The sequence below is a fragment of the Pseudomonas sp. SBT1-2 genome (assembly GCF_028640875.1).
Lineage (GTDB): Bacteria > Pseudomonadota > Gammaproteobacteria > Pseudomonadales > Pseudomonadaceae > Aquipseudomonas > Aquipseudomonas chlororaphis_I.
On sequence record NZ_JAQZAA010000090.1, the window covers coordinates 1 to 84732 of the forward strand.

The following is an 84732-nucleotide window of genomic DNA, read 5'->3' on the forward strand; positions in this document are numbered from 1 at the left end:
CTACGGACTGTATAAATCCGTAGGAGCGAGGCTTGCCCGCGATGGTCGCGACACGAATCAGAGAACGATGTGGCAAGGCCGCCTGCCCTGCTAATAGCAATTACCGTCGGTTTCAGCGCAGAACTCATAGGGCGTGTTGCTGATGAACCAATCGAGCCAGTGATGCTGCCAATCCGGCCACTGAATGATGTAGGTCTTGGTGGCCTTGATGAACTCCAGGCCAAAGATGCTGATGCTGTTGTCGTCCTCGTACATCCGCAGGTCCAGCGACCAGTCCCGGATCAAGGGCGTGCGGTAGACCCGATCCGGGTCCTCAAGGTCGATGACCTGCAGATAGCCCTTGCCGCCGAAAGGCACCAGCAGCCCGCCGGCCGAGGCATGCTGCAACAGGTAACGACCGGAGGGGCTGGTCGCCGAATAGGGCTCGCGTTCGAGCACTGTGTAGAGCGCGCTGGCGAACACCAGTACACAGGCTCCCAGCAGGCCCCCCACGACCGCCAGGGTCTTCTTGTACTTCATCGCGCGCACGCCGAAAAACCGCAATTCATTTGCCCGATCTCCTTGAAAGGCGGCTATTGAACGAGGCCTGGCCAAGCCGATCAAGTTGCGGCACCATCCGCCGCCACAAAACGCCTGGTTTCCCCGCCCGCGGCGCGGAAACTTCTCCGGCAGCAAGGATGCGCCCATGCCTCGTCATTCCCGAATCGTCAGCCTGATGCTGCAAGTGGCCGTCTGGCTGGTGCTGCCGTTCGCCGCCCTGCAACTGGGCCTGGTACTGACCCACGCCGTCGCCGCGCCCTTTGTCTCGGCGGTGGCGGCTCCCACCGGGGTCCTGTCCCTGGTGCTGATCCAGATCACCCTGGTGTATGCCGCCGCCAAAGGCTGGCACGCCTGCGGCATGCCGGCCCACTATCGCTGGCTGGGCCTGTGGCTGGGTTGCGTACTGGTGCTGTATGCCGTGCCGAGGCTCATGCCGTTGATCAGTAGCAGCCCATGAATCACAGAGGCTGTTCAGCCTGTTGGTGATCTTCACCTGGTGCAAAACCCGCTGAAGATCAGGCCAGCCTGAGGTAAAGATGGATGTCCTCGGGCTCCAGGCGATGCAGCTCTGGATCGGGGGCCGACAACAGCTCGCAGCCCAGGCGGCAGTAGAAATCCACGGTGTTGCGCGATGGCGTGGCCGAGACATAGAGCCCCTCGCCGCCCATGCGCCGTGCCTGCTCGGCGGCCAGGCCGAACAGCCGCTGGCCCAGGCCGCGCCCGCGATAAGCCTGGCTGACATGCAGGAACTTCAGTTGCCGCAGTTGCAAGCCGGCGCTGTGGATAACCAGGCAATCGACCACCGCCGCGGCCACCAGCCGGTGCTCGTCGAACACCCCGTACAGCCAGCCGCCGCGCTGTCCACACGCCTGCAAGACCTGCGCGTCATGCTCGGCTTCGCCAGGCGGCCAGCCGGTCACCACTTCGCGCTGGGGATAACACAGCAGTTGCCCGTCCTGCAGGCGGTAGAACGCTTCGATCAGTTCCGCGCGGTCAATCAGTTTGAACAGCGGGATGTCTTGCGGGGTCAAAGGGCGTTCATTGAGCATCTTGGGTTTCCTGAAGCCGTCCGTGGTTTTACGTATCGATACACGCGGGGCATTTTTTGCCCCGGGCGAACCGATTATTCTATCCGCCAGCTGTTAAAAGTCCGTTGTGTTTGGCCGAAGGCATGACCGAACCTCCATTTCCGATCCAGCGCAGCCAGGAAGGGCTCGGGATCTCCTGACAAGGTTCACTTATGCATCGCAGGCATCTTCTGAAAGCATCCATGGCGCTGGCAGCCTACACCGGCCTGTCGGCCACGGGTCTGTTGGCCACCCGGGCCTGGGCGGGCGCCGCCGACGGCGAAGCGCAGGCCTTCGATTTCGAGCTTCTCAAGGCCCAGGCCAAGCAATTGGCCGGCAAGCCCTACGTGGATACCAAGCAAGTGCTGCCGCCGACCCTGGCGACCATGACCCCGCAGAACTTCAACGCGATCCAGTACGACGGCAACCACTCGCTGTGGAAGGAGCTGAACGGCCAGCTGGACGTGCAGTTCTTCCATGTCGGCATGGGCTTCAAGCAGCCGGTGCGCATGTACAGCGTCGACGCCAAGAGCCGTCAGGCGCGGGAAGTGCATTTCCGCCCGTCGCTGTTCAACTACCAGAACACCAGCGTCGACACCGCGCAGCTCAAGGGCGACCTGGGCTTTGCCGGCTTCAAGCTGTTCAAGGCCCCGGAACTGGACAGGCACGACGTGGTGTCCTTCCTCGGCGCCAGCTATTTCCGCGCGGTGGACAAGACCGGCCAGTACGGCCTGTCGGCCCGCGGCCTGGCGATCGACACCTACGCCAAGAAACGTGAAGAGTTTCCCGACTTCACCAAGTTCTGGTTCGAGACCCCGGACAAGGACAGCACCCGTTTCGTGGTCTATGCCCTGCTCGACTCGCCCAGCGCCACCGGCGCCTACCGCTTCGACATCGACTGCCAGGCCGAGCGCGTGGTGATGGACGTCGACGCGCACGTCAACGCCCGCACCGCCATCGAACAGCTGGGCATCGCGCCGATGACCAGCATGTTCAGCTGCGGCACCCATGAACGGCGCATGTGCGACACCATCCATCCGCAGATCCACGACTCGGACCGCCTGGCCATGTGGCGCGGCAACGGCGAGTGGATCTGCCGCCCGCTGAACAACCCGGCGACCCTGCAGTTCAACGCCTTCGCCGACAAGGACCCGAAGGGCTTCGGCCTGGTGCAGACCGACCACGAGTTCGCCAACTACCAGGACACCGTGGACTGGTACAGCCGGCGCCCGAGCCTGTGGGTCGAGCCGACCACCGCCTGGGGCGAAGGCTCGATCGACCTGCTGGAGATCCCCACCACCGGCGAGACCCTGGACAACATCGTGGCCTTCTGGACCCCGAAAAAACCGCTGGCCGCCGGGGACTCGCTGAACTACGGCTACAAGTTGTACTGGAGCGCCCTGCCACCGGTGGGCACGCCGCTGGCGCGGGTCAACGCCACCCGTTCGGGCATGGGCGGCTTCGTCGAAGGCTGGGCCCCGGGCGAGCATTACCCGCCGGTCTGGGCCCGGCGCTTCGCCGTGGACTTCAATGGCGGCGGCCTGGAGCGACTGCCGGAGGGCACCGGCATCGAACCGGTGGTCACCGCGTCGAACGGTCAGGTCAAGGATTTCCATGTGCTGAAGCTGGACGAGATCCAGGGGTATCGCGTGCTCTTCGACTGGTACCCGACCAACGACAGCGTCGATCCGGTGGAGCTGCGGCTGTTCATCCGCACCAACGATCGCACCCTGAGCGAGACCTGGCTGTACCAGTACTTCCCGCCGGCACCGGACAAGCGCAAGTACAGCTGAGGAAGCACTATCGCCTGTAGCCGCTGCCGAAGGCTGCGATCGACCGGGAACCGGTCGTCAACGGGCGCCGCGGATGGAGCGATCGACCGTTGTGTCCAGAGGCGGTCCGCTACGCGGCCCATCGCAGCCTGCGGCAGCGACTACAGGTCGCGGTGTATGACACGGCATAAAAAACCGGCCCTCACAGGCCGGTTTTTTTATGCCCCGCTCAGCTCACTCACGCAGGTCCGACTCGTGAATCGGCTGGTCGCGATGGGTCGCGCGCTGGTACTGCGCCGGCCAGATCGCCTTGTGCCCGCTCAGGTCGTCGTCGGCATGCAGCGGCCAGTACGGGTCGCGCAGCAACTCGCGGGCAAGGAAGATGATGTCGGCCTGACAGGTACGCAAAATGTGCTCGGCCTGGGCCGGCTCGGTGATCATGCCCACGGTGCCGGTGGCGATCCCCGACTCCTTGCGCACCCGTTCGGCGAAGCGGGTCTGGTAGCCCGGGCCGGTGGGGATCTCGGCATTGACCGCGGTGCCGCCCGAGGAAACATCGATCAGGTCCACACCCAGGGCCTTCAGGCGGCAGGCCAGCTCGACGGTTTCGTCCGGGTTCCAGCCGTCCTCCACCCAGTCGGTCGCCGACACCCGGACGAACAGCGGCAACTCTTGCGGCCAGACCGCCCGCACCGCCTCACACACCTGCAGGACCAGGCGAATGCGGTTATCGAAGGAGCCACCGTACTGGTCACGGCGCTGATTGCTCAGGGGCGAGAGGAATTGATGCAGCAGGTAGCCGTGGGCGGCATGCACTTCGACCACCTTGAAGCCGGCGACCAGGGCGCGTTTGGCCGAGTCGACGAAGGCCTGGACGATCGCGGCGATCTGCCCCTCGTCAAGTTGGGTCGGCGGTGTATGTTGCGGGTCGAAGGCAATCGGCGAAGGGCCTACCGGGACCCAGCCGCCCTCCTCGGGCTTGACGCTGCCATGCTTGCCCAGCCACGGCCGATGGGTGCTGGCCTTGCGTCCGGCGTGGGCCAGCTGGATGCCGGCGACTGCGCCCTGGGCGGCGATGAACCGGGTGATGCGTTGCAAGGGTGCGATCTGTTCATCGTTCCACAGGCCAAGGTCCTGGGCGGTGATGCGCCCGTCGGCGGTGACCGCCGTGGCCTCGGTGAAAATCAGTCCGGCGCCGCCCACGGCACGACTGCCGAGGTGCACCAGGTGCCAGTCATTGGCCAGTCCATCTACGCTGGAGTACTGGCACATGGGCGATACCGCGATGCGGTTGAGTAAGGTCAATTGACGAAGGGTATAGGGTTCAAGCAGCAGACTCATGGGGCACCTCTCGATCAGTGGTCAGGCTCCAGGGTTCTGTTTGAAAAGTCGACGAGTGACTGGAAAGGAACAGCGCCCGCCCCCGCGGGAGAAAAAGGACAAGACGTCACAAGGCCAATCAAGCAGTGTTTAGAGACTAGTCGACAACGGCGCGACCAGCAGGGTTCCGAGACATTTTGCCGAGGAAGGTAACGGTGGCCTGGCGTTTTTTCGCGAGCAAGCTCGCTCCTACAGAAGCAACACACTCCCTGTAGGAGCGAGCTTGCTCGCGATAGCGTCAGCAGCCTTAACGCGGTTCGATATGGGCGATCATCAGTTGCACGGTTTCCTGGCCGCGGAACTCGTTGAGGTCCAGCTTGTAGGCCAGTTCCACCCAGCGGATGGTCGGGTTCGGCCAGATATCGCGGTCGATGCCGAAGGCGATGCCGTCGAGTTTCACCGAGCCGCATTCACTGCGCAGTACCACCTTGAGGTGACGCTCGCCGACCACGCGCTGTTCCACCAATTGGAATACGCCATGGAACAGCGGCTCGGGAAAGTGCTGGCCCCAGGGCCCGGCATGGCGCAGGGCGCGGGCCAGTTCGAGGTGGAACTCTTCCACCGCCAGGGTGCCGTCCGACAGCAGGCGTCCGGTCAGGTCTTCCTCGCGCAGCTGGCGGCGCACCTCGGCATCGAAGGCTTCGGCGAAAGCCGGGAAATTCTGCTCCGGCAGCGACAGGCCGGCGGCCATGGCGTGACCGCCGAACTTGCTGATCAGGTCCGGATGCTTGGCCGCCACCGCGTCCAGGGCGTCGCGGATATGAAAGCCCGGCACCGAACGCGCCGAACCCTTGAGCATGCCTTCGCCGGCGTCGGCAAAGGCGATGGTCGGCCGGTGGTAACGCTCTTTCAGCCGCGAAGCGAGAATCCCGATCACCCCCTGGTGCCAGTCGGGCTCGAACAGGCACAGGCCGAACGGCATCGATTCCGCCGGCAGGTCCTTGAGCTGGGCCAGGGCTTCGCGCTGCATGCCCTGCTCGATGGATTTGCGATCCTGGTTCAACTCGTCCAGCTGGCTGGCCATTTCCCGCGCCAGGGCCATGTCATGGCTGAGCAGGCATTCGATGCCCAGGCTCATATCGTCCAGGCGACCGGCGGCATTCAGCCGTGGGCCAAGGATGAACCCCAGGTCGGTGGAGGTGATGCGCGACGCCTCGCGCTTGGCCACTTCGAGGATCGCCTTGATCCCCGGCCGCGCCCGCCCGGCACGAATCCGCTCCAGCCCCTGGTGCACCAGGATGCGGTTGTTGGCGTCCAGCGGCACCACGTCGGCGACGCTGCCCAGCGCCACCAGATCCAGCAGCTCGCCGATGTTCGGCTGCGGCTTGGTTTCGTACCAGCCGAGACTGCGCAGGCGGGCCCGCAGCGCCATCAGCACATAAAAGATCACCCCGACCCCGGCCAGGGCCTTGCTCGGAAACTCGCAGCCGGGCTGGTTCGGGTTGACGATGGCATCGGCCGCCGGTAACTCGTGGCCCGGCAAGTGGTGGTCGGTGACCAGCACTTTCAGCCCGGCCGCCCTGGCCGCCGCCACGCCCTCGACACTGGAGATGCCGTTGTCCACGGTGATCAGCAGCTGGGGCTGGCGCTCCAGGGCCACCGCGACGATTTCCGGGGTCAGGCCGTAGCCGTATTCGAAACGGTTCGGCACCAGGTAATCGACATGGGCCGCGCCCAGCAGGCGCAGGCCAAGCATGCCCACGGTACTGGCGGTGGCGCCGTCGGCGTCGAAGTCGCCGACGATCAGGATGCGTTCGCGCTGCTCCAGCGCGGTCACCAGCAGGTCCACCGCGGCCTCGATGCCCTTGAGCTGCTGGAACGGGATCAACCGCGCCAGGCTCTTGTCCAGCTCGGCCTCGGACTGCACGCCACGGGCGGCGTACAGGCGGGTCAGCAACGGCGGCAGATCACCGAGAAACGGCAGGGTGGCGGGCAACTCACGAGGTTCGATACGCATGGGGTGACAGAAGCTTCTCTTCGATACGGGGGATACAGCGAAACAGCGCGCGGCGTGGCGAACTCAGCGCTCGCCCAACAGCCATTCCAGCTGGACTTCGTGCTGGCCACGATCGTCGGTGACGAAGATCGTGCCTTCGCTGATCATCACGTCCCACTTGATAACGCGCGGCATGTCCTTGGCCAGGACTTCCAGGACGTCCTGGGGCACGCCGGCGATATTGAGGTTCTTCAGGTTCTTCACCGCGTCCACCACCCGGGTCTGCCACACGCGCAGGCTGCCGTAGGCCAGCAGGCTGGTGCGCTCGGTACGGCGCGAGCACCAGGTCAGGCGCTCGGCGTCCGGCTGGCCGACTTCGATCCAGTGCAACACACGGTCGTCCAGGCTTTTTTCCCACAGGGCCGGCTCATCCACTTCCGACAGGCCACGACCGAACGACAGGTGTTCGTTGTACCAAAGGGCGTAGGCCAGCAGGCGCACGGTCATGCGTTCTTCGGTTTCCGACGGATGGCGGGCGATGGTTTGCTTGACGCTTTCGTACACCCCGCGATCGAGGTCAGTCAGGTTCAATTCAAACTTGTAGGTGGTAGACGGCTGGGCCATGGACGGGGCTTCTTGATACGAGGAAAGGCGGCAAGTCTAACCGATGCACGGGCCAATCCACGAATCGCGCACCATCATCCTTTGGCGAGGGAGCGCCGGGCTATGTTAAAACGCTCTACCGTCCAATCTTTGTCCTACAAGGATCTTCCATGCCGCTTACCGCCAAACCCCTTGCCGGCCTGAAAGTCGTCGAACTCGGCACCCTGATCGCCGGCCCGTTCGCCTCGCGTATCTGCGCCGAATTCGGCGCCGAGGTGGTCAAGGTCGAATCGCCCGATGGCGGCGACCCGCTGCGCAAGTGGCGCAAGCTGTATGAAGGCACGTCGCTGTGGTGGTTCGTCCAGGCGCGCAACAAACAGTCCCTGACCCTGAACCTCAAGCACCCGGACGGCCTGGAGGTGCTGAAGAAGCTGTTGGCGGAGGCCGACATCCTGATCGAGAACTTCCGCCCCGGGGTCCTGGAAAAACTCGGCCTGGGCTGGGACACCCTGCACGCGCTCAACCCCAAGCTGGTGATGGTGCGCCTGTCCGGTTTCGGCCAGACCGGGCCGATGAAGGACCAGCCCGGTTTCGGCGCGGTTGGCGAGTCCATGGGCGGGCTGCGCTACATCACCGGTTTCGAGGACCGCCCGCCGGTGCGCACCGGCATTTCCATCGGCGACTCGATTGCTGCCCTCTGGGGTGTGATCGGCGCGCTGATGGCCCTGCGGCACCGCGAGGTCAACGGCGGCCAGGGCCAGGTGGTGGACGTGGCGTTGTACGAAGCGATCTTCGCCATGATGGAAAGCATGGTCCCGGAGTTCGACGTCTTCGGTTTCATCCGCGAACGCACCGGCAACATCATGCCCGGCATCACGCCCTCCTCCATCCACACCAGCGCCGATGGCAAGCACGTGCAGATCGGCGCCAACGGCGATGCGATCTTCAAGCGCTTCATGCAGGTGATCGGCCGCGAAGACCTGGCCAACGACCCGGCCCTGGCCAGCAATGACGGCCGCGATAGCCGGCGCGACGAGCTGTATGGGGTCATCGATCGCTGGGTCAACTCGCTGCCGCTGGAGCGCGTGCTCGAATTGCTGAACCAGGCGGAAGTCCCCGCCAGCCGTATCTTCAGCGCCGAGGACATGTTCAGCGATCCGCAGTTTCTCGCCCGGGAGATGTTCCTCCAGGCCAAGCTGCCGGACGGCAAGGCATTCAAGATGCCCGGCATCGTGCCGAAACTCTCGGACACCCCAGGCTCGTCCGAATGGGTCGGCCCCGCGCTCGGCGAACACAATGCCCAGGTACTGGGCGCCCTGGGTTACGACGAGCAGCAGATCAAAAGCCTGCGTGACAGCGGCGCGATCTAGCGTTGAACACGATTTCGCGACAATGAGAGTTTTACCGACAAGGATCAGCAGCCTGATGAACCCATGCAGTGGCGGGCGAATGATTCGCGGGATAGGTGTGTTTTTTATGTTGCTGGCACTCGGCACCTGGCCCCAGGTCAGCCAGGCCAGGAACACCTTGGTCTGGGTCCTGCGCGACCTGCCGCCAACGACGATTTTCGAAGGCCCGCAAAAAGGCCGCGGGGTGATCGACCAGGCCTTGCCTGTGCTGATGGCCAGCCTGCCGGAGTACGACCACCAGATCGTGCACGTCAACCGCGCCCGGGGCATGCAGATGCTCCGGGAGCAACCCTTCGTCTGCGATCCGGCGCTGATGTTCAACCTGCAGCGGGCACAGTGGATCGCGTTTTCCATCACCAGTTTTCGCGTGTTCAGCAACGGCCTGGCGGTGCGTCGCAAAGACCGTGATGGCGTGCAGCCGTTTATCCACGACGGCCAGATCGATTTGCGTGCGCTCCTGGCCAGCGCCCCGCACAACGTTGGCGTGGTGGCCGAGCGCAGTTACGGCGAGCAGATCGACAGCCTGCTCGCACAGGCGCCGCCCGGAGCCCTGATGGCCCACTACGGCAACAGCGCCATCGGCAACCTGCTGCAGATGCAAAGGCACGGACGCCTCAAAGCCCTGATCGGCTACCAGCCGGAGATTCGTTTCCAGGCGCAACAGCAAGGGATCGATCCGAACGAGCTGGAGTTCTACCCGATCCAGGGCATGCCCAAGTATCAATCGGTGAACGTCGGCTGTTCGAACACAGCGCAGGGCCGCCAGGCGGTGGAGCGCATCAACCGGGCGCTGCTCGAACTGCGCCCGCACACCTTGCTGGAGCTTTATGCCCAGTGGCTGGAACCGTCGCTGCGCGAGCAATACCGCAGCGATGCCCTGGCGTTTTTCCACGACGCGCCGCAGCGCTAAAAAATCCGGGCAAAAAGAAACCCCGAGCAGTGGGGAGACGACTCGGGGTTAAACGTGGTCTGAAACCAGACCCGTGCAACAAGCGACAAGCACCGGAGCACAATGCTCGATCCTGTTGCCAAGGGTCTGACTGATGGGCTGAAGCGAAGGTTCCCGAAAATTTCCAATCAGCGTGCGCTGTCGAACGCCTTCTCCTGGGCCACATTGCGCAAGGCCGCGATGACACAGGGTTCCAGGCGACCTTCAGCGATCAATACGTCGCGATGCAGGCCGTCGACGACATCGGTCAACTGGCGCTTGTCGGTCAACTGGACCTGGTTGAACTCACGCTCGACCACGATGGCCCCCAAGGCATTCTTCAGGGTCACCAGGCATTCCCCTTGCGCGCGCGGGGTCAGCGTTACCTGATACGGGCTCAAAGCTTCACCCAACAATAGGCTGATACTTTCCATCTCGATCACCACTCAATAGCTGGAATTAAGGCTCGAATACACCAATGCCGGTAGCTTTCTGGCATTCAAGTGACCATCGCCCAGAGAAGAAAGTTCGCAACCGCTGGCGGTTGCCGACCTGAGTTGATCCAGCATGCCCGCAAAACATGACAGATAAAAAACAGCCCGTATCAGACTAGAATCGGCACTTCAAACCAGAAACGAACGCGACGGTGCCGGCTGATCGATCAGCGCCTCGACCTTCTTGTAGCGCGACACCGCCTGTTGGCAGGAATAGCGCCGAGGGTCGATCCGGACCGGCATCGCAACCTGCTCCCTGGGCGGATTTTCAGGCCTTGTGCAGGTCTTTCTGGCAGGTAGGGTTGTGGCCATGGGGGCCCTCTCCTCGAGCGGTTGGTAAAGCCCGGCGGTGCAGCGATGACAGTTGCCCAGCTGCTGGGCCTGGCCGAAATGCTGCCTTCTCACCGGAGCGAGTCTTGAATCAAACATCCAATAAAAAACTGCAGATCGTCCTGGCCGACGATCACCCGATTTTCCTTATCGGCCTGCGGGCGGTCCTGGAGCGCGACGACAACCTGGAGATCGTCGGCGAAGCCAGCTCCCCGACCGCCCTCGGCGAACTGCTGCAAAGCTGTCCCTGCGAAGTCCTGGTCACCGACTTCATGATGCCGGGAGAGCAGCAGAACGACGGCCTGCGCCTGATCGAGCAACTGCGCCGGCATCACCCCGAGCTGCCGATCGTGGTGGTGACCATGCTCAACAACGCTGGGCTGTTCCGCTCGATTCTCGACCTGGGCGTCATGGGCCTGCTGAGCAAGGCCAGCCTGGCCGATGAACTGCCGGCGGCGATCAGCCATGTGCGCCGCAACAAGGTGTTCGTCGCCCAGGCCATCCAGCAACTCCTCAGCCTGGCGGGCGAGGTCGGGCCGGATCGCCTGCTGTCCGGGGAACAGCTGTCGCCCCGCGAGCTCGAAGTGATCCGCCTGCTGGCGGCCGGGCTGACGGTCGGGGAAATCGCCGCCAAGCTCAGCCGCAGCAAAAAGACCGTCAGCACCCAGAAGGTCAGCGCCATGCGCAAGCTCGGCCTGTCCAGCGCCGCGGCGCTGTACATCTACGTGCAGGAACACGGGCTGGCCTGAACGCGGGCTCAGCCTCTCTCTTCGCCGAGGTCGGCCCTCACGCGCCGGGCGATCCACTGACGCACGGCGACCGCGCTCATGGGTTCGGCGATGAAGCAGCCTTGCAGGCGCGCCTGCCCCAGCCGCTTGGCCGCCTCATAGTCGGCGGCGCTCTCGATACCGGCCAGCACCAACCCCAGCGACATGCGCCGGGCCATGCTCATGGCGCCGGCCACCACCGCCGACTTGCGCTCATCGGCCGCCAGCCCGCAGACAAAGGCCGGCGGGATCTTCAGCTCGGTGAACGGCAACTCCAGCAGGCGCTGCAGGCTGGTGCCACCGGTGCCGAAGTCGCCAATCGACAACTTGCAACCGATCATGCGCAGGCGCAGCAGGGCCTCGACATGGGCGGTGTCGGTTTGCAGCTCGGTGGTCTCGACGATTTCCAGGGTCAGCAGGCGTGCCGGTACTTCAAAACGGCGCAGCAGGGCTTCCAGCTGGCGGGCGAAGTTCGGCAATTCCAGCATGCCCACCGGGATGTTCACCGAGATCGCCAGCGAGCGGCCCATGACCAGGCGCACCCCGGCCGACAGCTGCATGGCTTGCTCCAGCATGAGCCAGGTGAAGGCTTCTTCCAGCCCGGCGAACTCGATCACCGGGAGGAACTCGGCGGGCAGCATCAGGCCATGCTCCGGATGCTGCCAGCGCGCCAGCGCCTCGACGCCCTGGACCTCGCCGTCCTGGCTGACCACCGGCTGAAAGTGCGCGACCCCATGGCGCAGTACTGCCGCCTGCCCTTCCTCGGCGGTCGGGGCCTCAGGCTGGAATACATCCAGCGCCAGGGTTTCGCGCACCTGGGCCAGCGACAAGGCTTGCGGGCCCGGCTCGAAACATTGCTGGTACAGGCTCAGCAGCTCATTGACCAGGGTCACCGAGGCCGGCTTGGGCAGGCAGCCCAGCACATTCAGGCCCTGCTGCCGGGCCATGGCCGCGGCGCCTTCGCGAACATCCGCTTGCGCGTCGCTGAGGATGATCAGCGCCTTCGCCCGCTGTTGCTCCGCCAGGTAACGAATCAGCTCCAGGCCGTCGGCCTGCTCCAGGTACAGATCGCAGATGGCGATGTCCACCGGTCCCTTGCTGTCCAGGGATTGCCGGGCGGCGGCAACGCTTTCGGCGTTCAACACGTTGAACACGCCATTGGCGTTGAGCATCTGGTGCAGGGCCATCAACTGGAACGAATTGTCTTCAAGAACGAGCACTTTCAACGAGTGCATGGAACGACCTCCGATACGGCGAGAGCGGCGAGAATCCGCAGCGGGCCGGTACGTTAATCGCAGAGGGCAGGCCGCCCCATAAGACAAGTCTTAATCGCTACCCAGGTGCGGCTCGATATCGCTGCGCAAGCAGCCAAGGGCCTCCTTCAGGCGCAGCCAGTGCTCCGCCAGCACCGCCGTCGAGCGGGCCCGGACAACGCCCTCCAGGTCGATGCAGACCTGGGCCAGCGGCAATGCATCGATCAGGCAGCAGACCCCTTTGAGGCGGTGGGTGGACGCGCCGATACGCGCCCAGTCCTGCTCCAGCACCGCCGACTCCAGGGCCGCCTGCTCTTGCCCCAGGTTGCTCCACAGCTCGCGCAGCATGCGTTGCAGGATCGGCTCGTCGGCCTGGGTCATGCTGCGCAGGGTCTGGATATCAAAGGATGGCGGCGGCAAGAAACGCGCAAGCATCTGCGCCAACCGATCCAGGGTCACCGGCTTGACCAGCAGTTCATCCATGCCGGCCTGCTCGCAGCGCTGTTGCTCATCCTCGAAGGCATTGGCGGTGCAGCCGATCAGCGGGCAGGCGTCGCGCCCGTCCCGGGCCTCGATCTCACGTATCGCTTCGCTCAGCTGATAACCGCTCATGCCCGGCATGTGGCAGTCGGTCATCACCAGGTCGAACGCCTCGCCCTGCCAGCGCGCCAGCGCCGCCTCGGCGCTGTCGAGCGCCACTACCTTGTGCCCGAGGAACATCAATTGCTGGCTGAGCACCATGCGATTGGCCCGCACGTCGTCGACCACCAGCACCGACATGCGACGGCTCTGCGGGCGTTCGCTGGTCACCTGGGGCGACTGGCTGAAAGCCTCGACCACTTGCTCCGGATAGAGCTCGAGGGTCACGCGGGTCCCCGCGCCGGGTTGGCTTTGCAGCAGAATGCGGCCGCCCATCAGCTCCACCAGCTGCTTGCAGATGCTCAGGCCCAGGCCGGTTCCGCCCTGCTCCGGCGTCGTCTGCACATGGGCCTGAATGAACGGATCGAACAGGCTCGCCTGCTTCTCCGGGCTGATGCCTGGCCCGGTGTCGGCCACGCTGATGCACAGGCGGTCGGCGCCGTGTTCATCGGCCTGGCGCTCGACGGATACCCGCACCTCGCCGACCTGGGTGAACTTCAGGGCATTGCTCAGCAGGTTGTGCAGCACCTGGCGCAGGCGCAATGGATCGAGCCAGTAGAAACCGTCCGCCGCCTTGTCGAAGGCCAGCGTCAGGTGCAGCCCCTTGTTGCGCGCGGTGACCTCGAACAGTTGCTGTATGTCTTCGAAGAAGCCTCGCAGGGCCACGGTCTGCGGCGCCAGCTGCATGTGCCCGGCCTCGATCTTGGCCAGGTCGAGGTTGTCGCCCATCAGGCCGACCAGCTCCTGCGCCGACTGATAAGCCACGCGCAAGGCATCGGAAAACGGCATGCCGCGCAGGCGCGCCTGTTCCTTTTCCAGCTCCAGCAAACCGATGATCGCGTTCATCGGCGTGCGAATCTCATGGCTCAGGGTCGAGAGAAAGGCGCTCTTGGCGTAGTTCGCCTGATCCGCGGCGCGACGCGCCTCCAGCAGCTCTTCCTCGAGGCGCTTGCGCTCGGTGATGTCGATCCAGCCCCCCAGCAGCCCCTGCAACTCGCCCTGGGCGCTGTAGAACGGCACCGTCCATTGATAGACCTGCACCGGGCCGTTCCTGGATTCGATCTGCCGGTCGACGAACACCGACTCCTGCGACTCCAACTGCTCCAGGAACTCGCGGTGCAGTTGCCGGGCCGTGGCCTCGGGCAACACATCCAGCTCGGTCAGGCACAGCCCCTTGATCTGTTCCAGGCGCATGCCGGTCTGGGTTTCGTAGCTTTTGTTGCAGGTGATCAGGCGTCCGGCCAGGTCGCGGACGAAGATCGGGTTGGGGATGCCGTCGAGCAAGGCGCGCTTGAACGCCAGCTGATCGTTGAGCCGTTGCTCGGCTTGCAGGCGCTGGCGGATCTGCCCCTTGAGCCGGGTGTTCCAGGCCAAAGACAGCAAGCCGAACAGGATCGCGGTAAAGGTGACCCAATAGATCCATACCGGCACTCGCTGCCACATCGGCACCGGCACCGGCGTCACCCCCAGCCATTTCAGGCGGATGGCGCTGAGCTCGGCCACCGGGAAGGCTTCCAGGGCCTTGTTCAGGATACTCAGCAGCTCGGGCTGGTCCCGGCGCACCGACAATTCGTCGGCCGACCACTTGCCCTCGACGCTGCGGCCGATGCGCAGGCCGTTCGCCGGGTAGCCCTGCACCTCGACTTCGTTCTGGATGGTCGCGTCGGCCTCGCCGCTGGCCACCAGGGCCCGCGCCTCCAGGTAGGTGTCGACCAGACGCAGGTGGACCTTCGGGTAGTTCTGCCGGACGTAGCTCTCCAGCGCATGCTTGGCCGGAAGCGCCAGGACCTTGCCGGCCAATTGGTTGAAGGTATTGAGCTGGATGTCGTCGGCGCGCACCACGAACACCCAGGCCGAACCGCCAAAGGCATGGGTGAAGTCGAGGAAGCCGCAGCGCTCATCGTTGGCCGACAGCGTGGTGTTCATCTGCGCCCGGCCCTTGAGCAGCAGATCCAGGGTGTGGGCCGTGGAGAAGGTTTCCTCCTGGACGAATTGCAGCCCGGTCATCCTCGAGATGCGGTTGAGCAGGTCGATATTCAGCCCGGCCCACTGGCCGTCCTTATCCTTGAACACGTAGGGCGGAAACTGCTGGGACGCCACTACCACATGCTGATGCTCGAGCAGCCAGGCGCGCTCCTGCTTGCTCAGCTTGATCCGCTCGTCGCCAGTGCTGGCACCCAGCCCGGTGGTCCAGCGGGCCAGGATCTCCCGCCGCGTGGAGTCGTCGATGCTTTGCAGCGCCTGTTCGATCAGGCGGCCGAGCAGCGGGTCGGTCTGGCGCGTGGCGAAGGCAAAGCCGATCGGCGGCAACCGGCTTTCGGTGCGGACCTGCAACCCCAGGTAAGGGCGCAGCGCCTTGTAGGCACGGACGATCACCTCGTTGCCGATAAAGGCATCGACATCCCCCTGTTTCAGGGCTTCCAGGCCGCTGTACAGATTGGGCGAAAGAATGATCTGGCTGTGGGGATAGGCCGCATGGGCAATCTTGGCGTCCGCATAGCCCTCGAGCAGCACCACTTTCTTGCCAGCCAGGTCTTCGGGAATTTCCGCCTCGTCCCGGCGCACCACCACGACCGCGCGGTCGGGCATGTAGTCACTGGAGAAATGCAGCCCCGCGGCGCCACGCTCATAACCGTTGGCGCTGGTCAGGATATCGATCGCCCCCGTGCGCAGCGCCTCGACCGCCTGTTCGCGCTCGGAGAACCCCAGGACTTCCAGGGACACGCCCAGGCGTTCGCCGACCAGGCTCAGGTAATCGGCGCTGATGCCCTGGTAACGGTTGCGGTCGCGGGTGATGTCGATCGGCTGGTAGTCGTCGATCGAAATGCCCACCTTCAAGGTGCCACGGCCCGCCAGCCATTGCCGTTCGGCCGAAGCCAGGGTGAGCGGTTGCAGCTGGACGAAGGCCGGCACCAGCTTGAAGGGCAGGTTCTGCGCCGCCATCAGGCACGGGGCCAGGGACAGCATCGCCAAAACCATCAATGTGCGGAAAACCGGGCGCAGCAACATAAGCATCCTGTGAGTGATCCTCGACGCGGCGTCGCCCTGTCCTTGTGCCCTGTCCTTGAGCTCGATCCTTAAAAGACGCATCGCGATAAACAGCCTGTGTATAAAAAGACAAGGCCCGTCAGAGACGGGCCTTGTTGACGATCGATGTCACTCGATCAGAGCGGTTTGCCGCGATTGCCGTGCTGGCTGACGAAGGCCTGGACGGCCTTCAGGTCGTTGGCCAGGACGGTGCAACGCTCTTCGCGCTGGAACAGGTCGGACAGGTGCGCCGGCAGTTCCAGGGCCTTGCCGATCCCGGCCTTTTCCACCGCTTCCGGGAATTTCACCGGATGCGCGGTGCCCAGCACCACCATCGGGATATCCAGGCTGCGACGGCACTCACGGGCGGCCTTCACGCCGATCGCGGTGTGCGGGTCGAGCACTTCGCCGGTCTGGGCGAAGACTTCGGCGATGGTCTCGCAGGTCTGGGCGTCGTCCACGGCCAGGGAATCGAACAGCTTGCGCGCTTCGGTCCAGCGCTCCTGCTCGACGCTGAAACCGCCACCTTGCTTGAAGGAGTCCATCAGCGCGGCCAGCGCGGCACCGTTGCGACCGTGCAGGTCGAACAGCAGGCGCTCGAAGTTCGACGAGACCATGATGTCCATCGACGGCGACAGGGTGGCGTGCAGGGTTTCCTTGACGTACTGGTTGCCGCTCATGAAGCGGTGCAGGATGTCGTTGCGGTTGGTGGCGACGATCAGCTGGTTGATCGGCAGGCCCATGTTGCGGGCCAGGTAACCGGCGAAGATATCGCCGAAGTTGCCGGTCGGTACCGAGAACGCCACCGAACGCGCCGGGCCGCCCAGCTGCAGGGCCGCGTGGAAGTAGTAGACGATCTGGGCCATGATCCGCGCCCAGTTGATCGAGTTCACCGCCACCAGGCGAGTGCCCTTGAGGAAGCCCTGGTCGGCGAAGCTGGCCTTGACCATTTCCTGGCAGTCGTCGAAGTTGCCTTCGATAGCGATGTTGTGGATGTTCTCGCCGAAGATGGTGGTCATCTGCCGGCGCTGCACTTCGGACACACGGTTGTGCGGGTGCAGGATGAAGATATCGACGTTGTCGCAACGCTTGCAGCCTTCGATGGCGGCCGAACCGGTATCGCCGGAAGTGGCGCCGATGATCACCACGCGCTCGCCGCGCTTCTCCAGCACGTAGTCCAGCAGGCGACCCAGCAGTTGCAGGGCGAAGTCCTTGAACGCCAGGGTCGGGCCGTGGAACAGCTCCAGGACCCACTCGTTGCCGTTCAGCTGGCGCAGCGGGGCAATGGCGTTGTGGGAAAAGGCACCGTAGGTTTCCTCGAGGATTTTCTTGAAGTCGGCATCCGGAATGCTGCCGGTGACGAACGGGCGCATCACCCGGAAAGCCAGCTCGTGGTATGGCAGGCCGGCCCAGGAAGCGATTTCCTCCTGGGTGAAACGTGGCAGGTTTTCCGGTACGTACAGGCCGCCGTCGCTCGCCAGGCCGGCCAGCAGGACGTCTTCGAAATTCAGGGCCGGTGCCTGGCCGCGGGTGCTGATGTAACGCATGACTGGCTCCTCTAAAAAGAGTTCTCAAGCGGGAGCCGCCGGGGCTCCCGCAACGAAGCGGATTAGTTCAGGTGCTCGACGCGGATCCGTACGACCGGACCGACTACGCCCTGCAGGGCTTCCAGCGCGGTGATCGCATCGTTGATGCGCTGTTCCACCACCCGGTGGGTCAGCAGGATCATCGGCACCAGGCCGTCGTGTTCTTCGACCTCTTTCTGCATGATCGACTCGATGTTGATGCCGCGCTCGGACAGGATGCTCGCCACCTGGGCCAGTACGCCCGGGTGATCCTTGGCCTGGATCCGCAGGTAGTAGGCGCTTTCGCAGGCCTCGATCGGCAGGATCGGGTGGGCCGACAGCGAGTCCGGCTGGAAGGCCAGGTGCGGCACGCGGTTCTCCGGGTCGCTGGTCATGGCGCGAACCACGTCCACCAGGTCGGCGATCACCGACGAAGCGGTCGGCTCCATGCCGGCGCCGGCGCCGTAGTACAGGGTGGAGCCGACGGCGTCGCCGTTGACCATCACCGCGTTGAACACGCCATTGACGTTGGCGATCAGGCGATCGGCCGGGATCAGCGTCGGGTGCACGCGCAGCTCGATGCCGGCATCGGTGCGGCGGGCCACGCCCAGGTGCTTGATGCGATAGCCCAGGGCCTCGGCGTAGTTCACGTCGGCGGTGGTCAGCTTGGTGATGCCTTCGGTATAGGCCTTGTCGAACTGCAGCGGGATACCAAAGGCGATGGACGCCAGGATGGTCAGCTTGTGCGCCGCGTCGATGCCTTCGACGTCGAAGGTCGGGTCGGCTTCGGCGTAACCCAGGGCCTGGGCCTCGACCAGCACGTCTTCGAAGGTGCGACCCTTCTCGCGCATTTCGGTGAGGATGAAGTTGCCAGTGCCGTTGATGATCCCGGCCACCCAGTTGATGCGGTTGGCCGCCAGGCCTTCGCGGATCGCCTTGATGACTGGAATACCACCCGCCACGGCGGCTTCGAACGCCACGATCACCCCCTTCTCACGGGCCTTGGCGAAAATTTCGTTACCGTGTACGGCGATAAGCGCCTTGTTGGCGGTGACCACATGTTTACCATGCTCGATGGCCTTGAGTACCAGCTCGCGGGCAACGGTATAGCCGCCCATCAGCTCTATGACGATGTCGATCTCAGGGTTCGTGGCCACTTCGAACACATCGTTGGTAATCGCAATACCGGTCGTCTGGAACTGAGGCTTTGGCGTGCGCATGGCAATTTGTGCCACTTCGATTCCACGCCCGGCACGACGAGCAATTTCCTCGGCGTTGCGCTGAAGTACATTGAAGGTACCGCCACCGACGGTACCCAGCCCACAGATGCCCACTTTGACCGGATTCACTCTGAACTCCCCATGAAACGGCCGACACTAGGTCGGCCGTGGAAAACAGCCGCAAACCACACGGCTCTCTATTAATGACACGTCGGCCACAACCGCCGCGCCATGATCGTCAAAGGCTCGACGACGCAGGATTATTTCGCGCCCAGCGCCAGTTTGGCGACTTGTGGCGCAGGCTGGTAGCCCGGAATCACTTGGCCGTCGGCCAAAACGATGGCCGGCGTGCCGTTCACACCGATCGACTGGCCCAGGGCGAACTGCTTGGAAACCGGGTTGGCGCACTTGGCGGCCTTGATTTCCTTGCCATCGACCATCTTGTCCATGGCCGCTTTCTTGTCGGCCGAGCACCAGACCGCCTGCAACTGCTCGTCGCCCGGCGAACCCAGGCCCTGGCGCGGGAAGGCGACGTAACGCACTTCCACGCCCATCTTGTTCAGTTCAGGCACTTCGGCGTGCAGCTTGTGGCAGTACGGGCAGGTGGTGTCGGTGAAGACGGTGATGTGGGTCTTGGTTTCGCCGATGGCCGGGTAGACCACGGTTTCAGCGACCGGAATGGCGTTGATCAGCTTGGCCACGCCCAGGCGCTCGGTCTTTTCGGTCAGGTTGACCGGCTTGCCGTCCTTGAGCTGGAACAGGTAGCCCTGCATTACGAACTGGCCGTCGGCGCTGGCGTACAGCACGCGGCTGCCCTTGAGCTTGACTTCATAGACACCGGGCAGCGGACTGGCGCTGATGCTTTCTACCGGGACTTCGAGCTGCAGGCCCTGGAGGCTTTTACGAATCGCTTTTTCGGCGGCGTCATCGGCCATAACAAAGGTACTGGCCAACGCAATGGCTGCGGCGGCGATCATCTGGGTCACGCGCATTGGGAACTCCTGAAGGCGGACAAATGGGACGGTCAGAACGCCCGTACTGGAACACCGGGTCATAACGGCCCACTTTGCAAACCGGCAAAGCCTACCACATAAGGCCCGCCTGGCGGGCTCCCGCTGAGCCAAGCCGGTCACTTGCCGATCAGCGCGGAGCCGCTTCCGGGGCGTGACCGATGCCTCACTCAACCGCGGGGATGGTGCTTGGCGTGCAGATCCTGCAGACGAGCCCGGGCGACATGGGTGTAGATCTGGGTGGTCGACAGGTCGCTGTGGCCGAGCAGCATCTGCACCACCCGCAGGTCGGCGCCGTGGTTGAGCAGATGGGTGGCGAAGGCGTGCCGCAAGGTATGGGGCGACAGCGACTTGCCGATCCCGGCGACCTTGGCCTGATGCTTGATCCGGTGCCAGAAGGTCTGCCGGGTCATCTGCTCGCCGCGCTGGCTGGGGAACAGCACATCGCTGGGCCGCCCGCCGAGCAGCTCGCCCCGGGCATCGCGCATGTAGCGCTCGACCCAGACAATCGCTTCCTCGCCCATCGGCACCAGGCGCTCCTTGCTGCCCTTGCCCATCACCCGCAGCACGCCTTGGCGCAGGTTGACCTGCTCCAGGGTCAGGCTGATCAGCTCGGTGACCCGCAGGCCGCAGGCATACAGGACTTCAAGCATGGCGCGGTCGCGCTGGCCAATGGCCTCGCTGAGGTCGGGAGCGGCCAGCAGGGCTTCGACATCGGCCTCCGACAGGGACTTGGGCAACGGCCGCCCCAACTGCGGCATGTCGACTTGCAGCGTGGGGTCCACGGCAATCAGCTTTTCCCGCAGCAGGTAACGATAGAAGCCGCGCACCCCGGAGAGAAAACGCGCGGTAGAACGCGGCTTGTAGGCTTGCTCCACCCGCCAGGCGAGGTGGTCGAGAATCAGCTCGCGGCCGGCATTCACCAGTTCCAGCCCCTTTTCCTGCAGCCAGCCGTTGAACAGCGCCAGGTCGCTGCGATACGCCTCGCGGGTGTTGTCCGAGAGGCCCTTTTCCAGCCATAGCGCATCGAGGAAGCGGTCTATCAGGGGATGGTCGATGGCGGGCATAAATACTCGAAAGGCGCGGGCTTGAGGCCAGGCGCAAATAAATAGTGAACTGTGCAGAGGGTCGCTAGTCTTTCATAGCCCGCTATTTCAAGGAACAGGGAGCTTCAATGAACGAACAACAGATTCTGTTGGCCTTTGGCGGCATAGGCGTGGCGGCAGTGGGCTGCCAATGGCTGGCCTGGCGCCTGAAACTACCGGCCATTCTGTTCCTGCTGTTGAGCGGCATTCTCGCCGGCCCGGTCCTGGGCTGGCTCGATCCACAAGCGTTGTTCGGACCGCTGCTGATGCCGCTGGTGTCGCTGGCGGTGGCCTTGATCCTGTTTGAAGGCAGCCTGACCCTGCACCTGTCGGAATGGCGCGAGATCGGCAAGGTGGTGCACCGGCTGGTGACCATCGGCGCGCTTTCGACCTGGGCAGTGATCACCCTGGCCACCCATTGGCTGCTGGGCTTCGACTGGCTGCTGGCGCTGCTGTTCGGCACCCTGACCCTGGTCACCGGGCCCACCGTGATCGTACCCATGCTGCGGGTGGTTCGGCCCAAGGCGTCGATCGCCAACATCCTGCGCTGGGAAGGCATCGTCATCGACCCGATCGGCGCCCTGCTGGCGGTGGTGGTCTACAGCTTCATCATCGCCAGCGCCGAGGGCCAGGGCCTGCAGCACAGCCTGATGACCTTCGGCGGGGTGATTCTCTGCGGCAGCCTGTTCGGCATCGTCGGCGGCTGGGTGCTGGGGACCATCATGCGCCGCCAGTGGCTGCCGGAATACCTGCACAACCTGGCCACGCTGGCGGCGGTGCTGGGCATCTTCATCGGCGCCAACCAGGTGATGCATGAGTCCGGCCTGCTGGCCGTGACCCTGATGGGCATGTGGATGGCCAATATGAAGGACGTCGACGTCCGGCACATCCTGCACTTCAAGGAAAACCTCAGCGTGCTGCTGATTTCCGGGCTGTTCATCCTGCTGGCGGCACGCCTGGACCTCAATGCGCTGATCGCCCTGGGGCCGCTGGTGTTGATTCTGCTGCTGGTGATCCAGTTCATCGCCCGGCCCTTGAACGTGCTGCTATCCACCGCCGGCTCCAATCTGAACTGGCGCGAACGGGCCTTGCTGGCCTGGATCGCACCGCGGGGCATCGTTGCCGCGGCTGTCTCGGCGATCTTCGCCATTCGCCTGGACCAGGCCGGCCATGAAGGCGCGCTGCTGCTGGTGCCGCTGACCTTTGCCGTGATCATCGGCACCGTGGTGCTGCAAAGCGCCACCGCGCGGCCGCTGGCCCGCCTGCTGAAAGTCGCGGAACCGGCGCCGAGTGGCTTCCTGATCGTCGGGGCGAACGCTCCGGCGCGGACCATCGGCAAGGCCCTGCAACAACTGGGCAGTCGCGTGCTGCTGACCGATTCGAGCTGGGAAAACATCCGCGCCGCGCGCATGGACGGCCTGCCGACCTACTTCGGCAATCCGGCGTCGCAACACGCCGATGCCCATCTGGACCTGGTGGGGCTTGGCCATCTGCTGGCGCTGTCGCCCTCCGGCGAACTGAACACCCTGGCCTCCATGCGCTTCCGTCACGACTTCGGCCATCAGCGCCTGTTCGGCCTGGCCAACAGCCAGGAAAGCCGGCGCACCGACAAGCACCGGGCCAGCCATGAACACCGCGGGCATCTGCTGGGCAGCGAGGCGCTGTCCTACAGCAAACTGGCCAGCCTGCTGGGACAGGGTGCGGAGCTGTACAGCACCAACCTCACCGAAGGTTTCGGCTGGGAGGATTACCAGGCGCTGCACGGCGAACGGGCAACCCTGCTGTTCGCTCGCGACAGCAGCGGCTGGGTGCATGTGGTGACGCCGGACAGCACCCTCAAGCCCACAGCGGGCTGGACCCTGGTGGCGTTGATTCAGAAGGATATGGCGGCCTGATAGCCCATCGCGGGCAAGCCTCGCTCCTACAGAACGGTGAAATCCCGCAGGAGCGAGGCTTGCTCGCGATCAGTCGACAAACCCCGGCAGCACCGGCACCGGGCGCTTGTCGTCATCGATGGCGACAAAGCTGAACAGGCCGTGGATGGCTTTCTCCCGCCCATCGCAACTCATACTCTCGACGAAGACTTCAACCTCGACCTTGAGGCTGGTGTTGCCGACCTTCACTACCCGTCCCACCAGCTCGACGATGGAGCCCGCGGCAATCGGGTGATTGAAGTCGATACGGTCGGTGGACACGGTGACCAGCGGCAACCGGCAGAAACGGGTCGCGGCGATGAACGACACTTCGTCCATCCAGGCCAGCGCCGTGCCGCCAAACAGGGTGTTGTGGTGATTGGTGGTCGACGGGAATACCGCCTTGGTCACGCGGGTGACCGACAGCTCGGTCCGGCGTTGGATTTCTTGCTCGCGGGGGCTCATGGTTCTACTGCCTGAAACACACTTCGGGGATAAATGACGGGCAACAAAAAAGCAGCCCGTAGGCTGCTTTTTTCTGCATCGGAAGCTGGACTTAAGCCAGTTTTTCCTTGATGCGAGCTGCTTTACCCGACAGGTCACGCAGGTAGTACAGCTTGGCTTTACGTACGTCACCGCGACGCTTGACAGCCATGCTGTCGATTTGCGGGCTGTAGGTCTGGAAAGTACGTTCTACGCCAACACCGTTGGAGATTTTACGAACGGTGAATGCACTGTTCACGCCGCGGTTACGCTTGGCGATTACAACGCCTTCGAACGCTTGCAGACGGGAACGATCGCCTTCCTTCACTTTCACCTGAACGACAATGGTGTCGCCCGGGGCAAAGGCTGGGATCTCTTTGGTCATCTGCTCTGCTTCGAGTGCAAGAATGATTTTGTTGGTCATGCTGTGCTCCTAAGGTAAATCGTCGGATCTACCATCGATACGTTGTTAACTATCGTCCCGCTCGCGGATGTATTCCTCGAGCAGCTTCTTCTCTTCTCCAGAAAGCGAGCGGCTTTCCAGAAGATCGGCGCGTCGTTCATAGGTCCGACCAAGGGACTGCTGTAAACGCCAACGCCGGATGTGTGCGTGGTTGCCACTCAGCAACACGTCGGGAACACGCTGATCCGCATACACCTCCGGTCGGGTGTAGTGCGGGCAATCCAGCAGACCATCCGTGAAGGAATCTTCCTCCGCGGAATCCGCATGCCCTAAAGCTCCGGGCAGCAGTCGCGTAACCGCATCAATCAGGACCATCGCCGGCAGCTCGCCACCGGAGAGTACATAGTCGCCAATCGACCACTCTTCATCGACATGAGCTTCAATAAAACGCTCGTCAATGCCTTCATAACGACCGGCAATCAGGATCAATGCATCCTCATTCGCCAACTCGCGTACCGCCGACTGAGTCAGTTTGCGGCCTTGGGGCGACAGGTAGATCACCTTCGCGCCCTCCCCGGCTGCCTGCCTGGCCTGAACCAAAGCATCTTCCAGGGGCTTGATCTTCATCACCATGCCCGGGCCACCGCCAAATGGGCGATCGTCCACAGTGTGATGTCGATCCGTGGTGTAGTCTCGCGGATTCCAACAGGTCAGCTGCAAGAGCCCCTGTTTCACCGCGCGGCTGGTTATGCCGTAGTCGCTGATGGCGGAAAACATCTCGGGAAACAAACTGATCACTTCTACGCGCAGGCTAGCCACGTTCAGAAGTCCGCGTCCCAATCCACCTTCATCTCGCCCGCTGCCAGGTCGACGGCCAACACGCATTGCTCGGTATAGGGCAACAGGCGTTCGCGATCATCCAGGCTGCCAGCGCAAGGCTTGACCACCATTACATCGTTCGAGCCGGTCTCCAGCAGGTGATCGATCTTCCCGAACAGTTGTCCGTGAGTGTCGATGACCTTGAGACCTTGCAGCTGGTACCAGTAGTACTCGCCGTCGGTCAGTTCAGGGAACAGGTTGCGCGGCACGCAGATCTCATAACCGGCCAGAAGACGCGCCTCTTCACGATCATCGAGACCCTTGAGCTTTGCGACCAGGAATTTTTCATTCCCGCGTCCGCTGACCAGCTCAACCTGTTTCACGCTACCTTCGCGCTTGAGCGTCCAGGTTTTGTAATCCAACAGGTTTTTAATCGGATCAGTAAAGGAATAAACCTTCACTTCGCCGCGAACGCCGTGAACAGAGTAGATTTTGCCGATAACGATCAAATCATCAGCAGGAGCAGGCGTCGCGTTCATAGGGTTCAGGCTGCAGCCTTAGCCGATTCCTTCAACAGCTGAGCAACGCGCTCAGACGGTTGTGCACCAACGCTCAGCCAGTAGGCTACGCGCTCTTGGTTCACGGACAGGCGGACTTCTTGACCACGAGCGATCGGGTTGAAGAAGCCAACTTGTTCTTTGTGCGAACCGTCGCGTGGGTTGCGGCTGTCGGTCACGGTCAAGTGGTAAAACGGGCGCTTTTTGGAGCCGCCAAGGGCAAGACGGATTGTTAGCATGTGAACATCGTTCCTGTAGTCGGTGCTGCAAATCTAAATGCACAGCGGGCATGGGTGCCCGAAAGGCCGCATATTCTAAGGAATATCCGGACTTTTGCAAATGACTTTTTCCGGCGCCTACCGGCTGCCATCCAGATTTGCTATAGGGCCGTTGGCAACAACGGCGAGTCAGCTCCCGCCAAGCGCGGGTTTGCTGGAGGTCCCGCGTCCCCGCGGGAAACGCCGGCATGGCTGCCGGCGTGGATTCTTCAGATCTTCGGCATGCCGCCGCCGGGCAACATTCCGCCCATGCCGCGCATCATTTTCGCCATTCCGCCCTTGGCGGAGAATTTCTTCATCATCTTCTGCATCTGCTTGTGCTGCTTGATCAAGCGACCGATGTCCTGCACCTGGGTGCCGGAGCCCATGGCGATCCGACGCTTGCGCGAACCGCTGATCAGCTCAGGGTCGCGGCGCTCGGCCGGGGTCATGGAGTTGATGATGGCTTCCATCTGCTTGAACTGCTTCTCGGCCGCGCCCTGGGCATTGCCCATTTGCGCCAGGTTCACGCCACCGATATTCGGCAGCTTGTCCATCAGGCCACCGAGGCCGCCCATGTTCTTCATCTGTTGCAGCTGATCGCGGAAGTCTTCGAGGTCGAAGCCTTTGCCTTTTTTCAGCTTCTTGGCCAGCTTGTCGGCTTTTTCCTTGTCGAGGGTCTGTTCGGCCTGCTCGATCAGGCTGAGCACGTCGCCCATGCCGAGGATGCGCGAAGCGATACGCTCAGGGTGGAACGGCTCGAGCGCTTCGCTCTTCTCGCCCATACCGATGAACTTGATCGGCTTGCCGGTGATCGCACGCACCGACAGCGCGGCACCGCCACGGGCATCGCCGTCGACCTTGGTCAGGATCACACCGGTCAGCGGCAGCGCGTCACCAAAGGCCTTGGCCGTGTTGGCGGCGTCCTGGCCGGTCATGGCGTCGACCACAAACAGGGTTTCCACCGGCTTGACCGCCGCGTGCAACGCCTGGATCTCGTCCATCATGTCGGCGTCGATGTGCAGACGACCGGCGGTGTCGACGATGACCACGTCGATGAACTTGAGCTTGGCTTCTTTAATAGCCGCTTCGGCGATCGCGACCGGCTTCTGGCTCAGGTCGGACGGGAAGAAGGTCACGCCAATGTCATTGGCCAGGGTTTCGAGCTGCTTGATCGCCGCCGGACGGTACACGTCGGCGGATACCACCATCACGCTCTTCTTCTTGCGCTCTTTAAGGAAGCGCGCAAGCTTGCCAGCGGTGGTGGTCTTACCGGCGCCCTGCAAACCGGCCATCAGCACGACGGCAGGCGGCACGGCGCTCAGGTTCAAATCTTCGTTGGCCGCGCCCATCAGGCTTTCGAGCTCGGCCTGGACGATCTTCACGAACGCCTGGCCCGGAGTCAGGCTGCGCGACACTTCAGTGCCGACGGCACGTTCCTTCACCGAGTTGACGAAGTCCTTGACCACCGGCAGGGCGACGTCGGCTTCGAGCAACGCCATGCGCACTTCGCGCAGGGTGTCTTTGATGTTGTCCTCGGTCAGCTTGGCCTTGCCGGTGACATGGCGCAGCGTCTGCGAGAGACGGTCGGTTAGGTTTTCAAACATGCGCGATCCTTTCAGGCCCTAAGTAGACCGAGGTAATGGCGGCTCGGGCCCCTTATATAAAGGGTGCTCCGTGGGCAGGTCGCGGATTATAGCGAAGACTGCGCGCGACGCACAGCCGCCGTCTGGTTGCGCGGTCTTTCGTGTGGTGGCGGTTCTATGCCAAACTCAACGACTTTCGGGCTTGCCTAACAGGATTTATGCTCCCCTTGTCACCCAGCTTGCTAACCACCCTCGCCGCCGCTTGTCTCTATGCCGCTGCGACCCTCTATCAAGGCACTCGTCTGGCTCAAGCCGCCAAGACGAACAAGCGCCTGCTGGTCTCGCTCGGCATCCTTGCCCTGCTCGCCCACAGCGCCAGCCTCCTGACCCACCTGATGACCCCCGTGGGCCTGGGCCTGGACTTCTTCAGCGCCGCCAGCCTGATCGCCGCCGCGGTGATTGCCCTGACCCTGCTGGCCTGCTCGCGCATTCCGGTGGAGAACCTGCTGGTCCTGCTGTTTCCGCTGGGGGCGCTGACCGTGCTACTGGCGCAGTTCGTGCCCACCGGCACGGTGCCGGTGATCGACGAAGAACCGGGCATCCTCGCCCATATCCTGCTGTCGATCCTTGCCTACGGCATGTTCACCATCGCCGTGTTCCAGGCCCTGTTGCTGCTGGTGCAGGACCACCAGCTCAAGCACAAGCACCCGTCCGGGCTGATCAAGAACTTTCCGCCGCTGCAGACCATGGAAAGCCTGCTGTTCGGCTTCCTCTGGGCCGGCTGGACCCTGCTGTCGCTGTCGCTGATCTCCGGCTGGCTGTTCGTCGAGAACCTGTTCGCCCAGCACCTGGTGCACAAGACCCTGCTGGCGTGCCTGGCCTGGGTGGTGTTCAGCGTGCTGCTGTGGGGCCGCAACCGCCTCGGCTGGCGCGGACACAAGGCGATTCGCTGGACCCTGGCCGGCTTCTGCCTGCTGATGCTGGCGTACTTCGGCAGCAAGCTGGTCCGTGAATACATCCTGCATATCTGACGAGCGGCGATAATGGACAACCTGCCCATAGAGCCGATGCTCGTGGTCCTGGCCTTGCTGGTGCTGTGGTCGGGGCTGTTCACCGCCATCGAAGCCGCCCAGCAACACCTGCTGACCCTGCGCACTGCTTCGCGCTCCGGCGACAAACCGCTGGCGCGCCTAAGCTTCCCGCGCGACAGCCTGATTCTCTGCAACACCCTGTGCCGGGTGCTGGCGGTCATCATCAGCACCTTGCTGGCGCTCCTGCAGTGGGCGGAAAACGGCCCGTGGCTGGCCTGCCTGATCGCCACCAGCGTGTTGCTGGTACTCGCTGACTACCTCCCGCGCACCCTGGCTACCCGTTATCCGGACGCCATCCTCAGCCTGGGCAACACCCTGCTGGGCGTGCCGCTGAAGATCATCTACCCCGCGGCCTGGCTGCTCGACAGCATCAGCCAGCTGTTGCTGCGCCCCTTCAGCCGCAAGGCCGGCGCCGTCAAGCAGAGCGAAGACGAGCAGGCCGCCGACCCGGACGACGCCGAGGAACATGCCAACGGCCGCCCGCACCCGGTGTCGGGCATCCATGCCCTGGACAACATCACCGTCAATGACATCCTGGTGCCGCGCAGCGAAGTCGACGGGATCAACCTGGACGAGCCCATCGGCGAGATCATCGAGCAGCTGCGCCTGTCCAAACGCACCCGCCTGCCGGTGTTCCATAGCGACATCAACCAGGTCGAGGCGGTCCTCAACACCCGCCAGATCCGCCACCTGCTGCCGGATGCCAGCCTGACCAAAGAGGCCCTGCTGGCGGCCTGCCATGAACCTTACTTCGTGCCGGAAAGCACCCCGCTGCAGCTGCAACTGCTGAACTTCCACAAGCAGCAGCGCCGCCTGGGCATGGTGGTGGACGAGTACGGCGAAGTGCTGGGCATCGTCACCCTGGAAGACATCCTCGAGGAAATCGTCGGCGAATTCGAAAGCGAACATAGCCTCGACAACCCGCATATCCATCCCCAGGCCGACGGACGCTTTGTCATCGAAGGCGCCGCCTCGATTCGCGAGCTGAACAAGAGCCTGGGCTGGCACCTGCCCAGCGACGGCCCGAAAACCCTCAACGGCCTGGTCACCGAAGCGCTGGAGACCATTCCCGACAGCGCCGTCTGCCTGAAAATCGGCCGCTACCGCCTGGAAATCCTCGAGACCGAGGACAACCGGGTCAGCCGCGTGCTGATCTGGCACACCAAGCCAGGTGCTCCCTCGTCCCTGTAGCCGCTGCCGAGCCTGCGAGGCTGCGATCGATCTGGGCGGCATTCCGACGAAGCGGGCGCTAACCGGGATACAACAATCCGCCTGAAATACCGCGCCGCCTGGTTTTACGACGGCTGTGCCGCCGATCGCAGCCTCGCAGGCTCGGCAGCGGCTACAGGGCTACAGGGCTACAGGGACAAGTCCTGCTTGTTGAATCGTTAGGGGCCTTCCTATAATCGATCCGCTTACCCAAGCCCCGCAGCACCCGCGTGCTACCCGCACCCAACGGCTTCTGCCCTGCTCTGCCCGCTTCTGGCAGGCTGCGCTCCCACCCCGAGCCACGCCCGCGCCAAACCCACATCCCTGGGTGTTCGACCATAATAATTCGCTCCGATGGAGCATATGACTGTCAGGGATAACCGCATGACGACCAGCACCACTTACAGCGCCTCCGTGCCTGCCCAGCCGACCAACTCCGCCAGCCGCGTGGCCACCGCCAGCTTTATCGGCACCGCCATCGAGTTCTACGACTTCTACGTGTACGCCACCGCCGCCGCGCTGGTGATCGGCCCGGTATTCTTTCCGCAGACGTCCGGCACCGCGCAGATGCTCTCGGCCTTCCTGACCTTCGGCATCGCCTTCCTCGCCCGCCCCCTGGGCTCGGCGCTGTTCGGCCACTTCGGCGACCGGATCGGCCGCAAGTCGACCCTGGTGGCATCGCTGCTGCTGATGGGCGTGTGCACCACGCTGATCGGCGTGCTGCCCGGCTATGACAGCATTGGCGCCTGGGCCCCGATCCTGCTGTGCCTGCTGCGTTTCGGCCAGGGCCTGGGGCTGGGCGGCGAATGGGGCGGAGCCGCGCTGCTCGCCACGGAAAACGCGCCCAAAGGCAAACGCGCCTGGTTCGGCATGTTCCCGCAACTGGGGCCATCGATCGGCTTTCTCGCGGCCAACGGCCTGTTCCTGACCCTGGCCATGAGCCTGAGCGATGAGCAGTTCCGCTCCTGGGGCTGGCGGATCCCGTTCCTGCTCAGCGCCGCGCTGGTACTGGTCGGCCTGTATGTGCGCCTGAAACTCCACGAAACCCCGGTATTCGCCAACGCCATCGCCCGCCAGGAGCGGGTCAAGATGCCGCTGGTCGAGCTGTTCAGCCAGTACTGGCTGCCAGTGCTGCTGGGCGCCTCGGCGATGGTGGTGTGTTACGCACTGTTTTACATCTCGACGGTGTTCTCGCTGAGCTACGGCGTCGCGACCCTTGGCTACAGCCGCGAAACCTTCCTCGGCCTGCTGTGCTTCGCGGTGCTGTTCATGGCCGCGGCCACACCGCTGTCGGCCTGGGCCAGCGACCGTTACGGACGCAAGCCGGTGCTGATCATCGGCGGCCTGCTGGCGATTCTCTCCGGCTTCACCATGGAACCGCTGCTGACCCAGGGCTCGACCTGGGGCGTGGCGCTGTTCCTGTGCATCGAGCTGTTCCTGATGGGCGTGACCTTCGCCCCGATGGGCGCCCTGCTGCCCGAGCTGTTCCCGACCCACGTGCGTTATACCGGCGCGTCGGCGGCCTATAACCTGGGCGGCATTGTCGGCGCCTCGGCGGCACCCTTCTTCGCCCAGAAGCTGGTGGCGATGGGGGGCTTGAGCTGGGTCGGCGGCTATGTGTCGGCGGCAGCGGTGCTCAGCCTGATCGCTGTGCTGTGCCTGAAGGAAACGCGCAATAACGACCTGAACCAGGTCGATTGAAAGATCGCTTCGCGAGCAAGCTCGCTCCTACAAGGGCTGCGCCGAACCTGTAGGAGCGAGCTTGCTCGCGATGCTTTTACAGCTCGACTACGACCGCCTGGGAAGCGCGGGTCGCCTTGGCCCGGGCGGCCTCGATCGACTCGTCGCGCGCCAGGGCCACGCCCATGCGGCGCTGGCCGTTGACTTCAGGCTTGCCGAACAGGCGCAGGGCCGTGTCCGGCTCGCTCAGGGCCGCGCCCAGGTTGGCGAAAGCGGTCTGGGTCGACTGGCCTTCCACCAGGATCACCGCCGACGCCGACGGGCCGAACTGACGGATCAACGGGATCGGCAGGCCGAGGATCGCCCGCGCATGCAGGGCGAACTGCGACAGGTCCTGGGAAATCAGGGTCACCAGGCCGGTGTCATGGGGACGCGGCGACACTTCGCTGAACCAGACCTGATCACCCTTGACGAACAGTTCGACGCCGAACAGGCCACGGCCACCCAGGGCCTCGGTCACCGCCTTGGCCACGCGCTCGGACTCGGCCAGGGCTTTCGGGCTCATGGCCTGGGGCTGCCAGGATTCCTGGTAGTCGCCCTTCTCCTGGCGGTGGCCGACCGGCGCGCAGAAGGTGGTGCCGCCGACATGGCGCACGGTCAGCAGGGTGATTTCGTAATCGAAATCGATGAAACCCTCGATGATCACCCGGCCCTTGCCGGCGCGCCCGCCTTCCTGGGCGTAGTCCCAGGCCTTCTGCACGTCGTCGACACTGCGCAGCAGGCTCTGGCCCTTGCCCGAGGAACTCATCACCGGCTTGACCACGCAGGGGAAGCCCAGGTCGTCCACCGCCTTGCGGTAGTCTTCGAAGGTATCGGCGAAGTGGTAAGGCGAGGTCGGCAGGTCCAGCTCTTCGGCGGCCAGGCGACGGATGCCTTCGCGGTTCATGGTCAACTGGGCGGCACGGGCGGTCGGGATCACGGTGAACCCTTCGGACTCCAGCTCCACCAGGGTGGCGGTAGCGATGGCTTCGATTTCCGGCACGATGAAGTGCGGCTTCTCCGCCTCGATCACCGCACGCAGCGCGGCACCGTCGAGCATGTTGATCACATGGCTGCGATGGGCGACCTGCATCGCCGGCGCATTGGCGTAGCGATCCACGGCAATCACCTCAACGCCCAGGCGTTGCAGCTCGATCACCACTTCCTTGCCCAACTCACCACAGCCACACAGCAAAACGCGGGTCGCGGTTGGCGACAATGGAGTTCCGATACGGGTCATCTGAAGGTCCTCAAAAAGGAGCGGATCATCGAGGGTCGCGCACCAGGCGGGCGGCCCATGGGGAAGAAAGCGCGGCATTTTACATGAACCGCGCGCTTTGGCCTCAGCTGGCGCACGCCGCCTTGCGCACACGCCAGGCCATGGCCAGCCAGACCACGGTCACGCCAGCGAACTTCGACCCCAGCGCCGTGAGGATCACGCCCGGGGTCAAGGCGTCGATCAGTCCGAAAAAGATAAAGGTGTCCAGGGGAATGCTCAACGCCGAACTTATCCACAGGCGGTCGTGCAGCGGGCGCTTGGTGATGCTGAACACCAGCCAGTCGATGCACTCGGAGACCGCGAACGCCGTGGCGCTGGCCAGGGCGATGGCCGGGTCGGAGGTCACGTAGGACAGCACCAGCGCCACCAGCATGGCGACGAGCGCGCCATGGCCGAAGCGGGTCTGCACCATGTCCCGCAGGACGAACACCAGCCCGCCCCAGGCCGACCAGATGATGTCCAGGTGCGGAGCGCTGGAAAAGGCGTAGTTGATCAGCACGACACTGCCGATATAGGCGATCAGGAAGAGCATGGGGCGAAAAGTACCTGTCAGTAAGGCACACAGGGTACTTCAGGTGGGTGGGATGGACCAGACGGGAGCTGGCGCCGATACCACGGGCAGGCTCGCTCCGGCTGGGGCGAGGCTGCTCGCGACAGCTGTTTAGCCGGACTGGGTACCGATCATCCACAGCAGCCCGCTGGACTTGGCGCGCTCATGACACAACGCCAGCACCTCGCGGCGCTCGGCGTTGTCCATGCGGCTCCAGCGGGTGATCTCGCTCACCGTGCGCTGGCAGCCGGTGCAGATATCATCATCGTCCAGCGCGCAGATGCTCACGCAGGGCGAGGGAACGGGTTTTTCGGGGGTGGTCATTATTCTTGCTCGGCCAGGTCGCGGGCGTAACGCTGGGAATTATGCACATAGTGCGCGGCGCTGGCTTCGAGCATTTTCTTCTGTTGCTCGGTCAGCTCGCGGACCACCTTGCCCGGCGAGCCCATCACCAGCGAACCATCGGGGATTTCCTTGCCTTCGCCGATCAGCGAATTGGCGCCGATGATGCAGTTCTTGCCGATCTTCGCGCCGTTGAGAATCACCGCGTTGATGCCGATCAGGCTGTAGTCGCCGACGGTGCAGCCATGCAGCATGGCGTTATGGCCAATGGTCACGCCGGTACCGATGGTCAGCGGAAAGCCCATGTCGGTGTGCATCACCGTGCCATCCTGCACATTGCTGTCCTTGCCGATCAGGATCAGCTCGTTGTCGCCACGCAGCACCGCGTTGAACCAGACGTTGGCCCCCTCCTCCAGCTTGACCTTGCCCACCAGCGTGGCATTGGGTGCGACCCAGCTTTGCGGGTGGGTTTCGACGCGGGCGTCGCCCAGGCGGTATTTCATATTGTTGTCCTCAAGGCCAGGCAGGTTCATATACACAGTGGGGTTCAGGCCATACGAGCGATGGCTTCAAATATTGATAAAGCTTTTGGGCGGTTGGTGCAGGCTGATCTTGGCGTCATACAGCAGGTTGATCAGCTCGACGATCATGATCGCTGTCAGGCCCCAGATCTTGTACTCGCCGAAGCGGTAGCTCGGCACATACCAGCTGCGGCCCTGATAATCGATGCGGTGGGTATGTTCGCGCGGGTCCTGGCGGAAAAACTCCAGCGGCACGCTGAATACCGCGGCGATCTCGGCGTCATTGGCCAGGTACTCGACATAATCGGGAATCACCCCGACATAAGGCGTGACCTTGATCCCGTGCAGGGAAATCAGCGGGCTCAAAGGGCCGATCACTTCCACCAGCCCCGGGGGCAGGCCGATTTCCTCTTCGGCTTCGCGCAGGGCGGTAAAAACCAGGTCGGGATCTTCCGGGTCGCGGCGGCCGCCGGGGAAGGCTACTTCGCCGCCGTGGGTGGACAATCCTTTGGCGCGCAGGGTCAGCACCAGCTCAGGCTCGTCACTGCGGGTAATGGGCACCAGTACGGCAGCCTCGGGGAAACGTCGATCCGTCTCCAGCGGTCGCGGCGTATGGTTGCTTACCCGGTGCAGTAGCTCGTCCAGCATGAGTCTTCTCGATCTGTCGACTACCTTGCATCATGCACCAAACAAACCGACCGCCCAACCCCCGATCCACGCCATGTCGCGTAACGACAACTTGCCGACAAAGCCCCGTGCACGCCAAGATAGGCGCAGCCTTTTCGGATACCCAGCATGAAATTCTGCAGCCAGTGCGGTCACCCGGTCACCCAGCGCATTCCCGAAGGCGATTCGCGCCTGCGTTTTGTCTGCGACAACTGCCAGACCATCCATTACCAGAACCCGAACATAGTCGCCGGCTGCCTGCCGACCTGGGGCACCCAGGTGCTGCTGTGCCGGCGCGCGATCGAGCCGCGCCGTGGTTACTGGACGCTGCCGGCCGGTTTCATGGAGAACGGCGAGACCGTCGAACAGGCGGCGATTCGCGAGACGTTCGAGGAAGCCTGCGCCCGGGTCCGCAACCTGAGCATCTATACCCTGATCGACGTCCCGCACATCAGCCAGGTGCATGTCTTCTTCCGCGCCGAGCTGGCGGACCTGGATTTCGCCGCCGGCGAAGAGAGCCTGGAAGTCCGGCTTTTCGAAGAAGCCGACATTCCCTGGTCCGAGCTGGCTTTTCGCACGGTCGGACGTACCTTAGAATGTTTCTTCGCTGACCGGCGGAACGAGCAATACCCCGTGCGCTCCGAGTCCATTCCGCCCCTGGCTCAGCCGGCCCTCACTTAAACAACAAAACGTACGCGGCACCTGTGTACTCTTAGGGATATCGTTTCAATGCGCTGGTTGCTCGCTCTTTTCTGCTGCTCGGTTATCGCTGTCTCCCACGCCTCCGCGACGGATACCCTGGACGGCAAGGTCATCGAGAAAGTCCTGGTCCTCAAGTCGGCTCATCAGTTGCAACTGATCAACGACGGCAAACCCTTCAAGACCTACCGCATTTCCCTGGGCAAACAGCCCAAGGGCCCGAAACTCATGGAAGGCGACAAGCGCACGCCGGAAGGCTTCTACTGGCTGGACTGGCGCAAGACCAGCGACCGCTTCAACCTGGCCATGCATATTTCCTACCCGAACATCAGCGATTCCGCGCGTTCGCGCCGCGAGGGCGTGGAGCCCGGCGGCATGATCATGATCCACGGCACCCCGGACAGCGAAGACTACCCCGAGCAGTACTTCCACACCCTGGACTGGACCGATGGCTGCATTGCCATGCGCAACGTCGACATGCGCGAAGTCTGGGGCCTGGTCCCGGACGGCACGATGATCGAAATCCGCCCCTGATTCCTCGCTGAAACGCCGCTAAAACACCTCAGTTACAAAAAAAATCGCAGGCCGCGCCGGCTTCGAAAGGTGAATACCAATTCCCCCTCGAAAAACCGCCGCCCCTGCGATTTTCGCATTCATGGCCAGACCTCCCTAATACCACTTTCCCAAACCAAGCCCGCCACCCCCCATAAAGCGCCCGTTCTCGCGCGCCATCGCCGTAGTACTGGCGTTGACATGGTATTTAAGTGGTATTAGTTTTCGCCACATTACCGGGCGACAACAAACCAATAACGCATCGGAACCTCGACAGATGAACCACATCCTGGCCCTGCGCCCCGACGATACCCAGCCGACCCCGCTGTACCTGCAACTGGCGCGCAACCTTGAAGCCGCGATCCATGCCGGCCAGTGGAAAGCCGAACAGGCCCTGCCCTCGGAACGCAACCTGAGCGAGATGCTCAACATCTCCCGCGTCACCGCGCGCAAGGCCCTGGAAGTGCTGTTCGAACAAGGCCTGATCCGTCGCAGCCAGGGCTCCGGCACCTTCATCACCCCACGCCTGGAACAACCGTTGTCGCGGCTGTCCGGCTTCAGCGAAATGCTCCGCCTCAAGGGCTTCGTCCCCGGCTCCCAATGGCTGGAGCGGGAAATCACCACGCCGACCCACGAAGAACTGATCCGCCTCGGCCTGTCGCCGAACGACAAGGTGGCGCGCCTCAAGCGCCTGCGCAAAGCCGACGACACGGTGATGGCGATCGAAATGAGCACCCTGCCGGCCTCGATCATTGCCCAGCCGGACGCCATCGGCGATTCGCTCTACGCCTACCTCGATGGCATCGGCCGCCCGGTGGTCCGAGCCCTGCAGCACATCCAGGCGATCAACGCCTCCGCCGAGTTCGCCGCCCTGGTGGGCATCGCCCCCGGCACCGCGATGCTGCTGATGACCCGTGTCGGCTACCTCGAAGACAACACCCCGATCGAAGTCACCGACACCTATTGCCGCAACGACTACTACGACTTCGTCGCCGAGCTGCGTCGCTAAACCAGGCCGCTGAGCCAGGCCGCCGAGTCGCCAAGAACCCGTCCCAGAGTGCAGCCCATGTCCGAATACAACATCCTCACCCCGCAAGGCTGGATTCGCGGCCACCTGAACCACCGGGACGGCAAGGTCACCGGCATCGAAGGCAGCCCCTGCGACCCCGCGGACAACGACCTGCCCTACCTGCTGCCGGGCTTCATCGACCTGCATGTGCACGGCGGCGGCGGCAAGGACATCATGGAAGGCGCCCCGGCGTTCGAGACCATCACCCGCACCCACGTACGCTTCGGCACCACCTCGCTGCTGGCCACCACCATGACCGCGCCGACCGAGGAGATCACCCGGGTCCTGGGCGCCATCGGCGAATACTGCGAGCAGCGCCCCAGCGGCAGCGCCCGGGTGCTCGGCGTGCACCTGGAAGGTCCGTATATCAATCCAGGCAAGCTCGGTGCCCAGCCCAATTTCGCCCATACCGCGCTGATGGCCGAAGTCGAGGCCTACCTGCGCCTGGCGCCGATCCGGGTGATCACCATCGCCCCGGAAATCGCCGGCCATGACGCGCTGATCCGCGCCCTCAGCGCCCGCGGCATCCGCATGCAGATCGGCCACACCCTGGGCAGCTACGAGGAAGGCGTGGCCGCGCTCGACGCCGGGGCCACCAGCTTCACCCACCTGTATAACGCCATGAGCCCGCTGCATCACCGCGAGCCGGGCATAGTCGGCGCCGCCCTGGCCCACGCCCAGTACGCGGAACTGATCCCCGACCTGCTGCACGTGCACCCCGGCGCCATGCGCGTGGCCCTGCGCTCGATCCCCTGCCTGTACTGCGTGACCGACTCCACCGCGGCCGCCGGCATGCCGGATGGCGAATACAAGCTCGGCAGCCACACCGTGACCAAATGCCTGGGCGGCGTGCGCCTGCCGGACGGCACCCTGGCCGGCAGCACCCTGACCATGGATCAGGCCTTGCGCAACCTGGTGAAGATCGGCCTGCCCCTGGCCGAAGCTTCGCAACGCTTGTCACAGTTTCCCGCCGATTATCTCGGCCTGGCCGAACGCGGGCGTTTGCAGGTCGGCAGCTGGGCCGACTGCGTGTGCCTGGACCGCTCACTCACACTGACCGCCGTCATGGTCGAAGGAGAAGACATTGACTTCAAAAATGCTTGAAGAGGCGCTGTCCTCTGCCGCGGCCGTCGAAGGCCAGTTGCAGCACCTGGACCCGCAACTGATCGAAGTGGCCGGGCGCCTGAACCGCCAGCCGCCGCAAGTGGTGATGACCGTCGCCCGCGGCAGCTCCGACCATGCCGCCAGCTACTTCGCCTACCTGACCATGCAGCAGCTGGGCTTCCCGGTCGCGTCCTTGCCGATGTCGGTGGTGACCATGCAACAGGCGCCGCTGCGGGTCAGCGGCCAGGCGGCATTCGCCTTTTCCCAGTCCGGGCAGAGCCCCGACCTGGTCAACAGCATGCGGCTGCTGCGCAAACGCGGGGCCTTGAGCGTGGCCATGGTCAACGCCCAGGACAGCCCGCTGGAAGCCGCCAGCGAGTTCTGCCTGCCGCTGCACGCCGGCGCCGAACGCAGCGTGGCGGCGACCAAGAGCTTTATCGCCACCCTCAGCGCCAGCGCCCGCCTGATCGCCCACTGGAAACAGGACGCGCAATTGCTGGAAGCCGGCCTCGCCCTGCCCCAGGGACTGCGCGAAGCCGCGATCCAGGACTGGAGCCCGGCCGTCGAGGCCCTGCACGATAGCCAGCGGCTGATGGTGATCGGCCGCGGCGCCGGTTTCGCCATCGCCCAGGAAGCCGCGCTGAAACTCAAGGAAACCTCGGCGATCCAGGCCGAAGCCTTCAGCAGCGCGGAAGTTCGCCACGGCCCGATGGCGCTGATCGGCGACAACTACCCGCTGCTGGTGTTCGCCCCACGGGGAGCGGAACAGGCCGGCCTGATCAGCCTCGCCGCCGACATGCGCCAGCGTGGCGCCCGGGTGCTGCTGGCGGCGCCGGACGACATCGCCGAGCGCGACCTGACCCTGAGCCGGGCCGAACACCCGGCGCTCGATCCGATCCTGGCGATCCAGAGTTTCTACGGCATGGCCGCAAGCCTTGCCGAGGCCCGCGGCATGGACCCGGACCAGCCACGGCACCTGAGCAAAGTGACCCGCACCCACTGAGCCTTTCCTTCAACGGATGAGTACTGCGCCATGCACAACAACAATAAAGACCTGACGCTCGGCGCTCCCTTGAGCGGCCCGGTGCTCACCCTCGCCAGGGTCCCCGACCTGGTGTTTTCCAGCGGCGCCATGGGCGACGGGATCGCCATCGACCCGCTGAACAACACCCTGCATGCCCCGTGCGCCGGCGTAGTGGTGCATGCCGCCCGCACCGGCCACGCAGTGACCCTGCGTGCTGACAATGGCGCGGAACTGCTGCTGCACCTGGGCCTGGACACTGTCCAACTGCAAGGCGAGGGTTTCTCCATGCTGGTGCAGGAAGGCGCCCGGGTCAGCAGCGGCCAGGCCCTGCTGCGCTTCGACCTCGACCAGGTCGCGCGGAACAGCAAAAGCCTGATCAGCCTGATGATCCTGACCAACGGCGAACACTTCCAGGCCCTGCCCATCACCCTGAAATCGGTGAAAGTCGGCGAACCGCTGCTGCACATCGTTCCGCGCGCGACCAATGGGGCCCAGGCGCAAGCCAGCGACACCTCGACCGACGAGGTCGAAGGCCATACCCGGGTCAATCACCGCGGTGGCCTGCATGCCCGGCCCGCTGCGCTGATCCGCCAGACCGCCCAGGGTTTCAGCAGCAAGGCACAACTGCATTTCAACGGCAAGTCGGCGTCCTGCGACAGCCTGGTCAGCCTGATGGGGCTGGGGGTCGGCGAGCAGGACGAGGTGCGGGTCAGTTGCCAGGGCAAGGACTGCAAAGCCGCCCTGCTGGCGCTGCTGGACGCCCTCGCCACCCCGCTGGCCGAAGACGCCCACGCCGCGGCGCCGGCGGTGAAGGCCGCCACACCCCAGCGCCCCGCCGAAGCCGGGGTGATCCAGGGTGTCTGCGCCGCCCCCGGACTGGTCTGCGGGCCGCTGTTTCACCTGACCGCCATGACCCTGCCCGAAGACAGCGGCGGTCACCCGCCCCAGGAACAACTGCTGGCGCTGGACCAGGCCCTGGAAAAGGTTCGCAGCGACATTCGCGGCACCCTGGACCACGCCCGGCAACGCAAGGACAACCAGGAAGAAGCGATCTTCGCCGCCCACCTGGCCCTGCTCGAAGACCCGGCGCTGCTGGACGCCGCCCGCCAGAGCATCGCCCAGGGACGCGCCGCCACCCACGCCTGGAGCGACGCCATCGGCGAACAGTGCGAGATCCTGCTGCAACTGGGCAATGCCCTGCTCGCCGAACGCACCAACGACCTGCGCGACCTGCAACAACGGGTGCTGCGCGCCCTGCTCGGCGAAGCCTGGCATTACCAGCTGCCGGCCGGCGCCATAGTCGCAGCCCACGAACTGACCCCGTCCGACCTGCTGCAACTGAGCGAGCAAGGCGCCGTTGGCCTGTGCATGGCCGCCGGCGGCGCCACCTCCCACGTAGCGATCCTGGCCCGGGGCAAGGGCCTGCCCTGCCTGGTGGCCCTGGGCTCGGAGCTTGTCGATGTGCCTCAAGGCCAGCAGGTGGTGCTGAACGCCGATCAGGGTCGCCTGGAACTGACACCGGACACCGCCCGTATCGAACAGGTCCGGCAGAGCCATCTGCTGCGCCAGCAACGGCGCGAGCAACAACAGCAACAGGCCCAGCTGCCGGCCAGGACCCTCGACGGCCAGGCGATCGAAGTCGCCGCCAATGTCGCCTCCAGCCAGGAAGCCGAGAACGCCCATGCCAACGGTGCCGACGGCGTCGGCCTGCTGCGTACCGAGTTTCTGTTCGTCGACCGGCATACCGCCCCCGATGAGCAGGAGCAGCGCCAGGCCTATCAGGCCGTACTCGATGCCATGGGCGACAAGGCGGTGATCATCCGCACCATCGACGTCGGCGGCGACAAGCAACTGGACTACCTGCCATTGCCGGTGGAAGCCAACCCGGTGCTGGGCCTGCGCGGCATTCGCCTGGCCCAGGCCCGCCCGGAACTGCTGGACCAGCAACTGCGGGCCCTGCTGCAGGTCAGCCCACTGCAACGCTGCCGCATCCTGCTGCCGATGGTCAGCGAGCTCGACGAATTGCTGCATATCCGCGAGCGCATCGATTGCCTGTGCGCCGAGCTGGGGATCGGCCAGCGCCCGGAGCTGGGGGTGATGATCGAAGTCCCGGCCGCCGCCCTGCTCGCCGAGCAACTGGCCGAATACGCCGATTTCCTCTCCATCGGCACCAACGACCTGTCGCAATACACCCTGGCCATGGACCGTGATCATGCCGGCCTGGCCGCGCGGGTCGATGCGCTGCACCCGGCGCTGCTGCGGCTGATCGCCCAGACCTGCGCCGGCGCGGCCAGGCACGGCCGCTGGGTCGGTGTGTGCGGCGCCCTGGCCTCCGATCCGCTGGCGACGCCGGTGCTGATCGGCCTGGGGGTCAGCGAGCTGTCGGTGAGCCCGCCGCAAGTGGGCGAGATCAAGGAACGGGTCCGCCAGCTGGACGCCGCCGAATGCCGGCGTCTCAGCCACGACCTGCTGAACCTGAGCAGTGCCTCGGCGGTGCGCCATGCCTGCCACCAACACTGGCCCCTGAGCTGAACAACAAGAACACCGGGAGACACGCCATGTACCAATTATTCATCGAAGGCCTGCAGCGCCTGGGCCGGGCCCTGATGCTGCCGATCGCGATCCTGCCGATCGCCGGCCTGCTGCTGCGCCTGGGCGACACCGACCTGCTGAACATCGCGATCATCCACGATGCCGGCCAGACCATCTTCGCCAACCTGGCGCTGATCTTCGCCATCGGCATCGCCGTGGGCTTCGCCAAGGACAACAACGGCACCGCCGGCCTGGCCGGCGCCATCGGTTACCTGGTGATGGTGGCGACCCTCAAGGTGCTCGACGCCAGCATCAACATGGGCATGCTCGCCGGGATCATCAGCGGCTTGCTGGCCGGCGCCCTGTACAACCGCTTCAAGGACATCAAGCTGCCGGAATACCTGGCGTTCTTTGGCGGACGGCGCTTCGTGCCGATCGTCACCGGCTTCAGCGCCGTCGGCCTGGGGGTAGTGTTCGGCCTGATCTGGCCGCCGATCCAGCACGGCATCAACAGCTTCGGCGCCCTGCTGCTGGACAGCGGCAGCTTCGGCGCCTTCGTCTTCGGTGTGTTCAACCGCTTGCTGATCGTCACCGGCCTGCACCACATCCTCAACAACATGGCCTGGTTCGTCTTCGGCAACTTCACCGATCCGACCACCGGCGCCCTGGTCACCGGGGATATCTCGCGTTACTTCGCCGGCGATCCCAAGGGCGGCCAGTTCATGACTGGCATGTTCCCGATGATGATCTTCGGCCTGCCCGCCGCCTGTCTGGCGATGTATCGCAACGCCTTGCCGGAACGGCGCAAGGTGATGGGCGGGATCCTGCTGTCGATGGCCCTGACCTCAGCGCTCACCGGGGTGACTGAGCCGGTGGAATTCGCCTTCATGTTCCTCGCCCCCTTTCTCTACCTGGTGCACGCCCTGCTGACCGGCCTCGCCATGGGCCTGACCAACTTCCTCAATATTCACCTGGGCTTCACCTTCTCCGGCGGCGCCATCGACATGGCCCTGGGCTGGGGCAAGTCCACCAACGGCTGGCTGATATTTCCCGTGGGCCTGCTCTATGCGGTGATCTACTACACGGTCTTCGACTTCTGCATCAAACGCTTCAACCTGAAAACCCCGGGCCGCGAAGACACCCCGGGCAGTGAAAAAGTCGCCCTGAGCAACAATCAGCGCGCCGGTGCCTATATTCGGGCCCTGGGCGGCGCGGACAACCTGATCACCGTCGGCGCCTGCACCACCCGCCTGCGCCTGGAACTGGCCGACCGCAACAAGGCATCGGACAGCGAGCTCAAGGCCCTTGGCGCCATGGCCGTGGTGCGTCCCGGCAAGGGCGGCAGCCTGCAAGTGGTGGTCGGCCCGCTGGCCGACAGCATCGCCGATGAAATTCGCCTGGCCATGCCCAGCGCCGGCAAGCCACTGGAGCAGCCAGGCCCCGCCGCTGCGGCCTTCGAAGCACCGGCAGCGGTGAGCATCGCGCCCCAGGAAGCCGTGAAATGGCTGGACGCCTTCGGCGGCAGCGACAATGTGCTGCAACTGGACTGCGTGGCCATGACCCGCCTGCGGGTGCAACTGGGCGACAACAAGGCGCTGTCGGAATATCAGCTGAAGAGCCTTGGCTGCCAGGGCTCGAGCCAGCTCGATGATGGCGTCTGGCACCTGCTGATCGGGGAAAAGGCCGCGAGCCTGGGCCAGGCGCTGGATACCCTGATCAACCGCAGCGAGGTCAGCGCCAAGGTCTGACGGGCTCGCATGCTGTAGGAGCGAAGCTTGCTCGCGATCAGGTCCACAGTGAAGAAGATGGCGCCTGGACGGGCGCTATCGCGAGCAAGCTTCGCTCCTACGGGGGTGGCAGCGAACCGGCACAAAAAAGCCCGCTGACCGTTACCGGTTCAGCGGGCTTTTTCATGGGCGGGGCCTTAGAAGTCTTCCAGACGCCAGACTTCGTAAGCCGGCGTCTCGTAGGGATGGCTCTGCTTGAGGGCCATCACCACGCTACGGATCAACTCGTCGGCCACCACCAGCTCGACTTTCCATTCCTGCACCTGCTCGACCTGGCCGGTCTGCCCGAGAAACGGCTGGCTGCCGTCCAACGGGCGGAACTGGCCCTGGCCCAGCACCTGCCACGCACACTGGTCGTAAGCGCCGATCCGTCCGCCACCGGCGGCGAATACAGCGTTCTTGACCACTTCCACGTGGCTGGGCGGGACGAAAAAGCTGAGCTTGTACACGGGCCTTAGTTCACCCACACGCGAGCGTTACGGAACATGCGCATCCACGCCGCATCTTCGTTCCACTCTTCCGGACGCCAGGAGTTCTGCACGGCACGGAATACCCGCTCAGGGTGCGGCATCATGATGGTGACGCGACCGTCGCGGCTGGTCAGGCCGGTGATCCCGCGCGGCGAGCCGTTCGGGTTGGCCGGGTAGCTTTCGGTGACCTTGCCGTGGTTGTCGACGAAACGCAGGGCCACGCAACCGGACAGGTCGGCTTCGAGCAGGGCTTCTTCGCTTTCGAATTCCGCATGGCCTTCGCCGTGGGCGATGGCGATCGGCATGCGCGAACCGGCCATGCCCTGCAGGAAGATCGAGTTCGACTCCTGGACCTGGACCATCGCCACACGGGCCTCGAACTGCTCGGAACGGTTGCGCACGAAGTGCGGCCAGAACTCGCTGCCCGGGATCAGCTCGTGCAGGTTGGACATCATCTGGCAACCGTTGCACACGCCGAGGGTGAAGGTGTCACTGCGCTCGAAGAAGCCCTGGAAGGCGTCGCGGGCACGGCTGTTGAACAGTGCCGACTTGGCCCAGCCCTCGCCGGCGCCGAGTACGTCGCCGTAGGAGAAGCCGCCGCAGGCAACCATGCCCTTGAACTCGTTCAGGTCGACACGACCGGCGAGGATGTCGCTCATGTGCACGTCGATCGCGTTGAAGCCGGCACGGTCGAACGCCGCGGCCATTTCCACCTGGCCGTTGACGCCTTGCTCGCGCAGCACGGCAACCTGAGGACGCACGCCTTTCTTGATGTAAGGCGCGGCAATGTCCTGGTTGACGTCGAAGCTCAGCTTGACGCTCAGGCCCGGGTTGTCTTCTTCCAGCAGGACGTCGAATTCCTGCTCGGCGCAGTCGGCGTTGTCGCGCAGGCGCTGGATCTGGTAGCTGGTTTCAGCCCACTGGCGCTGCAGCAGGCGACGCTCGCCGGCGAAAACTTCCTCGCCGTTGAAGCTGATGTTGATATGGCCGTTGTTGACCGGCTGGCCGATCACCGCCACGCAGTCGCCCAGGCCGGCGGCGCTGAACTGCGCCAGCACGTCCGGAGTGGCGTCCTGGCGCACCTGGATCACCGCGCCCAGTTCTTCGTTGAACAGGATGGCGGCGATATCGGCCGAGGTTTCGGCCAGGGCGTCGAGGTTCAGGTTCAGGCCACAGTGACCGGCGAAGGCCATTTCCACCACGCTGGTCAGCAGACCACCGTCGGAACGGTCGTGGTAAGCCAGCAGGTGACCGTCGGCGTTGAGGCCCTGGATCACCGCGAAGAAGGCTTTCAGGTCTTCGGCGTCATCGACGTCCGGAGCCTGCTTGCCGAGCTTGCCGTGCACCTGGGCGAGGATCGAGGCGCCCATGCGGTTCTGGCCGCGACCGAGGTCGATCAGGATCAGGTCGGTGGTGCCCTTGTCCATGCGCAGTTGCGGGGTCAGGGTCTGACGGATATCCGCCACAGGCGCGAAACCGGTCACGATCAGCGACATCGGCGAGGTCACGGTTTTTTCTTCACCGTTGTCGTTCCAGCGAGTGGCCATGGACATGGAGTCCTTGCCCACCGGAATGGTGATGCCCAGCTCAGGGCACAGCTCCATGCCAACCGCTTTCACGGTGTCGTACAGACGTGCGTCTTCGCCCGGGTGACCAGCCGCGGACATCCAGTTCGCCGACAGCTTGATGTCGGAGATCTTGTTGATGCGCGAAGCGGCAATGTTGGTCAGGGTTTCGCCGATGGCCATGCGGCCCGACGCCGGAGCATCCAGCAGAGCCAGCGGAGTACGCTCGCCCATGGCCATGGCTTCACCGGTGTAGACGTCGAAACTGGTGGCGGTGACGGCAACGTCGGCCACCGGAACCTGCCATGGACCGACCATTTGGTCACGGGCCACCAGGCCGGTGATGGTGCGGTCGCCGATGGTGATCAGGAAGCTCTTGCTGGCCACGGCCGGGTGATGCAGGACGCGCTCGATGCTTTCGCCGATGTCGAGGTTCGAGGGATCGAAATCGTCGCCCAGCTCGGCTTCGCGAACCACCGAACGGTGCATGCGCGGCGCCTTGCCCAGCAGCACTTCCAGTGGCATGTCCACCGGGTTGTTGCCGAAATGGCTATCGGTAACAGTCAGCTGCGGTTCGGCGGTGGCTTCACCCACAACGGCAAACGGGCAACGCTCACGCTCGCAGATCGCCTGGAAGCGCTCGAAGTCGGCCGGGCCGACCGCCAGGACGTAGCGCTCCTGGGATTCGTTGCTCCAGATTTCGTGCGGGGCCATGCCCGGCTCGTCGTTTGGAATGTTGCGCAGTTCGAAACGGCCACCGCGGTCGCCGTCGTTGACCAGTTCCGGGAAGGCGTTGGACAGACCGCCCGCCCCGACGTCGTGGATGAAGCTGATCGGGTTCTTGTCGCCCAGTTGCCAGCAACGGTCGATGACTTCCTGGCAACGGCGCTCCATTTCCGGGTTTTCACGCTGAACGGAAGCGAAGTCCAGATCCGCCGAGCTGGTGCCGGTGGCCATGGAGGAAGCGGCACCACCACCCAGACCGATCAGCATCGCCGGGCCACCGAGGACGATCAGCTTGGAGCCGACGACGATCTCGCCTTTCTTGACGTGCTCTTCGCGGATGTTGCCCATGCCGCCGGCCAACATGATCGGCTTGTGGTAACCCCGCACTTCATCACCGTGCGGGGTGGTGATGGACTGTTCGAAAGTACGGAAGTAGCCGGTCAGGGCCGGACGCCCGAATTCGTTGTTGAACGCGGCGCCGCCCAGCGGGCCTTCGATCATGATGTCCAGCGCGGTCACAATGCGCTCAGGCTTGCCGTACGGCACTTCCCACGGCTGTTCGAAGCCCGGGATCTGCAGGTTGGATACGGTGAAACCGGTCAGGCCGGCCTTTGGCTTGGCGCCACGACCGGTCGCGCCTTCATCGCGGATCTCGCCGCCGGAACCGGTGGATGCGCCCGGGAACGGGGCGATGGCGGTCGGGTGGTTGTGGGTCTCGACCTTCATCAGGATGTGCACCGGCTCCTGCACCGCGCCGTACTGGCGGGTTTCAGGGTTCGGGAAGAAACGGCCGGCGACATTGCCGACGATCACCGAGGCGTTGTCCTTGTAAGCCGACAGCACACCTTCGTTGTGCATCTGATAGGTGTTCTTGATCATGCCGAACAGGCTTTTTTCCTGGCTCTGGCCGTCGATATCCCAACTGGCGTTGAAGATCTTGTGGCGGCAGTGCTCGGAGTTGGCCTGGGCGAACATCATCAGTTCGATGTCGTGCGGGTTGCGCTTGAGGCCCTGGAAGGCATTGACCAGGTAATCGATTTCGTCTTCGGCCAGGGCCAGGCCCAGCTCGGTGTTGGCCTGCTCCAGCGCGGCGCGGCCACCACCGAGGATGTCGATGGCGGTCAGCGGCTTCGGCGTGGCATGGCTGAACAGGCCGGCAGCCTGCTCCAGGTTGCCCAGCACGATCTGGGTCATGCGGTCGTGCAGCACATCGGCAATAAGCTGCGCTTGCGCGTCGCTGAATTCACCGGCCACGTAGAAGGCAATGCCTCGCTCCAGGCGCTGGATCTTGCTCAGGCCACAGTTGCGGGCGATATCGCTGGCCTTGCTCGACCATGGCGAGATGGTGCCGAAACGCGGCAGCACCAGGAACAGACGACCGGTAGGTTCTTGCACCGGTACGCTTGGGCCGTACTTCAGAAGGCGCGCAAGCACCTGCTGTTCGTCGCCGGTCAGGACGCCGGTAACTTCGGCGAAGTGAGCGAATTCAGCATACAGGCCACTGACAGCTGGAACCTTCTGGCTCAGTTGCTCAAGGAGTTTGCTGTGGCGAAAGGCAGAAAGGGCAGGAGCGCCGCGCAGGATCAACATCTTCGGGACAGCCTCGGGAAGGGGGTGTGCTTTGAGGCCGTGCATTCTAGCCTAAACCGCCCGCGACGGCACCCGAAACGGCACGCCCGAGCGCGGCCAGACGTCGGCCCGTGCGCGGCCCCCTGTGACAAAGGCTTATCAGGACCATTCAGAAGGGTTATTTCACCCCATCCAACAAGCCGTGAAGGCCCATTCCCGCGGGCTCTGGCCGGGGGCCGAGACCTCTAGCAGACAAGCCCTTCGCTGTCGAGATATGGCGGTTGTTGTCCTTTGCGTATACTGCGCAGATGTTTTCCCCAATGGCTTTACGTCCGCGCTGTGCCAGATGGCTCATCGCAACCGGACTCTTCCTGATGCTCAGTGCCTGCGTTGAGAAACCCAGCACACTGGAGCGAGTAAAGGAGGATGGCGTGCTGCGGGTGGTCACCCGTAACAGCCCGGCCACCTACTTTCAGGATCGCAACGGTGAAACCGGCTTCGAATACGAGCTGGTGAAACGCTTCGCCGACGATCTGGGGGTGACGCTGAAGATCGAAACCGCGGACAACCTCGACGACCTCTTCGATCAGTTGGGTAAACCTAACGGCCCGGTGCTGGCTGCTGCCGGCCTGGTCAGCAGCGAGAAACGCAAACAGCAAGTCAGGTTTTCCCACACCTATCTGGAAGTCACCCCGCAGATCATCTACCGCAACGGCCAGTCCCGCCCCACCGATGCGGGCGACCTGGTCGGCAAGAAGATCATGGTGCTCAAGGGCAGCACCCACGCCGAGCAACTGGCCGAACTCAAGCTGAAATACCCCGGCATTCAATATGAAGAGTCCGACGAGGTCGAAGTGGTCGACCTGCTGCGCATGGTCGACGAAGGGCAAATCGACCTGACCCTGGTGGATTCCAACGAAGTGGCGATGAACCAGGTGTATTTCGCCAATATCCGCGTCGCCTTCGACCTTGGCGATGCCCGCAACCAGAGCTGGGCCGTGGCCGCCGGCGAAGACAACAGCCTGCTCAACGAAATCAACGATTTCCTCGACAAGGTGCAGAAGAACGGCACCCTGCAGCGCCTGAAAGACCGTTATTACGGGCACGTGGACGTCCTCGGTTATGTCGGCGCCTACACCTTTGCCCAACACCTGCAGCAGCGCCTGCCCAAGTACGAGAAGCACTTCAAGGCCTCGGCCAAGGAAGAAAAGGTCGACTGGCGCCTGCTGGCGGCCATCGGCTACCAGGAATCCCTGTGGCAACCGAGCGTCACCTCCAAGACCGGCGTGCGCGGCCTGATGATGCTGACCCAGAACACTGCCCAGGCGATGGGCGTGTCCAACCGCCTGGATGCCAAGCAAAGCATCAAGGGCGGCGCCAAGTACCTGGCGTACATGAAGGATCAACTGGACGACAAGATCGAAGAGCCGGACCGCACCTGGTTCGCCCTCGCCGCCTACAACGTCGGCAGCGGCCACCTGGACGACGCCCGCAAGCTGGCGCAAAAGGAAGGGCTGAACCCGAACAAGTGGCTGGACGTGAAGAAGATGCTGCCGCGCCTCTCGCAGAAGCAGTGGTACAGCAAGACCCGCTATGGCTACGCCCGGGGTGGCGAGCCAGTGCACTTTGTCGCCAACATCCGTCGTTACTACGACATCCTGACCTGGGTCACGCAGCCGCAGCTGGAAGGCGACCAGGTGGCCGAGGGTAATCTGCATGTGCCGGGCGTGGACAAGACCAAGCCGACCCAGGAAACCCCGCCGCTTTAAACCCTCTGCTGTAGCCGCTGCCGAAGGCTGCGACAGGTCCGCAGGACCTGAACAACCGTAAAATCGCCACGACCGTTCCGGTCGATCGCAGCCTGGGCAGCGGCTACAGAGCTTTCGTCAGGCCTTGGCCGCCGCCAGGATCAGCGCCTTCATCTCCGCCACCGCCCCTTTGAAGCCGACGAACAACGCATGGGCCACCAGCGCATGGCCGATGTTCAGCTCGTTGATGCCCTTGATCGCCGCGACCGCCTCAACGTTGTGGTAGTGCAGGCCGTGGCCGGCATTGACGATCAGGCCTTGGCCCAGGCCGAAAGCCACGCCATCGGCCACGCGCCGCAGCTCCTCGGCCACCTCGCTCGGCGTTTCGGCATCGGCATAACGCCCGGTGTGCAGCTCGATGGCTGGCGCGCCCACGCGCCGGGAAGCCGCGATCTGCCGCTCATCGGCGTCGATGAACAGCGACACTTCGGCGCCGATCTTCGACAGCCGCTCTACCGCCGCCTTGATCCGCGCCTCCTGCCCGGCGACATCCAGGCCGCCCTCGGTGGTCAGTTCCTGGCGGGTTTCCGGAACCAGGCAGATGTGCGCCGGACGGATGCGCTCGGCGAACGCCATCATTTCCTCGGTGACGCCCATCTCGAAGTTCATGCGGGTTTGCAACACGTCCTTGAGCAGCAGCACGTCGCGCTCCTGGATATGCCGGCGGTCCTCGCGCAGGTGCACGGTAATGCCGTCGGCCCCCGCCTCTTCCGCGTCCAGCGCCGCCTTGACCGGGTCAGGGTAACGGGTGCCCCGGGCCTGACGCAGGGTGGCTACGTGGTCGATGTTCACGCCAAGAAGAATGCGATTGCTGGTGGTCACGGAAGCGCTCCTGAGGAGTTAGAGATTCGGTGCACAGCATATAGTGTCCGCTCGCGAAAATAACTGCCGGCTTTCGAGCGTGCGCCCCTCAGGTCGTGGCGGCCAGGCAGGATTCGAGCCTATTGGCGTAACGGGACGGCTAGGGCTTGCGAAACAACTCGCGACTGACCAATGGCCGACCGCCCAGGTGCACCGCCAGCGCCTGGCGCATCAGGCGCTTGGCTGCCGCCAGCGCGCCGGGGGCGCTCCAGTCGGCTTGCGCCATGGCCAGCAGCTCGATGCCGTTGAACAGGCCCGGCTGCAACAGCTGAACCTGCTCCAGGCCGGCATCCACCTGCAGGCGATACATGCCCTGCGCCTCGATCGGCGCGCCGTGGATATCCGTGTCCAGGGCAAAACCGTAGCCCAGGTCGTCCAGCAGGCGCCACTCGAAGGCACGCAGCAAGGGCTCAAGGGCCCTGCCCTCGGCCAACGCCAGCAAGGTCGCTGCATAGTGCTCGAAGATCGCCGGATGCGGATCTTCGGCGGGCAGCAGGCGGATCAGCAATTCGTTGAGGTAGAGGCCGCTGAACAGCGCCTCGCCATTAAGCCAGGTGGAGGTTCCCGCGCTTTCCATGCGCCCGACGTTTTTCAGCTCGCCGCGCCCACGAAACTCCACTTCCAGCGGCACGAACGGCCGCGCCAGGGTCCCGGCCTTGCCCCGCGCGCCACGCAACACCGCGCGCAGCCGCCCTTGGGGCGTGAGGAAGTCCACCAACGCACTGCTCTCGCGATAGGCGCGACTGTGCAGGACGTAAGCGGGCTGGCCGATGGGAGGGTTACTGGACATAGGTGTCGGGGGATCTCAAGGCTTGAGAAAGTGACAGGTCCGGAATTATCGCGAGCAGCACACCCGCTCCCTTGTAGGAGCGAGCTTGCTCGCGATTGAGCGCAAAGCGCTCGCAGGAGTTACAGGTCGCCGTAGCCCAGCGAACGCAGGGCGCGCTCGTCGTCGGACCAACCGCCTTTGACCTTGACCCACAGGTTGAGCATGACCTTGGAGTCGAACAGCAGCTCCATGTCCTTGCGCGCTTCCATGCCGATGCGCTTGATGCGCTCACCCTTGTCGCCAATGATGATTTTCTTCTGCCCGTCGCGTTCGACGAGGATCAAGGCATGAATGTGCAGGGTCTTGCCCTGCTGCTTGAACTCTTCGATTTCCACGGTGATCTGGTACGGCAGCTCGGCACCCAGTTGGCGCATGATCTTCTCGCGCACCAGTTCGGCGGCGAGGAAACGGCTGCTGCGGTCGGTGATCTGGTCTTCCGGGAAGAAGTGATCGTTTTCCGGCAGGTGCTTGGCGATCAGGCCTTCCAGGGCTTCCAGGTTGTGGCCCTGCTGGGCCGACACCGGAACGATCTCGGCATTCGGCAACTGCTCCTGCAACCAGGTCAGGTGCGGCATCAGCTCGGCCTTGTCCTCGATGCGATCGGTCTTGTTGATCGCCAGGATCACCGGGCCCTGCACGTACTGCACGCGCTCCAGCACCAGCTGGTCTTCGTCGGTCCACTTGGTGCGGTCGACGACGAAGATCACCACGTCGACGTCTTTCAAGGCCGCCGAGGCAGTCTTGTTCATGTAGCGGTTCAGCGCCTTCTCGTTGCTCTTGTGCATGCCCGGGGTGTCGACATAGATCGCCTGGATGGCGCCTTCGGTCTTGATGCCGAGCATGTTGTGCCGCGTGGTCTGCGGCTTGCGCGAGGTGATGGCCAGCTTCTGCCCCAGGATATGGTTCAGCAGCGTGGACTTGCCCACGTTCGGACGGCCGACGATGGCGACATAGCCACAGCGTGTTGCGGTTGTATCAGTCATGGCCATTCTCCACGCCCAGGGCAATCAGTGCTGCGGCGGCCGCTACCTGTTCGGCAATACGACGGCTCACACCCTGACCTCGGCTTTTTTCGTTCAGTAGGGTGATTTCGCATTCGACGAAGAACGTCCGGCAATGGGGCTCACCCTGGATATCCACCACTTCGTAGCGGGGCAATTCACAGGCACGCGACTGCAGGAACTCCTGCAGGCGGGTCTTGGGGTCCTTGTTGGTGTCGACCAGCGTCAGGCTGTCGAACTCGGACGTCAGCCAGGACAGCACACGCTCACGCGCGACTTCCATGCCAGCATCCAGGTAGATCGCACCGATCAGCGCTTCCAGGGCATCGGCGAGGATCGACTCACGGCGGAAGCCGCCGCTTTTCAACTCACCGGAACCCAGGCGCAGGTATTCGCCCAGATCGAAACCGCGGGCCAGTACGGCCAGGGTTTCTCCCTTCACCAGGCGCGCGCGCAGACGCGACAGCTGGCCTTCGCGGGCCTGGGGGAAACGCTCGAACAGCGCTTCGCCGGCGACGAAGTTGAGGATGGCGTCACCGAGGAACTCCAGGCGTTCGTTGTTGCGCCCGGCAAAACTGCGGTGAGTGAGGGCCAGGACCATCAGTTCCTGGTCCTTGAAGGTGTAACCGAGCTGACGCTCGAGACGGCTCAAAGAAACGCTCACGGTTTACCCACGCTGAGTTCGTGGTTGAATTTCACCACCTTGGAGACGAGGCACGAGATGCCTGTGGCAATTAACGCTGTGTTCAAATCCACATCCTGAATATCGTTGACTGCTGCTTCTGGTGACGCCTGGGAGGCTGCCGAACCTGGCGGGCCGGTGTTCTACAAGATCCAGAAAAGCATTCGGCGCTGTGTTCAACAGCGCCGTGTTTGATTACTTGATCAGGCCAACCCGCGAGAAATTCGGCAGGTGGCTGAGTTTCGGTTCGGGCCAGCTCATCCAGACTGCGAAGGCCTTGCCGACGATATTCTTGTCGGGAACCATGCCCAGCAGGTCCTTGGGAATGCTCGGGTCATCCCAGTAGCGGCTGTCGTTCGAGTTGTCGCGGTTGTCGCCCATCATGAAGTAGTGCCCGGCAGGCACGGTCCACTGACGGTCCGGGGTCGCCCGGTAGCGGCTCATTTCCTTGCGGATCAGGTGCTCGGCGGCGCCGAGTTTTTCCTTGTAGAGCTCCGCGCTGCCCAGGGTGCCCGGCTCGGAGCCGACCAGCTGTTCGGCGACCGACTGGCCGTTGACCAGCAGGCGCTTGTCGCTGGTGTAGCGCACTTCGTCGCCCGGCAGGCCAACCACACGCTTGATGTAGTTGACGTTCGGATCGCTCGGGTAGCGGAACACCATCACATCGCCGCGCTGCGGATCACCGACCTCGATGATTTTCTTGTCGATCACCGGCAGGCGGATCCCGTAAGAAAACTTGTTCACCAGGATGAAGTCGCCCACATCCAGGGTCGGTTTCATCGATCCCGAAGGAATCTGAAACGGTTCCACCAGGAACGAACGCAGCACCAGCACGATGAACAGCACCGGAAAGAACGATTTGCCGTACTCGACCAGCATCGGCTCCTTGTTCAGTTTCTCGATGACCAGTCCATCCGGCTGGCTGACGCTGCCCTGATAGTTGGTAATGGCGGCACGCCGACGCGGCGCCAGAAAGACCAGATCGAGCAACGCCAAGAGGCCGCAGACGGCGACGGCGATGACCAGCAACAGCGGGAAATTTAGCGACATAGGACCTAACTATCCAACCTGAGCACGGCAAGGAAGGCTTCTTGTGGAATCTCCACGTTACCCACTTGCTTCATGCGTTTCTTACCGGCCTTCTGCTTTTCCAACAGCTTGCGCTTACGGCTAACGTCACCACCGTAGCATTTGGCCAGTACGTTCTTTCTGAGCGCCTTGACGGTTGTCCGCGCCACAATCTGCCCGCCAATGGCGGCCTGGATTGCCACGTCGAACATCTGCCGAGGAATCAGTTCCTTCATCTTCTCGGTCAACGCACGCCCTTTGTAGTGCGCGTTGTCACGGTGCACGATCAATGCCAGGGCGTCGACTTTCTCACCGTTGATCAGCACATCCAGCTTGACCAGATTAGCCGATTGGTAGCGATCGAAATGATAATCCAGCGAAGCATAGCCACGACTGGTGGATTTGAGGCGGTCGAAGAAGTCCAGGACCACTTCGTTCATCGGCAGGTCGTAGGTCACCTGGACCTGGCTGCCGAGGAACAGCATGTCGTGCTGTATGCCGCGTTTCTCGATGCACAGGGTAATGACGTTACCCAGGTGCTCCTGCGGCACAAGGATATTGGCCCGCACGATCGGCTCGCGCATGTCCTCGATGGACGACAGATCCGGCAACTTCGACGGGTTATCGACGTAGATCGTCTCACCATTCTTCAGTTGCAACTCGAAAATCACCGTCGGCGCCGTGGTGATCAGGTCCAGGTCGTATTCGCGCTCCAGGCGCTCCTGGATGATTTCCATGTGCAGCATGCCGAGGAACCCGCAACGGAAGCCGAAGCCCAGTGCGTCGGAGCTTTCCGGGGTGTATTGCAGCGACGAGTCGTTCAGCGTGAGCTTTTGCAGGGCTTCGCGGAAGTCTTCGAAGTCGTCGGAGCTGACCGGGAACAGGCCGGCGTAGACCTGCGGCTGAATGCGCTTGAAGCCGGGCAGTACTTCGACGTCTGGGGTCGAGCTCAGGGTCAGGGTGTCACCAACCGGTGCACCATGAATGTCCTTGATGCCGGCGATGATGAAGCCCACTTCACCGGCCTTCAGATCGGTGGTGGCGGTGTGTTTCGGGTTGAATACACCGACGCTGTCCACCAGGTGGATCTTGCCGGTGGATTTCACCAGGATCTTGTCGCCCTTCTTCACGCGGCCATGGCGCACGCGAACCAGGGACACGACGCCCAGATAGTTGTCGAACCAGGAGTCGATGATCAACGCTTGCAGCGGATCCTCGATGTTGCCGGTCGGCGCGGGAATGGTGGTTACCAGGCGCTCCAGCACCTCGTCGACACCCAGGCCGGTCTTGGCACTGCAGGTCACGGCGTCGGTGGCATCGATACCGATGATCTTCTCGATCTCTTCCTTGACCCGGTCCGGATCGGCCTGCGGCAGGTCGATCTTGTTCAGCACCGGCATGACCTCCAGGCCCTGCTCGATGGCGGTGTAGCAGTTGGCGACCGACTGCGCTTCCACGCCCTGGCCAGCGTCGACCACCAGCAAGGCGCCTTCACAGGCGGCCAGCGAGCGGCTGACTTCATAGGTGAAGTCCACGTGGCCCGGGGTGTCGATGAAGTTCAGCTGGTAGGTGATGCCGTCGCGGGCTTTGTAATAGAGGGTAACGCTGTGGGCCTTGATGGTGATCCCGCGTTCACGCTCAAGGTCCATGGAGTCCAGAACCTGGGCTTCCATTTCGCGCTCGGCCAGGCCGCCGCACATCTGGATGAAGCGATCGGCCAGAGTCGACTTGCCATGGTCAATGTGGGCGATGATGGAGAAATTGCGGATATGACTCAAATCACTCACGGATCAACACTCAAAAAGGCTGCAGGCATAGCCCGCCGAAAAATAGCCGGGAATTGTACCTGATAGACGACGCAAGCGTCACGTTCGCCTGTCAGTGGTGCATAAACGCAAAACGCCCCGGTCTTTCGACAGGGGCGTTGCTCTTGCGCGTGGCGTCATTGGCGCCGGTCAGCCGGCCCGGCGCATCAGCCAGAACCCGGCCAGGGCACAGAAACCGGCGGGAACCAGCACCGCGAACAGCGGCGAGAAGCCAAATACCAGGCTCGACGGGCCCAGCAGGTCCTGGGCGATGCGGAAGGTGAACCCCACCAGCACGCCGGTGAATACCCGCTGGCCGAGCGTCACGGAACGCAACGGGCCGAAAATGAACGAGATCGCCATCAATACCAGGGCCGCGGTGACCAGCGGTTGCAGCACCTTGACCCAGAACGCCAGCCAGTAGCGACCGTTGTTCAGGCCCTGATCGGCCAGGTAGTGGATATAGCCCCACAGACCGCTGATCGACAGGGATTCCGGCGCCATCACCACAGTGCTCAGCAGTTGCGGGCTCAAGGCCACGTCCCAGCGTTCCTGAGGGGTATTGATGACTTCGGTATGGCCTTCACGGAAATAAGTGGTGGTGACGTCGCTCAGCTGCCAGTAGTTCTCTTCGAAGCGGGCCTGGCGGGCGAAGCTCGAGGACAACATGTGCCGTTGATCGTCGAAGTGGTAACGGGTCACGCCATACAGCAGGCCATTGGGTTGCACGGCGTTGATGTGGATGAACTCCTCGCCCTGACGGTGCCACAGGCCGCGCTTGGAACTTTGCGCGTCGCCCGAACCCTGGGCCAGCGCGCGACTGGCCTGTGCCTGGCTTTCCGTGGCGGGAGCGACGTACTCGCCGATCAGCACACCGGCCAGCATCAGGAACAGCATCGGCTTCATCACCGCCCAGACGATCCGCCCGATGGACACGCCAGCGGCGCGCATAATGGTCAGCTCGCTGTTGCTGGCCAGGCTGCCCAGGCCGATCAGGCAGCCGATCAGGGCCGCCATCGGCAGCATTTCGTAGAGCCGGCGCGGCGCCGTCATGACCACGAAACTCAGCACATCCATCACGGTGTAGTTGTCGCTGACACTGCCCATTTCGTCGATGAAGGCGAACAGCGACGCCAGGCCAAGAATGATCCCCAGTACCGCCAGAATGGCCAGCAGGACACTGTTGCCGATGTAGCGATCGAGCTTAACCACGAGCCACCTCCTTCATGCTGCGGCGGCTCGCCAGTTTCAGACGCAAGGGTTCCCAGTACAGCAATCCGAGGCCAATCAATAGAAACAGTCCGTGTACCCACCACAGGCCCAGCGCCTGCGGCAGCTTGCCCTTTTCCAGCGAGCCACGGGCCGCGATCAGGATGGTCAGGTAAGCCATATAAAGAAGAATCGCCGGCAGCAGTTTGAGGAAGCGGCCCTGGCGCGGGTTGACCCGGGACAGCGGCACCGCCATCAGGGTCACGACAAACACCAGCAGCGGCAGGGAAATACGCCATTGCAGCTCGGCATGGGCGCGCAGTTCCGGGTTGCCGATCAGGTCGCGGGTCGGCATGGCGTCGCGGTCGGTGACTTCGTCGCTGACGTCCGGCTTGGCCAGCAATACGCCGTAGGTGTCGTACTTGATGACCCGGTAATCGGCCTGGCCGGGGTTACCGTCGTAGCGGTAGCCGTTTTCCAGGATCAGGTAGCGGTTGCCGTCCGGACGAATGTCCTGGTGCCCCTTCTCTGCCACCAGCACCGAGATGCCCTGGTCCTTCTTGTCCTGGCTCAGGCGTTTTTCCGAGATGAACACACCGCCCAGGTTGGCGCGGTCATCGGACAAGTGTTCGGTATAGGTCACCCGGGTACCGTCGTTGAGCGCCTGGAAGCGCCCCGGCACCAGGGTGTCGAATTCGGTCATGGCGTCCTGCTTGTTCAGCAGCAGCTGGAACTGATTGGCCCCCTGCGGCGCCAGGCTCAGGCTCAGCCACGCCACCAGCAGGGCCACCAGCGCGGCCGGGATCATGGTCATGCCCAGCAGGCGCTGCTGGCTCATGCCGGTGGCCGACAGCACGGTCATTTCGCTTTCGAGGTACAGCCGGCCGTAGGCTAGGAGAATGCCGAGGAACAACCCCAGCGGCAGGATCAGTTGCAGGAAGCCTGGCAGGCGAAAGCCCATGATCAGGAACAGCGAGCCCGGGTCCAGTGCGCCCGAGGCCGCTTGCGCGAGGTATTTGACGAAACGTCCGCTCATGATGATGACCAGCAGAACGGCACTCACGGCGCTCAAGGTCAGCAACACTTCGCGGGATAGATAACGGAAGACGATCAAACCAGACACTCCAGGGTTGTCAGGCTAAGGCGGCCAAACAAGCAAACACGGCCCGTGAAGCCGAGCCGCCGAAAAAAGATGGCGCATTATCCTGTGATTGCATGCGCCTGTCACTGCGCATACTCACGCAGGCCTCTAAAGCGGCGAAGTTCGCTCATGGGAGGGTTGTCAGCCTCGACCGCCCGGGTTCAAACTGGCGGCCCTGTCGTTGGCCGCTGCCGACGCCTCTCCTTATAAAAGCTACAGACATGACAAGCCTGGCGCACGGCATTGGCCCTGCGCTCTTTGACCATTAATTCAGGGACCCGGACATGGAACTGGTTGTAAAAAGCGTTAGCCCGGAAACGTTGAAGACCGCCACCCTGGTGGTCGCCGTCGGCGAAGGCCGCAAGCTCGGCAGCGTTGCCAAACAACTCGACGAGCTCAGCGGAGGCGCCATCGGCGCGGTACTCAAGCGCGGCGACCTGGACGGCAAGGTCGGCCAGAGCCTGCTGTTGCACGCCCTGCCGAACTTGAAGGCCGAACGTGTCCTGCTGGTCGGTACCGGCAAGGACGCCGAACTGGGCGACCGCCCGTTCCGCAAGATCGTCAGTGGCATCCTCGCTACCCTCAAGGGCCTGGGCGGCAGCGATGCCGTGCTGGCGCTGGACGAAGTGGTGGTCAAGGGCCGCGACAGCTACGGCAAGACCCGCCTGCTGGCTGAAACCCTGGTGGACGGCGAATACAGCTTCGACCAGTTCAAGAGCCAGAAAGCCGAACCGCGCGCCCTGAAGAAAATCACCCTGCTGACCATCAAGGCCGCGCTGGCCGAAGTCGAGCGCGCCGTGGCCCACGCCAAGGCGATCGCCAACGGCATGGCCTTCACCCGCAACCTGGGCAACCTGCCGCCGAACATCTGCCACCCGACCTTCCTCGGCGAGCAGGCCAAGGCCCTGGGCAAGGAATTCAAGGCCCTGAAAGTCGAAGTCCTCGACGAGAAGAAGATCAAGGAACTGGGCATGGGCTCGTTCTATGCGGTGGGCCAGGGCAGCGCCCAGCCACCACGCCTGATCGTCATGCAATACAACGGCGGCAAGAAATCCGAGAAGCCGTACACTCTGGTCGGCAAGGGCATCACCTTCGACACCGGCGGCATCAGCCTCAAGCCTGGCGCCGGCATGGATGAAATGAAGTACGACATGGGTGGCGCCGCCAGCGTATTCGGTACCCTGCGCGCCGTGCTGGAACTCAAGTTGCCGATCAACCTGGTGTGCATCCTGGCCTGCGCCGAGAACATGCCGAGTGGCACCGCTTCGCGTCCGGGCGATATCGTCACCACCATGAGCGGCCAGACCGTGGAAATCCTCAACACCGACGCCGAAGGCCGCCTGGTGCTGTGCGATGCCCTGACCTACGCCGAGCGCTTCAAGCCACAGGCGGTGATCGATATCGCCACCCTGACCGGTGCCTGCGTGGTCGCCCTCGGCTCCCATACCTCGGGCCTCCTGGGCAACAACGACGAGTTGATCGGCCAGTTGCTGAGCGCCGGCGTTCAGGCTGACGACCGTGCCTGGCAACTGCCGCTGTTCGACGAGTACCAGGAACAGCTGGACAGCCCGTTCGCCGACATCGCCAACATCGGCGGCCCGAAAGCCGGCACCATCACCGCTGCCTGCTTCCTGTCGCGCTTCACCAAGCAGTACAACTGGGCGCACCTGGATATCGCCGGGACCGCCTGGACCAGCGGCGGCAAGGACAAGGGCGCCACTGGCCGTCCGGTGCCCCTGCTGACCCAGTACCTGCTGGACCGCGCCAAAGCCTGAAACCTATGACCTCGGGGTGCGCCGCCCACACGCGGCGCACTCCCGGGTTCAGGAACCGCAATGACCAAAGTCGACTTCTATATCCTTCCCAGCGCGGATCCTTCGGCACGCCTGGACTTCGCCTGCAAGCTCACCGACAAGGCCTGGCGCATGGGGCACCGCATCTACCTGCATTGCAGCGACGCGGCCCAGCGCGATGAGCTCGACGCCCGGTTGTGGCGCTTCAAGGGCGAAACCTTCGTGCCCCACGGCCCCGCCGAAAGCGAGCCGGATGGCCTGATCGTTCTCGGCCTGGGCGACGACCCCGGCGAGCACCATGACCTGCTGGTCAACCTGGACCTGAAAGTCCCGGCATTTGCCCAGCGGTTTGCCCGCATCGCCGAAGTGGTGGTGGAAGACCCGACTATCCGCCAGGCCGCTCGCGAGAGTTTCCGTTTCTACCGCGAACAGGGCTATCCTCTGCAAGATCACCGTTTACAGCGACTCTGAGCCATCGATGGACACTCCCAAACCGCTGCAAAAGTCCGCGCACCTGCTGGATGACCTCGAGTCCATCCGCCAACTGCTCGGCGATGACGACCTGCAACCTCCGCTGCTGACCGAGACCGTAGACGGCGAAGTGCAGATTCCACTGCTGTTCGATATGGTCGGCGGCAAGCCTGCCGTCGAACCCCTCGACGAGGCGCCGACAGAACCACAACCAGCCCCCGCTCCGGTGGTCGAACCGCCACCTGCTCCTGTAGCGGCCGCTCCAGCCCCTGCACCAGCACCGACACCAAAACCCGCTCCAGCGCCCAAGAGCCAGGATGCCCTGCTGCACCTGGACAGCGAACTGCGCGCCGCCGCGCAACTGATCATGCAAGACGTGATCGACGACTTCGCCCCGCACATCGAAACCGAAATCAAGCGCCGCCTCGACGCGCGAATGGATCGCCTGCTGAGCCAATACGACGCCTGACCCCTGACTTATTCAGCGGACAAACCTCGCAGCTACAGGTCACCAGCCATTTGTAGGAGCGAGGCTTGCCCGCGATAACGCCCTGGCGCCAGGCAGAAATCCCCGCTCATAGGGCAATTTTCGCCCTCCCGCCGTCAGCCTGCTCTACGCGCATCGGCTCATCCCCGCTATACTTCCCGGCTTTTCCTGAATAAATGCCAATAGGGTCCCGCCGCGCATGGATAAGACCTACCAGCCGCACGCCATTGAAACTTCCTGGTACCAGACCTGGGAGTCAGAGAATTACTTCGCCCCGCAAGGCGCGGGCGACTCGTACACCATCATGATTCCGCCACCGAACGTCACTGGCAGCCTGCACATGGGCCATGGCTTCAACAACGCGATCATGGATGCCTTGATCCGCTTCCGCCGCATGCAGGGCCGCAACACCCTGTGGCAGCCGGGTACCGACCACGCCGGTATCGCCACCCAGATGCTGGTGGAGCGTCAGATCGAAGCCCAGGGCCAGAATCGTCACGATCTGGGCCGGGAAAAATTCCTCGAGAAAGTCTGGGAGTGGAAGGATCAGTCCGGCGGCAACATCAGCCGCCAGATCCGCCGCCTGGGCTCGTCCGTGGACTGGAGCCGCGAGCGCTTCACCATGGACGACGGTCTTTCCGAAGCCGTTAAAGAAGCCTTCGTGCGCCTGCACGAAGACGGCCTGATCTACCGCGGCAAGCGTCTGGTCAACTGGGACACCAAGCTGCACACCGCGATCTCCGACCTCGAAGTGGAGAACCACGACGAGAAAGGTTCGCTGTGGAACCTGCGCTACCCGCTGGCCGACGGCGCCAAGACCGCCGAAGGCCTGGACTACCTGATCGTCGCCACCACCCGTCCGGAAACCATGCTCGGCGACTCCGCCGTGGCCGTTAACCCGAACGACGAACGCTACAAGGCGCTGATCGGCAAGTTCGTCGAACTGCCGCTGGTGGGCCGTCGCATCCCGATCATCGGCGACGACTACTGCGACCCTGAATTCGGCACCGGCTGCGTGAAGATCACCCCGGCCCACGACTTCAACGACTACGAAGTCGGCAAGCGCCACAACCTGCCGCTGCTGAACATCTTCGACAAGAACGCCGAAGTGCTGCCGGCTGCCCAGGTGTTCAACCTGGACGGCACGCTGAACGAAAGCATCGATGGCAAGATCCCGGCCGAATTCGCCGGTCTCAACCGTTTCCAGGCGCGCAAGGAAATCGTCGCCGCGTTCGACGCCGCCGGCCTGCTGGTCAGCGTCGACGACCACGCCCTGAAAGTGCCGAAAGGCGACCGCTCCGGCACCATCATCGAGCCGTGGCTGACCGACCAGTGGTACGTCTCCACCAAGCCGCTGGCCGAGCCGGCCATTGCCGCCGTGGAAGACGGCCGCATCGCCTTCGTGCCGAAACAGTACGAAAACATGTACTTCTCCTGGATGCGCGATATCCAGGACTGGTGCATCAGCCGCCAGCTGTGGTGGGGCCACCGCATCCCGGCCTGGTACGACGAATCGGGCAAGGTCTATGTCGGCCGCGACGAAGCCGAAGTGCGCGCCAAGCACAACCTCGGGCCTGAGGTTGCACTGCAACAGGACAACGACGTCCTCGACACCTGGTTCAGTTCGGGCCTGTGGACCTTCTCCACCCTGGGCTGGCCGGAGCAGACCGAGTTCCTCAAGACCTTCCACCCGACCGACGTGCTGGTGACCGGTTTCGACATCATTTTCTTCTGGGTCGCCCGGATGATCATGCTCACCATGCACCTGGTGAAGAACGAAGACGGCACACCGCAGGTTCCGTTCAAGACCGTGTACGTACACGGCCTGGTTCGCGACGGCCAGGGCCAGAAGATGTCCAAGTCCAAGGGCAACGTCCTTGACCCGCTGGACATCATCGACGGTATCGAGCTCGAAGCCCTGGTGCAGAAACGCACCACCGGCATGATGCAGCCGCAACTGGCGAAGAAGATCGAGAAGCAGACCCGCCAGGAGTTCGCCGACGGCATCGCCAGCTATGGCACTGACGCCCTGCGCTTCACCTTCTGCTCGCTGGCGTCCACCGGCCGCGACATCAAGTTCGACATGGGCCGCGTCGAAGGCTATCGCAACTTCTGCAACAAGATCTGGAACGCCGCGCGCTACGTGCTGGACAAGGGCGAGGACTGCGGTCAGAACGGCGAAGCCTACGAGCTGTCGCTGGCCGACCGCTGGATCATCTCCCAGCTGCAGCGCACCGAAGCCGAAGTGACCCGCCAGCTGGACCAGTTCCGCTTCGACCTGGCGGCCCAGGCGCTGTACGAGTTCATCTGGAACCAATACTGCGACTGGTACCTGGAGTTGTCCAAGCCGGTGCTGTGGGACGAAAACGCGCCGGTCGAGCGCCAGCGCGGCACCCGTCGCACCCTGGTGCGTGTACTGGAAGTGGCGCTGCGCCTGGCCCATCCGTTCATGCCGTTCATCACCGAAGAAATCTGGCAGCGCCTGGCGCCGCTGGCCGGCATCCAGGGCAAGACCATCATGCTGCAACCCTGGCCGGTGGCCGTTGAAGCGCGCATCGACCAGGCCGCCGAAGACGACATCGAATGGCTCAAGGGCCTGATGCTCGGCACCCGTAACATCCGTGCCGAAATGAACATCGGCCCAGGCAAGCCACTGGCGTTGTTCCTGAAGAACGCCAGCGCCGAAGACCAGCGCCGCCTGAGCGAAAACGAGACCCTGCTGAGGAAGCTGGCCAAACTCGAATCGATCACCGTGCTGCAAGCCGGCGACGAAGCACCGCTGTCCGCCACCGCCCTGGTCGGCGAGATGGAAGTGCTGGTGCCGATGGCCGGCCTGATCGACAAGGGTGCCGAACTGGCGCGCCTGGACAAGGAAATCCAGCGCCTGCAAGGCGAAGTGCAGCGGGTCGGCGGCAAGCTGTCCAACGCCGCCTTCGTCGACAAGGCCCCGGCCGAAGTGATCGACAAGGAACGCGCCAAACTGGCCGAAGCCGAACAGGCTCTGGGCAAGCTGGCCGAGCAGCACGCACGGATCTCCAGCCTGTAACGGCGATTCGAGCGGTCATAAAAAGGGAGCCCTGCAAAGGGCTCCCTTTTTTATACCCGACCGAAAGGCTCATGCCTCTGTAGGAGCGAGGCTTACCCGCGAAGCGTTATTCCTGGCACACCACGTTATCCTGGCGGCGCCTACAGAGGCCACGCTGCCAGGGCAGATATGGGACAATGCGCGCCACTTTGAGCCATACCCGAACCGATTTCGCCCATGACCGCCCCCCGCCCTCCCAAAGCTCCGCGCAAAAAGTCTCAACCCGCTGCTCCGGCCAAGGCCGTCGCGCCACGGGAAAAGGCCAGCCTGCACCCGCGCAATCGCCATCAAGGCCGCTATGACTTTGCGCAGTTGATCAAGAGCACCCCGGAGCTGGGGGCTTTCGTGATCATCAATCCCTACGGCAAGGAGAGCATCGACTTCGCCAACCCGGCGGCGGTGCGGGTGTTCAACCGGGCATTGCTCAAGGCGTTCTACGGCATCGCCCATTGGGACATTCCGGCCGACTTCCTCTGCCCTCCGGTACCCGGTCGCGCCGATTACGTGCACTTCCTCGCCGACCTGCTGGCCGCGCATAACGAAGGCGTAATTCCCCGCGGCGCGGCGGTGCGGGTGCTGGACATCGGGGTCGGCGCCAACTGCATCTACCCGCTGATCGGCCACACCGATTACCGCTGGCAGTTCCTCGGTTCCGACATCGACACCACCGCCCTCGCCGCCGCCAAGGCAATCGTCCAGGCCAACGGCCTGAACAAGGCCATCGGCCTGCGCCAGCAAGCCAACCGCAAGCAGATCCTGCTGGGGCTGCTGGAAAGCGACGAACGCTTCGACCTGACCCTGTGCAATCCGCCGTTCCATGCCTCCCTGGAGGAAGCCACGCGCGGCAGCCAGCGCAAATGGCGAGCCCTGGGCAAGGCCGATCCCAAGCGCAAGCTGCCGGTGCTGAACTTTGGCGGCCAGGCGGCGGAGTTGTGGTGCGAGGGTGGCGAAGCGCGCTTCGTGACCCAGTTGATCGGCGAAAGCGCCCAGGTGGCGCAACAGGTGTTGTGGTTCAGCACCCTGGTGTCGAAAGCCTCGAACCTGCCGGCGATTCAGGCCGCGCTGAAAAAGGCCGGGGCGCTGGAGAGCCAGGTGGTGGAGATGTCACAGGGGCAGAAACAGAGCCGCTTCGTCGCCTGGACCTTCAAGGACAAGGCACAGCAACAGGCCTGGCGCCAGGAGCGTTGGGTTCGGAAGGGATAGTACGAGGGGGAAAACGGCGATTTACCTTGCGTAAATCGTTGCGGCCTTAAAGCCTGAAAACCGTGCCCGGAAGTGTTCCGAGGCACGGTCTTACTGCAGTCTTACTTGTTGATCGAGTCGGTCAGGCCTTTAGCCACAACCAGCTTGATAACTTTCTTGGCAGCGATTTCGATGGCAGCGCCAGTCGATGGGTTACGGCCAGTACGGGCAGGACGCTCGGTCACTTTCAGTTTGCCGATACCTGGCAGAGTGATTTCGCCGCCATTTTCCAATTGATCAGCAACGATCTGGGCCAGTTGGTCCAGAGCGTTACGCGCGGTGGTTTTCGGCGCGTCGATAGCTTCAGCGATATCAGCGATCAGTTGGTCTTTAGTAATAGCCATTGTGGTGTTCCTTCCCTATCAAATTCATTTGGATTGCAGAGTGCAGTGTCAGCCATCGAGCCAGATCTTGTGGATCTGGCACCCCGGTCACAACCACGAAAGATCGGGGTTATAGATACCGAAATCAGGGTTTGGTTCGACCTGACAAATGCTGAATGCACGCTTAACGCCGAGACATCGCGTAAGACGGGGCAAAACTAGCACAGAGACGGGGAAATATCCGCCTCTACCTAGCCATTTGGTCAGCTTTATTGCTCTAAATCCGTAAAAAAATGCATAAGCTTGACCCAAGCCGCCTTCCACACCCTTCAAACAGCGCCAAAACCAGCGGGTGCGGTACACTGGGCACTTTTTCGGGGAGCTACGCCCTCTCCCGCCAACCAGCCGAGAAGCCCATGCCGATCCGCCATTGCATCGTCCACCTGATCGACAAAAAACCCGACGGCACACCCGCAGTTCTGCACGCCCGCGATTCCGAACTGGCTGAATCCGCGGCCATCGAGAACATGCTCGCCGATCTCAACGAAAGCTATAACGCCAAACAGGGCAAAGCCTGGGGCCTGTTCCACCCGGAGTCCGGCGCGTTTCCCTTCAGCGGCTGGCTGAAGGAATACCTCGATGGCGGCCAGGACTTCACCGCCTTCAGCCGCGTCGCGGTCGAGCACCTGCAAAAGCTGATGGAAGAATCCAACCTGTCGGTCGGCGGCCACGTGCTGTTCGCCCACTACCAGCAAGGCATGACCGACTACCTGGCCATCGCCCTGCTGCACCACAGCGAAGGCGTGGCGGTGACCGACGAGCTGGACGTGACCCCGTCTCGCCACCTGGACCTGGGCCAGTTGCACCTGGCCGCGCGGATCAACGTCTCCGAGTGGCAGAACAACAAGCAGTCGAAACAGTACATCTCGTTCATCAAGGGCAAGAACGGCAAGAAAGTCTCGGAGTACTTCCGCGACTTCATCGGCTGCCAGGAAGGCGTCGACGGCCCGGGCGAGACCCGCACCCTGCTCAAGGCGTTCAGCGACTTCGTCGAAAGCGAAGACCTGCCGGAAGAATCCGCCCGGGAAAAGACCAAGGCCCTGGTGGACTACGCCAGCAGCCAGGCCAAGCTCGGCGAACCCGTGGGCCTGGAAGAGCTCTCGGAGCTGATCGACGAGGACCGCCCCAAGGCGTTCTACGATCACATCCGCAACAAGGACTACGGCCTGTCGCCGGAGATCCCGGCGGACAAGCGCACCCTCAACCAGTTCCGCCGCTTCACCGGCCGCGCCGAAGGCTTGTCCATCAGCTTCGAGGCGCACCTGCTGGGCTCGAAGATCGAGTATGACGAGGAAGCCGGGACCCTGATCATCAAGGGCCTGCCGACCCAACTGACCGATCAGCTCAAGCGCCGCAACTGATGCTGCAGGGCGTGCTGAAGAAATTCCTGCTGATCCTGCTGGTGGTCGTGGCGTACCAGAACTGGGGCAAGATCGAGCGCCTGTTCAACCCCTCGCAGGCCGCCTCGGAGCAGGTCCGGGCCAATGCCCGGGTGGTGCTCTACGCCACCGACTGGTGCGGCTACTGCAAGGCCACCCGGCGCTTTCTCGATCAGAAGGGCATTGCCTTTCGCGAGTTCGATATCGAGAAGGATGCCGAGGCGCGCAAGGCCTATGAAGCCCTGGGTGGACGAGGAATTCCGATCCTCGATGTGAACGGCACGCTGATCCGCACCTACGACCCGGACCAGATCATGGCGGCGTTGCAGCGCTAAAACCTTCATCACGGGCCAGCTCACTTCTACAGCGAGCTGGCCCGCGATAAATTCTCAGCCTTACAGCGCCTCGATGCGGAACCCGAAACGCGGGAAGTGCACATGCACCAACCCGCCGCGCGAGTCTTCGCGACGCAGGATCAACTCCTCGCGCCCGGCAAACAATAACTCCCCCTCCACCGGATCGACGCCATAGTCGGTCGCCGCAATCCGCACCTGCTGGCCAGCCTCAAACCCGTTCGGATCGATGAAAAGTTCATCCGGCAAGGCTGCCGGGGTAGCCCTGCGCGCCACTTCCAGCGCCTCTTCGGAGGTCATGGCACTCGAAGCGCCATGACCGAAACCCAGTACCCGGGCCAGCCACGCCGACACCGCCGGATAGGCGTCCACCAGCGGCGCGGTCACCGGTGTGCCCTTGAGGAACCACAGGGGATGGGCCATGGCGAAATCGGCAATCGACGGATCGCCGAACAGGAAGTCGCCCTCCTCGCGCTGCAACTGCTGCTCCAGGCGCGCCATCAGCGTCGGCCATTGATGCTTGGCCAACTCCAGCGGCACCCGGGTGGAACTGCCGCCGCTGAACAGCCCGGCGCGGTCGGCCATGAAGGCCTTGACCGCTTCCGGCGGCAAATGACCGAAACGCACGGCCGCCGACTCCGGCTGGAACACCAGGCTCACCGTATGCTGGAACACCACCGAATCGGCCCAGGCCGCGAAGGTCGCGCTGACCATTTCCCGGCCTTCAGGAAACAGTGCCGGCGAGGCCTTTTCCTGCTCCAGCCGCCGGGCGATCAGCGCCGTGTCGCAATAAATGTCGGCGCCGACCTGCAGCACCGGGGTCTTGCGGTAACCACCGGTGAGCGCGGTGAGATCGGGTTTGGGCATCACCGGTGAGATCTTCACCGAGCGCCAGGACAAGCCCTTGAAGCCGAGCAACAGCCGGGCTTTTTCCGCGAAAGGCGAGGTCGGGTAATGATGCAGAATCAACTCTGACATGCTGGGGTTCCACTGGATAAGTAGGAAGAGCCAGCTTAGCGTGCAAAGACCGGACAGCCTATATAACCTGTCTGATCACCATCCATCACCGACACTGATCGGGCACCGCGCCTCACCAGACCAGCCGCCTGAGCATGATAGGGAATCCAGCCTTTGGCCATTAAGAACATGAAACCCGTACTGGTGTACTACACCCGTTTTCTCTTTTTCTGCGTTAATAAGTTTCCGAGGCTTTTCACCCGCACATTCAGAAATCACTTCAGTCCATATTTGGGCAACCTGTTTTTTCAAGTTCCAGATACGGTCTCTTACCAAAGCGCTGGTATTCTTGATGGAAATGGCCGGTGGAGCTCAATAAATGTCATCTGCCCCATCACGCCTACCGAGTTGACATCCCTTATCGAATGGATTCAAAAAAAAGAATTCCTGCATGATAAAAACGATCCTGAGACTTCAACTCCCCATACTGAAGCGCCAGACTTCCCAATCAAATACTCCACCTATATTCCATTCAACGACACCTATCGCTTTCATGTAGACCGAATATCGGTAAGACCTGATGCGTTCAGGGACTGTACTATAACGCTCATCCAGCTGACTAACAGCGTCAATTATTTATCTTTCGATTTCTCCTTCACGCCCGAATCTAAAAAAAGACTATGTAAAGTAGACATTCTCGACCGAGTAGAGTACTTCCAATTCAGAACAATAAATCCCTTTTCAAAAAACTTTCGTATTAGTCGCTCAATAGACTATATACATGAGCATTTGATCGAAGGGATCGGTGTTCTCGTAGATGACGCCCATCAAATCGTCGAGAAACTACTCACTCCCCTGGGCATCAAGACAGGCGCACGAACCAAGATCACCACGGGCCAACTCAAGAGTGGAATAGATGTTCACTACATTGACTCCTACGACATTACCAACGAGCAAGATCACTATGCCCTGATCAGCTCATCAGGAGTTGGCTGCAGTTACTACAAAGACACCACAAGCGACGCCAGTTACATCTATGATCTCTGGTCCAACAAATTAAAAATAAACGCTTTCTTGGTCGACAACATAGATGACACTTACAACCTAACAGACCACTTAAGCTCCCACCTGTATCTTTCACTCATAAGGGAGATTGAACACAAATACGCTCAGTGTCGAGATGCAGTAAATCCTGTCCTTTCAACCATTACCCAGAACACTTCAGAAAGTCTAGGTTCTTTACTACAAGCAAGTATAGAAATTGGGCGCATCGAGGAAAAAATAGAGGCTATAACTCGACTCGCCGAACAGTACTATTATCGGGCTTTCCGAACCGAAGCAGAAAATGAACTGCAAAGCCTGACTGAGAAAGTCGAGTTACTGAAAAAACGCATCGCGCAACGAAAGTCGCTCAGCAACGATCAGGTGCAATTTGAAAACCTGAAGTTCAATCGTTTCTACTCTTGGATAGTCGGCGGCCTGGCTCTTCTTCAAGTGGCCCTGGCGGCGATCACCATAGATTGGAGCCAAGCACTACAAAGTAACAACCCGGTTCTAAACAATCTGAAAGCCCTGCTGCGCTGGCTTCAGGGTTGAACCCCCCCCACTCTGACAGGATCAGGTAGCCAGATCCCAACTGGCCACCAGGCATTCCTTGGCGCTTTTCCGGAGTTTCTTGATCAGCCGTTCCTGGCGCAGGGCTTCGCTCTTGTCGCGGCAGGCTTCGGTGTAGACCAGCGCGACGGCGGGGCTGGAGAGGAAGAAGCGTGCGCCCTTGCCGCTCTGGTGCTTGGCGAAACGCTTGACCGGGTCGTCGCTGATGCCGCAGTACAAGGCGCCGTTGGCGGCACGCACCAGGTAGACAAACCAGGGTTTGCTCACCACGGGTACAGATTCTGCGTCGTTGGCGGGGGATTGGCTGGGGCGGGTCACGGTGATCGCGGCATGTGGATAACAAGCCGCGATCTTACCAGAGGCAACGATTCAGCGGCCGGCCTGGAAGGCTTTCAGGCCTTTGCGGGCCTGGGCGCGCACGGCGTTTTTCAGCAGCGGGGTCCAGCCGAGGATCAGGCCCTTGGTGCCCAGGGCCTGGCGGGCCCAGCGCCACATATTGAAATGATCGTGGTGCTCGCAGATCTTGCCGTCACGGAACACGAAACGCGCCTGGATATCGTTGACCACGGTATTGCCGGTCTGGCTGAACAGGTAGGTCGCCACCCAGTGGGCTTCGCCGCTGCGCTCATCGGCGCGCACCTTGTCGAAGGTCAGGGAGAAGTCCTTGGCCCGGGTGGTGAGCATGCGCCACATGTCCCCGGCATCGCGGCCGCGCAGTTCGCCGAACGCCGGATCACTGAACAGCACATCCTCGGTGTAGCAGGCGGCCATGGCCTCGGCATCCAGGCGCTGGAAGGCGCTATAGAACTCAGTGATCAAGGCGCGGTGGGCGTCACTCATGAAACAGGCTCCGACTCAGGGAAAGATGCCTGCACGATAGTCTGCAAACCCGGGAAACACTATCGGCATTCGCCGCGCAAATACCGACAGTGGGACGGATCAGATTTTTTCGCTTTCGACCTGCACGTAGAGCGCACGCCCGGCGCCCAGGCCAGCCACTATGGCCCCCAGGCCGATCACCGCGAAAATCCAGCCCAGGGCGGTCCAGCCACCGGTCCAGTCATGCACCAGGCCGACCGCGAACGGGCCCATGGAGGCCAGGGTGTAGCCGATGCCCTGGGCCATGCTCGACAGGTTGGCCGCCACATGGGCGTCCTTCGAACGCAGGACGATCAGGGTCAGCGCCAGGCTGAAGGTCCCGCCCTGCCCCACGCCCAGCAGGATCGCCCAACCCCACAGGCCGTCGATAGGGGCATACAGGCAGCCGAACAGGCCGCCGAGGGTGAGCAGCATCACCACCACAATTGCCAGGCGCTGGTCCTTGCCCCGTGTCGCCAGCCAGGGCGCGGCCAGCGAACTGGCGAGCTGGACGATCACCGAGCCGGACAGCACCAGCCCCGCCTGGGTCGGGCTCAGGCCGCGGCCAATAAGGATCGACGGCAACCAGCCAAACACGATGTAGGCCAGCGAGGATTGCAGGCCCATGTACAGCGTCACTTGCCAAGCCAGCGGATCGCGCAGCAAACCGCGCACCCGATAGGCCACATGGTGCGCGCCTTGCCGCTTGCCGACCTGGGGCAGCCAGAACAGCGCCGCCGCCAGCGCCGGCAACGCCCAGAAGCCGAGGCCCAGCGCCCAGCTGTTATCGAAGTGCTGGCTCAAGGGCACGGTCGCCCCCGCGGCCATCGCCGCGCCCAGGCACAGGGCCATGGTGTAGACCCCGGTCATGGTGCCGGCGTGTTTGGCGAAGTCGCGCTTGACGATGCCCGGCAGCAACACCCCGATCACACCGATGCTGGCGCCACCGAGGATGCTGCCGGCGAACAGCCCGACGTCCCCCAGGGAGCTGCGCAGGATAATCCCGCACGCCAGCGTCAGCAGAATGCCGAGCACCACCCGCTCGGCACCAAAGCGCCGCGCCAGCACCGGGGCCAGCGGGGCGAACAGGCCCAGGCACAGCACCGGCAAGGTAGTCAGCAGGCCGGCCTGGGCCGCCGACAGCCCGAGGCTACGCGACACCTCGCTGAGCAGCGGCGCCATGCTCGACAGCGCCGGGCGCAGGTTCAGCGCCACCAGGATCAGCCCCAACAGCAACAGCCACGGGCGACGCGGCGCCGGGTGGCTCTGCTGGACCTCGGCATCGTCGGCCTCGGCGTCGATCAGCAGCTCTTCGAGCTCGGCCTCGCGTCGAGGGACAGCAATAGGTGGCGGGTTATTGGCCTGGTGGCTGGACATGGTGCTCTCGGTCTCAAGGTTCATTGATCAGCTGCCGGGAAATGGCCTTGGCCCGCTCCGGGTCGCGCTGCTCGACGGCGTCCAGCAGGTCGATGTGCAGATCGAACACGGCCTGGCGCCGGGGATGGATGTTCAGGGTCTGGCGCAGTTGCGCGCCGACCACGCTGGAGAAATAGCGGTACAGCTCGCTGAGGGTGGGGTTATGCGCGGCGTCCACCAGGCGCCCGTGAAACACCAGGTCGCAGGCGATGTAGCTCTCCAGATCGCCGTGATAGTGATCGCCGCTGAGGGCCAGGGCTTCGCGCAATTCCAGCAGATCCTGGTCGGTACGTCGCAAGGCCGCCAGGCCGATGGCCTCCGTCTCGATGATCTGCCGGGTTTCGCGCGCCTGCTCCAGGGAGCACTGGGACAGGGCCTTGAGGGTATCCAGCGGATCGACCACCGCGCGCAGGTAACTGCCGTCGCCCTGGCGAATCTCCACCAGGCCGGAAAACGCCAGGACCCGCATGGCCTCGCGCACAGTGTTACGACTGATGCCCAGTTCCGCCGCCAGCTCCGGCTCGGTCGGCAGGCGCTGGCCGATGCTCCATGCACCGTCATTGATGCGCTGGCGCAGTTGTTCCAGGGCCTGATCGACCAGGGAGCGTTTAATCAAAGGAGAAATTTCTGTCATATGCAGTCGCCTTTTCATCCAATCATCGGATGAATTTTTTTGGCATATTAGTCAGCTTCGCGTGGGTGAACAACAAAACCGATGCACGCAGGTAGCAAGCGGAAAGGAAATCCGATTGCTAAAAAAACCCTTTAAGGGTAATTTCATCTCGACTCCAGGTGTCTTATGGAAAAGCACACACCTCATTACGACCTGTCGGTGATCAAGGCGGATGTCGCCCGGCTAGGGGCAGTCGCCTTTACCCGCACCGCCCTGGTCAGCGGCCGGCACCTCGGCCTGACCTGCCGGGACATGCAGCAGGTGATTGCCGGGCTGCAGGGGAAAATGCTCTACAGGTCGATGACCAGCTATCTCGATCATCGAATCTGGCAGGACGTGTATTACACCCACATCGATTCCGTGGAGCTGTACATCAAAGTCACTTACCGCCCCGGCGGCGGTCCCCCTGTGATCTCCTTCAAGGAGAAACACCCATGAAACAAAGACAATGCGTCAGCTGCGGTGCCCCGGCCGGCATGCAGCCGTTCAACAATCGCAGCGAGCTGATCGATTACAAGCACCTGCTGCGGCAGGTCGACGGCCTGGATGGCTGGGAATGCCAGGCCTGCGGCGAAATCGAATTCGACCCGGCCAGCGCCGAACGCTACGCCAGCGCCGGCGACCAGTTGCTGGAGGACGGCCGGCAGTTCATGGCCAGCGAGATGAAGCGCATCCGCCGCAAGCTGCACCTTTCGCAGAAGGATGCGGTGAGGCTGCTCTCCGGCGGTGGGCATAACGCCTTCTCCCGCTACGAGCGCGGCGAGGTCGCCCCACCCCAGCCGCTGTTCATGCTGATGCGCCTGCTCGATCGTCATCCCGAACTGATGGCCGAGGTGCATGCCCTCAGCGCGCAGCAGGCCCCAGCGACGACCGACGACCAGCCGCAGCAGCCGCGCCTCGCCACCTCATGAACGCCGGGCAAAAATAAACCCGGCGCCAGGCCGGGTTCATTTTCAAGGCTGTGCCTGGATCAGTGCAGGATCTGGCTCAGGAACAGCTTGGTCCGCTCGTTCTGCGGGTTGTCGAAGAAGTCGTTAGGCGCGGCCTGTTCGACGATTTCACCCTTGTCCATGAAGATCACCCGGTTGGCCACGGTACGGGCGAAGCCCATTTCGTGGGTCACGCAGAGCATGGTCATGCCGTCTTCGGCCAGGCCGATCATGGTGTCCAGCACCTCTTTCACCATCTCCGGGTCGAGGGCCGACGTCGGTTCGTCGAACAGCATGATCTTCGGCTTCATGCACAGCGCCCGGGCAATCGCCACACGCTGCTGCTGACCGCCGGAGAGCTGGCCCGGGTATTTGTTCGCCTGCTCCGGAATGCGCACGCGCTCCAGGTAATGCATGGCGATTTCCTCGGCCTTGCGCTTGGGCATCTTGCGTACCCACATCGGCGCCAGGGTGCAGTTCTGCAGGATGGTCAGGTGCGGGAACAGGTTGAAGTGCTGGAACACCATGCCGACTTCCCGGCGGATCGCTTCGATCTGCTTGAGGTCGTTCGTCAGCTCCACGCCATCGACCACGATGCGGCCCTGCTGGTGTTCTTCCAGGCGGTTCAGGCAACGGATGGTGGTGGACTTGCCCGAGCCGGAAGGCCCGCACAGGACGATGCGCTCGCCCTGCTTGACGTTGAGGTTGATGTCCTTGAGCACGTGGAACTGGCCGTACCACTTGTTCACGCCCTGCATCTGAATAATGCCTTCAGGGCCCACAGGCTTTTTGATCGCTTCACTCATGGAGATACTCCTAACGCTTGTGGCCTGTGTCCAACTTACGCTCCAGATGCATGGAGTAGCGGGACATACCAAAACAGAAAATCCAGAACACCAGGGCCGCGAAGACATAGCCTTCGGTGGCCATACCCAGCCATTTCGGGTCGGCGGCGGCTTGTTTCACGCTGTTGAGCAGGTCGAACAGGCCGATGATGATCACCAGGCTAGTGTCCTTGAACAGGGCGATGAAGGTGTTGACGATGCCGGGGATCACCAGCTTCAGGGCTTGCGGCAGGATCACCAGGCCCATGCTGCGCCAGTAGCCCAGGCCCATGGCCGCGGCCGCTTCGTACTGCCCCTTGGGAATCGCCTGCAGGCCGCCGCGCACCACTTCGGCGATGTAGGCCGACTGGAACAGGATCACCCCGATCAGCGCCCGCAGCAGCTTGTCGAAGTTCATGCCTTCGGGCAGGAACAACGGCAGCATCACCGAGGACATGAACAGCACGGTGATCAGCGGCACGCCGCGCCAGAACTCGATGAAGGTCACGCAGACCACACGAATCGCCGGCATGTTCGAGCGTCGTCCCAATGCCAGCACAATGCCCAGCGGCAAGGCGCCGACGATGCCGACAGTGGCGATCACCAGGGTCAGCATCAGGCCGCCCCATTGACTGGTCGCTACGTTGCTCAGGCCGAGATAGCCACCGTGCAGCAGGCTGTAGGCAATGATCGGGTACAGCACCAGGAAGCTCAGGCCATAGATGGCCTTGTGCGGAACCCGGGCGATGAACAAGGGCGCCACGCCGATCACCGCCAGCCACACGGTCAGGTCCACGCGCCAGCGCAGGTCCACCGGGTAGTAGCCGTACATGAACTGGCCGAAGCGCTGCTGGATGAACACCCAGCAGGCGCCTTCCTTGGTGCAGTCGGCGCGGGTGGTGCCCACCCAGTTGGCGTCGAAGATCGCCCAGCTGAGGATCGGCGGCACCACCAGGTAGATCAGGTAGAAGGCAAACAGGGTCAGCAGGGTGTTGATCCAGCTGGAGAACATGTGTGCCCGCATCCACGCCACGATCCCGATGCTGCTGTGAGGGGGTGGCATGTCGGGTTTGAAAGTATGAGTGCTCATGCGCGTTTCCTCACCGCTCGATCAGCGCAATGCGCTTGTTGTACCAGTTCATCAGCAGGGAAATGCTGATGCTGATCGCCAGGTACACGCTCATGGTGATGGCAATGACTTCGATGGCCTGGCCGGTCTGGTTGAGCACGGTACCGGCGAACAGCGAAACCATTTCCGGGTAGCCGATACCGGCCGCCAGGGACGAGTTCTTCGCCAGGTTCAGGTATTGGCTGGTCAGCGGCGGAATGATCACCCGCAGGGCCTGCGGGATGATCACCTTGCGCAGGGTCGGACCGTTGCGCAGGCCGAGGGAACGGGCCGCCTCGGTCTGGCCATGGCTCACCGACTTGATCCCCGAACGCACGATCTCGGCGATGAACGCCGCGGTGTAGACGGTCAGGGCCAGGGTCAGGGCCAGCAGTTCCGGGATCAGCACCCAGCCACCGACGAAGTTGAAGCCCTTGAGCTCCGGCATTTCCCAATGCAGCGGGGCGCCGAAAATCAGCGTGCACAGCGCCGGGATCACCAGGAACAGCGCCAGGCCGACCCAGAACTTGTGGAACGGCACGCCGGTGTCTTCGAAGCGCTTATTGGCCCAGCGGCACATCAGCACGATGGCGACAATCGCCACCACGATGCTGATCACGAACGCCCAGAAGCCGTCGGCCACCAGGGCCGCCGGCATGTTCAGGCCGCGACTGCTGACAAAGAAGGTGTCACCGAAGTTGTGGCTGTTGCGCGGCCCCGGCATGGTCAGGAACACCGCGAAATACCAGAACAGGATTTGCAGCAGCGGCGGAATGTTGCGGAACACTTCCACATACACGGTCGCCAGTTTGCTGATGATCCAGTTCTGCGACAGGCGCGCCACACCGATGATGAAACCGAGGATGGTCGCCAGGATCACGCCGATGAAGGTGACCAGCAGGGTGTTGAGCAGGCCGATCACGAACACCCGGGCATAGCTGTCCGCTTCGGTGTAGGAGATCAGGTGCTGAGCGATGCCGAAGCCGGCGCTGCGCTCGAGGAAGTCGAAACCGGAAGTGATCCCCCGGTGCGCGAGGTTGGTTTGAGTGTTGTTGAACAGGAACCAGCCCAGCGAGATCACCGCGACAATCGTGACGATCTGGAATAACCACGCACGCACTCGTGGATCGCTGAGACTGAGCCTCTGCTTTGGTGCGCCGATTGAATTTTGCATGAAGTGCCCCAGGAATAATGGAACAGAACATCACCCGGTGGTTGGCCCACCGGGTGATAGAACCATCAGCGCACAGGTGGTGCGTATTGAATGCCGCCGTTGTTCCACAGCGCGTTCAGGCCGCGGTCGATGGCCAGTGGAGTGCTCTTGCCGAGGTTCTTCTCGAACACTTCACCGTAGTTGCCGACTTGCTTGACGATCTGTACTACCCAGTCCTTGCGCAGCTTCAGGTCCTTGCCGTATTCACCGTCGGCGCCCAGCAGGCGAGCGACGTCCGGGTTCTTGGTGGACTTGGCTTCGGCCTCGACATTCTTCGAGGTGATGCCGGCCTCTTCGGCATTGAGCATGGCGAACAGGGTCCACTTGACGATGCTGAACCACTCTTCGTCGCCTTTACGCACCACCGGGCCCAGCGGCTCCTTGGAGATGGTTTCCGGCAGCACGACGTAGTCGGTCGGGGTCGCCAGCTTGCTGCGCTGTGCGTAGAGCTGGGACTTGTCGGAGGTCAGCACGTCGCAGCGGCCGGACTCCAGCGACTTGGCGCTTTCATCGGAGGTGTCGAAGGTGATCGGGGTGTATTTCAGGCCGTTGCCACGGAAGTAGTCGGAGACGTTCAGCTCGGTGGTGGTACCGGCCTGGATGCAGATGGTCGCGCCGTCCAGTTCCTTGGCGCTCTTCACGCCCAGCTTGTTGTTCACCAGAAAACCGATGCCGTCGTAGTAGGTCACGCCGGCGAACACCAGGCCCATGCCCGAATCGCGGGAACTGGTCCAGGTGGTGTTGCGCGACAGTACGTCGATCTCGCCCGATTGCAGCGCGGTGAAACGCTCCTTGGCATTCAACTGGCTGAATTTCACTTTGGTCGCATCGCCGAATACCGCGGCGGCTACGGCGCGGCAGACGTCGGCGTCGATGCCGAGGATCTTGCCGGTGGCGTCCGGTACCGAGAAGCCCGGCAGACCGTCGCTCACACCGCACTGCACGAAGCCTTTCTTCTGCACGGCATCCAGGGTCGCACCCGCCTGTGCGAAGCCGCTCATGCCCAGTACCGCGGCGGCCGTGACCACAGCCAGGGTGGATTTCAACATCTTCATTCAAACCTCCAGTTTTGCTCTTGTTGTGTCGGAGCTTGAGTCCTGCCGCACCCTTATGAGGCGCTGTTGACCCTTGTTGGCTTTTTATGGGGTCAAGCGGCGTAGGACTTTAGCTATGAGTCTAGTAGGAGAAAATCCATTTAAGAGAAAACCCATACTCACCAAGCGACCGAACGGGCTGTAGCCCTTGCATGTTCGCGAAGCCCGTAGCGGCCATTGGCGAACGTCCATCATCGGATCTTTGCTATCCCACACCCGCCAGTAGCCTGATAGTGTTACCGGCAGGGTGAACGCAATCACTTCACGCAACGGCTATAGCAAAGCCCGTACCAGAGTGCCGGCTAAAGCGGTTCCGGCAGGGGTCAAGAGCAAAACTTGCAGCCTTGCGACATCTTCTTCACTGATCAACCGACCGCGCACCTCGATCACGCACCGCTTGGGCGCGTGCGCACATATTTGGAGCAACCATGACCGAGCCCTTGATTCTTCAGCCCAGCAAGCCCGTCGATGCCTGTGTGATCTGGCTTCATGGCCTGGGCGCCGACCGCTACGACTTCCTGCCGGTGGCCGAAGCGCTGCAGGAAAGCCTGCTGACCACCCGCTTCGTCTTGCCCCAGGCACCGACCCGCGCCGTGACCATCAATGGCGGTTATGCCATGCCCAGCTGGTACGACATCCTGGCCATGAGCCCGGCGCGGGCGATCAACCGCGAACAGCTGGAGGAGTCGGCAAAACGCCTGAGCGACCTGATCGAAGAACAGCGCGCCAGCGGAATAGACCCTTCGCGGATTTTCCTCGCCGGTTTTTCCCAGGGTGGCGCGGTCGTCCTGCACACCGCCTTCCTTAAATGGCAGGGTCCGCTGGGTGGCGTGCTTGCCCTCTCCACCTATGCCCCGACCTTCAGCGACGAACTCGAACTGTCGGCCAGCCAGCAACGGATTCCGACCCTGTGCCTGCACGGCCAGTACGACGAGGTGGTGCAGAACGCCATGGGCCGTACCGCCTACGAGTACCTGAAACACCATGGTGTCACCGTGACCTGGCAGGAATACCCAATGGGGCACGAAGTGTTACCCGAAGAAATTCGCGATATCGGCGCCTGGCTCGGCGAGCGTTTGCGCTGAATCGATAAGTTAGGTAGCCCGTTGAGCAATCCACTACGCCGCGCCCGATTCTTGCATTACACTGCCCGGCGTACATTCCTTAACCAATTGATGAGATGACCGTGCTCAAAGCACTCAAGAAAATCTTCGGTAAAAGCGAGGCTGAGCAGCTCGCGCCAGGCTCCAGCCCATCTTCCTCCAGCCCCAGCAGCCGCACCGACGGCCATCAGCCGGAACGGACCGCGCCTACCCCCGTGGCCAAGCCAGAGCCGGTGACCGCAGCCGCCCCGACGGCCCAGACCGCGCGCAGCGACAAGCCCAAGGCCGAGCAGCCGCGCCGCCCACGCGCCCCGAAACCACCGGTGAGCACCTGGAAACTGGAAGACTTCGTCGTCGAACCGCAGGAAGGCAAGACCCGCTTCCACGACTTCAAACTCGCGCCGGAACTGATGCACGCGATCCACGACCTGGGTTTCCCCTACTGCACGCCGATCCAGGCGCAGGTCCTGGGGTTCACCCTGGCCGGCAAAGACGCCATCGGCCGCGCCCAGACCGGTACCGGCAAGACCGCCGCGTTCCTGATCTCGATCATCACCCAGCTGCTGCAGACCCCGCCGCCGAAAGAGCGCTACATGGGCGAGCCGCGGGCGCTGATCATTGCGCCGACCCGCGAACTGGTGGTGCAGATCGCCAAGGATGCGGCCAGCCTGACCAAGTACACCGGCCTCAATGTGATGACCTTTGTCGGCGGCATGGACTTCGACAAACAGCTCAAGCACCTCGAAGCCCGCCATTGCGACATCCTGGTCGCCACCCCGGGCCGCCTGCTGGACTTCAACCAGCGCGGCGACGTGCACCTGGACATGGTCGAAGTGATGGTGCTGGACGAAGCCGACCGCATGCTCGACATGGGCTTCATCCCCCAGGTACGCCAGATCATTCGCCAGACCCCGCCGAAAAGCGAACGCCAGACCCTGCTGTTCTCCGCCACCTTCACCGACGACGTGATGAACCTGGCCAAGCAGTGGACCACCGACCCGGCGATCGTCGAGATCGAAGCCGAGAACGTGGCCAACGCCAACGTCGAACAGCACATCTACGCGGTGGCCGGCGCCGACAAGTACAAGCTGCTGTACAACCTGGTCAACGACAACGGCTGGGAACGGGTCATGGTCTTCGCCAACCGCAAGGATGAAGTGCGGCGCATCGAAGAACGCCTGGTACGCGACGGCGTGAACGCCGCCCAGCTGTCCGGCGACGTGCCGCAGCACAAGCGCATCAAGACCCTGGAAGGCTTCCGCGAAGGCAAGATCCGCGTGCTGGTGGCCACCGATGTCGCCGGTCGCGGCATCCACATCGACGGCATCAGCCACGTGATCAACTTCACCCTGCCGGAAGTGCCGGACGACTACGTGCACCGTATCGGCCGTACCGGCCGGGCTGGCGCCGACGGCGTGTCCATCAGCTTCGCCGGCGAGGACGACTCCTATCAGCTGCCGTCGATCGAGGCGCTGCTGGGCCGCAAGATCAGCTGCGAAATGCCGCCGACCGAGCTGCTGCGCCCCGTGGAGCGCAAACGCCCAAAAGCCTGAGCAGCATCGTTGTAGGAGCGAAGCTTGCTCGCGATGAACGATAACGCGCAGTGTCAGCAATGACGCCTCGCGGGTAAGCCTCGCTCCTACAGATACAAGCCTGCCCGCAAAAAAACGCAGCTCGACCACAGGCTGCGTTTTTTTTCGCCTAGATATTGCCCGACAAAACTAAAAGTCCATAATGGACAAATTAGTTTATTTCTTGGGAGCACCCGCATGTCCAGCACGCCTTGCGTGATTACCCAGCCTCAAGCCCGCCAGTTGCTGGCGCAGGTCGACGTCCCGCAGATCCTGCGCAAGCTGTTCCACGACCTGGCCGCCGGGCTTGCCGTGCAACCGGCGCAACAGCTGGTGGAGTTTCCCCAGGGCGCCGGGGACTTCATCAACTACCTGGGCGTGCTGGCCGAAGAGCGGGTCTACGGGGTCAAGACCTCGCCCTATATCGTCCGCGCCGAAGGCCCGCTGGTCACCGCCTGGACCCTGCTGATGTCGATGGACAGCGGCCAGCCGCTGCTGCTCTGTGACGCTGGCGAACTGACCACCGCGCGCACCGCGGCCACCACCGCCGTGGCCGTCGATGCCCTGGCGCCGGCCGCTGCCCGGCACCTGGCGATCATCGGCAGCGGCCCCGTGGCCCAGGCGCACCTGCATTACGTGAAAGCCCTGCGTGAATGGCAATCCATCCGCCTGTACTCCCCTGGCCTGGCCGGCAAATCCGCCGAGGACATCGCGCGCCTGAAGGCCCTCGACCCACGCCTGCAGATCGCCAGCCAGCTCGATGACGCCTTGCAGGACGCCGACGTGATCATGCTCTGCACCTCCTCCGCCGGCCCGGTGATCGATCCGCGAACCTTGCACAAGCCGGCGCTGGTCACCTCCATCAGCACCAACGCACCGCGGGCCCATGAAGTGCCGCCCGCCGCGCTGAAGGACATGCAGGTGTATTGCGACTATCGTCAGACCACCCCCGGCTCGGCCGGCGAGATGCTGATCGCCGGCGAACGGCATGGCTGGGACAAGGCTGCGATTCTCGGTGACCTGCCCGAACTGCTCAGCGACCTGGCCCAACGACCGGAGCCGGGGCGCCACGTGTTCTTCCGCTCCATCGGCCTGGGCCTGGAAGACATTGCCCTGGCCAGTGCGCTGTACCGCTTGCAACGCACTCACTGAATACCAATGGCATATCTGTAGGAGCGAAGCTTGCTCGCGATTGACGGCCCCGAGCGAACCACCGTGACAGGCTCAAGATCGATCGCGGGCAAGCCTCGCTCCTACAGACGCGCGTTATCCCCTTTTTACGGAGGCTCGAATGACCCAGGCAGACTTCATCATCATTGGCGGCGGCATCGCCGGGGCATCCACCGGCTACTGGCTGTCGCGCCATGGCCGGGTGCTGGTGCTGGAACGCGAATCGCACCCGGCCTACCACTCCACCGGGCGCTCCGCGGCGCTCTATACCGCGGCCTACGGCACGCCCCAGGTGCGCGCCCTGACCCTGGCCAGCCGGGATTTTTTCGATGCCCCGCCGGAAGATTTCTGCGAGCACCCGCTACTGAGCCCGCGCGGCGAAATGACCGTGGACTTCACCGGCGACCCCACCGAGCTGAACAACCAGTACCTGAGCGCCAAGGCCACGGTGCCGGAGATGCAACTGCTGAGCGCCGACGAAGCCTGCGCACGCCTGCCGATCCTGCGCCGCGAGAAGGTCCACGGCGCGCTCTACGACCCGAGCGCCAGCGACATCGACACCGACGCCCTGCACCAGGGTTACCTGCGCGGCATCCGACGCAACCAGGGCGAGGTGCGCACCGACTGTGAAGTGCTGGGGCTGAGCCGCGACCAACAGGGCCAGTGGCAGGTCCAGACCGCCGGCCAGACCTTCAGCGCGCCCATCCTGATCAACGCCGCCGGTGCCTGGGCCGACCAGGTCGGCGTCATGGCCGGCGCCCGGCCCCTGGGCCTGCAGCCGAAACGCCGCGCGGCCTTTATCTTCGCCGGGCCCGAAGGTGTCGATATCCATCACTGGCCGATGCTGGTGAGCCTGGACGAATCCTTCTACATGAAGCCCGACGCCGGCATGTTCCTCGGCTCGCCGGCCAACGCCGACCCGGTGGAACCCCACGATGTGCAGCCGGAAGAGCTGGACATCGCCATGGGCATCTACCAGATCGAAGAAGCCACCACCCTGACCATTCGCCGCCCGACCCGCACCTGGGCCGGCCTGCGCAGCTTCGTCAGCGACGGCGACCTGCTGGCCGGCTTCGACACCCAGGTTCCGGGCCTGTTCTGGGTCGCCGCGCAGGGCGGCTATGGCATCCAGACCTCGCCGGCCATGGGCCAGGCCAGCGCCGCCCTGGTGCGTGGTGAAGCCTTGCCCGAGCAACTGGCGCGCTTTGGCCTGGACGCCGCCATGCTCTCCCCTGCCCGCCTTGGCTGACCCGCTCAGGTGACGCGCCCCAACGATTGCGGCACACTCGCAGCGCCCCGCCTCGCGGGGCGCTGACACCGCCTGGAGAACCGCCCATGACCTCACCCGCGCAGGACCCTGCCCTGGACAACTTCCGGACGATCGCCGACGCCATCGCCACGCTGTTCTTCCCCCATGCCGAGGTGGTGCTCCACGACCTGCGCACGCAGAAGATCGACTACATCGCCAACAACATCTCCAAGCGCGAAGTGGGCGACGATGCGGCCCTGGACGACATGCTCGGCGAGGACAGCAACGAGCGGAATATCGGCCCCTATGAAAAGCTCAACTGGGACGGCCAGAAGATTCGCAGCCTCAGCAGCGTGCTGCGCGACAGCAACGGCCAGCCGCTGGCGGTGCTGTGCATCAACCTGAATATTTCGCTGTTCGAGAATGCCAAGGCGGCGCTGGACCTGTTCCTTTCGCCGAGCAAACTGATCCCGCAACCGGACTCGCTGTTTCGCGATGACTGGCAGGAACGCATCAACACCTTCCTGCACAACTGGCTGCGCGAACGGCAGCTGGGCCTCAACCTGCTGACCCGCGAACACAAGCGCGAACTGGTACTGGCGTTGCACGCCGAAGGCGCGTTCAAGGGCAAAAGCGCCGCCAACTATGTGGCCAACGTGCTGAACATGGGGCGGGCGACGGTGTACAAGCACCTGAAGGAATTGAAGGGCTGACCGCCCTCTGAAAAGCATCGCAGGCAAGTCGGATCGCCGCCCGCTCGCTCCTACAAAACGGTAGGAGCGAGGCTTGCCTGCGATGGCGTCCTCACGAACGCCACACGGCATCAGTCGCCGTAGATGTCGGACTTGAAGTACTTCTCGGAAATCTTCTGATACTCGCCACTGGCGCGAATGCCATCGATGGCGGCATTCAACTGGCTGACCAGCTCGGCATTGCCCTTGCGCACCGCGATCCCCGCGCCCTCACCCACGTATTTCGGGTCCTTCAGCTCCGGCCCGACAAACGCATAGCCCTTGCCGCGCGGCATCGACAGAAAGTCATTCAGCGGAATGGTGTCAGCGAAAATCGCATCGAGACGCCCGGCCGCCAGGTCCATGTAGATCTCTTCGTTGTTGCTGTAGCGCTTGACGTTGATGCCCTTGGGCTCGAACACCTCGGTGGCGTAGCGGTCGGTGGTGGTCGCCCGTTGCACACCGACATTCTTGCCCTTGAGGCTGGCGTACTGGTCATCGACCGTCGCACCTTCCTTCATCACCAGCCGCGAGGAAGTGAAGTAGTACTTGTGGGTGAAGTCGACCGACTTCTTGCGGTCTTCATTGATGGTCATCGACGACAGTGCCATGTCGATTTTCTTCACTTTCAACGAAGGAATCAGGCCATCGAATTCACCCTCGACCCATAGGCACTTGACCTGCATCTGCGCGCACAAGGCATTGCCGATGTCGTAGTCGAAACCGACGATCTCACCTTTGTCGGTTTTCGAGGCGAACGGCGGATAAGCCGCCTCGATGCCGATGCGCAGGGTTTTCTCGGCGGCGAACAGGCTGCTGCACGCCAACAGGCTCAGGACCAGGCCACTGATGAGGGGGAGTTTCTTCATATTCGTTCTCTCGCGGGTTGTTGTTGGTTTGGCAAGACAGAAGAAAGGAGTGAAACGGTGAAGCCTTGTTTTGTACTTGTAAATCCATACTGGACTTTTACGTATATTTCGTCAACGGAGCGGATACGCTTCGTCCCGCCTTTGGTCGAGATACCAAATCGAGAGAGAAACAGGGAAGTCGAGGGTGTAACTGAGGGCCTATCGCGGGCAAGCCTCGCTCCTACAGACGGTGTTGATCG

The 84732-nt window shown here is 63.1% G+C and carries 77 protein-coding genes; 32 read left to right on the forward strand and 45 right to left on the reverse strand.

The window, feature by feature from the left end; translation table 11 throughout:
- Window positions 1-90: 90 nt before the first annotated feature.
- Complete coding sequence (locus PVZ78_RS18955; protein WP_257374767.1) at window positions 91-519, reverse strand: hypothetical protein; 429 nt, start codon at window positions 517-519, stop codon at window positions 91-93.
- Window positions 520-685: 166 nt separating this feature from the next.
- Between PVZ78_RS18955 and PVZ78_RS18960 the strand changes: the two genes are divergently transcribed.
- A complete protein-coding gene (locus tag PVZ78_RS18960; protein ID WP_016702746.1) occupies window positions 686-997 on the forward strand; it encodes a hypothetical protein in 312 nt (103 codons plus the stop codon).
- A 58-nt stretch (window positions 998-1055) separates the two neighbouring features.
- On the opposite strand, the gene PVZ78_RS18965 is transcribed toward PVZ78_RS18960, so the two are convergent.
- Entirely contained in the window at window positions 1056-1589 is a 534-nt protein-coding gene (locus PVZ78_RS18965) for a GNAT family N-acetyltransferase (protein WP_273829080.1), read from the reverse strand.
- Between the two features lie 191 nt (window positions 1590-1780).
- On the opposite strand from PVZ78_RS18965, the gene PVZ78_RS18970 reads away from it, so the two are divergent.
- Window positions 1781-3400 carry a glucan biosynthesis protein D gene (locus PVZ78_RS18970; protein WP_124334078.1) on the forward strand — a complete coding sequence of 540 codons (1620 nt, stop codon included), beginning with the start codon at window positions 1781-1783 and terminating at the stop codon, window positions 3398-3400.
- 213 nt (window positions 3401-3613) lie between these two features.
- Here the strand turns inward: PVZ78_RS18970 and PVZ78_RS18975 are convergent, their stop codons facing one another.
- From PVZ78_RS18975 to PVZ78_RS18985, 3 genes are all read right to left on the reverse strand, one after another.
- Window positions 3614-4720, reverse strand: a complete 1107-nt coding sequence (locus tag PVZ78_RS18975; RefSeq protein ID WP_009047156.1) for an NADH:flavin oxidoreductase/NADH oxidase — start codon at window positions 4718-4720, stop codon at window positions 3614-3616.
- A gap of 286 nt (window positions 4721-5006) precedes the next feature.
- A complete protein-coding gene (recJ, locus tag PVZ78_RS18980; protein ID WP_273829081.1) occupies window positions 5007-6716 on the reverse strand; it encodes a single-stranded-DNA-specific exonuclease RecJ in 1710 nt (569 codons plus the stop codon).
- A gap of 63 nt (window positions 6717-6779) precedes the next feature.
- Complete coding sequence (locus PVZ78_RS18985; RefSeq protein ID WP_007923023.1) at window positions 6780-7319, reverse strand: YaeQ family protein; 540 nt, start codon at window positions 7317-7319, stop codon at window positions 6780-6782.
- Between the two features lie 149 nt (window positions 7320-7468).
- Here PVZ78_RS18985 and PVZ78_RS18990 point away from each other — a divergent pair, with 149 nt between their 5' ends.
- Both PVZ78_RS18990 and PVZ78_RS18995 read left to right on the forward strand, forming a co-directional pair.
- On the forward strand, window positions 7469-8668 hold the full coding sequence (locus tag PVZ78_RS18990; RefSeq protein WP_009047154.1) for a CaiB/BaiF CoA transferase family protein: 1200 nt from the start codon (window positions 7469-7471) through the stop codon (window positions 8666-8668).
- A gap of 106 nt (window positions 8669-8774) precedes the next feature.
- On the forward strand, window positions 8775-9617 hold the full coding sequence (locus tag PVZ78_RS18995) for a TIGR02285 family protein (RefSeq protein ID WP_273829082.1): 843 nt from the start codon (window positions 8775-8777) through the stop codon (window positions 9615-9617).
- A 167-nt stretch (window positions 9618-9784) separates the two neighbouring features.
- Here PVZ78_RS18995 and PVZ78_RS19000 read toward each other — a convergent pair whose 3' ends face one another.
- Both PVZ78_RS19000 and PVZ78_RS19005 read right to left on the reverse strand, forming a co-directional pair.
- A complete protein-coding gene (locus tag PVZ78_RS19000; protein ID WP_016702741.1) occupies window positions 9785-10069 on the reverse strand; it encodes a DUF3509 domain-containing protein in 285 nt (94 codons plus the stop codon).
- A gap of 189 nt (window positions 10070-10258) precedes the next feature.
- The gene (locus PVZ78_RS19005) at window positions 10259-10441 is read right to left on the reverse strand and encodes a hypothetical protein (protein WP_124336107.1); all 183 of its coding nucleotides are present in this window, start codon (window positions 10439-10441) and stop codon (window positions 10259-10261) included.
- A gap of 104 nt (window positions 10442-10545) precedes the next feature.
- Between PVZ78_RS19005 and PVZ78_RS19010 the strand changes: the two genes are divergently transcribed.
- The gene (locus PVZ78_RS19010) at window positions 10546-11208 is read left to right on the forward strand and encodes a response regulator transcription factor (protein WP_273829083.1); all 663 of its coding nucleotides are present in this window, start codon (window positions 10546-10548) and stop codon (window positions 11206-11208) included.
- An 8-nt stretch (window positions 11209-11216) separates the two neighbouring features.
- On the opposite strand, the gene PVZ78_RS19015 is transcribed toward PVZ78_RS19010, so the two are convergent.
- The 6 genes from PVZ78_RS19015 to xerD form a co-directional block, all read right to left on the reverse strand.
- Window positions 11217-12461, reverse strand: coding sequence for an EAL domain-containing response regulator (locus PVZ78_RS19015; RefSeq protein ID WP_124310434.1), 1245 nt, complete (start codon window positions 12459-12461; stop codon window positions 11217-11219).
- A 90-nt stretch (window positions 12462-12551) separates the two neighbouring features.
- Window positions 12552-16127, reverse strand: coding sequence for an ATP-binding protein (locus tag PVZ78_RS19020; RefSeq protein ID WP_273829084.1), 3576 nt, complete (start codon window positions 16125-16127; stop codon window positions 12552-12554).
- Between the two features lie 155 nt (window positions 16128-16282).
- Window positions 16283-17692 carry a threonine synthase gene (thrC, locus tag PVZ78_RS19025; protein WP_016702738.1) on the reverse strand — a complete coding sequence of 470 codons (1410 nt, stop codon included), beginning with the start codon at window positions 17690-17692 and terminating at the stop codon, window positions 16283-16285.
- A 62-nt stretch (window positions 17693-17754) separates the two neighbouring features.
- Complete coding sequence (locus PVZ78_RS19030) at window positions 17755-19059, reverse strand: homoserine dehydrogenase (RefSeq protein ID WP_009047147.1); 1305 nt, start codon at window positions 19057-19059, stop codon at window positions 17755-17757.
- A gap of 131 nt (window positions 19060-19190) precedes the next feature.
- Window positions 19191-19922, reverse strand: a complete 732-nt coding sequence (locus tag PVZ78_RS19035) for a thioredoxin fold domain-containing protein (RefSeq protein ID WP_009047146.1) — start codon at window positions 19920-19922, stop codon at window positions 19191-19193.
- Between the two features lie 188 nt (window positions 19923-20110).
- Window positions 20111-21007 (reverse strand): site-specific tyrosine recombinase XerD, encoded by an 897-nt coding sequence (xerD, locus tag PVZ78_RS19040; RefSeq protein ID WP_009042324.1) that lies wholly within the window; start codon window positions 21005-21007, stop codon window positions 20111-20113.
- A 107-nt stretch (window positions 21008-21114) separates the two neighbouring features.
- Between xerD and PVZ78_RS19045 the strand changes: the two genes are divergently transcribed.
- Window positions 21115-22920 carry a cation:proton antiporter gene (locus PVZ78_RS19045; RefSeq protein ID WP_016702736.1) on the forward strand — a complete coding sequence of 602 codons (1806 nt, stop codon included), beginning with the start codon at window positions 21115-21117 and terminating at the stop codon, window positions 22918-22920.
- A gap of 69 nt (window positions 22921-22989) precedes the next feature.
- Here the strand turns inward: PVZ78_RS19045 and PVZ78_RS19050 are convergent, their stop codons facing one another.
- The 6 genes from PVZ78_RS19050 to ffh form a co-directional block, all read right to left on the reverse strand.
- A complete protein-coding gene (locus PVZ78_RS19050; protein WP_007927676.1) occupies window positions 22990-23403 on the reverse strand; it encodes an acyl-CoA thioesterase in 414 nt (137 codons plus the stop codon).
- Between the two features lie 91 nt (window positions 23404-23494).
- Window positions 23495-23845: a 50S ribosomal protein L19 gene (rplS, locus tag PVZ78_RS19055; RefSeq protein ID WP_009047143.1), complete on the reverse strand. Its 351-nt coding sequence runs from the start codon at window positions 23843-23845 to the stop codon at window positions 23495-23497.
- Between the two features lie 45 nt (window positions 23846-23890).
- Window positions 23891-24643 carry a tRNA (guanosine(37)-N1)-methyltransferase TrmD gene (gene trmD / locus PVZ78_RS19060; protein WP_007927678.1) on the reverse strand — a complete coding sequence of 251 codons (753 nt, stop codon included), beginning with the start codon at window positions 24641-24643 and terminating at the stop codon, window positions 23891-23893.
- Between the two features lie 2 nt (window positions 24644-24645).
- Window positions 24646-25182 carry a ribosome maturation factor RimM gene (gene rimM / locus PVZ78_RS19065; protein WP_007927679.1) on the reverse strand — a complete coding sequence of 179 codons (537 nt, stop codon included), beginning with the start codon at window positions 25180-25182 and terminating at the stop codon, window positions 24646-24648.
- Between the two features lie 5 nt (window positions 25183-25187).
- Window positions 25188-25439, reverse strand: coding sequence for a 30S ribosomal protein S16 (gene rpsP, locus PVZ78_RS19070; protein ID WP_007927680.1), 252 nt, complete (start codon window positions 25437-25439; stop codon window positions 25188-25190).
- Between the two features lie 248 nt (window positions 25440-25687).
- Complete coding sequence (gene ffh / locus PVZ78_RS19075) at window positions 25688-27064, reverse strand: signal recognition particle protein (RefSeq protein WP_007927681.1); 1377 nt, start codon at window positions 27062-27064, stop codon at window positions 25688-25690.
- A 197-nt stretch (window positions 27065-27261) separates the two neighbouring features.
- Between ffh and PVZ78_RS19080 the strand changes: the two genes are divergently transcribed.
- From PVZ78_RS19080 to PVZ78_RS19090, 3 genes are all read left to right on the forward strand, one after another.
- Window positions 27262-28074, forward strand: coding sequence for a cytochrome C assembly family protein (locus tag PVZ78_RS19080; protein ID WP_007927682.1), 813 nt, complete (start codon window positions 27262-27264; stop codon window positions 28072-28074).
- A gap of 12 nt (window positions 28075-28086) precedes the next feature.
- Window positions 28087-29325 (forward strand): transporter associated domain-containing protein, encoded by a 1239-nt coding sequence (locus tag PVZ78_RS19085; protein WP_009047142.1) that lies wholly within the window; start codon window positions 28087-28089, stop codon window positions 29323-29325.
- 402 nt (window positions 29326-29727) lie between these two features.
- Window positions 29728-31044, forward strand: a complete 1317-nt coding sequence (locus PVZ78_RS19090) for an MFS transporter (RefSeq protein WP_028681724.1) — start codon at window positions 29728-29730, stop codon at window positions 31042-31044.
- 76 nt (window positions 31045-31120) lie between these two features.
- Here PVZ78_RS19090 and purT read toward each other — a convergent pair whose 3' ends face one another.
- From purT to PVZ78_RS19115, 5 genes are all read right to left on the reverse strand, one after another.
- The gene (purT, locus tag PVZ78_RS19095; RefSeq protein WP_009047140.1) at window positions 31121-32302 is read right to left on the reverse strand and encodes a formate-dependent phosphoribosylglycinamide formyltransferase; all 1182 of its coding nucleotides are present in this window, start codon (window positions 32300-32302) and stop codon (window positions 31121-31123) included.
- 103 nt (window positions 32303-32405) lie between these two features.
- A complete protein-coding gene (locus PVZ78_RS19100; protein WP_009047139.1) occupies window positions 32406-32873 on the reverse strand; it encodes a VUT family protein in 468 nt (155 codons plus the stop codon).
- A 129-nt stretch (window positions 32874-33002) separates the two neighbouring features.
- Window positions 33003-33215: a DUF1289 domain-containing protein gene (locus PVZ78_RS19105; RefSeq protein ID WP_016702729.1), complete on the reverse strand. Its 213-nt coding sequence runs from the start codon at window positions 33213-33215 to the stop codon at window positions 33003-33005.
- Window positions 33215-33736, reverse strand: a complete 522-nt coding sequence (locus PVZ78_RS19110) for a gamma carbonic anhydrase family protein (protein WP_009047137.1) — start codon at window positions 33734-33736, stop codon at window positions 33215-33217. Before PVZ78_RS19110 ends, PVZ78_RS19105 begins: the two co-directional genes overlap by 1 nt.
- A gap of 66 nt (window positions 33737-33802) precedes the next feature.
- Entirely contained in the window at window positions 33803-34402 is a 600-nt protein-coding gene (locus tag PVZ78_RS19115) for a CoA pyrophosphatase (RefSeq protein ID WP_009047136.1), read from the reverse strand.
- A 147-nt stretch (window positions 34403-34549) separates the two neighbouring features.
- Here PVZ78_RS19115 and PVZ78_RS19120 point away from each other — a divergent pair, with 147 nt between their 5' ends.
- The 7 genes from PVZ78_RS19120 to nagE all read left to right on the forward strand — a co-directional run bounded on the left by PVZ78_RS19120 (window position 34550) and on the right by nagE (window position 43148).
- Window positions 34550-35101, forward strand: coding sequence for an NUDIX hydrolase (locus PVZ78_RS19120; protein ID WP_009042316.1), 552 nt, complete (start codon window positions 34550-34552; stop codon window positions 35099-35101).
- A gap of 48 nt (window positions 35102-35149) precedes the next feature.
- Window positions 35150-35653, forward strand: coding sequence for a L,D-transpeptidase family protein (locus tag PVZ78_RS19125; protein WP_009047135.1), 504 nt, complete (start codon window positions 35150-35152; stop codon window positions 35651-35653).
- A gap of 295 nt (window positions 35654-35948) precedes the next feature.
- Window positions 35949-36680, forward strand: a complete 732-nt coding sequence (locus tag PVZ78_RS19130) for a GntR family transcriptional regulator (RefSeq protein ID WP_016702727.1) — start codon at window positions 35949-35951, stop codon at window positions 36678-36680.
- A 57-nt stretch (window positions 36681-36737) separates the two neighbouring features.
- Entirely contained in the window at window positions 36738-37844 is a 1107-nt protein-coding gene (gene nagA, locus PVZ78_RS19135; protein ID WP_016702726.1) for an N-acetylglucosamine-6-phosphate deacetylase, read from the forward strand.
- Entirely contained in the window at window positions 37825-38847 is a 1023-nt protein-coding gene (locus tag PVZ78_RS19140) for an SIS domain-containing protein (RefSeq protein WP_124301175.1), read from the forward strand. The genes nagA and PVZ78_RS19140 overlap by 20 nt, the downstream gene beginning before the upstream one ends.
- A 30-nt stretch (window positions 38848-38877) precedes the next feature.
- Window positions 38878-41400, forward strand: coding sequence for a phosphoenolpyruvate--protein phosphotransferase (gene ptsP / locus PVZ78_RS19145; RefSeq protein WP_273829085.1), 2523 nt, complete (start codon window positions 38878-38880; stop codon window positions 41398-41400).
- A gap of 26 nt (window positions 41401-41426) precedes the next feature.
- On the forward strand, window positions 41427-43148 hold the full coding sequence (nagE, locus tag PVZ78_RS19150; RefSeq protein ID WP_273829086.1) for an N-acetylglucosamine-specific PTS transporter subunit IIBC: 1722 nt from the start codon (window positions 41427-41429) through the stop codon (window positions 43146-43148).
- Between the two features lie 176 nt (window positions 43149-43324).
- Here nagE and PVZ78_RS19155 read toward each other — a convergent pair whose 3' ends face one another.
- Window positions 43325-43636 (reverse strand): Nif3-like dinuclear metal center hexameric protein, encoded by a 312-nt coding sequence (locus PVZ78_RS19155; protein ID WP_009047129.1) that lies wholly within the window; start codon window positions 43634-43636, stop codon window positions 43325-43327.
- 5 nt (window positions 43637-43641) lie between these two features.
- The gene (purL, locus tag PVZ78_RS19160) at window positions 43642-47538 is read right to left on the reverse strand and encodes a phosphoribosylformylglycinamidine synthase (RefSeq protein ID WP_273829087.1); all 3897 of its coding nucleotides are present in this window, start codon (window positions 47536-47538) and stop codon (window positions 43642-43644) included.
- A gap of 287 nt (window positions 47539-47825) precedes the next feature.
- On the opposite strand from purL, the gene mltF reads away from it, so the two are divergent.
- A complete protein-coding gene (gene mltF, locus PVZ78_RS19165) occupies window positions 47826-49286 on the forward strand; it encodes a membrane-bound lytic murein transglycosylase MltF (RefSeq protein ID WP_063428508.1) in 1461 nt (486 codons plus the stop codon).
- Between the two features lie 117 nt (window positions 49287-49403).
- On the opposite strand, the gene pdxJ is transcribed toward mltF, so the two are convergent.
- The 8 genes from pdxJ to lptF form a co-directional block, all read right to left on the reverse strand.
- Complete coding sequence (gene pdxJ, locus PVZ78_RS19170) at window positions 49404-50147, reverse strand: pyridoxine 5'-phosphate synthase (protein WP_007932164.1); 744 nt, start codon at window positions 50145-50147, stop codon at window positions 49404-49406.
- Between the two features lie 139 nt (window positions 50148-50286).
- Window positions 50287-50976 carry a DNA repair protein RecO gene (gene recO / locus PVZ78_RS19175; protein WP_273829088.1) on the reverse strand — a complete coding sequence of 230 codons (690 nt, stop codon included), beginning with the start codon at window positions 50974-50976 and terminating at the stop codon, window positions 50287-50289.
- A gap of 119 nt (window positions 50977-51095) precedes the next feature.
- On the reverse strand, window positions 51096-51998 hold the full coding sequence (era, locus tag PVZ78_RS19180) for a GTPase Era (protein ID WP_007932155.1): 903 nt from the start codon (window positions 51996-51998) through the stop codon (window positions 51096-51098).
- Window positions 51991-52680, reverse strand: coding sequence for a ribonuclease III (gene rnc / locus PVZ78_RS19185; protein ID WP_009042306.1), 690 nt, complete (start codon window positions 52678-52680; stop codon window positions 51991-51993). The genes era and rnc overlap by 8 nt, the downstream gene beginning before the upstream one ends.
- A gap of 213 nt (window positions 52681-52893) precedes the next feature.
- Window positions 52894-53748: a signal peptidase I gene (gene lepB, locus PVZ78_RS19190; protein WP_007932153.1), complete on the reverse strand. Its 855-nt coding sequence runs from the start codon at window positions 53746-53748 to the stop codon at window positions 52894-52896.
- Window positions 53749-53753: 5 nt separating this feature from the next.
- Window positions 53754-55553 carry a translation elongation factor 4 gene (lepA, locus tag PVZ78_RS19195; protein ID WP_007932152.1) on the reverse strand — a complete coding sequence of 600 codons (1800 nt, stop codon included), beginning with the start codon at window positions 55551-55553 and terminating at the stop codon, window positions 53754-53756.
- A gap of 168 nt (window positions 55554-55721) precedes the next feature.
- On the reverse strand, window positions 55722-56783 hold the full coding sequence (lptG, locus tag PVZ78_RS19200; protein WP_016702720.1) for an LPS export ABC transporter permease LptG: 1062 nt from the start codon (window positions 56781-56783) through the stop codon (window positions 55722-55724).
- Window positions 56776-57894 carry an LPS export ABC transporter permease LptF gene (lptF, locus tag PVZ78_RS19205; RefSeq protein WP_009047122.1) on the reverse strand — a complete coding sequence of 373 codons (1119 nt, stop codon included), beginning with the start codon at window positions 57892-57894 and terminating at the stop codon, window positions 56776-56778. Before lptF ends, lptG begins: the two co-directional genes overlap by 8 nt.
- A gap of 311 nt (window positions 57895-58205) precedes the next feature.
- On the opposite strand from lptF, the gene PVZ78_RS19210 reads away from it, so the two are divergent.
- The 5 genes from PVZ78_RS19210 to rlmF all read left to right on the forward strand — a co-directional run bounded on the left by PVZ78_RS19210 (window position 58206) and on the right by rlmF (window position 64960).
- Window positions 58206-59696, forward strand: coding sequence for a leucyl aminopeptidase (locus PVZ78_RS19210; protein ID WP_009047121.1), 1491 nt, complete (start codon window positions 58206-58208; stop codon window positions 59694-59696).
- Window positions 59697-59756: 60 nt separating this feature from the next.
- A complete protein-coding gene (locus PVZ78_RS19215) occupies window positions 59757-60185 on the forward strand; it encodes a DNA polymerase III subunit chi (RefSeq protein WP_007932146.1) in 429 nt (142 codons plus the stop codon).
- A 7-nt stretch (window positions 60186-60192) separates the two neighbouring features.
- The gene (locus tag PVZ78_RS19220) at window positions 60193-60654 is read left to right on the forward strand and encodes a DNA polymerase III subunit chi (RefSeq protein ID WP_273829089.1); all 462 of its coding nucleotides are present in this window, start codon (window positions 60193-60195) and stop codon (window positions 60652-60654) included.
- Window positions 60655-60871: 217 nt separating this feature from the next.
- Window positions 60872-63718: a valine--tRNA ligase gene (locus PVZ78_RS19225; RefSeq protein ID WP_009047118.1), complete on the forward strand. Its 2847-nt coding sequence runs from the start codon at window positions 60872-60874 to the stop codon at window positions 63716-63718.
- Between the two features lie 216 nt (window positions 63719-63934).
- Window positions 63935-64960, forward strand: coding sequence for a 23S rRNA (adenine(1618)-N(6))-methyltransferase RlmF (gene rlmF, locus PVZ78_RS19230; RefSeq protein WP_016702718.1), 1026 nt, complete (start codon window positions 63935-63937; stop codon window positions 64958-64960).
- A 101-nt stretch (window positions 64961-65061) separates the two neighbouring features.
- On the opposite strand, the gene PVZ78_RS19235 is transcribed toward rlmF, so the two are convergent.
- Window positions 65062-65343 (reverse strand): HU family DNA-binding protein, encoded by a 282-nt coding sequence (locus PVZ78_RS19235; RefSeq protein WP_007932138.1) that lies wholly within the window; start codon window positions 65341-65343, stop codon window positions 65062-65064.
- Window positions 65344-65738: 395 nt separating this feature from the next.
- Here PVZ78_RS19235 and yejK point away from each other — a divergent pair, with 395 nt between their 5' ends.
- Window positions 65739-66743, forward strand: coding sequence for a nucleoid-associated protein YejK (yejK, locus tag PVZ78_RS19240; protein WP_007932136.1), 1005 nt, complete (start codon window positions 65739-65741; stop codon window positions 66741-66743).
- Window positions 66743-67096 carry a glutaredoxin family protein gene (locus PVZ78_RS19245; RefSeq protein ID WP_009047116.1) on the forward strand — a complete coding sequence of 118 codons (354 nt, stop codon included), beginning with the start codon at window positions 66743-66745 and terminating at the stop codon, window positions 67094-67096. The genes yejK and PVZ78_RS19245 overlap by 1 nt, the downstream gene beginning before the upstream one ends.
- A gap of 60 nt (window positions 67097-67156) precedes the next feature.
- Here PVZ78_RS19245 and PVZ78_RS19250 read toward each other — a convergent pair whose 3' ends face one another.
- On the reverse strand, window positions 67157-68092 hold the full coding sequence (locus tag PVZ78_RS19250) for a glutathione S-transferase family protein (protein WP_273829090.1): 936 nt from the start codon (window positions 68090-68092) through the stop codon (window positions 67157-67159).
- 153 nt (window positions 68093-68245) lie between these two features.
- Here PVZ78_RS19250 and PVZ78_RS19255 point away from each other — a divergent pair, with 153 nt between their 5' ends.
- Entirely contained in the window at window positions 68246-69667 is a 1422-nt protein-coding gene (locus PVZ78_RS19255) for a hypothetical protein (protein WP_028681717.1), read from the forward strand.
- A gap of 21 nt (window positions 69668-69688) precedes the next feature.
- On the opposite strand, the gene PVZ78_RS19260 is transcribed toward PVZ78_RS19255, so the two are convergent.
- The 4 genes from PVZ78_RS19260 to PVZ78_RS19275 all read right to left on the reverse strand — a co-directional run bounded on the left by PVZ78_RS19260 (window position 69689) and on the right by PVZ78_RS19275 (window position 72593).
- The gene (locus PVZ78_RS19260) at window positions 69689-70003 is read right to left on the reverse strand and encodes a GIY-YIG nuclease family protein (protein WP_009047113.1); all 315 of its coding nucleotides are present in this window, start codon (window positions 70001-70003) and stop codon (window positions 69689-69691) included.
- Between the two features lie 51 nt (window positions 70004-70054).
- Window positions 70055-70525, reverse strand: a complete 471-nt coding sequence (locus PVZ78_RS19265; RefSeq protein ID WP_009047112.1) for a nuclear transport factor 2 family protein — start codon at window positions 70523-70525, stop codon at window positions 70055-70057.
- A 99-nt stretch (window positions 70526-70624) separates the two neighbouring features.
- Window positions 70625-71944: a CynX/NimT family MFS transporter gene (locus tag PVZ78_RS19270; RefSeq protein ID WP_028681716.1), complete on the reverse strand. Its 1320-nt coding sequence runs from the start codon at window positions 71942-71944 to the stop codon at window positions 70625-70627.
- Window positions 71934-72593, reverse strand: a complete 660-nt coding sequence (locus tag PVZ78_RS19275; protein ID WP_009047110.1) for a FadR/GntR family transcriptional regulator — start codon at window positions 72591-72593, stop codon at window positions 71934-71936. Before PVZ78_RS19275 ends, PVZ78_RS19270 begins: the two co-directional genes overlap by 11 nt.
- A 165-nt stretch (window positions 72594-72758) precedes the next feature.
- On the opposite strand from PVZ78_RS19275, the gene PVZ78_RS19280 reads away from it, so the two are divergent.
- Window positions 72759-73070 carry a type II toxin-antitoxin system MqsR family toxin gene (locus PVZ78_RS19280; protein WP_038630657.1) on the forward strand — a complete coding sequence of 104 codons (312 nt, stop codon included), beginning with the start codon at window positions 72759-72761 and terminating at the stop codon, window positions 73068-73070.
- Window positions 73067-73543: a type II toxin-antitoxin system MqsA family antitoxin gene (locus PVZ78_RS19285; RefSeq protein ID WP_009047108.1), complete on the forward strand. Its 477-nt coding sequence runs from the start codon at window positions 73067-73069 to the stop codon at window positions 73541-73543. Before PVZ78_RS19280 ends, PVZ78_RS19285 begins: the two co-directional genes overlap by 4 nt.
- Window positions 73544-73602: 59 nt before the next feature.
- Here PVZ78_RS19285 and PVZ78_RS19290 read toward each other — a convergent pair whose 3' ends face one another.
- The 4 genes from PVZ78_RS19290 to PVZ78_RS19305 form a co-directional block, all read right to left on the reverse strand.
- Window positions 73603-74367, reverse strand: coding sequence for an amino acid ABC transporter ATP-binding protein (locus PVZ78_RS19290; RefSeq protein WP_009047107.1), 765 nt, complete (start codon window positions 74365-74367; stop codon window positions 73603-73605).
- A gap of 10 nt (window positions 74368-74377) precedes the next feature.
- Window positions 74378-75475: an amino acid ABC transporter permease gene (locus tag PVZ78_RS19295; protein ID WP_016702713.1), complete on the reverse strand. Its 1098-nt coding sequence runs from the start codon at window positions 75473-75475 to the stop codon at window positions 74378-74380.
- 10 nt (window positions 75476-75485) lie between these two features.
- On the reverse strand, window positions 75486-76667 hold the full coding sequence (locus PVZ78_RS19300; protein ID WP_041985830.1) for an amino acid ABC transporter permease: 1182 nt from the start codon (window positions 76665-76667) through the stop codon (window positions 75486-75488).
- Between the two features lie 65 nt (window positions 76668-76732).
- Complete coding sequence (locus PVZ78_RS19305; protein WP_025806519.1) at window positions 76733-77761, reverse strand: amino acid ABC transporter substrate-binding protein; 1029 nt, start codon at window positions 77759-77761, stop codon at window positions 76733-76735.
- Window positions 77762-78228: 467 nt separating this feature from the next.
- On the opposite strand from PVZ78_RS19305, the gene PVZ78_RS19310 reads away from it, so the two are divergent.
- The 5 genes from PVZ78_RS19310 to PVZ78_RS19330 all read left to right on the forward strand — a co-directional run bounded on the left by PVZ78_RS19310 (window position 78229) and on the right by PVZ78_RS19330 (window position 83606).
- Window positions 78229-78885, forward strand: a complete 657-nt coding sequence (locus PVZ78_RS19310; RefSeq protein WP_009047103.1) for an alpha/beta hydrolase — start codon at window positions 78229-78231, stop codon at window positions 78883-78885.
- Window positions 78886-78980: 95 nt separating this feature from the next.
- Window positions 78981-80456, forward strand: a complete 1476-nt coding sequence (gene rhlB, locus PVZ78_RS19315) for an ATP-dependent RNA helicase RhlB (RefSeq protein ID WP_273829091.1) — start codon at window positions 78981-78983, stop codon at window positions 80454-80456.
- A 216-nt stretch (window positions 80457-80672) separates the two neighbouring features.
- Window positions 80673-81626, forward strand: coding sequence for an ornithine cyclodeaminase family protein (locus tag PVZ78_RS19320; protein ID WP_273829092.1), 954 nt, complete (start codon window positions 80673-80675; stop codon window positions 81624-81626).
- 139 nt (window positions 81627-81765) lie between these two features.
- On the forward strand, window positions 81766-82893 hold the full coding sequence (locus tag PVZ78_RS19325; RefSeq protein WP_028681711.1) for an NAD(P)/FAD-dependent oxidoreductase: 1128 nt from the start codon (window positions 81766-81768) through the stop codon (window positions 82891-82893).
- An 86-nt stretch (window positions 82894-82979) separates the two neighbouring features.
- Complete coding sequence (locus PVZ78_RS19330; RefSeq protein ID WP_009047099.1) at window positions 82980-83606, forward strand: helix-turn-helix transcriptional regulator; 627 nt, start codon at window positions 82980-82982, stop codon at window positions 83604-83606.
- A 110-nt stretch (window positions 83607-83716) separates the two neighbouring features.
- Here PVZ78_RS19330 and PVZ78_RS19335 read toward each other — a convergent pair whose 3' ends face one another.
- The gene (locus PVZ78_RS19335; protein ID WP_028681710.1) at window positions 83717-84493 is read right to left on the reverse strand and encodes an ABC transporter substrate-binding protein; all 777 of its coding nucleotides are present in this window, start codon (window positions 84491-84493) and stop codon (window positions 83717-83719) included.
- Window positions 84494-84732: the final 239 nt, after the last annotated feature.

What these genes read in the sequence shown, in the direction of transcription:
- PVZ78_RS18955 (WP_257374767.1), bottom strand. Translation starts at nt 519, where the DNA reads ATGAAGTACAAGAAGACCCTGGCGGTCGTGGGGGGCCTGCTGGGAGCC.
- PVZ78_RS18960 (WP_016702746.1), top strand. Translation starts at nt 686, where the DNA reads ATGCCTCGTCATTCCCGAATCGTCAGCCTGATGCTGCAAGTGGCCGTC.
- PVZ78_RS18965 (WP_273829080.1), bottom strand. Translation starts at nt 1,589, where the DNA reads ATGCTCAATGAACGCCCTTTGACCCCGCAAGACATCCCGCTGTTCAAA.
- PVZ78_RS18970 (WP_124334078.1), top strand. Translation starts at nt 1,781, where the DNA reads ATGCATCGCAGGCATCTTCTGAAAGCATCCATGGCGCTGGCAGCCTAC.
- PVZ78_RS18975 (WP_009047156.1), bottom strand. Translation starts at nt 4,720, where the DNA reads ATGAGTCTGCTGCTTGAACCCTATACCCTTCGTCAATTGACCTTACTC.
- recJ (WP_273829081.1), bottom strand. Translation starts at nt 6,716, where the DNA reads ATGCGTATCGAACCTCGTGAGTTGCCCGCCACCCTGCCGTTTCTCGGT.
- PVZ78_RS18985 (WP_007923023.1), bottom strand. Translation starts at nt 7,319, where the DNA reads ATGGCCCAGCCGTCTACCACCTACAAGTTTGAATTGAACCTGACTGAC.
- PVZ78_RS18990 (WP_009047154.1), top strand. Translation starts at nt 7,469, where the DNA reads ATGCCGCTTACCGCCAAACCCCTTGCCGGCCTGAAAGTCGTCGAACTC.
- PVZ78_RS18995 (WP_273829082.1), top strand. Translation starts at nt 8,775, where the DNA reads ATGTTGCTGGCACTCGGCACCTGGCCCCAGGTCAGCCAGGCCAGGAAC.
- PVZ78_RS19000 (WP_016702741.1), bottom strand. Translation starts at nt 10,069, where the DNA reads ATGGAAAGTATCAGCCTATTGTTGGGTGAAGCTTTGAGCCCGTATCAG.
- PVZ78_RS19005 (WP_124336107.1), bottom strand. Translation starts at nt 10,441, where the DNA reads ATGGCCACAACCCTACCTGCCAGAAAGACCTGCACAAGGCCTGAAAAT.
- PVZ78_RS19015 (WP_124310434.1), bottom strand. Translation starts at nt 12,461, where the DNA reads ATGCACTCGTTGAAAGTGCTCGTTCTTGAAGACAATTCGTTCCAGTTG.
- PVZ78_RS19020 (WP_273829084.1), bottom strand. Translation starts at nt 16,127, where the DNA reads ATGTTGCTGCGCCCGGTTTTCCGCACATTGATGGTTTTGGCGATGCTG.
- thrC (WP_016702738.1), bottom strand. Translation starts at nt 17,692, where the DNA reads ATGCGTTACATCAGCACCCGCGGCCAGGCACCGGCCCTGAATTTCGAA.
- PVZ78_RS19035 (WP_009047146.1), bottom strand. Translation starts at nt 19,922, where the DNA reads ATGCGCGTGACCCAGATGATCGCCGCCGCAGCCATTGCGTTGGCCAGT.
- xerD (WP_009042324.1), bottom strand. Translation starts at nt 21,007, where the DNA reads ATGCCCGCCATCGACCATCCCCTGATAGACCGCTTCCTCGATGCGCTA.
- PVZ78_RS19045 (WP_016702736.1), top strand. Translation starts at nt 21,115, where the DNA reads ATGAACGAACAACAGATTCTGTTGGCCTTTGGCGGCATAGGCGTGGCG.
- PVZ78_RS19050 (WP_007927676.1), bottom strand. Translation starts at nt 23,403, where the DNA reads ATGAGCCCCCGCGAGCAAGAAATCCAACGCCGGACCGAGCTGTCGGTC.
- rplS (WP_009047143.1), bottom strand. Translation starts at nt 23,845, where the DNA reads ATGACCAACAAAATCATTCTTGCACTCGAAGCAGAGCAGATGACCAAA.
- rimM (WP_007927679.1), bottom strand. Translation starts at nt 25,182, where the DNA reads ATGAACGCGACGCCTGCTCCTGCTGATGATTTGATCGTTATCGGCAAA.
- rpsP (WP_007927680.1), bottom strand. Translation starts at nt 25,439, where the DNA reads ATGCTAACAATCCGTCTTGCCCTTGGCGGCTCCAAAAAGCGCCCGTTT.
- ffh (WP_007927681.1), bottom strand. Translation starts at nt 27,064, where the DNA reads ATGTTTGAAAACCTAACCGACCGTCTCTCGCAGACGCTGCGCCATGTC.
- PVZ78_RS19080 (WP_007927682.1), top strand. Translation starts at nt 27,262, where the DNA reads ATGCTCCCCTTGTCACCCAGCTTGCTAACCACCCTCGCCGCCGCTTGT.
- PVZ78_RS19085 (WP_009047142.1), top strand. Translation starts at nt 28,087, where the DNA reads ATGGACAACCTGCCCATAGAGCCGATGCTCGTGGTCCTGGCCTTGCTG.
- PVZ78_RS19090 (WP_028681724.1), top strand. Translation starts at nt 29,728, where the DNA reads ATGACGACCAGCACCACTTACAGCGCCTCCGTGCCTGCCCAGCCGACC.
- purT (WP_009047140.1), bottom strand. Translation starts at nt 32,302, where the DNA reads ATGACCCGTATCGGAACTCCATTGTCGCCAACCGCGACCCGCGTTTTG.
- PVZ78_RS19100 (WP_009047139.1), bottom strand. Translation starts at nt 32,873, where the DNA reads ATGCTCTTCCTGATCGCCTATATCGGCAGTGTCGTGCTGATCAACTAC.
- PVZ78_RS19105 (WP_016702729.1), bottom strand. Translation starts at nt 33,215, where the DNA reads ATGACCACCCCCGAAAAACCCGTTCCCTCGCCCTGCGTGAGCATCTGC.
- PVZ78_RS19110 (WP_009047137.1), bottom strand. Translation starts at nt 33,736, where the DNA reads ATGAAATACCGCCTGGGCGACGCCCGCGTCGAAACCCACCCGCAAAGC.
- PVZ78_RS19115 (WP_009047136.1), bottom strand. Translation starts at nt 34,402, where the DNA reads ATGCTGGACGAGCTACTGCACCGGGTAAGCAACCATACGCCGCGACCG.
- PVZ78_RS19120 (WP_009042316.1), top strand. Translation starts at nt 34,550, where the DNA reads ATGAAATTCTGCAGCCAGTGCGGTCACCCGGTCACCCAGCGCATTCCC.
- PVZ78_RS19125 (WP_009047135.1), top strand. Translation starts at nt 35,150, where the DNA reads ATGCGCTGGTTGCTCGCTCTTTTCTGCTGCTCGGTTATCGCTGTCTCC.
- PVZ78_RS19130 (WP_016702727.1), top strand. Translation starts at nt 35,949, where the DNA reads ATGAACCACATCCTGGCCCTGCGCCCCGACGATACCCAGCCGACCCCG.
- nagA (WP_016702726.1), top strand. Translation starts at nt 36,738, where the DNA reads ATGTCCGAATACAACATCCTCACCCCGCAAGGCTGGATTCGCGGCCAC.
- ptsP (WP_273829085.1), top strand. Translation starts at nt 38,878, where the DNA reads ATGCACAACAACAATAAAGACCTGACGCTCGGCGCTCCCTTGAGCGGC.
- nagE (WP_273829086.1), top strand. Translation starts at nt 41,427, where the DNA reads ATGTACCAATTATTCATCGAAGGCCTGCAGCGCCTGGGCCGGGCCCTG.
- purL (WP_273829087.1), bottom strand. Translation starts at nt 47,538, where the DNA reads ATGTTGATCCTGCGCGGCGCTCCTGCCCTTTCTGCCTTTCGCCACAGC.
- mltF (WP_063428508.1), top strand. Translation starts at nt 47,826, where the DNA reads ATGTTTTCCCCAATGGCTTTACGTCCGCGCTGTGCCAGATGGCTCATC.
- recO (WP_273829088.1), bottom strand. Translation starts at nt 50,976, where the DNA reads ATGTCCAGTAACCCTCCCATCGGCCAGCCCGCTTACGTCCTGCACAGT.
- era (WP_007932155.1), bottom strand. Translation starts at nt 51,998, where the DNA reads ATGACTGATACAACCGCAACACGCTGTGGCTATGTCGCCATCGTCGGC.
- lepB (WP_007932153.1), bottom strand. Translation starts at nt 53,748, where the DNA reads ATGTCGCTAAATTTCCCGCTGTTGCTGGTCATCGCCGTCGCCGTCTGC.
- PVZ78_RS19210 (WP_009047121.1), top strand. Translation starts at nt 58,206, where the DNA reads ATGGAACTGGTTGTAAAAAGCGTTAGCCCGGAAACGTTGAAGACCGCC.
- PVZ78_RS19215 (WP_007932146.1), top strand. Translation starts at nt 59,757, where the DNA reads ATGACCAAAGTCGACTTCTATATCCTTCCCAGCGCGGATCCTTCGGCA.
- PVZ78_RS19220 (WP_273829089.1), top strand. Translation starts at nt 60,193, where the DNA reads ATGGACACTCCCAAACCGCTGCAAAAGTCCGCGCACCTGCTGGATGAC.
- PVZ78_RS19225 (WP_009047118.1), top strand. Translation starts at nt 60,872, where the DNA reads ATGGATAAGACCTACCAGCCGCACGCCATTGAAACTTCCTGGTACCAG.
- rlmF (WP_016702718.1), top strand. Translation starts at nt 63,935, where the DNA reads ATGACCGCCCCCCGCCCTCCCAAAGCTCCGCGCAAAAAGTCTCAACCC.
- PVZ78_RS19235 (WP_007932138.1), bottom strand. Translation starts at nt 65,343, where the DNA reads ATGGCTATTACTAAAGACCAACTGATCGCTGATATCGCTGAAGCTATC.
- yejK (WP_007932136.1), top strand. Translation starts at nt 65,739, where the DNA reads ATGCCGATCCGCCATTGCATCGTCCACCTGATCGACAAAAAACCCGAC.
- PVZ78_RS19245 (WP_009047116.1), top strand. Translation starts at nt 66,743, where the DNA reads ATGCTGCAGGGCGTGCTGAAGAAATTCCTGCTGATCCTGCTGGTGGTC.
- PVZ78_RS19250 (WP_273829090.1), bottom strand. Translation starts at nt 68,092, where the DNA reads ATGTCAGAGTTGATTCTGCATCATTACCCGACCTCGCCTTTCGCGGAA.
- PVZ78_RS19265 (WP_009047112.1), bottom strand. Translation starts at nt 70,525, where the DNA reads ATGAGTGACGCCCACCGCGCCTTGATCACTGAGTTCTATAGCGCCTTC.
- PVZ78_RS19270 (WP_028681716.1), bottom strand. Translation starts at nt 71,944, where the DNA reads ATGAACCTTGAGACCGAGAGCACCATGTCCAGCCACCAGGCCAATAAC.
- PVZ78_RS19275 (WP_009047110.1), bottom strand. Translation starts at nt 72,593, where the DNA reads ATGACAGAAATTTCTCCTTTGATTAAACGCTCCCTGGTCGATCAGGCC.
- PVZ78_RS19280 (WP_038630657.1), top strand. Translation starts at nt 72,759, where the DNA reads ATGGAAAAGCACACACCTCATTACGACCTGTCGGTGATCAAGGCGGAT.
- PVZ78_RS19285 (WP_009047108.1), top strand. Translation starts at nt 73,067, where the DNA reads ATGAAACAAAGACAATGCGTCAGCTGCGGTGCCCCGGCCGGCATGCAG.
- PVZ78_RS19290 (WP_009047107.1), bottom strand. Translation starts at nt 74,367, where the DNA reads ATGAGTGAAGCGATCAAAAAGCCTGTGGGCCCTGAAGGCATTATTCAG.
- PVZ78_RS19295 (WP_016702713.1), bottom strand. Translation starts at nt 75,475, where the DNA reads ATGAGCACTCATACTTTCAAACCCGACATGCCACCCCCTCACAGCAGC.
- PVZ78_RS19300 (WP_041985830.1), bottom strand. Translation starts at nt 76,667, where the DNA reads ATGCAAAATTCAATCGGCGCACCAAAGCAGAGGCTCAGTCTCAGCGAT.
- PVZ78_RS19305 (WP_025806519.1), bottom strand. Translation starts at nt 77,761, where the DNA reads ATGAAGATGTTGAAATCCACCCTGGCTGTGGTCACGGCCGCCGCGGTA.
- PVZ78_RS19310 (WP_009047103.1), top strand. Translation starts at nt 78,229, where the DNA reads ATGACCGAGCCCTTGATTCTTCAGCCCAGCAAGCCCGTCGATGCCTGT.
- rhlB (WP_273829091.1), top strand. Translation starts at nt 78,981, where the DNA reads ATGACCGTGCTCAAAGCACTCAAGAAAATCTTCGGTAAAAGCGAGGCT.
- PVZ78_RS19320 (WP_273829092.1), top strand. Translation starts at nt 80,673, where the DNA reads ATGTCCAGCACGCCTTGCGTGATTACCCAGCCTCAAGCCCGCCAGTTG.
- PVZ78_RS19325 (WP_028681711.1), top strand. Translation starts at nt 81,766, where the DNA reads ATGACCCAGGCAGACTTCATCATCATTGGCGGCGGCATCGCCGGGGCA.
- PVZ78_RS19330 (WP_009047099.1), top strand. Translation starts at nt 82,980, where the DNA reads ATGACCTCACCCGCGCAGGACCCTGCCCTGGACAACTTCCGGACGATC.
- PVZ78_RS19335 (WP_028681710.1), bottom strand. Translation starts at nt 84,493, where the DNA reads ATGAAGAAACTCCCCCTCATCAGTGGCCTGGTCCTGAGCCTGTTGGCG.